Genomic DNA, 115,343 nt, shown 5'->3' on the forward strand with positions numbered 1-115,343 from the left:
AATTTATTGGTGTGTTTACTAAAGAATAAAAATATTGTTCTTACTCGAGAACAGTTAATTGAATCGGTATGGGGATACGATTATTTTGGAGATACAAATGTGGTAGATGTTTATATTCGTTATTTACGCCAGAAAGTAGATAAAAACTTTGAGATACCGATAATTCAAACTGTACGTGGTGTAGGTTATACAATTAAGGAAGATAAACAATGATATTTCGAAAGCTAATTAACTTTTTTTCTTCTATAACATTACGAAAAAAAATTATCTTCTTCTCAACCTTTTTTATGTTGATTTTAATATTAATTGTAAACACCGCTATTTATTTCCTGTTTTATCAATCAGCTTCAGAGGGAGAATTGGATCAATTAACCACTCATACAGATACGTTGGTGGAGAAAATTGGGGAAAATTCGTCCGTTTCTCTAGAAGAGATGAAAGATTTATTAACGGCGTATTTACCAACAAATGGAATGATTCGAGTTATTGATGCGAATGAGAACAAACTAATAGATCAAAAGAAGCCAGAATACACTGAAGTGCCTATAGAGTATACGACAACGGAACGAAGAGAAGTTATATCTAGTGATCAAGCAGATGTTGCTATGGTGTCGAAACCAATTATTTGGCAAAATGGAGAAATTGTAACCATTCAAGTCTCCGATCATTTAATTCATATGAGTGAAACGATGCAAATTTTAAGGTATGTGCTATTTTTCTCGAGTGCGATTATATTAATTCCCACTATTATTGCAAGCATTCTTTTAAGTCGCTTTTTATTAAACCCGATTCAAAAATTAAAAGAAACGATGCAGACAAATATTTCAAAAAGAGATTGGAAAAAAATAGATATTGAAAACAGATCAAAAGATGAGCTCTATGAAATGGAAGTAACATTTAATGAAATGATCGATTCGTTGAAAGAAAATTATGAGAAGCAGGAGATTTTTGTATCAAACGCATCCCATGAATTGAAAACACCTATTCAGATTATCAAAAGCTATGCACAGTTATTAAGTCGACGTGGAGAAGGTAATCCTGAATTGCTGCAAGAGTCTACGGAAGCCATCGATTCGGAAGCGGACCGAATGCAGAATTTAGTCGAGCAAATGTTAGCATTAGCTAAGAATCAACAGGAACAAGTTGTTGAAACAGTGGATATGAAAGAACTCTTGCAACAAGTTGCGGACACATTCCAAAAAGCGTATGCTCCAAGAGAGATTATTTTATTCACGGATGAGAAAACCAAGTATATGTGGCAAGGAAATCCTGATCAAATCAAACAAGTTATTTATATATTATTAACCAATGCGCTAAAATACAGTGAGAAAGAAGTAAATATCCGCTTACAACAAAAAAGCGATGAAATGATAGTATCAGTTCAAGACTTTGGAGAAGGATTGGCGGAGCAGGATCAGCAACATATTTTTGAAAGGTTTTATCGAGTAGACCGTGCAAGAAACAGAGAAACTGGTGGTACGGGACTTGGATTAGCAATTGCTAAGGTTATAGTGGAAACCTATCAAGGAGAAATAACTGTCCAAAGCAAGCTAGGTGAAGGCTCGATATTCCATATTCATCTTCCTAACATGGACCAATAAGCTAACAGATTCTCATCAAATTCTAATCTTTTTATTGGTATTTTGTGATGATTGGTATGATAAAGTTTGCATGTAGAGGTGAAGCATATGAATAAACGTACATTGCTCATTGGGGCAGTAGTAATATTAGTTGTTAGTTTGTTTTTTATTTATCGTACAGGAGCTTCTTCCAGTGAGCCAAAGTTATCTCAAGAGGAGATAAAACAACTAGTTAAAGAGCAATATCCTGGAACTCAAAATGAGCCCGATCTGCAATTAAAGGACGGCGAGCCTGTATATCAAATAGAAGTAAGACAAGAAAATGGCAGTTACAAAGTGGTATTAGATGGAAACACAGGTAAGGTATTAGATATTTATCAAAAAGAAGCTGAAAAAGCAGAGAATGTAGAACCAGACGATAACAATGATACAACAACGGATGAAGATACAAATACGGATAATAACCAAGATAATAATGATGATACAGATAAAGCTGATAAAGACGAACCATCATCTGAACAAGGAAACAATGCCATCATCTCATCAGAAGAGGCAAAAGAAATTGCATTAAATCAGTTTTCTGGAACCGTAAGTGAACTGGAGTTAGATGAAGATGACGGAACAATGATGTATGAAATTGAAATAGTTGATGGCAATAAGGAAGCAACTATCGAAATTAATGCCTACACCGGAAATGTTATCGTAATTGAAACGGAAGATGATGATGATTAAGCTACTAATGCATATTGGTAGCTTTTTTTATGGGCTAGGAATTATAAAATTTTGGAGCAGTGGATAAACGTACGAAGCTATTCAGCCACATCCAGCGCCTGTCACCTAATGTCCTTCCGGAAGCCTCCTTATGATACAGAAGACTGCCGAACGTACTTGGTGAGGCTAAGTCGCACTTATGCCCTTCGGTGAAAATCAACATTGATTCGCATCCGCTAATCGTGTTTCCTTAATCTCAAAGAAATAAAGAAGTTCGACCAGTCGAACCACCCCTTGAAAACCAGGGGCGCAGGACATAAGGTGATAAATGGGGCCTTCTGCTTTTTTTATGGCTATATTAAATACCTTTCTATAAATTCTCATGAATTTCTAATCTTTATCAAAGAGTCTTATAATCCTTGTTGGATATGATGTAGTTAACAACAAAAAGGAGGTAATTTTAAATGAAAAAGAAATTGGCAGTACTAGTAGGAGCATTAACAATATCAACAGCGATTGGGGTAGGGTTTTCACAATCGGATCAAGCAGCTTCAGCTTCGGAAAATAACAAACAGCCAACGTTATCTTCGGAGGATATCACTTCTATCGTTAATGAACAGTATGAGGGTGATATTACTGATTTTGAATTAGACAGAGATGACAATCAAACTCATTACGAAGTAGAGGTAATCAATGACGACGAAGAATATGACTTGGAAATTGATGCAGAAACAGGAGAAATTATTAAAGAAAACGTAGAGAAATTTCAACTAGAAAATAAACAGGGGACTAAAAATTCTAACGTGGATAGCTCAAACTTCATTGGTGATAAAAAAGCAAAAGAAATTGCTTTAGAACAATTTTCTGGTAAAGTTGTAGAATTTGAGTTAGATGAAGATGATGGTAAGTATGTATATGAAATCGAAGTAAGAGACGGAAATAAAGAAGCAGATTTTGAAATTGACGCGGTAACAGGAAATGTGTTGGAAATGGATATAGAAACTGACGACGATGATGACGATGACGATGACGATCGTTATGATGATTAATTAAAATTCCTGAAATACGGTGAATAATATAAAAGTAGTCTTCTAAAATAGATCATAATGTAAAAGGGATTGGGGCAAAAGTATTCAGGAAAAAGACAAATCCGAATGATAGGCTATGAAATACTACTTCAGAAATATAGTCCGCTTACCCAGCGGCGGCTGTTGAGTCTCCGGTTGCTCATGCATCGGGGGCTCAACCATTTCTTTCTCCCACAGGACAAGGAAGACTTCAACAGCATTGCATCGCACACAGAAAATCGAATTTGATTCTCAAGGAGTCTCCCGTATAATACTTACGCATATCTTGGCTTTTATCCGTTTTTTGACGAGAAATTTTGTTATCTCAATTTAGAATAGCAAGGTTTCTTTTCTATTACCCAAAAAAGCTAGAGAAATCCGGAAAAGTGGTCAATAGACTGTTTCTATTCCCCAAAAAAGCTTAAGAAATCGGAAAAAGTAGTCAATAGACTGGCTCTATTACCCAAAAAAGCTTGAGAAATCCGGAAAAGTGGTGAATAGACAGCCCTTGATTCATGACTAGAACGGACTTACTAAATTGCCAGGGTTGGCTCGTCATTCAGTACCTAAGAATCATGAACCAAGCTGTCCAATTCCAATTTCAATTCTAATTGATGTTCCTCGTTAATTGTGATCCATAACCACCTGATAATTATTTGTCGTAGTTGCAGCAACACGGGGGTGTTTTTCAAAATATGTTTGTATAAGTTCTACTGCATCTCTTTGTATTTCTTTTATTACTGGTTTATGTTTAAACATATCGTAATTACCACCGCCAGATGCACGGTAATTATTTAATACAACGTGAAATGTATCATCGGATTTTATTGGTTCACCGTGATATCGCATATTGGAAACACGATCACCTGGTGAATTTGATATATTCATCGTATAGTCAATTCCATGCCAGATATCATAATTGTAATGTTGTGGTTTTGGTTCGATATAATTAGGATTGACGGTAATTTGATTATTTTTAATTGTAAAGTATTCTGCGCTTTTTTCCAAAGCTTCTTTTATGTCTTTCCCCGTTAATTCTAATACAGTTAACGTATTGGGATACATATAATTAGATACAATATCTCGCATCGTAACTTCTGAGGAAAATCCTTTTGACGTATTGTTTAATAACGCAGATACGGATATATCAACTTCTGCTGCATCCATTTGTACGTTATGTATAAATTCTATAAAAGGATGCTTTTTAATACGTGCTTGAAAGGGGTCATGAATAATCATATCGCCATCAATCTTCCCGATAGGTTGATCTAACCATGTCTGCGTAGAAGCTTCTAATGCTTCCATGTAGTTAAGTATTTGCTGGTTGGATTTTACACCGGTAAGTTCATGAATAGCACCTTTCTTATTCTCGATTATCCAACTACTATTATTATCTTTGGTCAAGGATATTTCGACTTTTCCATATGCTTGTCCATTGTTTCCTGGTTGTAAAACGATGATATTATTATTAACCTCATTAATGCGTCGATGTTGATGACCAGTGAGCAAAATATCGATGCCCTCAATCTCTTCAACTATTTGATAGCCTTGGTTTTCACCAGTTAAATCTTCAGTAGCTTCTCCTGTATGTAAGTCTTTTTCAAATCCTCCATGATAAGCAGCAATTACAATATCAGGCTGCTCGTTCTCTCTAATGTAAGAAACCCAACTATTCAACGTATCAAATGCATCTTCAAATAATAAACCTTCAATATGCTCAGGAGTCTCCCAATTAGGAATGTAATGGGTAGTCACCCCTACAATTGCTGCAGTTATTCCATTATGAAATGTTTTTATAATATAAGGCGGACCGAATGCAGGTTCTTTTGTTTGGTTGTTTATTATGTTAGCAGATAACCAAGGGAAATTAGATTCATGGATGGCTTGTTGTAAAACGGATTTTCCAAAGTTAAATTCATGGTTACCGATTACTCCTGCGTCTATGTGTAATTGATTCATTATTCCTACCATAGGATTTTGCTTATCTAAATGTTCCTTCACATAATGTGTCATAAGTGGTGTGCCTTGTATTAAATCACCATTATCAATAATAATTAAATTCTCTTCGGATTCTCGATGTTCTTCTACCACGGTTGCATATTTAGCAAGTCCAATATCTTCTTTTTTGTTTGTCCCATACTGTATTGGCATTGCGTGTCCGTGTACATCACTTGTGTATAAAATAGTTACAGCTGATTGGTGCAATCAAAAACATCCTTTCTATAGTACTACTTGACGATAATCGTTAAAAAGTCCTCGAGCATAAAGGAGTTTACTCGAGGACGAAAACTATTAATAGGTTTCTTATACAATTTTACGACGAATTCTTGCAGAAGCAAAATCAATGATGGTTACTACAACTATAATCGCCAGCAAAATCATACCCATTTCATTCCAGTTACGGTTACTGGACGCAAACATAATCATTGTACCAATACCACCTGCGCCAACAATACCAAGTATGGAAGAAGCACGTATATCTACTTCAAAACGATAAATGGCATAAGACAGGAATTCTGGTATGATTTGCGGAAGTACTCCATGGAACAAAATTTGAACTTTATTCGCACCGGAAGCCTCCATTGCTTCGATGACTTGCATATCAATGGATTCGATAATTTCAGAGAACATTTTTCCGAGCATCCCTGTTGAACCGATCGCAATAGCGAGAACCCCAGCAAATGCATTCGGTCCTACTGCTACTACGAATAATATAGCAAGGATGATTTCCGGAAATGCACGTACGGCAGATAAGAAAAATTTCCCAATGACCGATGTGATTTTACCACCCATCATATTGCGCGCTGCAATAAATGATAATGGTACAGCTATCACGGCGGCCATTAATGACCCAGCGAACGCGATAAAGATAGTCTCTAACATACTTCCAGATACGTCACTTAAAGCAGACCAATCAGGACTAAATAACTCTGGGATGACTCGTTGGAAGTTGTTAATTGCTCTTTCGATTGCACGTCCCCAATCAACATCAATGGTCACAAATGTCCAAATATACATTGCAATAACTAGGATGGCGATAATGATATTACGGACTTTTTTCGCTAAAGAATTCTTTGGTTTTGGAGGTAAGGAAAGATTTTTATTTTCCATTATAATAACGCCTCCCTTATTTTCGTGCTGATATACTCAATGATAATTACAACTACAAAAATAACAATAATAATCATCATGGCATTTGGGTAATTATAGAATTGTAATTGCTGATTCAGAATTAAACCAATACCACCAGCACCTACTAGACCAAGTACAAGTGATGCACGAATATTAATTTCAAATACGTAAAGCACGAGTGAAGTGAACTGTGGTAACACTTGTGGAACCAATGCATACCAGATTACCTGAAATACATTTCCCCCCGATGCGCGCATTGCTTCTAGTGGATTCATATCAACAGCTTCAATTGTTTCACTAATTAATTTTGCAAGAATCCCAATTGAAAATACAATTAGTGCTAATATACCAGGGAAAACCCCAATACCAAATAATCCAACAAAAATAACTGCAAGAACCAAATCTGGAATAGTACGTAATATATTTAAAAATGTACGAGATATGTAATATAATGGTTTGACTGTTGTAATATTGCGTGCTGCCAGTAATGATAGTGGCACAGTGAAGAGAGCAGCCACCGTAGTTGCGATAATCGCCATTTGTATCGTTTCAATAATAGCAGGTAGTATTGGCATGATAACTGATGGATTTGGCGGGAAAAACTTTTCAATTACTTGTCCCATATTTGATAATGCATTTCCAAATCCGCTTGTCATTTGTTGTTGTGTACTTATCATGCTATATAAATACATAGCTAGTACAACAAAGAAGATAACAGTGACCTGCATTTTTGTTTTTGCTGGATAAAGAGATGGGATTTCTTTTTTACTTAATGGTTGCTTGGAGTTTGTCACGACTCTTTTGCACCCCCACGTAGGTCATCTTCACGTATGGAGCGACCATAAATTTCTTCGAAGGTACTTTCACTAACCTCCGATACAGGACCGTCGAATACAACTTCACCAGCTCGCATTCCTATAATACGGTCGGCGTATTCCATTGCCATATCAATAAAATGGAGGTTTACGATTGTTGTAATTTTGTCTTCACGGTTAATTTTCTTTAAATAAGTCATTACTTGATGAGAAGTGGGAGGATCGAGTGATGCGACTGGCTCATCAGCTAAAATATATTTTGGTTGTTGCGTGAGAACACGAGCAATGCTCACTCGTTGTTGCTGTCCGCCACTTAGTTCGTCAGCGCGGTTATAGATTTTCTCTGCGATATTAACACGATGCAGACTTTCGTAAGCGAGTGCAACATCTTCTTTTTTATATTGATTAAAGATGGAGCGGATGGTTCCTGTATGCCCAAGACGGCCTGCCAATACATTTTTAAACACATTAGAACGTTTAACGAGGTTATAATTTTGGAAAATCATGCCTGTTTTTGTCCGTAACATTCGTAATTTATTACCGCTATAGTTTAAAATATTTTCATCATCAATGATTAGCTCACCCGTTGTTGGAGTAACTAATCGGTTAATGCTACGAATGAATGTAGACTTACCAGCACCTGATAAGCCGACAATTACAACGAATTCTCCATCATTGATTTTTACATTTATATTTTTTAGGCCTTCTGTTCCATTTGGATAGACAAGGCCGACATCCTTAAACTCGATCATAGTAGTAATCCTCCATTACAAAATAAGTCAAAACACTAGGAAAAAGAGGCTGAGACAAAAGTATTTAATCAAAAGATAATACGAATGTTTTGCTTTTGAAACCTCGCTTTAGAAATATACTCCGCTTATCCTAAGGCGGTTGATGAGCATCCAGTTGCTCATGTATCGGTGTCTCAACTAGACCCTCTTCCTACAACACAAGGAAGACTTCGATATCATCGCACGCAGAAAATCGTTTTTTGATTTTCAAGGAGTCTCCGTATATTTCATACGCGGATTCTAATTACATCCGTCTTTTGATCAAATCTTTTTGTTATGTCCCAGCCACTTTTATTAGTGTAGTCGATTGAAATGCGTTGAATTAAAGTTCGATATTATCTTTGAATTTCTGGTATGTTTCTCGAACAACGTCGTATTCTTCGTCAGATGCTTCATCAATTTCGTCCCAATTATATACATCGTTCATAATTTGAATCATCTCTTCATCATCATTAAAGGATAAGAACGCTTCTTTTATTTGTTGTACAAAATCATCTGGTAGTTCTTTTGTTACAGAAATTGTGTCATTTGGAATTTCGTCTGTGTAACCAAGAATGGATAAATCCTCCATTACAGTTGGATATTCTTCTTCCAGTTCTGTTCTTACATCATCAAATGTCGTAGCAACGTCTGCGTCTCCATTTAGAACAGAAATAGCAGAGTTGTCATGTCCACCGGAAGCAATTGATCCGCCGAAGAAATTACTTTCTAGTTCAGCAGCTGTGTCATAACCAAATTCCTCCATTAATTGGTTAGCTGGAAATAAGTAACCTGAAGTAGACCCTTGATCTGCATAAGCCCATACTTTGCCCTCTAAGTCTTCTAAACTTTCAATACCAGAATCAGAACGCACGACATATTGTGCTTTATAAGTTCCAGAACCATATCGAATGGATTTTAAAATAACTTCTGCATCATATTGTTCACTAGCAAGCACATAACCAAATGCTGGGATAAATCCAACGTGTACTTGATTCGCTCCCATTGCTTCTACTAAAGCGTTGTAATTGGTCATAACTCGTCCTTCTACATTAATTCCTAGCTCTTCTCCTAATCTCTCTGCTAGGGGTTCTACTGTATCTGCAATTGTGTCAGAATCCTGTGATGGAACAAATCCCATTACAAGCGTTTCAGGAATTTCACCTTCAGCTGCTTCTTCTCCATTGGATTCATCATCATTCGTACTTGAATCATCAGCACCGGTATCTTCGTCTGAGCTACCACCACACGCTGCTAAAAATAATACAAGTCCGAGAATAATTAATAAACTGTAAAATTTCTTCATCTTGACCCTCCTATGTAATATAAAGAAATATCTTACAGTTCTATTAAATAATATTTTCAACTAAAAATCTAGTCAATTTCTGTAAATTAACTTTGTTTTAACAATTTAATTTTAGATACATCGGAATTTTTGTATTATTAATAATTGGTTAGTTATGTAATATTTGTAATAATTTATGCTTTTTTGTTGGAAACCGATATAATAAACAAGGGGGAGTAGTATAAGTGAGGGAGTGGAGTATAGATGGAATTGGAATTGGTAACGAAGAAACAAGATCCATCCTTAAAGTTACTAGTTATATTATCCAAAGCGTACAAAACAGTGATGGAACAAGTAGAGTTAGATGTCAAGTCAAGGGGAATAAGTTTAACTGATTTCGCTGTTTTGGAATTATTGTATCATCGAGGGCAACAACCCTTACAAAAAATCGCCGATAAAATTTTGTTAACAAGCGGAAGTATTACGTATGTAGTAAATAAGCTTGAAAAACAAGGTTATCTAACGAGAGAACAGTGTGAATTAGATAAGCGAGTTACCTATGCTGTCATTTCTGACAAGGGTACAGAATTACTCGATTCTATTTTTCCTGGACATTGGGATAAGATCAAACAAATTATGCATGGATTAGACTATCACGAAAAGGAAGAAGCAATCGTATTATTAAAAAAGTTAGGGACGGCAATTCGAGAACTTTAATATTTAGCTATATTATTCTTAATCATGTGTATGGACAACTAAAGAGGTTCGAATGAATTGGATTAAAACAATTCATAGATATACTTCGCTCATCCAGCACAACTGTAGTGAGATCCCTAGCTGCTAAAGCAATAAGGGATCTCACCTAAGTTACCTCACAGAAATCTTCTTGTTTTTTCGAAAATACTTCTTCTGACCACATTTTTGTAAATTATATCCCAAAAAATAACATAGTAACGTAAAGATATATTGTTATTGTTTCAAGTATCTAAAATTAATCACAACCTTACATAAGAGTAATATAAGTTAATTTTTAGGGGATTATAACAGTAACGTTTCAAAATTGTTAAGTTGATGTTTAACATGATAATTTCATGGGTACAAGATAGTACGTAGAACAAATTCAAACTACATCAGGAGGAAATGACAATGAGTAAAGTAGTAGTCTATGTTAGTGAAGTTAACGAACCCTCCAAAAAAGTTATAGAGCTATTGAATGAATATAAAATAACGTTTGAGATGAAAAATGTAACGGTAGATAAAACATATTTGCAGGAATTACAAACGAAAGGCATCTATGGTACTCCAGCTACAGAAATAGATGGAGAATTTATATTAGGTTATCAAAAAAATAAGTTGAAGTATGCATTAGGCTTAGATGATGTTTCGCATTATTCTTCTTTATTTGATGGATTTAACTCTTAATCTATTACGTATAAGATTCACACCTAATTTTGGCCGATCATATACTATTATAAAAAGTACATCACCAAAGGGTGTGTGAATCATGCAACGTCATTGGAACCCACGTCAAATGAATACTTTTCCTGAGAACAATTATAACTATAGACAAATACCCCAACAACAACCTTTATATCAATTAACTAATACTTGGAATACCCAACAACACCCCTCTACCCCATACGAAATTTTTGCAAAACCGGAATTACCATTACAGAGTTTGGTAAATCAGCAAGGGCAGGGGACTACACCGAATACGACTCAGCCTAATCAGCAATTTAACAACGGGGAAGGAGAAAATCCTTTAAAGTTTGATAAGGTAATGAATACAGTTGGACAATTAGCTAGTACGTACCATCAAGTATCACCAATAATAAAAGAATTTAGTACGTTCGTAAAAGCTTTTCGTTAATTAAGCTAACTCGCATAACCTGTATCAGTTATAGGTACAATAAAACTGTTCTTCCATCTAGGGAGAACAGTCGTTTTGGGGAAGCATACAAAAAAGGAGAAATCGTTATGATAGCGTGCTTAATCATACACGGCTACACAGGAGGTCCATATGAGGTAGACCCTTTAGCAGACTTCTTAAGAGAGAATACAGATTGGCATGTAGAAGTTCCTACCTTACCAGGGCATGGGGAACAGCTTAGTCTTAAAAATGCTTCTTACAAAAATTGGATTCAATCGGCAGAAGCAGCTCTTGAACCTTTACAAAAGAAATATGAAAAGGTGTACGTAATTGGTTTTTCTATGGGAGGAATGATAGCTGCTTATTTAGCAGCTAAATATCAAATAGACAAACTTGTGTTACTAGCACCTTCAGGCAAATATTTGAGTTTCAAGCAAATAGGCTTAGATATTGCGACATGTATAGGTGATGGTATCCGTGGCGATTTAAGCAAAAACAAGCTGTATAATCACTATAAGAAGAAGTTAGGTGTTGTACCTTTAAAAGCAAATATTGAATTTATGAAATTGGTTCGCTTTACGAGGCGATACTTGGATAAGGTGAATTCTCCTGTTTTAATTGCACATGGACAACTTGATGGGATGGTTCCATATAAAACTGCGTATTATTTAGATAAGGAAATTCATTCTGAAGAAAAAGAAGTTGTCGTGTTTGAAAGGTCTAGGCATTTAATATGCTTGGGAGAGGATAAAGATACCTTAAATGGGATGGTGTATCAATTCCTCGTTCAACAACAATAAAAAACGTACGCTCTTACCTGGTAGAGCATACGTTTTTTTTATAGGATAATGTGCTGGTAGTAAAAAGGAAATTCGCCTATGACCGATCTAGCTAAAAGATAGATCCACACTCGCTATTTCGTTTTTATTTATCCTTGAAAAATGCCATTACAATAGCACCTTCTCCACCATAAGTAGAGATTAAAGGTCCTGTTTCAGCAAGAAGAGAATCTTTAAATCGATATTTTTGACGTATTTCTTGAAGAACACTATTTGCACGTTCCTCGTCTCTACAATGTGTCATAGAGATAATTTTGTTTTCGGTATTTTTCGTGTATTCACCAATTTGATCAATAAATCGACGAATGGACTTTTTATCGCCACGTACTTTTTCTGAAACTTCAATAGAACCCTCATCAGTAGCTTTCATTAATATTTTGATATTGAGAGTTTTGGCAATTCGACCTTTCATCTTTTCCAGTCTGCCTCCTAGTACGAGGTTTTCTAGTGTTTTTAATACAAATAAAGTCGTTGTTTGTTCCACTCGTTCATGTAAATGCTCGACGAGACGTTCAAATGAATAGCCTTCATCTAACTTTTTACCCGCTTCATGCAATAACAGTGAAATTCCACATGACGCGGTTTTTGTATTGATCACTTCGATAACACGATCCGGTTCTTCTTCCAATAATAGCTCCTTACCAGCTAAAGCATGATCATACGTACTACTTAGTTCACTTGAAAGGCTAAGCATAATAATAGGTCTATCAGCTGGGACTTTCTTATATTCTTCATAAAAATTATGAGGGCTAGGCGCGGCAGAACGAGGCAATTCCCCTAGTTCTTTTACTTTTTCATGATAAGATTCAATCCCCATTGTAACCCCACTTGTATATTGTCCATCACTAAAATGAAGATAGAGTGGGACTACTTTCACATCTAACTTTTCACTTAAAAATGCTGGAATATCAGCAGAACTATCTGTCATTAGTTGAATATGCATCTCTTCACCTGCTTTTATATTAACTGAACTTCATTATAACAGTTAATGTATAGTAATAATACGATTTTAGTATTTAATGAATTTATTTATGACGTTTTGTTGAAATCGTTACCTGTTTTTTTCTTGAGATACTTACAATAAATAAAAATAATCCGAAAATGATAATTGTTCCACCGAGTAATTGTGCCCAAGTCGGAGTTTCTCCCAAAAAGATTACTGCTAATATACTCGCTCCAATTGGTTCGAAAACAATTGCCATGGAAATTGTTGCCGTACTTAGCCATTTTAATGACCAATTGAATAAGGAATGGCCTAAGAAAGTAGGGATTATTGCTAAAGCAATGAATATCCACCAATGATCGGCAGGATAATGAAAAAAATCTTCTTGTTTTATAATATTAAATAGAATAAGTGTGACAGTACTGGCACCGTAAACTACAAATGTATAGGTAATTAAAGAGACATGCTTCCGTACTTGTTGACCAGATAAAAAGTAAATGGTAACTGCTACCGCACCAAGCAATGCTAATATATCTCCAAAAAATGCATCCCCAGAGATTTGGAAGTCATTGAAACCGATAATGATACTTCCTATAATCACAATAGCAATGCTTATTATAGTTCCAGAAGAGAACCGTTCGCCAAATAAAAAATATGTCCCAATAAAAGCAAATATTGGTTGCATCGATACTAGTACTACGGAGCTGGCAACGGATGTATAGTTTAATGACTCAAACCAAAAGATAAAATGCATTGCAAGGAAAATACCTGCTAATATAGATAAAAACCAATTTTTTCTTGTTATATTTTTGAATTCATGACGATATTTTCCAATAACTATGGGTAATAATAAGAGTACAGCAAATAATAACCGGTAATTTGCTATTATAGAGGCGGGGGCTTCTGAAGCAAGCCTTACAAATATAGCTGAAGTAGAGATAGATAGAACCCCTATTCCAACTGCAATATATGGATTAAAAGGTGGTTTACGCATAATATGACATCCTTTAATTTCATGTTGATTCAATACATTTTTATATTAGGCATTATTCGTAATAAATTGTATATACTATTTTATCATGTACTATTAAAAAAATCATTTTAAGCCATAGAGTAGATATATGTCCATTAATTATGATATGATAATGAGAGCATTCGTTTCGAGGCCTCTTACCAAACGGTGAAGCCTTTTTTATACTTTACTAGTTAAAAGCCAATTATTATGGATAACCACATAAAGGTCTTATTATTCCCTTTAATTGCTGACGATGAGGTAAGTTTCATTTCAGCAATTTTTAAATCGTGCAATGGAAGATGGTAACCCATTGCTCTAATAGGGTTCCACCTCTTGAAGTTGTACTACCAATGAAGGATGGAATAAAGTATGAGAAAATCACAGGGCCTCTTTTGCGATGAATATTCACAAAAAAGGAGTCGACTATTAGGTGACAAAATTTAACGAACTAGGTGTTTCCGCCCCAATAATGAAAGCTTTAGAAAAAATGGGGTTTGAGGAAGCTACACCAATTCAAGCGGAAACTATTCCACATGCACTAGAAGGCCATGATGTTATTGGCCAAGCACAGACAGGAACAGGTAAAACAGCAGCATTCGGTATTCCGTTAATCAATAAAATTAATGCAAAACTAAGAAAGGTGCAAGGTTTAATTGTTGCACCAACACGTGAACTTGCTATTCAAGTTGCAGAAGAAATAAATCGTTTAGCGAAATTCAAGAGTGTTAGAGCTCTTGCAATATATGGTGGCCAACCAATGGACCGACAGATCCGAGCACTGAAAGATGGTCCACAGATCGTAGTGGCTACCCCGGGTAGATTATTAGATCATATGCGCAGAAAAACGATTCGTATTGATCAAGTGCATACGGCCGTTCTAGATGAAGCTGATGAAATGCTAAACATGGGCTTTATTGATGATATACGTGAGATTCTAAAAGGGATTCCAGAAGAAAGACAAACTCTACTTTTCTCTGCGACAATGCCAAAAGAAATCCGTAATATCGCTACTACGCTTATGAAGGAACCAAAAGAAGTTAAAGTTAAAGCGAAAGAAATGACCGTAGAGAATATTGATCAGTATTTCATTGAAATTCCTGAGAAGTATAAATTTGATACACTAAACAATCATTTGGATATTAATTCACCAGAACTTGCGATTATTTTTGCTCGTACGAAGAAGCGTGTGGATGAAGTAGCTGAAGGATTACAAGCGAGAGGATATCGCTCAGAAGGAATCCACGGTGATTTAACACAAGGAAAACGTATGTCTGTACTGAAGAAATTTAAGCAAGGTCGTGTAGATGTATTAGTCGCTACAGATGTGGCAGCACGTGGATTAGATATTTCTGGTGTAACTCATGTTTATAACTTTGATATACCACAAGATCCAGAAAGTTATGTACATCGTATTGGACGTACAGGACGTGCTGGAAAAATGGGTGAAGCAATTTCTTTCATTACCCCGAGAGAAATGGCTCATTTAAATCTAATTGAACAAACGACAAAGAGTAAAATGAAGCGTATGGCACCACCGACAAATCAAGATGCTCGTCGTGGCCAACAGCAAGTAACTATTGAAAAGCTAAAGAATGCAATTAATGAGAAAGACTTAAAAGTATACGAAGATGCAGCGAAAGAATTATTGGATGAGTATGATTCAATTACTGTTGTTTCAGCTGCTATCAGCATGATGACAAAAGAGCGTCGTGATACTCCAGTTCGTATTTCTTCTGTCGCACCAATCAGCGTGAAGAAAGCGAAAAACCAAAAAGATAATAAAACTAAAGGACGTTCTAATAACAAACGTTTCTATGGTGGTCGTGGACAAGGTGGACGAAACCAAGGAGGACGCGGTCAAGGCGGTCGCAACCGAAAAGGAAAAGGTAACTACCAACGACGTAATAGAGATAATTAAATAACAAAGGTGCGAGTGCCTGTGTAGGAACTTGCAACTACGTCCCTGTTTTACGAGGCTTCGACATTTCCTTTGTAAGTAAAAAATCCCACTACTCGATAGATGTAGTGGGATTTTTTGGCTCTATAATATTTGTTGGGGTAAAAGAAAAATAAAAAACACGCAATCTCCTATTTTTGTTATCATTGTTTAAACCACTAAACCAAACAAAAAGGAGATGCGTGCAATTGAATTCTAACATAACATTACCTGGGTTGGAAGAAGGAAATATATTAGATACAGAAGTACGAGAAGGTATTTATTACATTAGGTGGGAGTTGGAGAGAACCTCTCATCGTTGTCCACAGTGTGGAGAGTGGACAAACAAGGTACACGATTATCGTACGCAGAAAGTCCGTCATCCTAGCATATTCGGAAGGCAAACGATTATTTTTTACCGAAAGAGAAGATATAAATGCGTTTTCTGCGGAAAGCGATTTTTTGAAAGAAACCCTTTAGTCAAACGTTATAAAAGACAATCCATTGAGTTTAATCAAGTATTGTCATTAGAGCTTGTTCATGGAAAAAGCTTTCGAGACGTGGCGACACGTTTTCATACATCGCCAACTACCATTATGCGTCGATTTGATGAGATTACTGCATCGAAGATGAAGGAAACACAAGCATTGCCTAAAGTGATAGCGATTGATGAGTATAAAGGGGATGCAGGGAACGAGAAGTATCAAACGGTTATAGCTGATCCGATTAATAGAAAACCTTTAGAGATTTTAAAAGATCGTAAAAAAGATACATTAGTGGATTATCTAAGGATGCATGGTGAGAAGGTAGAATTTGTAGTCATGGACATGAGTCCATCCTTTAAAGCAGCTGTTGATAAGGCATTAGGGCACCCCATTGTTATCGCCGATCGTTTTCATTTTACACGATATATATATTGGGCTTTAGAAAGAGTGAGAATTCGTGTACAGAGAGAGTTTCATGATTATGATCGGAAGAAGTGTAAACGTATGCGACATGTGTTTTATAAAAAGCAATCGAAGTTAACGAAAAAGCAACAATGGTATTTAGATCGCTATTTACACATGTCACCAGATTTAAAACGCGCCCATGAGTTAAAAGAAGCGTATATTGTCTGGTTTCAACTAGCCAAGGCCAACGGCCCTACTGCTTTAAAAAATACTAAAAAGTATCTCTATCAGTTTTATGAACTTGTGCAAAATGCAGGGCTGCCGGAATTCCTAAAAGCAAAAGAAACCTTTCATAATTGGCAAAAAGAAATTATGAATAGTTTTGCCTTTGATTTACATAATGGTTATATCGAAGGAATCAACAATCAAACAAAGGTTATAAAACGAAATGCATTTGGATTTAGGCGATTCGATCGCTTTCGAGCAAGAATACTATTACATCATCAATATAAAAAGAAAGTGGTTTAATATAAATAGGAGTGAGCTAATTGCTCACCCCAACATTTGACTTAGAACCGATTTTTTAAATGATTTGATTTCATAATTTGTGATGTCTAACTATGGTTGGACCTTTTATTCCTTAGGTTATTAATAACTATCATTACATAGTTTCTGAAAAGTGATGATAAGAAATATCTTGTAAGGCTGCTTTATCAGCAATAATCTTGACATTCTGATGTGTTTGAAGAATAGATGCCGGAAACTCTTCACTTACATTACCATTGACCAGTTTTTCTAACGCCTCTGCTTTTTCACTCCCAGAAACAAGTAAGAGTATTTCCTTTGCTCGCATGATCGACTGAATTCCCATTGTAATTGCCTGATTTGGTACTTCGTCGATCGAGTCAAAGAAACGTGCATTTGCATTTCTTGTAGATTCATCCAAGTCCACGACATGCGTTTGACTTTCAAAGGAAGTACCAGGTTCATTAAAACCGATATGCCCATTTCGTCCGATTCCTAGAACCTGAATATGAATACCGCCTGCTTGTTGAATGCGATCTTCATAAGATGTACATTCAACGGATAAATCTTTTGCTATTCCATTAGGTAAATGGATATTTTTATATGGAATATCAACATGATTAAATAGAAATTTTTGCATGTAATAATGATAACTATTTTTATCTTCCTTGTGTAAACCAACATATTCATCTAAATTAAATGTAGATACATTTGCAAAGGAAATTTGATGCATACGATAAGCTTTAATTAAATGTTGGTAAAGACCTTCAGGAGTTGAACCAGTCGCTAACCCAAGAACTGGTTTATTTAACTGCTTTATGGTATTAATTACATGTTGGCTAGCAAGCTTACTCATTGACTGATAATTTTCTGTTTGAATTATTTTCATTTTCATCCGACCTTCTTTTTTAAAATTGAACATATACAGTTGTCTATACATGTTAATGTACATTGAAAGTTAATTCTGATAAGCTATTTTTAATAATTATTTCAGTGTATAATTGTAAAGCTATAATTATGGAAGACAGTGCTGCTCAATTAGCTTAGGATATGCTACATAGAGTGCGTCTCTAACCCAAAATATGAGTAAAACGCGACAATTTTGGTGAATAGAGCGTGTCTAAAACCCAAAATACAAGTAAAACGCGAGAATTTTGGTGAATAGAGCGTGTCTAAAACCCAAAATACAAGTAAAACGCGAGAATTTTGGTGAATAGAGCGTGTCTAAAACCCAAAATACAAGTAAAACGCAAGAATTTTGGTGAATAGAGCGCGTCTCAAACCCAAAATACAAGTAAAACGCAAGAATTTTGGTGAATAGAGCCATCTATAATTCAAAGTACAAGCGCATTAATGGGAATTCTAGTAAAGAGACAACAAAGACTTTCTTATCCTTGTTCGTTGAAGCCGTGTCTGCTAAAAAGGGACCGTCTGCATTAAAATCAAAAAGCGCAACTTTAGGATTTCATTCAAGATACCTTATTAAAGTTGAATCCATTAAAGGAGTATTAAAATGATTGATAAAAATTCACCTATACCAATTTATTACCAATTAGAAGAATATATAAAACATCAAATTGATAATCAAAAGTGGCTGCCGGGAGAGCTTCTTCCATCTGAAAGAGAATTTGCAGAACAATATCATATCAGCCGTATGACAGTCCGCCAGGCTATAAATAATTTAGCTGCTGCTGGCCTTCTGTATCGTGTGAAAGGGAAAGGAACCTTTATTGCTCAACCTAAATTTGAACATGACCTTTCTGGTTTAACGAGTTTTACAGAAGATATGATGCAACGAGGCTTAACGCCGTCTAATCAATTGTTATATATTCAACTGCATAATCAACCGAGTCAAATTGCGCATAAGCTTCAATTACAATCAGAGGATTCTTACTATGAAATTAAACGAATACGCTTTGCAGATGAAGACCCCCTTGCATTTGAAATTATTTACACCCCGAAAAAACTAATTGGTGAACTGGAAGAAAAATATTTACAAGGTTCTTTTTATCAATATGTTGAACAAAAAATAGGAAAGCACATTATTGTTGGAAATCAAACAATTGAAGGTGCTCTTGCAACTAAAGAACAAGCTAATTTCTTACAAATTAATGTCGGTGATCCGGTATTAATTATGGAAAGAGTAAGTTATCTAGATCAACCGATAGAAGTTCCTATTGAATTTACTCAAACGATATATCGTGCAGATAAATATAAATTTCACCTCACGCTTCATAGAGATGAACAAACCAAGGGCTAATTTAGTTGAGCCTTTGGTTTTTTATATTGGCTCTCGTATTTCTAGTTGATGTACACTAACAACGAAATTTTACAACTGGAACATAAAAATTCCCTGAATTCACCTGAGCTTGGAAAAAAGTACTTACTCATCCTTGTGTAATATAAACCAACAGGAAATTAGTATAGTTGTATATACCAGTTAATTGTATTTTACTAGATATAAAGAAAATATCAAGTTATTTTTAAAAAATTTCCCCTGAACCTAATGAAAGTAATAACAAAATTCATGGACGAGAACAATGCTGTTTTTTACTTGTTAAACTATTGTTCCGTTTAGGAAAACCGGTATAATTAACCTTAGTAAATAACTAAAAGTTTGAGAGGTACTATAATGGGATCTATATTGAAAGGAATTCAGCAAAAAATTAATTATTTATCAGAAGCAGAAAGAAAAATAGGAAATTTTATTTTACAATATCCTGATCTAGTTCCGAACATGACCACAAAGGATATGTCTAAAAAAACTGGCAGTAGTGAAGCTACCGTTGTACGATTTTGTAAATCTGTCGGAATCGAAAGTTTTAAAACATTAAAGCTAGAACTAGTTCGAGAACTTTCCCAAGCCGATAGACAATTAACTGATTTTTCGATTTTAGAAACAAAGGGAGAGCCTTTTGATTTTTTTCAACAAGTGGTTCATGTTAATAAAATGGCGATTGAATCTATGCTCTCGTCAATTGATCGAAAGGCACTAGATAAAGCGGTTAATCTATTGCAACAGGCGAATCAGATATTATTTTTTGGTGTTGGTGGTTCTTCTACAGCAGCATATGATGGATATTATAAATTTACCAGATTAGGATACGCATGTACTGCTCCGCAGGATTTTCATTTGATGCTTTCCACAATTCCTTACTTGAAAAAAACAGACGTTCTTATTGCAATAAGTATGTCTGGAAAAACTAAGGATGTAGTTGATCTTGCTGAAGTAGCGAAGCGTAGTGGAGTTACTGTCATTGCAATTACGAATCTAGATAAATCCCCTTTATATAAAGTAGCAGATATTCATTTATGTACACCAACCGTCGAGCATGATTTTAGGATTGGGAGTATTCCTTCACGAATGACACAACTTACAGTAATCGACGCACTTTATTTGAGTATTTTTCACTCTAAAGGAGATCAAGTTTTATCGAAATATCAAGATGCTAGAAAAGAAGTTGAACGATTAAGGCGTTAGGAGAGAAAGACAACAGTTAATGAAATTAAATTTCATAATTTACTAAAATATTATTGACTAATAGTTTCGCTATTGTAAAATAAAATTAAGAATATTAGGAAAGGGAGTGGAGATTTGTTAGATAAATTACCGACTGAACAACGTAATCCCAAGACGATGGATATCGATACAAAATCTATAAAAGAGATTCTAGAAATGATGAATCGAGAAGATTTTACAGTACCGCAAACGGTTCAAAAAGAAATTTCTTTTATTGAGGAAGCAGTTCACCGAACAATTCATTCGTTTAAAAGTAATGGTAGATTAATTTATATTGGAGCTGGAACTAGTGGTAGATTGGGAGTGTTAGATGCATCTGAATGCCCGCCAACGTTTGGGGTTTCATCAGAAATGGTGAAAGGATTGATTTCCGGAGGATTGGAAGCGATTACAAAAGCGAAAGAGGGAGCGGAAGATTCTGAAGCAATGGCAAAACAAGATCTACTAGATATTAAGTTAACAGAGCACGATACTGTAATTGGAATCGCTGCGAGTGGTAGAACCCCATATGTAAAAGGAGCGCTATCTTATGCAAATGAAATAGGAGCGTCTACTGTTGCCATTAGTAATAACAAAAATTCAGAGATAGGTAAAATAGCTGAAATTGCCATCGAGGCGGAAACAGGACCTGAAGTCATAACAGGATCCACAAGACTAAAAGCAGGAACGGCACAAAAATTGATCCTAAATATGATATCTACAGCTTCTATGATTGGTGTAGGAAAAGTATATGAAAATCTAATGGTAGATCTCAAACCAACGAACAAGAAGCTAGTAGATCGTTCCAAGCGAATTATAATGGAAGCCACACAAGTGGATTATACTACTGCAGAAAACTACTTACAAAAAGCAAATAACTCCGTCAAGACAGCCATTGTAATGATTTTATTAAATTGTAATGTAGACGAAGCGATACAACATCTAGATCGGGCAGAAGGATTTATACGTAAAACGAAATAGGGGGAGAGACAATGAAGAAGGAAGAGAGGATTGCAAGAGAGATATTAGAACATATCGGTGGAAAAGATAATATTCGTTCTTTCACACATTGCATGACTAGAGTGCGTATAGATATAAAAGAGGATGAGAAAGTGGATAAGTCTGCTCTGAGAGAAATTGAAGGGGTAATGGGTGTCATTGAAGATGACGTGTTACAAATAGTAGTTGGGCCAGGTACTGTAAACAAAGTAGCTGCTTACATAACAGACATCACTGGGATTAAAATTGGTGATAGTTCTGAATCATTTGGTGAAGATGTTGCTAAAGAAACAAAAGAAGGTATAAAGCAAAAAAATAATACTCCAATGAAAAATCTTCTACGTAAAATTGGAAGTATTTTCATTCCTTTAATCCCAGGTATTGTAGGTTCCGGGATTATTAATGGTGCAGCAGGATTCTTGAAGAATACTGGTGTTGATCCAACATTAACATGGATGCAACTGTTAACTGTATTAGGCGGAAGCATTTTTGGTTATTTAGCCATTGTGGTAGGTTGGAATACAGCTAAAGAATTTGGTGGAACTCCAGTATTAGGGGCTATTGCAGGTATTATCACAATGAATCCAGCGTTAGCTGATATTTCATTGTTTGGAAACAATCTCACTCCTGGGTATGGAGGATTAATTGGTGCCATGTTTGCTGCGTGGCTGATGGTTTTCTTTGAGAAGCAATTCCGAAAGATGATCCCAAGTGTGGTGGATATAATTTTCACACCAACACTCACTATCCTTACAGTTGGAATGTTGACGTTAGTAGTAGTACAACCAATCGCCGGTATCCTTACTGAAGGAATTACAGTGGGAATAAATTGGGTGTTAGATGTTGGAGGAGCATTTGCTGGTGCAGTATTAGCCGGTTTCTTCTTACCATTGGTCATGTTTGGTTTGCATCATGGATTAACTCCTATTCATATGGAATTAATTAATGCATATGATGCGACTGCACTATTACCTATACTAGCAATGGCAGGTGCGAGCCAAGTAGGTGCTGCAATTGCAATTTATGTTAAAACAAAAAATCAACGTTTGAAAAATGTTATCAAAGGTGGTCTGCCAACTGGCTTCCTCGGAATAGGAGAACCGCTTATTTATGGGGTTACCTTACCTTTGGGACGTCCATTTATTACTGCTTGTATCGGAGCTGCAGTGGGGGGAGCATTCCAAGCAACGATGAAGACGGCTTCATCTAGTATAGGTGTTTCTGGCTTACCTTTGATACCGTTAATTGTTGATAATAAATTTTTATTCTACTTTATTGGGTTGTTAATCACATACACGGCAGGATTTTTAGTAACATATTTCTTCGGATTTAAAGAATCGATGGCAGATAATCTAAAATAAAATTCCTGTTTAAGAAGGCTCCTGTTAACGGTTGTTTAGGGGTCTTCTTAGTAATAAATCAAGTATAAAGCAAAATGATATGGAGGGCTTCAGATGATAGGGATATCCGTATTTTTAAATGATCCGAATCATCAGCAATGGGAAAGATATATAGATCAAATGAATGCAAGTGGATTTAAAGGGATATTTACTTCCTTGCATATTCCAGAAGATAATCCAAATGTTTACGTAGAACGTCTTCAAAAATTAGGAGAACTTGCTAAGAAAAATAATATGGAGCTAGTGGCAGATGTATCCCCAAAATCATTAGATTATCTTGGCTATACATGGGAGAATGCTTATGAACTGATTAGCTGGGGAGTTACTGGTTTACGAGTGGATTATGGTATTGATGACTCAACCATTGCGGATCTTTCTAATCAGATGAAAGTTGCACTTAATGCAAGTACGATCACAGATGAAAATATAAATCGTATTACCCGTCTAGGTGGGGATTTATCTAATATGGAAGCGTGGCATAATTATTATCCTCGCCCAGAAACAGGTTTAGGTTTAGAAGATTTTAATCGAAAAAACCAATGGTTAAAAGCGATTGGTTTAGAAGTAATGACCTTTATACCAGGTGAAGAGACATTACGAGCGCCATTATTTGAAAGGTTGCCAACACTTGAAAAGCATAGAAAAAAATCAACGTTTCTATCATTCGTTGAATTCGATCATAACGAGTGGGTAGACCATATATATGTTGGGGATCCAGGGATCAGTGAGATATCAAAAGAACAAATTCATCAATATATACATGAAAATGTATTCCCATTAAGAATAGATGTATTAACGAAGGATGAAGAAATAATAAAACTACTAGATACCAACCATACTAATCGAATGGACGCTGCAAGGGATGTGGTCCGCTCTGTAGAGTCAAGAAGTTATGCGAGCAAAGGAAAAACGGTAATAAAACCTCTAGGAATAGATACAAGAAATAAGGGTTCGATTACGATTGATAATAGTAATTACGGTAGATATCAAGGTGAAATACAAATTACAAAGGTTGATTTACCTAAAGACAATAAAGTAAATGTGATTGGTAAAATCGTAGAAGAAGACATATCTATTGTAGAGTATATGAACGCTGGAGCGAGGTTTACTTTTCTTTTTGACGAATGAAGAAATAACTTCAATTTTATGATTATCTTAGAGTTAGTATTTAAATAAAATATTGAAGATACCAATTAATTAATGAATCTCCATAAAAATAGGATATGAGAATACCAATCGCGATAAAGGGACCAAATGGAAATGGTTTATTACGTTGAATTAAATGGACAGATAATAAAACAATGCTGATGACAGAACCGATTATGCATGCTAAGAAAAATGCTAGAATAATTTTTTCAACACCTAAAACAATACCTGCAAGGCCAAGTAATTTCATATCACCAGCCCCCATCCCGCCTCTACTAATTAATATGATAAGAAATATAATACCGAAGCCTATTGCAGCACCTGTAAACATAGACCACCATGGATCTAATGGAAGTAAAAGTCGTAAAATAATGAAGATGGGGAGAAAGAAAAGTAACAATTTGTTTGGGATCACCATGTATATAAAATCTGAAATGCAAATTATAACTAATAAAGATGTAAGTAATAAGGAAATAATTATTTCCCACTGTAAACCGATGTGATAATAGCTTACCGTAAATAAAATCCCAGTTATGATTTCTGCTACAACATGGAGCGGATGGATTCTTGTTTTACATTTTCTGCACTTCCCCCTTAGATAAATATAAGAAACAATAGGAATATTATCGAACCAACGAAGTTGATATTGACAATGATCACAACATGATCGGGCATTAACAAAGGGCATCTGTTTGGGGAGTCGTAAACCCACGACCATAAAAAATGAGCCCAAAATAGCTCCGAGGATGAAGAAAAATAGAGGGTGAATATTAAACATAAGCGAGGCTCCTGACTATTTTATTATCTAAAATATGAGGGGGGAAGAAGTACAAGTAAGTAAAGAACGGAATATGTACGTTTCTTTCTAAGGGAATACTAGGAGTTTAACCTATTATACCATTAGATGGATATAATTGAAATAATTTTCTGACCTTTCAGAATGAAAGAGATGTAGCTTTGTTAGAATCATTAGTTGTGTTGGCTTTATTGCATACATATTGCTTCTACTACTATTTATCAAGTTATATATTAAATTAAAACCATTAATGTAGAGGATATACTATCTACAGATAAATAACTTGAGACGTAAAGAAACACGGCCGTAACAAGGCCGTGTTTCTTCATAGTATCCCCATTCTTCCAAGTATCCCTAATAAAACTAAAAATCCGATGATGATCCAAAGAAGGTTTTTTCGAATAAATGGTGGAATTCGTTTTTTTCTTCGCCAACGATTTGGGTCAAACTGTACAGCGTCATCATCTGCAGCAAACTTTGTTCTACGTCTCATCCAAGGGGAGTAGCTAGCTACATTCTTTAATAATAATGGCGCATATATAATACCACTAAGAAATCCAAAAAGATGACCAAGGATACTAATATTAGGTCTTATAAATGTCATTACTAATCCAATACCGACAATGACAGCTATCATTTGACTGCTCGATTGATCGATTAAGTCTTTTCGATACATAACCATGAATACATAAATACCAAATAACCCGAAAATTGCTCCAGAAGCTCCTAAATGAGCATAACTCATTGGTTGTAGGAAGAATATAGCAATATTAGCGGTAATTGCAGTGCCAAGATAAGCAAGAATAAATTTGAATCTTCCTAGCATTTGTTCTAATGCTGGTCCAAACAATACGAGTGAAAATGAGTTAAATAGCATGTGCATTAATCCGCCGTGAAGAAAAATCGGCGTGATTAATCGCCACCATTGTCCAGCTTCAATTGCTGCATTGAATCCAATTCCATAGACTTCAATAAACCTGCCGATTTGTAATTGCAATAAATCATTAATAGCCCATAATGTTATATTAATAATGACTAATACAGAAACAACAGGATAAAGACTCATAAACTCTTTAATACTTCGTTCATTACGTATAAACAATGAGGAATCCCCCGATACATGTATAATAGGTAATAGTAGTACCTTATAAGAAATACTATCATTATAATACGGAATTATATCAATTATGACCAATATAAGGTCTTTTAAACAATTTTAAACCTCTTAAATTAAGGAGAGAGCACGATGATTTGTGGAGTAGGAATTGATATCATTGAACTGAATCGAATGGAAGCGCTAATAGAAAGAAATGAGCGTTTTATAGAACGTATTTTAACAGAAAATGAACAAAGAAAGTTTCAACGTTTATCAGCCAATAGAAAAGTGGAATATATAGCGGGCCGATTTGCTGCTAAAGAGGCATTTGCTAAAGCTGTAGGTACTGGTATTGGTAAGGTAAGTTTCAAAGATATAGAAATTATTAATAATGACTATGGAGCACCAAATATGAAAGTGAAAGGATATAATGACAACGTCATTCATTTATCTATTTCACATAGTAAAACATATGCCGTTGCAAATGTTGTTTTAGAAACACGTGAATAATGGAAAATGCATAATTGTATAGTTTGTCTCATATATTTTAGTGCGGTAGGAGGGAACGAAGTGTATATTGTCACCGCGGAAGAAATGTACGGAATAGATAGGGAAACGATGGATAGTATCGGTGTAGACGGAAAGATACTAATGGAGAATGCAGGTAGAGAAGTAAGTAGGGAAATCAAAAAAAGAATAACGAAAAAGGATGTCATTTTAGTACTTGTTGGCGGGGGGAATAACGGAGGAGATGGATTTGTAGTAGCTCGTACTCTACATGTAGAAGGTTATAACGTAAAAGTAGTCCAAGTTGTCGGGGATGAAAAAATTAAAGGAGATGCAGATTATCATAAACGTTTGTTTCTTCGATGTAACGGATTGATAATTTATCTAGACTCGTTAGGGGACGAAGTAAAGTATATGATAAAAGATTCAGCAGTAGTTGTTGATGCAATGGTAGGAATTGGTGTGAAAGGGAAATTAAAAGAACCCATATTATCCATTGCACAAAACATCAATGAATCGAATAAACAAGTGATTGCTATCGATATCCCATCTGGACTTACAGCAGAAGAACATCACTCTGAATTTTATGCTGTACAAGCTGATACAACGATTGTGATAGGAGCCTTAAAACAGTCGTTATTTTTACAAAATACAGCTTCCTTTTATGGAGATTGGGTTATGGCTTCCATAGGTTTTCCATCTGAAGTTATTCGTCGTTATACCGATAAACAATGGTGGGACCAAGAAGCGTTTCAATCTTTTTTTCCTAAACGAAAGGAGAATTCCCATAAAGGAATGCATGGCAGAGGGCTAGTAATAGGAGGTAATCATTTAATGCCTGGATCTGTCATGATGACCACAAAGGCAGCGGTAAGATCTGGAGCTGGATTGACGACTATGGGTACTTCTAAAGCCGTGATTTCTATGATGGCTTCTAGTTGTAATGAATCCATGTATATACCCATTCAAGAACAAGACGGCTATCTATCCGATGCATCGGAGATCGATTATTCTGCATATGATGCAGTAGCAATAGGAATGGGTATTGGAAGAGAGAAGGTAACTCATCAACTTATTCAGAATGCAATTACTGCAGTAAAAGGTATACTACTTATAGATGCTGATGGACTTTATCATACAAAAGAACAATTGCATGTATTACCATCCCGTCAAACACCTACAATACTCACTCCGCATCCTGGAGAATTTGCATCTTTACTAGATGTATCCATATCGGAAATATTGCAAAAGCCATTCAGCTATAGTAAGGAGTTTGCAGTAAAGTATGGAGTATATCTAGTATTAAAAGGAAAGTTTACTATTATTACAGCTCCAACAGGCAGACAAGTTGTAGAGTCTGGAGGAAATCCTGGTCTTGCTAAAGGTGGTGGCGGAGACGTATTATCAGGAATTATCCTTGCTATGGTAATGCAAGATCAACCGATATTTGAAGCAATCTGCAATGCTTGTTATTTACATTCTGCTTCAGCAGATAATTTGGTGAAAGAAAAACACTCCGTCTATGATTTAACTGCAACTGATATAATTGAAGGAATTCCTAATGCCCTGCGTACATTAACTTCTAGTGAGTGAGAATAGTTCCCTTTGTTAATTGAGACAAGGGAGATATGCTGATGAAAAAACACAATGCTTTTAAAGTAGCATTTATATTAGTAGCTATTGTAGGTTTGCTGGCAGCATGTGGTGAAAAATCACAAGAAGATGTTGTAGCAAAACTTCAAGAAACCACGGAAGATTTGGAAGGTTATAAGGCAACTGCTGAAATGGCCATGAATACTGGTTCAGAGGAACAAACATTTGCAATTGATGTATGGTTCCAAAAAGATAATAAATATCGAGTGAAATTAGAGAACGGTATGGATCAGCAGGAAAGCCAAATTATATTGAAAAACGACGATGGTGTATTTGTGTTAACTCCAGCTTTAGATAAAAGTTTTAAATTCCAGACAGAGTGGCCAGATAATAGCAGCCAGCCATATCTGTTTCAATCATTGGTAACAGATGTAGTAAATGATCCAGAGGCTACTTTTGAATCAACAGATAATCATTATGTCTTTAAGACAAAAACAAATTATCAAAGTAATAATAACCTTCCATATCAGGAAGTTTATTTCGATAAAGATGCATTCACCCCAGCGATGGTAAAAGTATTAGATAAAGATGGCAATGCATTAGTGAATGTAACATTCTCCAGTTTTGAATTAGATCCGACATTCGCAGAAGACGATTTTTCAATGGAGAAAAATATGGAAGGTGCAGGTAATAAAGGAGAAGAATCTTCTGCTTCAGAGGATGTGGAAGCGAGCGGCAGTGTTACGGATGACTTAATGATTGTATATCCACAATTTACTGCGGGTGCGGAGAATACAAGTAAAAAAGAAGTTGAAATGGAAGATGGTGCTCGTGTCATTCTAACGTTTGAAGGCGAGAAAAACTTTACTTTAGTGGAAGAAAAGAGATTATCTGAAAATGTAATTTCTCAACCACAAGAGGTAAATGGAGAAATTATTAACCTTGGAAATACAATTGGAGCATTGGAAGAGAATACACTTCAATGGACATTTGGAGGGGTAGATTATACCCTTGCTAGTGACGAACTTACAAGAGAAGAAATGATTCAAGTAGCACAATCGGTGCAAGGACAGGTCGTAAAATAAAAGAGATAATAACAGGCTCACAATAATTGGGGCCTGTTCCTTTGTCTACAGGTGTTTAGTGTAGTTCCTCTTTTACTCTTAGTACAAATCTTTTAGCATGTTTGAAATATTTATGCATATATTTTACAGGAGTTCCAAAAGATAAGTGAAACATTTAAAGAAGTATAACTAACATCATATACCACCATTTCTGCAGGAATAAACGACAAATTCATATATTTTTTTAACAAAATCGCCAGAACCCCTTTGCAAATCGACCGATGGAATGCTATTATAAAATAGAATTTAATATCGTTCGTTAACAGTTGTTGGAGGTGCATGGTTTTGTCAGAAAGTTTACAAGAAATCATGGTGAAGATGCCAAAGAACCTACTAAGTGAGGTGGATGGGTTAATGAAATATGAAAATAGCGATCTAAGCGATTTTATTTGTGAAGCAACGCAAATTTATTTAAACCATAAAAAAGAAGAGCATATTCAGCGCTTCCACGAAACTATGCAGCGTGGTTATGAAGAAATGGGACGCATTAATTTGACGATTGCTTCTGAGGCCTTTCAAGCTGAAGAGGAGGCTGAAAACACCCTAGAGCGCTCTGTGATCGGGGTGTAACAATTTGATCGTTCAAAGAGGCGAGGTATATTTCGCTGACTTATCCCCTGTTGTTGGATCGGAGCAAGGTGGGGTAAGGCCTGTCCTAATTCTCCAAAACGACATCGGTAACCGTTTCAGCCCTACTGTTATTGTCGCTGCGATAACAGCACAAATTCAAAAGGCAAAATTACCAACCCATGTGGAGATTGATGCAAAGCGATATGGATTTGATCGGAATTCCGTAATTCTTTTGGAACAAATCAGGACGTTGGATAAACAGCGTTTAACGGATAAAATTACGAAATTAGATAAGGAAATGATGATTAAAATTAATCAGGCATTAGAAATAAGCCTCGGCTTAAAAGATGTATATGGTGGATAAACTCCTACTCTTTTTGAGTAAGGAGTTTTTTTGTCTATTTCTTTTAAGAAGGATGTCGATTATTATACGAAGCTATAAATGTTTTTAGGTACTGTATCTGTGTTATACTTAAAGGACGATAAGTTCAAATACATAATAATTTGTGTATTTTAATTGCACAAAATCACATTAAATGTAACAATATGTCTAAATTTTAATTTAAATTATTTTGGTGGAGGTAGAGAAAGCATGAAACGAGGGTTTAGAGAGCTCCTTATAGAGAACAGTGATTCCATTGTTGAAAATTGGCTAGCAGAAATTAACTCATTAAAGACAGGTAATTATACTGCGACTATATCAGACGAATTGTATGAAAGTACAAATCGAGAGTTTGTCAATGTGATATTTACAAGTATTCGTAATCAAGGTTCGTCTAAGGAAGTAGAAGATTTTTCTGAAAAGATCATAAATCTAGGATGGCCGTTGAGTTATTTAACAGATGGACTACAGGTGTTTCGAAGAGTGTCAACAGAGTATTTACTTAGTCAATCCGAAGTAATTGATTCTAACCAATTCTCAATGATTTTATCTAGTGTTGATGAGTGGGTGGAGCCTCTTATTCGCCAGTTAGTGAATGAATACTCTGGCAGCTGGGAGAATATTCTGTCGTTGCAACGTGTTGCTTTACAAGAATTATCTGCCCCACTGATTCCTGTTATGGAAGGTATTACGGTAATGCCTTTAATTGGAACGATTGATACAGAAAGAGCAAAGTTAATTATGGAGAATCTTCTGGAAGGTACGATAAAACACAATTCAGAGGTTGTATTAATAGATATTACAGGTGTTCCGGTAGTTGATACGATGGTTGCACATCATATTATTCAAGCTGCGGAAGCCGTTCGATTAATTGGTTCTACATGTATTTTAGTTGGAATTCGTCCTGAAATTGCTCAAACAATTGTAAACTTAGGAATTGATTTAAGTAATTTCCCAACACAGAGTTCATTGAAAAAAGGATTTACGAAAGCATTAGAACTTACTGGACGTGAGGTTATAGATTTAAAAAATCGCGAGTCTGATATTGAAGGAATCATAAATTCCTTGAAAGGAGAATAAGTATATGCGCATTCCAATTTTAAAGCTTCATAACTACTTACTTATCTCTATTCAAACAGAAATAGACGACCAAACAGCAATTCAATTTCAAGAGGATTTATTAGATAAAATCCATAAAACAGGAGCATCAGGAGTAGTAATTGATCTTACCTCTGTTGATATAATAGATTCGTTTATAGCGAAGGTGCTTGGAGACGTTGTATCAATGTCGGATTTAATGGGGGCGAAAGTTGTACTTACTGGTATTCAACCTGCTGTTGCAATGACTTTAATTGATTTAGGTATCCATATGCAAAATGTCCCAACAGCATTAGATTTAGAACAAGGATTAGTTAAGCTTCAACAGGAACTGGAGGTATAATGATGGATCCACAATCCTGCGTGAATATAAAAAAAGAGTGGGATATTGTTGGGGCAAGACAACTTGGTCGTGAGATGGCAAAGCAAGTAGGTTTCGGAACGGTTGACCAGGCGAGAGTTGCAACAGCAATATCAGAATTAGCTCGTAACATATACTTATACGCTGAGCACGGTAAGATTTGTTTTGAAGTTATTAAAGGTGAAAAGAAACAAGGTTTATGCATGATTGCTTTAGATAACGGACCTGGAATAAGTGATATTAGTCGTGCTATGCAAGATGGTTATACTACTTCCGGAGGGTTAGGAGCAGGACTCCCAGGTGTGAAAAGGTTAATGGATGACTTTGATATTGAATCCGAAATAGGAAAAGGTACAAGAATAAAAGCTGTGAAGTGGATAAGATAAAGATAGCCTACATCACAGTAAAAACTAGTATAATTTTCCTCTAATTATAAATTACGGGGGATAATCAAATGGAAAAGACGATAAAAAATAATACAAAAAGATATCAAGATTTGCTGGATAAATATATTCACTCTCAAGATGAGGAAGCTTTGTACGGGATTGAGAAGGTAAGTAAGGATTTTATAAAAAAGAATATCTTACCTGAAGAAATCATTAACCTCCATATACAAGCAATGGAGAGCTTAAATAAAGATTTAACGGAGGATTATAAGCACTCCATGAACTTTTTATTAGAAGCGATGATTTTTTATGGTTTAGCGCTACAAGAAGTAACAAATCTCAGACAAGAAAAAGATGTGTTAACTTCTGAAATAGCTATTGCAGCCAATATGCAAAAAACGTTGCTCGGTACAAACAAGCCAGAGATTGATGGTGTGGATTTAGGAATTATAAGTGTACCTGCACATCAGATGAATGGCGACTATTATCATTTTGTTAAAGGGAGCGACGACACTTTTGGAATTGCGATTGCGGATATTATTGGCAAAGGGATTCCAGCGGCACTTTGTATGTCGATGATTAAGTATGCTATTGATAGTTATCCAGAGGAAACAATGCGTCCGAGTACTATTTTAAAAAATCTTAACCGAGTAGTAGAAAGAAATATTGACCCAAGTATGTTTATTACAATGTGTTATGCACATTACCATCCGACAGAAAATATACTTCGTTTTTCTTCAGCAGGCCATGAACCTGGTTATTTTTATCATGCAGAAACGGATACGTTTGAAGAGTTAAAGATGAAAGGGTTAGTGTTAGGTGTTATGCCCGACGCAACATACGAAGAGATTAATTTGACGATGAAAGAAAATGACATGGTCATTTTGCTAACTGATGGTGTCACAGAGTGTCGTGATGGAGACCGTTTCATTGAAACCGAAGAAGTATTACAAGTAATACGTAAATACGCACATTTATCTGCTCAAGAGATGGTTGAGAATGTTTATAAACATTTTGAAAAACTACAAGGATTTCAGCTCCGAGATGATTTTACATTATTTGCCATTAGAAAAGGTGTTTGACTTTTTCTATGGTGGGGTACATAAGTATAAGGTTTAATAATATATTACTAATCATTTTATGAAGATTGAGGAGGTACGCAATGAATTTATCAGTTAGTACGGAAGAAAGTAATGGTCAAGTTGTCTTAAAAGTAGCAGGAGAAATTGACGCTTATACTGCTCCAAAATTAAAAGAAACACTCTTACCATTAGTAAAAGATTCTTCCAATAATATACAAGTTGATTTAGAAGAAGTTAATTATATGGATAGTACAGGTTTAGGAGTATTTGTAAGTGCACTTAAAGCTTCCAAAGAAAGTAAAAGTAATTTTGAATTAATTAATGTTCAAGATAGAGTTTACCGCATCTTTGAAATAACAGGTTTAGATGAAATTATTCAGATTAAAGCGGCGATTAGAGGTGTAAATGAATAATGAGTAATTATGATTATATTGAAATGAAAGTTCCAGCAAAACCTGAATATGTTGGTGTTGCGCGCCTTACATTATCGGGAGTTGCTAACCGTATGGGCTTTTCGTACGAATCGATAGAGGATCTAAAAGTTGCGGTATCTGAAGCAATTACAAATGCGGTAAATCATGCTTACAATGATAATGAATCCGGTGAGATTAACATTGGTTTTGGTATATATGAGGATCATATTGAAATTATGATCGCTGACCGTGGTGAAAGTTTTGATTTAGAAAAAATTAAACAAGAAACAGGGCCATACCACCCAGAAGAACCAGTAGAAAAACTAAGAGAAGGTGGGTTTGGGTTATTTCTTATTGAAGCTCTAATGGACGATGTAAAAATCAATAATCAATATGGCGTAATGATTATGATGTCTAAATATATAGCAGAAGAAGAGGTGGACATGGATGACGACCAAATCTCAACCACACAATAAAGGGGGAGATGAGGTTTACCAATGGATTGAATATCTACAGAAAGATCCAACTAATGAAGAAATACAAGAGAAAATTGTCTTGAAGTATCAAGATTTAGTGGGGTCCATCGCGAGAAAGTATTCCAAAAATAGTGCGATTCATGAAGATTTAGTACAAGTTGGAATGATTGGTTTGCTGGCAGCGGTAAGAAGATATGATCCAACCTATGGTAAGTCATTTGAATCCTTTGCAATACCAACAATTATTGGTGAAATTAAACGCTTTATACGTGATAAAACGTGGAGTGTACACGTGCCACGGCGTATTAAAGAATTAGGACCTAAAATTAGAAAAGGGGTAGATGAATTAACTACCGATAACCAGAAGTCACCTACAGTGGCGGAAATAGCAAAATATATTGGAACTTCAGAAGAAGAAGTTTTAGAAACGATGGAAATGGGGCAGAGCTATAAAGCATTATCCGTTGACCGGAAAATAGAAGCTGATTCTGACGGAAGTACAGTAGCTATTTTAGATCTAGTAGGTAATAGTGAAGACGGTTATGATAATGTAGAACAACGTATGATGCTCGAAAAAATACTTCCGATCTTGTCAGAAAGAGAACAACAAATATTAGAATGTACGTATTTTAAAAATATGAGTCAAAAGGAAACAGGAGAACTTCTTGGTATATCTCAAATGCACGTTTCTAGACTACAACGTCGTTCTTTAAGAAAGCTTAGGGAAGCGATTCAGTCGGAGAGTACGGAGGTTTTAGATTGATTTCTGGAGAACATGTAGATGTCTCTGTATTTCAAGAACCAAAAAAAGGGAATTATGAATGTGGAGATAGCTATTTTTATATAGAGTTGGAAAATGAATTTCTATGTGTAATAGCAGATGGACTTGGGAGCGGAGAGATTGCCAAGGAGTCATCTCAGGTTGTGATTGATATTATTAAAAGCCAAGTTCAAGCACCAGTAGAAGAAATTATTCGTGTATGTAATGGAGAGTTAGCTGGAAAAAGAGGAGTCGTCCTTGGAATATTAAAGATAAATTTCGATAACAATATAGCGGCATTTTCTTCGATTGGTAATATTGGAATCATGGTCTTAGAAGAAGGGAAAAAGAAAAAGCGAAATATCCCTAACGCTGGCTATCTTGGTAGTTTTAATCGAAAATGTAAAGTAATGACATATGAGCTCAGAAAAAACACAAACTTAATCATGTTTTCAGATGGAGTGCATGATAAAGAACTATCTCAGCAGTTTTTTGTTGATTCTAATGTTGATACAATAATTGATACCTACCGGCAGACTACGGATAAAATAAGGCAAGATGATACTACTTTAATTGCAATGCGTTTTAAGAAATAAGCTGATTTCATAACTAACTAATTATGAAATCAGCTTTTTTGTGTTTTAGGTGATTATAAAATGAAGCAGTTGTGGATAAACGTACGAAGTTATTTAGCAACGTCCAGCGCAAGCGCCCATCACCTATTGGGCCGAATGTTCTTTGTGAGGCTAAATCGAACTTATGCCCTTGCGATGCCACTTATCGTGTTTCCTTTATCTCAAAGAAATAAAGAAGTTCGACCAGTCGAACCACCCCTTGAAAAACAGGGGCGCAAAACATACGTAAATGGACGCTTGGGCTTTTGTTTTATTGGAACGGAAGTCATTACCTATCCAAATTAGGATTAAGGTGAAGTTTTTGATAAAATAGATAGTATATTCAAGGAGGAGTAGTAATGTCTGAAATAGATAAAAGTTTGTTAAAAATCGTAACGAATGAAACTGGAGTGGCAACAACTACTGTTGAAAAAGTCATTGCATTACTAGATGAAGGAAATACGGTTCCTTTCATCGCAAGGTATCGTAAAGAAGTAACCGGTGGATTAGATGAAGTAAAAATTAAGTCAATTCAAGACAAATGGAATTATGTAGTTAACCTTTCTGAACGTAAGCAAGAAGTTCTACGAATCATTGAAGAACAAGGAAAACTTACGAAAGAGCTAGAAAATGATATAAAAGCAGCTACGCAATTACAACGAGTAGAAGATTTATATCGCCCGTATAAGCAAAAGCGCAGGACGAGAGCTACTATTGCGAAAGAAAAAGGATTAGAACCTTTGGCGCTTCTCGTTTGGTCACAAGAGAAGGATATTGATTTACAAGAAGAGGCAAAGCAATATTTCTCTGAAGAACATGAATTACATACAACGGAGGATGTATTGCAAGGTATAAATGATATTATCGCAGAATGGATATCTGACGATGCCAAATACCGTGACTACATCCGTGATATTACCTTTAAGCGTGGACTCATTCAATCGGAAGTGAAAAAACAAGAGGACGATGAAAAAGGCATATATGAAATGTACTATTCATATAGCGAAGCAGTGCGCTCATTAGTATCTCATCGTATTTTGGCATTGAACAGAGGGGAAAAAGAAAAAATACTAAAAGTACAAATTGAACCTCCTGTTGAACAAATTACATCCTATTTAGAGAAGCAAACGATTAAAAATAATAGTAATGAACAAATTACCAATTCTTTGAAAGCGGCAGTCGAGGATAGCTATAAACGACTTATCCAGCCATCTATCGAACGAGAGATTCGTAATGAACTCACAGAGAAAGCAGAAGCACAAGCTATTGAAGTGTTCTCTGTTAATCTGAAAAACCTATTATTACAGCCACCGTTAAAAGGGAAAGTTGTCTTAAGCGTTGACCCTGCATTTAGAACGGGTTGTAAACTAGCTGTAGTAGACGAGACTGGAAAAGTTCATCATATTGGGGTGATCTATCCAACAGCTCCGAAAAATGATGTCAAAGGTGCAGAAAAAGTTGTTTTACAACTCATTGAACAGTTTAGTGTAGAATTAATAGCTATTGGAAATGGGACGGCTTCTCGTGAAACAGAGCAATTTATTTCCGATGTTATCCGAAATAAAGAGTTAGATTTACCATATATTATTGTTAACGAAGCTGGTGCAAGTGTTTATTCCGCATCTCCTCTTGCTAGAGAAGAGTTCCCAGATCTCCAAGTTGAAGAAAGAAGTGCGGTGTCTATTGCCAGGCGTGTACAGGATCCTTTAGCAGAACTTGTAAAGATTGATCCGAAATCGATCGGAGTAGGTCAATACCAACATGATGTGAGTCAAAAAGAGTTATCCGGTTCGTTGTCATTCGTAGTAGAAACAGCGGTTAACCAAGTTGGTGTAAATGTAAATACTGCTTCTTCTTCATTATTGCAATATGTATCGGGATTAAGTAAAACAGTAGCGAATAATATGGTAAAGCAGCGTAATGAGGAAGGGAAATTTACGAACCGTAAGCAATTAAAGAAAATACCAAGACTTGGAGCGAAAACCTATGAGCAAGCAATAGGGTTCTTGAGAATTCCTGATGGAGACACTATTCTTGATCGCACTCCAATTCACCCGGAAAGCTATGATCAAACAAAAAATCTACTACAAATGTTAGGCTATACAGAGAATGATATCGGTAGTGAAAAGTTACAACAGGATCTAAATAATATAGATAAAAAAGCTACTGCTGAGAAATTAGAGATAGGGTTACCGACATTAGAAGATATAATGGAAGCTCTAGGGAAACCTGGAAGGGATCCACGTGATGACTTCCCTCAACCATTGTTAAAAAAGAATGTCATGAATATGGAAGATTTAAAATCAGGTATGGAACTACAAGGAACAGTGAGAAATGTAGTTGATTTTGGCGTATTTGTTGATATTGGTGTTAAGCAAGATGGACTTGTGCATATTTCGAAGATGTCAAAGCAATTCGTTAAACATCCAATGGATATTGCTTCAGTTGGAGATGTGGTGACAGTCTGGGTTGATCAAGTCGATGTACAAAAAGGTAGAATTGCCTTAACGATGGTTGGAAATGATGGTAAATAAAAAGCATGGCTCTTAAAACAAGAGCCATGCTTTACTATTAATCAAGAATTATTTTACGCTTTCTGGAACTTGTAACCCAAGACCTTGAGCTACGCGCTCTCCCCATTCAGCGTCTGCTTTATAGATATGCTCGATTTGACGAAGTTTAATTTCATCTTTAGTAACTGGAGTCATATGACCTACAAATGCTTCAACTAGACGATCTTTTTCATCTGCTGACATAAGTCGATAAAGATCTCCTGCTTGAGTATAGTGATCATCACTATCGTAAGTTACACTATCTGCTTGACCATAAATTTCAAATGGATTGATTTTAGCTTCACTATCTTCTGTAGGGCCATTTACGCTATTCGGTTCATAATTTGGCTTGTTACCGCCATTACCATCTACGCTCATAAAGCCATCACGCTGATAATTATTTACTTCGTTTTTAGGACGATTTACTGGAATACTATGATGGTTTGCTCCTAGACGGTAGCGATGTGCATCAGAATAACCGAATAAACGACCTTGAAGCATTTTATCTGGAGATGCTTCAATTCCAGGTACGAATTGACCAGGAGAGAATGCAGCTTGTTCTACTTCTGCAAAGTAGTTCTCCGGATTACGATCTAATACCATGCGTCCAACTTCAATACGAGGGTAGTCTTTTTTAGACCAGATTTTTGTTACATCAAATGGATCCCATTTGTACGTTTTTGCATCTTCGTAAGGCATAATTTGTACATATAGTTTCCAAGCAGGGTGATCGCCTTCTTCGATTGCATTAAATAGATCTTCTGTATGGTAATCTGGGTTTTCACCAGCAATTTTATCTGCTAGAGCAGGGTCTAGGTTTTTAATTCCTTGTTCACTAATAAAGTGATATTTAACCCAGAATGCTTCTCCTTCTGCATTCACCCATTTGAACGTATGACTTCCATATCCGTTCATGTGACGCAATGTAGCTGGAAGACCACGGTCACTATGAAGATACGTAACTTGGTGTAATGATTCTGGAGATAATGACCAGAAATCCCATACCATGTCTTTATCTTTTAAATGAGTTTGTGGATTACGTTTTTGTGTGTGAATAAAATCTGGGAATTTAATCGCATCACGAATGAAGAAGATAGGTGTATTGTTACCAACTAAATCGTAGTTTCCTTCTTCAGTATAAAATTTAACCGCGAAACCACGAGGGTCACGTACAGTATCTGCTGAACCTTGCTCACCAGCAACTGTAGAGAAGCGGATGAACATATCCGTGCGTTTACCTTTTTCACTAAGGAAATCAGCTTTTGTATACTTAGATATTTCGTCATTTGTAACTTCGAAGTATCCATGTGCACCTGCACCTTTTGCGTGTACAACACGCTCAGGGATACGTTCTCTATTAAAATGAGCAAGCTTTTCTAGTAAATGAAAATCTTGTAGTAGTGTAGGTCCGTTATGACCAGCTGTAATTGAGTTTTGGTTATCGCCTACTGGAGCTCCAGAAGCAGTTGTTAATGTGTTTCTTTTATTACTCAATGTAATTCTCCTCTCTATTCATTAAGTATTAAATCTTCTACACTTAATATTATAATATACTCCAGATAAAAATCAATATTTAATTACAATTATTTTAAATAACAAATGAATATAGGAATGATTTGTATAGAGGATAAACAATTAACTATTGATTGTTCGTATTCGTAATCTTTGAATTGAAGCATTTTTATTACATAAAATAGAACTAGATAGGTGTGTTTTTTTGCTTCATATAATAGGAAATGATACTAATATATATTAAACTAGAAATATAGTTATTGGTAAGGTAGGGTGAAATTTTAAATGAAACTTCCTAGTGATATAGAATTGTTCGAATTAGTCGATAAGCTATCCTTAACGTATTTTAATAAACATTTTATAGACAAGGTGTATTTCAATACTCGTTTAAGAACTACTGGTGGAAGATACCTGCCGAGTAAAAGGGTAATTGAACTAAATCCGAAATATGTATTAGAGAGTAATAAAGAAGAGTTTTATGGAATAATAAAACATGAGTTATGTCATTATCACCTTCATATAGAAGGGAAAGGATATAAACATGGAGATCGTGATTTTAAAGAGCTCTTAAAAGCTACAGGATCTCCAAGGCATTGTTCGCCACTACCTTCACAACAGAGAGAATATCGTTATAAATATCAATGTATTCAATGTGGTTTTGTGTATAAAAGAGTAAGAAAGGTTAATATGAGAAAGTATAGGTGTGGCAAATGCAGAGGCAGTTTAAAGGAAATTTAATTTTTTTCAACAGAAGTATTGACTATAAATATCTATCCGTGTTAAATTAATAAAGCTGACAGTTAGTGAGACAAGCAACACAACAGATGATTTAAAAAAATATGTATTAACTTGTTGACAATCAATGAAATATGTAGTATGATATTTTTCGTTGCCGTAATTATTCAATGAAGCAATACATAGTTATTATTCCACAGTAGCTCAGTGGTAGAGCAATCGGCTGTTAACCGATCGGTCGTAGGTTCGAATCCTACCTGTGGAGCCATTAAAGGAGAAGTACTCAAGTGGCTGAAGAGGCGCCCCTGCTAAGGGTGTAGGCCGTTTACGCGGCGCGAGGGTTCAAATCCCTCCTTCTCCGCCATTACTTTTACTTAAATAATGGCCCGTTGGTCAAGCGGTTAAGACACCGCCCTTTCACGGCGGTAACACGGGTTCGAATCCCGTACGGGTCATCCTTCTAAATAAAATAAACATTGGTCCGGTAGTTCAGTTGGTTAGAATGCCTGCCTGTCACGCAGGAGGTCGCGGGTTCGAGTCCCGTCCGGACCGCCATAAGTTGGGCCATAGCCAAGCGGTAAGGCATCGGGTTTTGATCCCGTGTACCCTAGGTTCGAATCCTAGTGGCCCAGCCATTTTTTATTTTGAAGGTACAATACTATTAGCAGTAATAGTATTTTTTTATTGTTTTTTATCTAAGAGCCATTAGCTCAGTCGGTAGAGCAAGCCGCTAACATCGTTGAATAACTACTATGTGCAGGCTTGTGAGGAATGCAGCCTCATTGAAATGTCATGCAACATGACGAACATTTTTTTGAGCGAAACTTCTGCCGAGTTAGCATCGAGTAACCCCGAAGCATATACTTCTTGAATAAACTTGAAGATACAGGGGTCATTACTTAGGTCGAATATGTGCAGGCTTGTGAGGAATGCAGCCTCATTGAAATATCATGCAACATGACGAATCACCACATGTATATTAAATAATTTCTGTTTTACATGTATTTTTAATCGGAGCCATTAGCTCAGTCGGTAGAGCATCTGACTTTTAATCAGAGGGTCGAAGGTTCGAATCCTTCATGGCTCACCATTTTGCGGTCGTGGCGGAATGGCAGACGCGCTAGGTTGAGGGCCTAGTGGGCGTATAGCCCGTGTGGGTTCAAATCCCACTGACCGCATCTTCATATGAAACCAGTAATACCAATGGGCGAGAGCCTGTTGGTATTTTTGTGTTGAAAACTAATAAGGAGTATCTGATACTCTCTAAATATCCAGTTTATTAACTTCAGCATACCAGTCTAGATTGGTCAGTGAAAGTTAAATTAAAAGATAGTGTTCATTCAATGATTAAACGTTAGATTCTACTCCATTAAAGAGCAGGTTAGTTGTACAATATATCATTTAAATAAAAAATGATGGATTTGAACCAGAAAACCTGTTCAAATCCATCAAACTAAATTTATATCTTATTATTTTTAAAACGAACCATTTCTTCTGGTGCGAAAGGGTAAGGAGAATTCATATCTTCTAGTGATTTATTTATAATTATGCGAATGCCTACAACATACCAAACAACCATAATAACAATTCCTATAATATAATCCCAAATGGAAGCCATATTATGAGTCTGAATGTAAATTATATATACAATTGCTATTGGTAAATGTCCTAAAAGAACTGATAACAATCCAGCGTTATAGTAACTTTTTAGCATTTTATTATTTACGATGCCATGGACAATGAGTTGGGCAAATCCACCAAATAGTATAGGAGCTAAACCAAACCAAATTGTATCTGGAAAGAAAATTGGTGGCACATATAAAACTACAGCTGTTCCCCAATTAGTCAGGAATGCTGACATTTGATTAAGAGGGAATCTTTCAGGTCTAGGGCTATCTTTGTAAGCAAACATAGTATTAGCGAACATAGGAAACCCACCAGGAAAACCAAACTCCTCATAAAAATGAAAATTTAAAACGGCTAAGTTTAATAAAGCGAGCCTTTGTAGCACGCTTAAATCCGACCAAAAAATAATTGTACCTATGATAATAGCGATCCCTATAAATGCGCTGATATTATAAAAGTGCCTTAGCAAAAACTTCATAATCTACCTCCTATTTAACGCCTCTTTTATTTAATTTCTCAACAATATTAAAACGATTCATTTCTTCATTAGTTAAAGGATATGGTGATTTTCTGTCTTGCAATAATTTCACGGGTCCGATGCTTACTAAGACTGAAATTACAAAAGCTATAATACCGTACAAGTAGTCCATTCCGGTTACTAATCCTTGTGAATGTACATAGATCATATAATATATACCAATTGGTACATGGAGTAAAACAACAGCTAAAAGTCCAGGATTGTAAAAACTTTTTGTTTTTAAATTCATTTGTATACCATGACCTAAAAATTGAAAGAAACCAAAAAACATGGAACCTAGACCTAACCATATGAATTGTGGAAAGAATATAGGGATGATATACACTAACCAGCCCAACATATTAACCACTAGACTACTTTGTTTGTTTCCTGGGAATCGGTCATAATCTTTAGTTTCACCGTACAATGCACGGTTTATTATAACGGGAGCACCTCCAGGGAGTGCGTATTCTTCATACTGATGAATGAGCAATGCCATAAAAGATGCTACAAGTATAATCTCTATATGGGATAGCGTGTGAACACCGAAGAAAATCATGTAAAAAGCAATTAGAATAAAAAATACTAGCCCGATATTATATCAATGATTTCTTAAAAAATTCATCAATACTCACCTTCTTTTATGAGTTGGAAATTACTATATTAAACAACATGTTGTTTAATTATATTGTCTTCTGCTAATGACTTTTATACAATAGACAGAAATAGATATATGTTGGTTAACAGACATATTTAGGATTATGTTCATTAATTTTTTCGGGAGGGTATCATGAAAGAAAACTATACAGATTTAAGGATTATAAGGACTCAGAAAGCAATTCGAACTGCTTTTGTTGAATTGATTCGTGATAAAGGATTTGATGCTGTTACTGTGAAAGAAATTACAAACAAAGCAGAGATAAATCGAGGAACTTTTTACGTTCATTATGAAGATAAGCATGACTTAATGATCAAAAGCCAAGAAGAAGTAATAGAGGAAATGGCTAGCCTTATTAAAAAAAACCTCCCTAAAATTATAGACGATTTTAGTCATTCAGGAACAACTAAAATACCTTTTCAACTAGCAGTTATTATTTTTCAATACATAAATGATAACAGTAACTTCATACAAGCAGTTCTAAGTCCAAAAGGTGATCTGTCTTTTCATTCAAGATTAAAAGAATTTATTTGGGGTTCTATATTTAATAATAATTACAACAATATTATTGATGAAGATAAGACAATAGTTCCTGGGAAATATATTGTCTCATATATTGCTTCAGCTCATTTGGGTGTTATTCAAGAATGGATTGAAAGTGGAAGAAAAGAATCCCCAGAACATATGGCGCAAGTTCTATCCACAATTACAATTAATGGGGCTTATTATGCGGCTGGCATTAAAAAATAATGAACTACATGCTATTGTTAGAAATGTAGTTCTAAAAAAATAGTTATACTAACGAGGGTTTATTTAAGTAAGGTTATACAATTTATATTTTTGTACTTCCACAACTACTTCCTCAAAGATAGTATTAATGAATACTGTGTATCAGAAAATGTAGTAAAGTCAAGCCTTGAAAAGGAACGTGCTTTTCCTTATATTTATATCCAGAAAGTTTATAAATGAAATAAATTCGTGTGAAAGTAGGTTGGTATACAGTGAAAATTGATGCACCCAAAATCCCTGAAGATCTAAAAGCGAGAAGATTTACAGATATTTTTTTTTTAGAAGATCCGGAATTTGAAATGTGTATGGTTACCGATTCTGAATTTGTCGATGAAGTACTTGATCGAATGCGATTATATAAAACAGTAATTAGGAACTGTAATTTTACAAATACGGATTTTAGCCGAATAGATCTTACCGATGTGTGCTTTGAGAATTGTGATTTATCCAACGCTAATTTGAGCAATGCCTCCATGAATCGAGTTGAGTTTCTTAATTGTAAGTTACTTGGTAGTAACTTAACAGATTCTTATATCGGTAATGCGATATTTCGGGAATCGATTCTAAATATGGGGCTGTTCGGTAACTCAAAACTTGAAAAGGTGATTTTTGATAATACGGAGTTAGAAAGTGCTGACCTTTTTGATTGTAAGCTTAAAAAAGTAGAATTTCTTTCATGCAATCTTAATGGGGTAAACTTTGATGAGACATCGTTAAAAGGAATTGACATAAGCACATCTTATTTTGATTTTTTGACAGTTTCAATGAAAAATCTAAAAGGATGTATAGTATCATCGTCTCAAGCGATACAATTTGCTTCGCTATTAGGTTTAAAAATTAAATAGAATTGAGACTGATAAGGTCAGAGAGAGTGGCGGGATGCGAAATTTCGTGAATTTGAAGGTGTTGGACACGAATTAAATAAGGATACTTAAGAAAAATTAGCAGCTGCTTTTGCTTATTAAAATATGTAAAAATACTCTTTCGTTAATAGTAGAAAATAGATTCTTTATAGTAATTGAATTTTATCATCATAATGAAACAGAACGACATATGGATCGGATTAAAACAAGCGAACTTAAATTATTATAAAATCCTAAAAACCACCAAGTGAACGTATGAAGAGCACTAATTAAATAATATAAAGAAAAAAAGCACCTCCTATAATACTAACGACTTATAGGAGGTGCTTTTCCCATGGGATCATGTGGAAAAGAAAATTGTTTACTCAGAAAAATTCGTACATGTATTATTACAACTATATATGACCGTTTTCAAAAATAAGCTGCCTTCCCAGTTCAATTCTGGAAAAAGGCAGCATTGGTATTTTTTAATAGCTCTAGAATATTTGTTGTAAAAGAAAAAATAAAATCGCTTAATTTTATTATCACTATTTAAACAACAAACCAAATAAAAAGGGAGGTACATGCAATTGAATTCTAACAGATTAGAAAATTAATTTGCACTTAAACTAATAATGGGTGTTAGTTTATACTATATTAAAGTAGAAATTTAAACATACGTTGAATATAATGCCTGAAGATTAGCTGCATAGAATTACTTCAACAGTTTGGAGGGAGACGTTTATGAAAGAGGAAGTATTAATTATTGGAGCGGGTCCTACAGGTTTAGCTATGGCAATTGGATTAGAAAAACAAGGTGTTTCATTTCGAATTGTAGATAAAAAATCAGCACCAGGTACTGCCTCAAGAGCAATGGCGGTTCAAGCTAGGGTGTTAGAATCCTATTATCAATTTGGGATTGATCAAGAAATCATTCAAAACGGTATTATTATTGACCAAACTAATATTATCAAAGATAGAGAAAAAATAGTAAGTATACCATTTGGAAGTATAGGTGGTGAAATTAGTCCCTATCCTTATGTATTAAGTATTCCTCAAGATGTACATGAAAGAATACTTGTTAAGTATTTAGAGTCCAAAAATATATCAATTGAATGGGATACCGAAGTTACGAATTTAATAGAAGAAGAGGATTATGTTGATGTTATATTAAATGAAGGCGATGCCGAAGAAAACCAACACTTTAAATATATATGTGGGTGTGATGGTGCTCATAGTATTGTTAGAAAACAGGCAAAGATAGATTTCCCAGGAGATACTTATAATGAGAGATTTTTTGTTGCTGATGTAGAAATTGAAGAAGATCAAAATGGTATGAGTGTTGGTTTTAGAAAAGAAGCGTTTTGTTTAGCTATGAACATTTGTCATTCTAGCAGTGTGCGTTTAATAGGGATTATTCCTAAAGATTTTAAAGGAGAAGAACCTGAGACATTTCATCCGATTATCCCTTATGCAGAAAAGATCTTGCCACTAAAAATAAGGAGTGTGAACTGGTATTCGCCTTATAAAATTCATTGCCGGGTTGCAGAGAAATTTAAAAGTGGAAGATTGTTCTTGTTAGGTGATGCAGGACATATTCATAGTCCGGCAGGTGGTCAAGGTATGAATACAGGTATAATGGATGCTTTTAATCTTTCTTGGAAGTTAGCATTTGTATTGAAAGGGAAATTAAATGAAGATGTTTTAAGAACCTATGAAGAAGAGCGTATAGCATTTGCAAAATCATTAGTATCAACAACAGATAAAGTATTCCAAAGCGTTGTGAAGAGTAAAATTCTTAAAAACTTTATCATACCTTATATAGTACCGAAATTAAGTAAAAGTAAGAAGTTAAAGACAAAGCTCTTCAAGGTCATTTCACAAGTGAAAATTAATTATCGTGATAGTATTCTTAGTAAAGGACGAGTGGGGAAGATTAAAGCTGGAGATCGTTTGCCATGGATACAAAAAAACAATATCAACAATTATGATGCATTAAAGAGTGTTGATTGGCAAATTCATGTTTATGGTAAAAATAGTAAGAAACTGAACAGGTTGTCTCAATCTTTTAGTATACCAGTACACTATTATAAATGGTCGAAAGTCGCTAAGCGAAAGAAAGTTGAAAAGAATTCTATATTTTTAGTTCGACCGGACGGGTATATTGCTGTAGTAATAACGAAAAAAGAAATAGATGTGCTTAAAAATTACTTGAATAAATTGGGGCTGAAATAATGATGCCCTTTTCAATTGAAATAATGATACCGATTTATAGCCTTTCTTGAAACAAGGTTTTGTGTATAAATAATGGAGGTGGGTCCATGCGGTATATCTTTGTTCATGGATTAGGTCAAGACTCTTCAAGTTGGCAGGAAACTATCTCTTACATGGGTGAAACTGCTGAAATTCTATGTCCTGATTTATTTGAGCTACTTGAAGGTAAGGAATTAACGTATAAAAATTTATACGTGGCTTTTTCTGAATATGTAGCCGCTATATCTGGAACAGTAGTTATTATTGGTCTGTCATTAGGAGCAGTTCTTGCGTTAAATTTTGCTATTGACCATTCAGAAAAGGTTCAGTCTTTAGTGTTGATATCCCCACAATATAGGATGCCGAAATTCTTATTAACAGTTCAATATAATATTTTTAGGTTTATGCCGGAATCGTCGTTTCGAAAACTTGGTTCTAGTAAAGATGCTTTTATACTATTAACTAAGTCAATGGTAGATTTAGATTTTAGTAAAGATGTGAAAAGGGTCTCGTGCAATACTTTGATTCTATGCGGGAACAGGGACAAAGTGAATAAAAGAGCATCGAAGAGGTTGGCGAAGTATATACGCAAAGCAGAATTTCATGAAATTGAAGATGCGGGACATGAGATGAATGAAGATAATCCAGAAAAATTAGCAACTGCTGTTGTTGGTTTTTTGTGGGGATAATGAACGTGCAAGTTAATAGAGTGTCTGTGTGTTAATTGTCTATTTGATAGTACCACCTTTTGCTTCTACTTGAATGCTCTTAAGTATTTGTGATGTTCAATATCTTCATTAGTGGAAAATCTTCCACCTTGCAAATATATTAATCTATTATATGTATACTGTTCTTATTGAATTGAAAGCTGATACTATTGTGATTGGACTAGACAGTTGATAGAACTCCACCCACTAAGTACTGGTTTTCGTTTGTGTAGTAGTGGGTATATATATAGAAGGTAAAGTAATAATAGAAGTGAATGAATTCCAAATATTTTTTTATTAAAAACCCCCTTGCATAGAATTTATAGACATGCTATATTATTAAACGTTGATTCATTAATTAACAACAAATAACAACAAAAAGTATTATCATATTTTGATATTTTGTGTTGCATACCAACTGAAAAGATGGTACAATATAAAAGTTCGCTTTTAAGCGCCTGTAGCTCAATTGGATAGAGCGTTTGACTACGGATCAAGAGGTTAGGGGTTCGACTCCTCTCAGGCGCGCCATCGGGAAGTAGCTCAGCTTGGTAGAGCACTTGGTTTGGGACCAAGGGGTCGCAGGTTCGAATCCTGTCTTCCCGACCAGGAGTTACATAATTATTAATTGAATAATTGCGGGTGTAGTTTAATGGTAAAACCTCAGCCTTCCAAGCTGATGACGAGGGTTCGATTCCCTTCACCCGCTCCAGAAATGGGCCTGTAGCTCAGCTGGTTAGAGCGCACGCCTGATAAGCGTGAGGTCGGTGGTTCGAGTCCACTCAGGCCCACCATTTCTGAAGCACTTAAAAAACTTTTAAAAAAAGTATTGACAGTGAAAAACAGAAATGATATATTGATAAAGTCGCTGTTTTGAGAGCGGCAACGAAATTGCTCTTTGAAAACTGAACAAAACAACCAGTACGAAAGAAGAAAAACACCTCGTTTTTCTTAAAAAGAAATGAAGTCAGAAGTTGACTTCTGAAGCACAAGAAACACAACTTTTATGGAGAGTTTGATCTTGGCTCAGGACGAACGCTGGCGGCGTGCCTAATACATGCAAGTCGAGCGCATGAAATTATTTGATTCTCTTCGGAGTTGACGATAATGGAATGAGCGGCGGACGGGTGAGTAACACGTAGGCAACCTGCCTGTAAGACTGGGATAACTCGTGGAAACGCGAGCTAATACCGGATAACACTTTTTATCTCCTGATGAGAAGTTGAAAGGCGGCTTTTGCTGTCACTTACAGATGGGCCTGCGGCGCATTAGCTAGTTGGTAAGGTAACGGCTTACCAAGGCGACGATGCGTAGCCGACCTGAGAGGGTGATCGGCCACACTGGGACTGAGACACGGCCCAGACTCCTACGGGAGGCAGCAGTAGGGAATCTTCCGCAATGGACGAAAGTCTGACGGAGCAACGCCGCGTGAGTGATGAAGGTTTTCGGATCGTAAAACTCTGTTGTTAGGGAAGAACAAGTGCCATAGTAACTGATGGCACCTTGACGGTACCTAACCAGAAAGCCACGGCTAACTACGTGCCAGCAGCCGCGGTAATACGTAGGTGGCAAGCGTTGTCCGGAATTATTGGGCGTAAAGCGCTCGCAGGCGGTTCTTTAAGTCTGATGTGAAATCTTACGGCTCAACCGTAAACGTGCATTGGAAACTGGGGAACTTGAGTGCAGAAGAGGAGAGTGGAATTCCACGTGTAGCGGTGAAATGCGTAGAGATGTGGAGGAACACCAGTGGCGAAGGCGACTCTCTGGTCTGTAACTGACGCTGAGGAGCGAAAGCGTGGGGAGCGAACAGGATTAGATACCCTGGTAGTCCACGCCGTAAACGATGAGTGCTAGGTGTTAGGGGGTTTCCGCCCCTTAGTGCTGAAGTTAACGCATTAAGCACTCCGCCTGGGGAGTACGGCCGCAAGGCTGAAACTCAAAAGAATTGACGGGGGCCCGCACAAGCGGTGGAGCATGTGGTTTAATTCGAAGCAACGCGAAGAACCTTACCAGGTCTTGACATCCTCTGAACACTCTAGAGATAGAGTTTTCCCTTCGGGGACAGAGTGACAGGTGGTGCATGGTTGTCGTCAGCTCGTGTCGTGAGATGTTGGGTTAAGTCCCGCAACGAGCGCAACCCTTGATCTTAGTTGCCAGCATTAAGTTGGGCACTCTAAGGTGACTGCCGGTGACAAACCGGAGGAAGGTGGGGATGACGTCAAATCATCATGCCCCTTATGACCTGGGCTACACACGTGCTACAATGGATGGAACAAAGGGAAGCGAACCCGCGAGGTCAAGCAAATCCCACAAAACCATTCTCAGTTCGGATTGTAGGCTGCAACTCGCCTACATGAAGCCGGAATCGCTAGTAATCGCGGATCAGCATGCCGCGGTGAATACGTTCCCGGGCCTTGTACACACCGCCCGTCACACCACGAGAGTTGGTAACACCCGAAGTCGGTGAGGTAACCGTAAGGAGCCAGCCGCCGAAGGTGGGACTAATGATTGGGGTGAAGTCGTAACAAGGTAGCCGTATCGGAAGGTGCGGCTGGATCACCTCCTTTCTAAGGATATATATAGGAAGTGCAGGCGCCTTACAGGCGTCGGGACTAGACTATTAACGGAATCGTACTTGGTTGTTTGGTTCAGTTTTGAGAGAGCAATCTCTCGATTGAATAAACTTCTTTCACAGAAGTTACTACATTGTACCTTGAAAACTAAATAAGAGTAACAACGACATCAAAAAACAGAAAGCTGAAGCAACTATTTTTAATAGGAGCTGAAGCTGGATTGAAACAAGGCTATTAAATTAGCACGCTTATTTACTGAAATAACTTAGTTAAGTGAATAAGGGCGCACGGTGGATGCCTTGGCACTAGGAGCTGACGAAGGACGGGACTAACACCGATATGCCTCGGGGAGTTGTAAGTAAACTTTGATCCGGGGATTTCCGAATGGGGAAACCCACTGTTCGTAATGGAGCAGTACCTATACCTCAATACATAGGGTATAGGGAGCAGACCCGGGGAACTGAAACATCTCAGTACCTGGAGGAAGAGAAAGAAACCTCGATTTCCTGAGTAGCGGCGAGCGAAACGGAAAGAGCCCAAACCAGAAAGCTTGCTTTCTGGGGTTGTAGGACACTCCTTTGGAGTTACAAAGAAATTCTTTAAATGAATCGATCTGGAAAGGTCAGCCGAAGAAGGTAACAGCCCTGTAATTGAAAAGGAATTTCCTCCGGAGTGTATCCTGAGTACGGCGGAACACGTGGAATTCCGTCGGAATCCGGGAGGACCATCTCCCAAGGCTAAATACTCCCTAGTGACCGATAGTGAACCAGTACCGTGAGGGAAAGGTGAAAAGCACCCCGGAAGGGGAGTGAAATAGAACCTGAAACCGTGTGCCTACAAGTAGTCGAAGCCCGTTAATGGGTGACGGCGTACCTTTTGTAGAATGGACCGGCGAGTTACGATCCCATGCAAGGTTAAGTGGAAGACACGGAGCCGCAGCGAAAGCGAGTCTGAATAGGGCGAATATAGTATGTGGTCGTAGACCCGAAACCGTGTGATCTACCCATGTCCAGGGTGAAGGTCAGGTAACACTGACTGGAGGCCCGAACCCACGTATGTTGAAAAATGCGGGGATGAGGTGTGGGTAGGGGTGAAATGCCAATCGAACACGGAGATAGCTGGTTCTCTCCGAAATAGCTTTAGGGCTAGCCTCAAGATGATGAGTACTGGAGGTAGAGCACTGATTGGACTAGGGGCCCCTACCGGGTTACCGAATTCAGTCAAACTCCGAATGCCAGTTACTTAAACTTGGGAGTCAGACTATGGGTGATAAGGTTCATAGTCGAAAGGGAAACAGCCCAGACCGCCAGCTAAGGTCCCAAAGTATACGTTAAGTGGAAAAGGATGTGGAGTTGCCCAGACAACCAGGATGTTGGCTTAGAAGCAGCCACCATTTAAAGAGTGCGTAATAGCTCACTGGTCGAGTGACTCTGCGCCGAAAATGTACCGGGGCTAAACGTATCACCGAAGCTGCGGATTGTTCTTACGAACAATGGTAGGAGAGCGTTCTAAGTGCTGCGAAGTCAGACCGTGAGGACTGGTGGAGCGCTTAGAAGTGAGAATGCCGGTATGAGTAGCGAAAAAAGAGTGAGAATCTCTTTCACCGAATGCCTAAGGTTTCCTGAGGAAGGCTCGTCCTCTCAGGGTTAGTCGGGACCTAAGCCGAGGCCGATAGGCGTAGGCGATGGACAACAGGTAGATATTCCTGTACCACCTCATGATTGTTTGAGCGATGGGGGGACGCAGTAGGATAAGGAATGCGCACCGATGGACGTGTGCGCCCAAGCAGTGAGAAAGTCAGATAGGCAAATCCGTCTGGCAATTTCAAGCTGTGATGGGGAGGGAAATTGAGTACCGAAGTTCCGGATTTCACACTGCCAAGAAAAGCCTCTAGTTAGATCATAGGTGCCCGTACCGCAAACCGACACAGGTAGGCGAGGAGAGAATCCTAAGGTGAGCGGGAGAACTCTCGTTAAGGAACTCGGCAAAATGACCCCGTAACTTCGGGAGAAGGGGTGCTCCTTCATAGGAGGAGCCGCAGTGAATAGGCCCAAGCGACTGTTTAGCAAAAACACAGGTCTCTGCGAAGCCGAAAGGCGAAGTATAGGGGCTGACACCTGCCCGGTGCTGGAAGGTTAAGGGGACGAGTTAGCTCTTCGGAGCGAAGCTTTGAACCGAAGCCCCAGTAAACGGCGGCCGTAACTATAACGGTCCTAAGGTAGCGAAATTCCTTGTCGGGTAAGTTCCGACCCGCACGAAAGGTGCAACGACTTGGGCACTGTCTCAACGAGAGACCCGGTGAAATTATACTATGCGTGAAGATGCGCATTACCCGCGACAGGACGGAAAGACCCCGTGGAGCTTTACTGTAGCCTGATATTGAATGTTTGTGCAGCTTGTACAGGATAGGTGGGAGCCTTTGAAGCGTGAGCGCTAGCTTACGTGGAGGCACCCGTGGGATACCACCCTCGCTGTATGAACATTCTAACCCAGGACCGTGATCCGGTTCGGAGACAGTGTCAGGCGGGCAGTTTGACTGGGGCGGTCGCCTCCCAAAGAGTAACGGAGGCGCCCAAAGGTTCCCTCAGAATGGTTGGAAATCATTCGTAGAGTGTAAAGGCAGAAGGGAGCTTGACTGCGAGACCTACAAGTCGAGCAGGGACGAAAGTCGGGCTTAGTGATCCGGTGGTTCCGCATGGAAGGGCCATCGCTCAACGGATAAAAGCTACCCCGGGGATAACAGGCTTATCTCCCCCAAGAGTTCACATCGACGGGGAGGTTTGGCACCTCGATGTCGGCTCATCGCATCCTGGGGCTGTAGTCGGTCCCAAGGGTTGGGCTGTTCGCCCATTAAAGCGGTACGCGAGCTGGGTTCAGAACGTCGTGAGACAGTTCGGTCCCTATCCGTCGTGGGCGTTGGAAGTTTGAGAGGAGCTGTCCTTAGTACGAGAGGACCGGGATGGACACACCGCTGGTGTACCAGTTGTTCCGCCAGGAGCATGGCTGGGTAGCTACGTGTGGTAAGGATAAGTGCTGAAAGCATCTAAGCATGAAGCCCCCCTCAAGATGAAACTTCCCATCACTTCGAGTGAGTAAGATCCCTCAGAGACGATGAGGTTGATAGGTCCGAGGTGGAAGCGTGGCGACACGTGCAGCTGACGGATACTAATTGATCGAGGACTTATCTAAGTTCTTAATATTGATGTCACGTTACTCTTATTTAGTTTTTAGGGTACAATCCTAAATAAATAAGGAAGTTCGTTTAAAACCGTTCACGTCCTGTGAACAACACCGAACGACCTACATCCTGTAGGTCTGGTAGCGATAGCGAAGAGGCCACACCTGTTCCCATGCCGAACACAGAAGTTAAGCTCTTCAGCGCCGATGGTAGTTGGGGCTTTGCCCCTGCAAGAGTAGGACGCCGCCAGGCAACGAAAGAAAAGACGGATTAGATTTAAATATCTAATCCGTCTTTTTTCTTTTTTTGTTAGGGTTGAAAAAAAGGGCTCTACAATAGTGGCTCTATAATATTTGTTTGAGTAAAAGAAAACTAAAAAACACACAATCTCCTATTTTTATTATCATTGTTTAAGCTACTAAACAAACCAAAAAGGAAATGTACGATCAATAACTGGGTTAGCTTTTTCTTTGAAATTTCTTCTAGCATTCGTTTAAATTCTGCTCTTGTACCTAAAACAGAGCCATACAGGATAATATGTTTTATGTACATGGTTCTAAATTCGAGTTCTGTCTTTTGACCACCTTCAAAGTCAGATGTACAAAACTTCTCGTCTTTCTTCAATACTTAAAGGGAAGTGAAGAACAATGCATCGCCCACTACATCTAAAATAGAATCAATAGAACCAACACGCTCTTCCATTATTTACTCAGTAAGATGATCTGATTTATAAAGCAGCACAAGGTTTACTCAGAAGAAGTAAAAGGAAATGTATTTATATTGAAGTTATTAAGGGAATATATACAAATCAACAAATGATGGAAAACAATTTAAACTAGAAAAGACATCTGAAACAGAAGGGAGAAAAATCGTTTGAATAAACATATTGTATTTTTCGATGCTGAATGCCCTTTATGTAGGACAGTGAAGGCAGTACTGAAAAGTCTGGACTGGAATAACACCATTTTCTGGTACCCTGTTCAGGAATTAAGTGATTCAATCAAAGAGAGAGCCAATAACTATAAAAATATGTATGACGAAATCTATATGTATACAAAAGATAATCGTATACTGACAGGGTTTAATACCGTCCGCAAGATTCTTTCTTTACTACCAGCCACTATCCCTTTAGCTTTATTGCTTTATTTACCGTTCGCACAAAAAATTGGTGATCCTGCATACCGCTTTATTTCAACTCGCCGTTATAAATGGTTTGGAAGGGTGCCTTATAATAAGCTGTAACTGGCAAAAAAGAGAGGCAGTGACAGAACGTGTAAAAAAAGATCCTGGTTATTTTATATATCTTTCTCGCTTCCACAGCCTTGTCTTTATCCTCCGTTCTATCAAGTGTCTTCACCTATTTTTCCGGTCTGAAAAACGTGCTTTATGAAGCGAATTATGATAGGCATGGACTTTTTATTAGTCAACTAAACGGGCTCTAAAATAATTGTTGGGGGAAAAGGAAAATGTAATCAATAATAAATAAGCAACCTCCTTATTGCTTTATTTACATCACTTAAATAAAGCAATAAGAGGATACACTTCGATCATAAACGTAAGACACCAGCTTTCCAATGAATTGATTGTCTGGTGACGTACATTTTACACGAAGCTGTTATGGGTTGATTATATTAACCACAATCTATAAGTAGTTCACTTATTATTACAATTCCGTATATTTAAAAGTCTGCTAGATTTGTTGTTTTTCCGAAAGCCATGTTTCAAATGTATAGGACATTTCCCAAAATGCAAGTTCGTATTCTTTCGCAATAATAAATTGTGTTTTGATTTTTTCCTTCTCTGCTTCTCCTGCTTGTTCAGCTAAAGTATTGAGCAGATCAATCATTTCTTGTGTGGATTCTTGGAACCAATCACTGCCATAGGTGTTCAACCAGTTCTGGTAAATTTTTTCCTTTGGCTTCGCATCCTTGTAGGTCAAACCAATATCTGCATACAACCAATAACATGGTAGCATTGCAGCTACAATTTGAGCTAAACTTCCGGACAGCGACGCGCGGTATAAATGTGATGTATACGCGTATGCAGTCGGTGCTGGTTTGAAATTCTCGATTTCAGCTTCTGTAATCTGTAAAATTTCTGCGTGCTCCTTATGCACCGTAAGTTCTGCTTCAGCGGTCTTCTTTGCTTTTTCTGCCAGTTTAGCGGCAATATGAAAGTCATCTGAATGAGCAGCCGCAAAAGCATGCACCTTCCCGTAATGTTTCAAATAATAGATATCTTGTAGAATATAATTTTTGAATGTTTCTAGTGGCAAATCACCACTTACGACCTTTTGTACAAATGGATGATTTAAACTTAACTGCCAGCTTTCTTTTGTTGCCTCACGCAATGAATCTGAAAAAAGCATAGAAAATCCCCCTTAATTTTGTTTAATAGCCTACTTCTACAACTGCGTTAACAATATACATTAAATCGTTTTTATCCTGCTGATCTTCCAAGAAAATCCCACTAGTTGTTGCCAAGCCTCCAGGTAAGACCTCAACAGTGACTGTACCATAAGGAATTAATTGTTTTATTTTGTCGTGATCCAATTTTTCCGTATCTAATGGAATACCCAGTTTTACATTTACTTTCATCTTATTTAAGTCAGCATCTGGTAAGATCTTCTTCATTCCTGGCATAGAATTGCTATGGATTGCATTCATTACAGCTCTTTCTGATGCAATATTCACGTTCTGTCCATGAACATCTACTCCTGTTCCTGTCTCGACAAATAGAAGATTTTCCAATTACTTTTCCTCCTTCGATAATGATACATATCCTTATAGTTCGTGAACTTGTTTGTATTTTTCTACTTTTTCATCAGTTAGAAAGTATATTTCATCGAGTAATGCCGGAATAAATGTTCCAGGCCCAGATGCTTTTTCCATTGCTAATTCAGCTGCAATACCATAACTTGTCACAGCATATATACCTGCTTGATAAAAGTCATCAACTACACTCACAAAAGGTCCGACAAAAGATGAAAGTAAACATCCGCTAGCCGTAATGTTTTGTAGCATTTCATGCCCGTTTGTACATAAAGCAGTTCGCTTACCATCTGTCACAACGTCAACTTTTCCAGTTGAGATGACAACCGTATCATATTTTTTAGCGACAGTTTTTGCGATTTCTGGTTCGTTTTCTTGAATAATGGAATCTGGCCCCTTTGCTTTTTCTAGCTTACCTGCCAACACAGCTATTTCCCCAGCATTAGCACGTATTGCAGCTAGCTTTACCGTTTTAAGTATGTCATCAATGATCTCCGTCCGAAAATCTGTACCTCCAACTGCAATGGGATCAAGAATAACTGGAACCCCATTCTTGTTTGCTGCCATTCCAGCCTTTAACATTGCTTCTCCCCGGTCTTCCGTTAATGTCCCCAGGTTTAGCACTACCGCGTCGGCGATTTCTCCATACTTTTTAGCTTCTCTTGGAGTATGAGACATCGCAGGTGACGCTCCGATAGCGATTAAGCCATTAGCAGAAAAATTAGATGCAACTTCATTGGTTATATTAAAAATAAACGGTTTATCTTGTTTAATCTTAGCAATAGCATCCACCAAAAATTCTCCTCTCCTATTAATTTAGAATAAAGAACAAATAAACCACCCCAAAATGGAGTGGTTTTATATACAGCTACAGAATAGGTATAGTCGCCAACTCCACTTTCCTACGCTGGTATTAACCAGTTCAGGTTCAAAGGGATCAAGAAATGCATCTTATCTCAGCCAAAATGGCACCCCTAGTGGATTTTTTTTTATTCTACCTACATCTTAGTTGATTTTTTCGTAAAAGTAAAATTATTCATATGAGTCAATTTTCATCGATGCTAAGTAATGATTGTTTTAAAAAGTTTGGATTATAATAATGACTTGGTGATATCCGAATGACATGATCCCTTAAAAAAACTTAAATACACGCACAAATGTAGATTTTCAAACTGAGACTAATTTAAAATAGCAACTCGTTTTGCAATCATATCAACGTTTCTTAGCATTTATTTTATAAAAACAAACGACGAAATAAAAAAAGTTTTAAAAAGGTATTGCTTTTTTATAGTTCTATGGATATAATATTACTTGTCCTTGATTTTAAGGATTGTCTGGTAGCGATAGCGAGAAGGTCACACCTGTTCCCATGCCGAACACAGAAGTTAAGCTTTTCAGCGCCAATGGTAGTTGGGGTTTTACCCCTGCAAGAGTAGGACGCCGCCAGGCAAGGATAATTTATCCTTAGATTGGATAGAATATGTAAGTATAACACATAGAAGTGTATGACCATATTTTCCATATCATAAGTCATATCGCGGGGTGGAGCAGTCTGGTAGCTCGTTGGGCTCATAACCCAAAGGTCGCAGGTTCAAATCCTGCCCCCGCAACCAAATTATTTACTATTACTTGAGTAAGATCCAGATTCACCATTGAAATACTGGATGCCATACATAAGTAAAAAAAGTTGGTCCGGTAGTTCAGTTGGTTAGAATGCCTGCCTGTCACGCAGGAGGTCGCGGGTTCGAGTCCCGTCCGGACCGCCATGAAAATTATATTAGAAGTTGTAGAACACATGGTTTGAATTGAAACCTGTGTTTTTTTAGTTTGTAGACATTATTTAGTCGTCCAATTTTTTTCTTTTTTCTTTTGTTTTTGCTATGATAGTTGGTAGTGAAGATAAAGAATGGTGATGTGAAATGGATGAGTTTTCTTTTATAGATTCGATTAAGCCGACATATTATCGACAGCCTTCTCTGTTAAAAGGAATTGGAGATGATGCTGCTGTTTTTCGTAGTTCAAAGGATATTGTTACGGCAGTAGATACTTTTGTAGAGGATGTACATTTTTCCCGTTCTACAATGGAACCGTATCATATCGGCTATCGAGCATTAGGGGCCAATATAAGTGATTTAGCAGCAATGGGAGCTTCACCTAGTTTCTATTTAGTATCTATTGTAATACCAAAGAATTGGACTCAAGCGGAGCTATCTCAGATATATTCAGGTATGGATGATTTAGCATCAAAGTATCATATGGATATTATTGGTGGAGATACTGTTTCCGGTAAGCAATTAACCATCTCTATTACAGTAATTGGATATACGATCACAAATAAAGCGCGATATCGTCAGCATGCAAAAGAAGGAGACATTGTCTTTGTTACGGGGACATTAGGAGACTCTCTAGCAGGGTTTCATATTCTGACCAGCGACAATGAAAACAACCGATATGTTGATCAAGATTTTTATATTCATCGGCATCGAAAACCGGAACCGAGAGTGGCTTTTGCGCAAGCTCTAGAAAGTCTGGACAGAGTATCTTTAAATGATGTAAGTGATGGGATTGCCAATGAGGCAAGTGAGATCGCAGAAGCTTCTAATGTGTCCATTGTATTACGTGAAAATGATATACCAGTTGCACCTTCCTTTTATCAATTTACGTATGAGCAACAATATCAGTGGAAATTGTCTGGTGGAGAGGATTTTGAACTCCTAGGGACAGTGGCTAAAGGTGACTGGGCTGTTGTAAATGAAGCTGCTGAGAAGACAAATACCCAATTGACGGTAATTGGAAGTGTTGTAGAAGAAGAAAAGCATCCTGTTTATATAGAAGATAATGCTATGCGTAAAGTGCTTAAGAAAAGCGGATATACGCATTTGAAGTAGGTGAATTAAATGAAAATACAGCTTGGTTCTCCGGAAGAAACAAAATCATTCGGCGAAAGACTAGCTAAGTCGTTGCGTCCGGGTGATGTTATTACGTTAGAAGGTCAGCTAGGTTCTGGTAAAACAACGTTTACGAAAGGAATTGCTTCTGGACTAGAAGTTAAGCGTCATATTACGAGCCCTACGTTTACAATTGTGAAAGAATACCGTGGGAAAATGCCTTTATATCATATGGATGTGTATCGTTTAGAGGATTCCCTGGAGGACATTGGTTTTGATGAATATTTTCATGGAAATGGAGTCTCTGTAGTGGAATGGGCTGGATTTATTGAGCCATTCTTACCCGTGGATCGTTTAGAAATATCTATTCATTATACGGAAAATAAAGATATGCGTGTAATTGATTTGAAACCTCATGGGTCTCACTTTGAACAAGTAGTAAATGAATTAAAAGGTTAGGAGTTAATGTATGAATATACTTGCAATCGATACTTCCAATCAAGTATTAGGTGTGTCATTATTAAACAATGGAGAGATACTAGCTGAACTTACAACTAATATCAAGAAGAATCATTCTGTTCGTTTAATGCCTGCTGTAGAAAGTCTTATGCAACAGGTATCTATGCAACCGGAAGAACTTGATCGAATTGTAGTAGCAAAAGGGCCTGGCTCTTACACGGGAGTAAGAATTGGCCTATCTACAGCAAAGACAATGGCATGGGCTTTAGAAATACCAGTAGTAGGAGTCTCTAGCTTAGAGGTACTTGCTTATCAAGGGAAGTTCTTTAGTGGAATTATATGTCCTTTCTTTGATGCGAGGAGAGGATTAGTATTTACTGGTGGATATCAATTTAACGATAATAAAATTGAAAAAGTGATTGAAGAAGAAAATTTACTTATGACCTCCATGCTGGATAAATTAAAAAAGCAGGGGGAAAAGGTAGTATTCTTGAGTCCGGATATTGAACAATTTAAAGAATTAATTAAAGAGGAACTAGGAGATTTAGCAATTATTCCTGAACCTATCTATCATCTTCCAAAAGCTTCGCACTTAGGGCTTGTAGGGATGAATTTAGAACCGGAAGCTATTCATGAGCTCGTTCCTAATTATCTACGTTTAGCAGAAGCAGAAGCGAATTGGCAAAAGAGTCAGAAGGAACGTCAAGTAAATGAATAATATAACGATGCGTCCAATGGAACTTGCTGATATACCTGAAGTTTTACATGTAGAAAATGCATGTTTTCAAACACCTTGGACAACGGATATTTTTTATCAAGAATTAATAGAAAATGCTCATGCGTATTATTATGTCGTTGAAGTCGAACGTACAGTTGTTGGTTATATTGGTTCGTGGATGGTGTTAGATGACGCACAAATAACGAATTTCGCTATTCTACCAAGTTATCGCAGAAATAAATTAGGTGAAAAGTTATTTCGTTATTTGATGCAGATTGCCATAGCAAAAGGAGTCGAGCGCCTATCCTTAGAAGTACGTGCATCAAACATAGCGGCGCAATCCTTATATAGAAAATTTGGTTTAGTTCCTGGTGGAGTTCGTAAGAGGTATTACACGGATAATCACGAGGATGCTATTGTAATGTGGGTGAATCTGAAATGAAAAAAGATACGATTATATTAGGTATAGAAACAAGTTGTGATGAAACCGCAGCCTCTGTAGTAAAAAACGGTAGAGAGATTATGTCCAATGTAGTTGCATCTCAAATTGAAAGTCATAAACGCTTCGGAGGAGTAGTTCCTGAAATTGCATCAAGGCATCACGTTGAACAAATTACACTTGTGCTTGAACAAGCAATTACTGAGGCTGATGTTACTTGGGAAGATATAGATGCAATCGCAGTTACAGAAGGACCAGGATTAGTAGGAGCTTTATTAGTAGGTGTAAATGCAGCGAAAGCATTAGCGTTTGCTAAGAAGAAACCATTAGTTGGGGTTCACCATATTGCTGGTCATATTTATGCAAATAGACTAGAGCATGAATTTGTGTTTCCGATGTTAGCCCTTATTGTTTCTGGTGGACACACAGAATTAGTCCTAATGAAGGAACATGGAGACTATGAATTAATAGGGGAGACAAGAGATGATGCTGCAGGAGAAGCATATGATAAGGTCGCCCGTATGTTGAAATTGCCTTATCCAGGTGGTCCACAAATTGATCGCTTAGCTGCTAAAGGTGAGGAAACGATTGAATTTCCTCGTGCTTGGTTAGAAGCAGATAGTTATGATTTTAGTTTTAGTGGATTGAAGTCTGCCGTTATAAATAAAATTCATAACGCAAAGCAACGTGATTTGACGTTAAGTGCAGAAGATATTGCTGCAAGTTTTCAAGCGAGTGTTGTGGAAGTACTGACAGAAAAAACATATCGTGCAGCGAAAGAATATAACGTAAATCAAGTTATTGTAGCGGGTGGAGTAGCTGCTAATACAGGTTTAAGAAAAAGCCTAGAGAAACGTTTCTCAGGCGAAGATTTTCCATTATATATTCCACCAATTCAATTATGTACAGATAATGCTGCAATGATTGCCGCAGCAGGTACGATATCGTTTGAAAAGGGGCATCGTTCATTACTCGATTTAAATGCAAATCCTTCACTTATACTGAGTTAGTCACAGGTTATTCACAGGGGTGTGGATATATCCTGTAGATAAGCTACATTATCATCTTTTAAATGTGGATGAAAAAAGTGGATAACTGTTCATTCGGCTGTGGATTATGTGTGTAACTTTTGCTGATTCGAGGTTTTTAGACATTTTTCGAGCTTTTCGTTGTGGATAAGTATTTGGTTAAAGAAGGATATTAACAGGAAGAAATTTGGTGGGAATCCGATGAATAAAAAACAAAATTATTATTTTCAAACTGATTTGATTCTACTCTTTTTAGGATTTGTAATCATTAGTCTATTGGCTATTTATAACGCGCAGCAAATTGATCAAGCTAATACGAATTTTGTCATACGGCAAATTGCTTTTTTTAGTATTGGTGTTTGTTTTGTAGCTGCGATTCAATTTATCGACCTCGAACAGTTGTATAGAGGAAGTATATATATTTATATAGGTGGAGTTCTCTTGTTAGGGCTGTTACTTATCAGTCCTGATGCAATTGCAAGGGAAATTAATGGTGCAAATAGTTGGTTTACCTTACCTGGATTATCCATTCAACCCGCCGAATTTGCCAAAATGTCGACGATATTATTTCTAGCAGCAACGATAACGGGACATAAAGAAAAGACAGAAGTTCAAACGATGAAAACGGATATTATGTTATTACTTAAACTAATAATCTATACAATGATACCAGTCGGATTAATTATGCTACAACCTGATTTTGGTACCTCGATGGTGTATTTGTTTATTGCAGGAATGATGATAATTTTATCAGGTATTAACTGGAGGATTATTGTTTCCTTAATAGTTGGCTTGGTATCTCTAGCAGGAGCTGCTATTGGAGCAATTATTCGATTTCCGCAGTTTGCAATTGATGTTCTTGGAGTAGCACCATATCAAGTGGATCGAATTATGACATGGTTTGATCCGTCACAACAATCAGCAGATGCGACATTTCAGTTTGAACGATCACATATGTCATTGGGTTCTGGACAATTATTTGGTAAGGGAATGAGTAGTCTAGAAGTACAATATCCAGAAGCACATACAGATTTTATCTTTTCTGTAATAGGAGAGAGCTTTGGATTTATTGGAAGTGCCATTGTAATTTTTCTTTACTTTATGCTTCTATACCGTTTAGTAACCTTAGGCTTAAGCATCTATAAACATTCTCCTTTTGGCACATATTTCTGCTTTGGATTTTTAAGTTTGATGCTGGTCCATGTGTTTCAAAATATCGGAATGACAATTGGAATTATGCCAATAACAGGAATTCCATTGCTACTTATTAGTTATGGAGGTAGTTCTGTCATGTCCACCATGTTAGGATTGGCAGTAGTTTACCGAGTTGCAGTTGAACATACGATACAAAATGATTATCTATTTAAATAAAAGCTATAAAAAAACTCTCTAAATCCAACATTGTGGATAAAGAGAGTTTTTTACTCTTATTATGAGTTTGATTCAACTAGGTTGCCTATGAAATTGGTCGATAAATGTTACTCCATCTTCATAAATGGTTGCGATAGCTGAATGTATTTTTTGAGAAGATATTTCGGTAATCTCAAATTGAATATTTTTATAAAGTAGGTTTGGCTTCTCATGATTGGCAGGGATATAGCCTAATTGATCGATTAAAAAATCACTTAACGTATCATAATCCTCTACTGGGAAAGTGATGCCTAGTATACCTTCTAATTCGTACAGTGGAGAATTAGCATGAATTCGGTATCTATTTCCAGCCAGTTGTTGGATGAAGGAAGGTTTATTCAATACATAGCTATCATCTTCTTGAAGTACATCAGTAACCATTTCTTTGACCATATCTTCTCTTGTAATAAGTCCTTCAGTTCCACCATATTCATCTAAAACAATTGCAAGTGTGATCTGTTCTTTTTGCATATCTTTAAACGCAAGGTCTACACGTTGTGATTCTAAGATAAAGAACGGATCATGCATGATATTTCGAAGCTGAAACTTGGTAGCATCTTTATAATTATGTAAATAAGAAAGTACGTCCTTTACGTGGATAATTCCTATAATTTGATCGATATCTTCTTCAATTACAGGATATCTGTTGTAAGGCTGGTTTATAATCACATCCATTACTTCTTCATAAGAAGAATCTACTTCAAGCACACACATATCTATACGATGAATAACGATATCCGAAATATGTTTATCATTAAATTCATAGATGTTTGTTTCAGACTCAACTGATGGGTGCTCCTTTGCATTTTTAAGCACACTTGTATTGATTACCAGCAGACCCTTTTTCCAAGCAACAAAACATACTATGCCTACAATAAGAAAAAACAAACTAATCAGCGCTATCGTCAAAAGTTAACGACCTCCATGATTTATTATTAGCAAACAAACGAAACAAGCTGTATATATAAAAACAGGCAAGTATATACTTACCTGTAAATATTATAAATGAAGATGAATATTTTTTCAATTGTCTAACTCTTCTAGGCTTGTCCAATGCTCCAATAGATCATCAAGTTTTTGTTTGTACATGTTGGTTTCTTCGGTTAACTCTAATGCTTTTTCGTGATCTTCATATACTTCTGGTAATGTCATTTGTTCTTCTAAATGTGCAATATGCTCTTCTGTCGTTTCGATCTGTTTTTCAAGTTCAGCGATTTGTCTTTTCCGTTTTCTTTCTTCACTTTGTTTCTGCTTTTCTTCTTTAAAACTTCTTTTTTTATCGGAAACCGTTGTTGATTGTACTTCTTTCTCCATCTGAAGACGAGCAAGTTCTGCTTCTTCTGCTTTTTTCTCTAGATAATAATCATAGTCACCAAGGTACATTTTAATTCCTTGTGGATTCATTTCGGCTACTTGATCTGCGATTCGATTAATAAAATAGCGATCATGTGAAACAAAGATAATTGTACCCGGGAAATCAGCTAATGCACCTTCTAACACTTCTTTACTATCAATATCTAAGTGGTTCGTTGGTTCATCTAGAATAAGTAGGTTTGCTTTTTGCATTTTTAATTTAGATAAAGCTAAGCGTGATTTTTCACCACCACTTAATGCAGAAACGACTTTTAATACATCATCCCCAGAGAATAAGAAATTGCCTAGTATCGTACGAATATCTTTTTCATTCACTAGAGGATACTCATCCCACAATTCTTGAAGGACGGTTTTGTTCGAGTGAAGTTCGGTTTGTTCCTGATCATAGTACCCGACTTGTACATTTGTTCCTAATTGGATGTCTCCGTCAAAAGGAAATTCTTTCTCCACAATGGTCTTCAGTAACGTTGTTTTTCCGATTCCATTCGGACCAACTAATGCGATACGTTCACCGCGATTTGCATGAAGGTTTACATGGCGGAATGTAGGTTCTTGTTGTTCTTCATATCGGAAGCCTAGATTAGAAATTTTTAATACATCATTGCCACTACGACGATTAATTTGAAATGACATCGAAGCGGATGATTCATCACCCATTGGACGATCCATCTTGTCCATTTTTTCTAATTGCTTTCGTCTACTTTGTGCTCGTTTTGTAGTGGAAGCACGGACGATATTCTTTTGAATGAATTCTTCCATCCGTTTAATATCCGTTTGTTGTTTTACGTATTCTTTCATTTCTTGTTCGTAATCAAGTGCTTTTTGTTCCAGGTATTTACTATAGGTACCATGATATTTTCTCGAATGATGTCTAGAAATTTCATAAACGATAGATACCGTTTTATCAAGAAAATAGCGGTCATGGGAAACAATCACAATTGCACCAGGATAATTAACGAGATAACCTTCCAACCATGTTAGTGTATCAATATCGAGATGGTTTGTAGGCTCATCGAGGATGAGTAACTGAGGTTTTTGTAGCAATAATTTACCAAGAGCGAGTCTTGTCTTTTGTCCGCCACTTAATTCGTTAATCGGCGTTTCATAATCATAATCACCAAATGAGAGACCAGTAAGTACCGATTTTATATCCGATTCATACGTATAACCACCATCTGATTGATAGCGAATTTGTAATTCATCGTATTCTTTCAGAATGGCTTGGTAACTCGTTTCATCTACTGCAGTAGGATCTGCCATTTTAATTTCTACTTCACGTAACTTTTTTTCCATCTGTTTTAAATGGGAAAATACATCTTCCATCTCATTCCAAATGGTTTTACCTGATTCTAACTTCATATGTTGCGATAGATAACCATAGGTAAGATCTTTCGGTTTGAAAAACTCTCCTTCATCATGAGGGAGTTCATTTGCCATTATTTTTAGCAGTGTCGATTTTCCTGCACCATTTCTACCGACGATGGCAATACGATCTTGGTCTTTAATTTCTACTTTTATATTAGACAAAATCTCTTCTGCGCCAAAAGATTTTGATATTCCGTTTAATTGCATCAGTATCATTTCATTGTCACCTCATAATACTAGTTTAGCTTATCGCCAAAGAAGCGACAATATTATTGTGAAAAATGTCACGACTTCTAAGGAATAATCTGTTAAAATAAATATAGTATGATAATTATTCTAAGCATTGAAAAGAGGAAGGTCGTATGGAACAAAACAAGATTCCGCAAGCAACTGCAAAACGCTTGCCATTATATTATCGTTTCATTAACAACTTAAATCAACAAGGTAAAAAGCGTGTATCATCAAAAGAATTAAGTGAAGCGGTTAAAGTAGATTCCGCAACCATTCGTAGAGATTTCTCTTACTTCGGTGCACTAGGTAAAAAAGGATATGGATACAATGTTGAATATTTACTAGGTTTTTTTAAGAGTACATTAGACCAACATGAAATAACAGAAGTAGCGTTAATTGGTGTTGGAAATTTAGGAACAGCTTTCTTACATTATAATTTTATGAAAAATAATAATATCCGTATTACCATTGCATTTGATGCTGATGAAAATAAGGTAGGCACCGATATCGGAGGAGTTCCAGTCTATCATATTGATGAACTAGGGGAAAGGTTAAAGAATACAGAGGTTGCTATTCTGACGATACCTGCTGATGAAGCAGATGCAATTGCTAATCAACTTGTTGAGCATGGCGTTAGTGGAATATTAAACTTTACCCCAGCAAGAATTACAGTACCTAGTCATATTCGTGTGCATCATATTGATTTAGCGATTGAGCTTCAATCACTCGTGTATTTTCTTAAACATTATTCTTTAAACTAATTATTTCATTATTTTAAATCAATTATTATGTAAGCGTTTATCCTTATATTAATGAGAAAAGTAGACTGTGAATACAGTCTACTTTTTCTTTCTTAATTTATTGTGATAACCTATCATTTTAAAGGAAACAAAGAAACACAAAGCAGAAACTGCTGCAAAAATAAGTGTAACAGAATTCCAAACAGTGCTTTCCTTACTTTGAACCCCAAAGTATATAAAAGCAATTCCTACAAGAAAGTATAGAACTGCTCTTGTTAGAAAGGGATGTCTCATGGATTAACCTCCAAAGAAAATCATTTGCATCTCATCTAAAATACGTTGCATTTCTTCAGGATCAATATTATATTGTGCTAACAAAACAAAGGTGTTCATACCTGCGTGTACAATAATAGGAACGATAATTCGTTTTGTCTTTACATAAAGAAAAGCAAATACAAATCCCATGGATGCGTAAATTAAAATATGCTTAGGGTCTAAGTGAATAAACCCAAATATAACCGCTGATAGTAACCCCGCAAAAAAGAAATTCATTCGTTTATAAAGCTCTCCAAAAATAATCTTTCGGAATATAATTTCTTCTAAAATGGGAGCAAAGATAGCCGGTACGATCATGAATATAGGTGCTGCTCGAGTGATATCCATAATTTGTTGTGTGTTTTCGGAACCTGGGTCAATCCCGATGGCTATTTCGATTTGAGCAGCAATACCTTGTGCGAATAAAGCCATAAAAATACCAGCTATAGACCACAGTATTATACTTTCAATTCCTGCTGCCTCGTTATTTCGCATTTGCATATCTGGTTTAAGAAAATATAGCGTTATAACGATTGCTAGGGCAAAGGAAAATATCGACCAATAAATAGTTGCATCATTGATAGAAAAACCGAAAACGACTGCTAAAATCGGTGCAAAAAGCAACCCAGAAAACTGCATAATAATATATGTAAGAATGACATACCAATATCTACGACTCAAATAAAACGCTCCTTTATCATGTACTGTACTAATTAATATAGTTTAACATATGCATATATAGTTATTATAATCAGAACACGCTATTAAATGAAAAGAAAATGAAGTATTATTTTTTTGTGATTGATTTATGAAATTGTTTAGCATTTGTTATATAAAAAATATAATATCTTCACTCTATTTTGCTTGCATTTTTTTATAGAATTAATTATTATAATAATTGTGATTAGCACTCATCTATGAAGAGTGCTAATAAAATAAAATGATATCGAATTAAGGAGGCAATTCTACATGATTAAACCATTAGGAGATCGTGTTGTTATCGAACTTGTTGAACAAGAAGAAACAACTGCAAGCGGAATCGTACTTCCAGACTCTGCAAAGGAAAAACCGCAGGAAGGTAAAGTAGTAGCAGTTGGTTCTGGACGTGTAGAAAATGGAGAAAAGATTGCTCTTGAAGTTTCAGAAGGAGATCGAATCATTTTTTCTAAATTTGCTGGTACAGAAGTGAAATATGAAGGTACAGAATACTTAATTCTTCGTGAAAATGATATTTTAGCTATTATTGGCTAAACTCTTATGAAAAATTTAGATTAAAACGATAAATACGTAACTACATTCAAGGAGGAATAAAGAATGGCTAAAGACTTAAAATTTAGTGAAGACGCTCGTCGCGCAATGCTACGTGGTGTAGATACATTGGCAGATGCAGTAAAAGTTACGCTTGGACCAAAAGGACGTAATGTTGTATTAGATAAAAAATTCGGTTCACCTCTAATTACAAATGATGGTGTTACGATTGCAAAAGAAATTGAATTAGAAGATGCATTTGAAAACATGGGTGCTCAATTAGTATCTGAAGTTGCATCAAAAACAAATGATGTTGCTGGTGATGGTACTACAACAGCGACTGTACTTGCTCAAGCAATGATTCGTGAAGGATTGAAAAACGTAACTTCTGGTGCAAACCCAGTAGGAATCCGTCGCGGTATTGAAAAAGCTGTTGAATTAGCAGTTCAAGAATTAAAAGGAATTTCACAACCAATTGAAAGTAAAGAAGCTATTTCACAAATTGCTGCCGTATCTTCTGGAGATGAAGAAGTAGGTCAATTGATTGCTGAAGCAATGGAACGTGTAGGTAACGATGGTGTTATCACTATTGAAGAATCTAAAGGTTTCAACACAGAGCTTGAAGTAGTAGAAGGTATGCAATTTGATCGTGGATATGCTTCTCCATACATGGTTACTGACCAAGATAAAATGGAGGCTGTTTTAGAAGATCCTTATATCTTAATAACAGATAAGAAAATAGGCAATATCCAAGAAGTATTACCAGTGTTAGAGCAAGTAGTTCAACAAGGTAAACCTCTTCTAATGATCGCTGAAGATGTAGAAGGAGAAGCACTTGCTACATTAGTAGTAAATAAACTTCGCGGTACATTCAATGCTGTAGCTGTAAAAGCTCCTGGATTTGGTGACCGTCGTAAAGCAATGCTAGAAGATATTGCAGTACTAACTGGTGCAGAAGTAATTACAGAAGATCTTGGTTTAGATCTTAAATCTGCTAGCATCGACCAATTAGGCCGCGCTTCTAAAGTTGTGGTAACTAAAGAAAACACAACAGTAGTAGAAGGTTCTGGAGATCCAGAAGCAATTTCTAGCCGTGTTGCACAAATCCGTGCACAAGCAGAAGAATCTACTTCTGACTTCGATAAAGAAAAATTACAAGAACGTTTAGCTAAACTAGCTGGTGGCGTAGCAGTAATTAAAGTTGGTGCAGCTACAGAAACAGAATTGAAAGAACGTAAGCTTCGTATTGAAGATGCTTTAAACTCTACTCGTGCTGGTGTTGAGGAAGGAATGGTTCCTGGAGGCGGTACAGCCCTTGTGAATATTCATCGTCAAGTAAGTGAACTAACACTAGAAGGAGATGAAGCAACTGGTGCAAGCATCGTTCTCCGTGCTTTAGAAGAGCCAGTACGTCAAATCGTACACAATGCTGGCTTAGAAGGTTCTATCATTGTAGAACGTCTAAAAGGTGAAAAAGTGGGTATTGGTTACAATGCGGCAACTGACGAATGGGTAAACATGGTAGAAGCTGGTATCGTTGATCCTACTAAAGTTACTCGTTCTGCATTACAAAACGCAGCATCTGTAGCAGCTATGTTCCTAACGACCGAAGCAGTAGTCGCTGATAAGCCTGAAGAAAATGGCGGTGCCGGTGGCGGCATGCCTGACATGGGCGGCATGGGTGGAATGGGCGGCATGATGTAATAAACATCATGAAGCCTTGATATATCAATTGATTGGATGGTTATTTTTAACCACCGAAAAAACAACCGATATACTCAATAGAGATTTTCAGAGAGGTCTTTCATTAAGTTACCAAACTTAGTGGAGGTCTCTTTTTTAATCTTAGTTTTCTTTATCTTTATTAATATTAGATGTTAAATCACATCCTATTAATATCTTTGCGGGAAGAGGAGCGATTATATGAGCGATAGCGAAAGAGTCAAGAAGAACCACCGTCTGGATTCGATGAAGTCGCGCGTTGTGCGTGAAATGTTGTCAGCAAAGGATTATTTTGTTCTGGTAGTTCAACAGATAGGTAGTCTGCTGACTAAAAAAAGAGACGGTGCGCACGTTCATAGTGTATATTTAAATTAAAGTTGCGAAGTTCTACCCTTCGAATATGATTATCTAAAGTTGATAAGTGGAATAAATGAATGTAGAGGGGAACGGTAGTGGAGCAGATTATAAGTCATGGCTAAAAATTCAGGATGTTTCCTCACTAGTTCATTAACGAGATTAAAAGGTATAAAAAATTGATAGACAACATGATTTTTTGTCGGATATGTAGCGGTCTTAATCAATTTTTTAATAAACTATCGGTTGTATTTCTGGAACAGTCTGCGTCCTGTTTGCAGAATCGGTACATATTGTAGGGAATTTAATTTTATTTTTAATGGGGGTCGCTGATGAGATTACTTAGAATAATTTTTGCGGTTGTTATAGTTGCTTTAACGAGTTATGGTTTGATAACTGATACCATTGGGGTTATATTACCTTTTGCTTTGCTCTTGATAGGACTATTATTTATTGCTACAGGTTTTGTTGAATTTCAAAAAAGAAAACCTGTCGCTTTTACAACATTCCTTGCAGCTGGATTTAGTCTTTTCGTTGGAATTTATACTTTTTAAGGCAATCGGGTGCGCTAATCGAATAGGAGTATGTCCTTCTGAATTGTGCTAGTATACGGAATATCGATACAAAAAATAAACTGTACGAAGAGGATTCAATTATGATAAATGATTCAGATTTGAAGTATCTGCGACGTTGTATTGAACTAGCTAAAGCTGCTTTAGAGACTGGTGACGAGCCATTTGGTTCAGTCCTTGTCTCAGCCAACGGAGATGTGCTTGCGGAAGACTATAACCATGTTTCAGGTGGTGACCATACCCAACACCCGGAATTTGCTTTGGCAAAGTGGGCAGCTGGGAACATGACATCTGAAGAAAGAGGCAAGGCGACAGTATATACCTCGGGCGAACATTGCCCCATGTGCGCTGCGGCCCATGGCTGGGTTGGTTTAGGTCGGATTGTTTATGCAAGTTCGTCCGAACAGCTGGTACAATGGTTGAATGAAATAGGGGTTACTGAATCTCGCGTTCGTAATCTTCCAATCCAAGATGTTATTCGTGATACCACAATAGAGGGCCCTGTTCCTGCACTCGCGGAGCAAGTCCGCCAACTCCATCGTCAGTTTTACGCAAAGTGACGTTGAAAGAGCCATAGAGCACGGCGGTTTTACGATAGAGATCTGTTCGGGAAAATTGACAAAATTTTAATCCATCCAGGATGAGGTTTTAACAATATCGACTTGTTTATATTATTACTTTCATTGGCATTCTCCCCCTTGGATTTACATTTTACTCACATTGAGGAAATCAACGGAGGTTTCTCATAAGTTCGCTGAACCTTTGAAATGCTTCTTTTTTATTTATTGTGTGAGATAGATATTTTTCGTGATTTGATCATCTATATGCCCAAGCAAAAGTAAGATTCTCGAAAAAGCCATCTTCATTACAAATCCGAACCTATAAACGAGCATTTTTAATAACTTTTGCTCTATTTCTAGATAATGTGAGCTTAAGCGATATAAACAGTATATTATTAATATTTTACAGATTGCATAAAGGTCAATCGATGATTTGTTCTTGAAACTCACCTGTCCCTCAGTTTAAATAGAAAAATGTCCATGATTTTAAAGTGAAAAAGCCTAAATCCTCCTTATTTCTACCGAGGATTTAGGCTTTTGGTCTTTATTTTTGCATTAATTACTAATACATTTTTCAAAGATAACTAAAGATTAGATCGTTTGTTAACCTCAATCGTAATGAACTCCGGCAAATAATTAGGAGTACATCCTTTTGATACTTTTTCATCTTTGTAAAGTCCCGTTTTCTCACCAAGTTTAATACAACGTGCACGATTCTTTTCATCATAAACCCCTATCCAGCCTGCGGTGAAGTTCATAGCCCATTGAACTTCTGGTTCTTCCTGAGCAATATTAGCTTCTAATGCAGATAGCAAGTATGCCGTGTTATCAGTCGGTGTTTTTCCAGTCCATCTCAATCGCCCTTGATAATACCAAAAAGCTCTCCTTTGAAGAGAAGAAGGACTGTTTTCCCATGACTCCAACAATGCAATCTTCTTTTTGTCTTTTGTGAGATGATTAGCCATTAACCAATCCATTAGGTTATTTCGCTCACTAATAGGATGAGTCTGCATATCCTTATCAAGCTTATTTAGTACATCCTCTGTTAGAAGTTTTTTGTCCATAATTAAGATTGCTAATAGTCTGAGCGGAAACTCTTCGGATGACCAAAGTTCCATAGCTAGTTCGTGATCTTTTTTAATGTCTTTCGCGATTTTTCGTAAATCGCCTAGCTTCGTATTACTATTGATCTGAGATAGAATTTCTTCTGCTTTTGAAGAGCGTTTTATTTCTGCCATTATATACAACTCCTTTATTAAAACACTGTTTCATAATAAGTCTTTGATGGGATATATCAATCCTTAATTTCAGTATGTCTTATTATAATAGCGCGCGACTAAAGTTAGCTTTTTTAATATTGTAGCATATATCTATAGTTACAAATACTCCACTTGAACTTTGCAAATGATGGGGAATCTTTTCTTAATCCAGAAAAAAATTTAAAAATGTAGTCTCCTACATAGTCTTTCAATAAAAATTTCTACTCTTATTAGTAAAAATGTATCTGCTATGACATTAAGGAAATTATCATATGACTTGACATATACGTATATGAAATGTAACATGAAATGCTGTAGTTTTAATTAAAGATGTTAATTAAATCTCACATACTACTGGCTCAATAGGGCAAATTAAGGTCAGTAAATCATTATGTGAGTTTTTTTGTGTTGTATTGAAAGGAGCAGATTTTGAAAAATATAAAGAAACAAAATCAAACGATAGATAAACCAGTACTATTTCTAAGTGGAGGGGCATTACTTGCCTTTGTGATTTTAGCACTGATAAATAAAGAAATGGTTACAGATGCGGTTAATACAATGTTTAATTGGTCGGTAACGTACTTTGGCTCCATTTATCAAGTTTTAATGGTCGGTACCTTAATCATTGCATTAATTCTTGGGTATTCCAAGTTTGGTAAAATCCGATTAGGAAAACTAGAAAAACCAGAAATTGGAACATTTAAATGGATCTCCATTATTATGTGTACGCTACTCGCAGCTGGCGGTGTTTTTTGGGCAGCTGCTGAACCGTTAAGTCACTTTTTAACGGTACCTCCTCATTTCACAGGTATTGAGGCAGGAACGCCAGAAGCAATAGTACCAGCACTTGTTACAAGTTTTGTCGATTGGGGCTTTGTTTCCTGGGCAATTTTAGGAACATTAGGTACGATTGTATTGATGTATTCCCATTATCATAGAAATGCACCATTAAAACCACGTTCCTTATTGTATCCGATATTTGGAGATAAAATCATGAAAAAAAGTGCACTAGGAACGTTCGTTGATGCATTTTCTATTGTATCCGTAGCAGCGGGTACGATTGGTCCGATTGGATTTCTTGGTTTACAAGCTGGTTATGGGTTAACTGCATTGTTTGGTTTACCAAATAATTTATTAATGCAATGTATTATCGTTGCAGTAATTGTTCTAGCAGCGGGGATTTCTGCCGCAACAGGTATTCATAAAGGAATACAAATTTTAAGTAGCTATAATATTATTCTTGCTGTTGGATTAATGATTGGTGTCCTTATCTTAGGACCAGCATTATTTATCTTTGATAACTATGTGCAATCATTTGGAATGTATGTTCAAGACTTCTTAACGTTGAATACGTTCCGAAGTGATGGTGCTTGGCTTGGGTTATGGACAATCTTTTTCTTTGCTTGGTTTATCGGTTATGGACCAATGATGGCAATGTTTGTTAGTCGTATATCCCGTGGCCGTACGATTCGTGAACTAGTAACTGCTGTTGCAGTAATTGCACCTGTTGTCACAACATTTTGGTTTACTGTTGTTGGAGGAACAGGAATCTTTTCAGAAATGAATAGCCCTGGTTCTGTATCTGATGCATTAAATAGTGCCGGACCTCCAGCAGCTATGATTGCAATTGCAGAACAGTTGCCTTTTGGAACCATTTTTGGTTTCTTATTCCTTCTAGCAACTATTATATTTGTACTCACGACTACGGATTCGATGTCCCTAACGATTTCAATGGCGATAACTGGTCATGGAGATCCAGCTAAGTATTTACGTGTAATTTGGGCGATTCTCATGGGGGTCGTCGCAATAGTACTGATTACATTAGGTGAAGATAGTGTCGGATCCCTACAATCATTCATCGTAGTTACTGCGGTTCCGGTTTCCTTACTCATGTTAACCACATTTTGGACTGCACCACGTGTAAGTCGAGAACTAGCTAAAGAACAAAAAATTGATGAAAAACAATCATATACGAAGTAATACAAAAAGAGCTGATGTTCCAATCAGCTCTTTTTGTATTTTCTATTTTGGTGAATCCGTAGAATCTTTTTACGAAGTGCAAGGTATTAATGCTTGCAATATCATAAAAAATTAAAATATTTCATTGATTGGAAAAATACATTCAATTATACTTTAACCATAATGAGATCGAGTAAACGTCAGATATTAAAGACATAAGGAGAATAATGATGAAAAATTTTAAAATTGCTAACATTCCGGGTGATGGAATTGGAAAAGAAGTTGTACCTGCAGCAGCAAATGTTTTAAAAGCTATAGCAGCTATTCATGGAGGTTTAAGATTCGAATTTACTGAATTTCCGTGGAGCTGCGAATATTATATGGAGCACGGTAAAATGATGCCGGAGGATGGATTAGAGATAATAAAGGATTATAATGCAATCTTTTTAGGAGCAGTCGGTAATATAGAACTTGTGCCTGATCATATTTCCTTGTGGGGACTTTTAATCAAGTTTCGCCGAGAATTTGAACAAGTTATTAACTATAGACCTGCAAAAGTACTTCCTGGAGTGAAATCAAAGATAGTAAATCCAAAAGATTTTGATCTTATAGTTGTTCGAGAAAATAGTGAAGGTGAGTATAGCGAAGTTGGCGGCAGAATTTTTCGAGGGGAAGATGAAATAGCCATTCAGAATAGCATCTTTTCCAGAAGAGGAACGGAACGAGTTATGCGATTTGCTTTCGAACTAGCTGCTAAACGTAAAAAACATGTAACTAGTGCAACAAAATCCAATGGTATTTTTCATTCCATGCCATTTTGGGATGAAGTATTTAAAGATGTTTCAAGAGATTATTCAACCATTGAAACGGATTCCCAACATATTGATGCGTTGGCTGCCTTCTTTGTAACGAATCCAGAAAGATTTGATGTTATTGTTGCTAGTAATTTATTTGGGGATGTATTAAGTGATTTAGGTGCGGCTATCATGGGAAGTGTAGGAGTTGCACCGGCAGCAAACATTAATGTTAATGGCAAGTATCCTTCTATGTTTGAACCAGTTCATGGATCTGCTCCGGATATTATTGGGAAGAATATTGCTAATCCAATCGGACAAATTTGGACGGCGAAATTAATGTTAGATCATTTTGGAGAAGAAGAGTTAGGCAGTCTGTTATTAGATGTGATTGAAAATACTACAAATAAAGGAATTTTGACTCCAGACATCGGTGGAAAGCATACAACTTCAGAGGTGACAGAAGAAATTATTGAAGGATTAAAGGCGCGATTCTAATCGGATAATCGTGCGGGTTTTTTATCAAATTTTTACAAACGATGAGTAAATTAGCGCAAAAAGACTGGAATAAGTGTGGTAAGATAACCATTTTTATTCCAGTCAATAATACTTCGAGTTAATTTGAGTTGTTAATCTTTAAATACATGATTTCCAATTACTTCTGTCGTAACTTTATCATCTAACCATCTACTTGTTGCGGTATCTGGATTATAGAAGTATAAACTTTCAGTTACAAGGCTTCTGTCTGTGTACAAGGCTTCTTCTACTGCATTTTTACTTTCCTTCCCGGCAGGTTTATTAATTTTGCCGTTACTAACAGGAGTAAACTGTTTGTCCTGGTTAATTACTTCAGAAACAGTGTCAGGAAAATGATTGCTATCTACTCTGTTTAGTACTACAACAGCAACAGCTACCATACCTTCATACGGCTCTCCTTTGGCCTCGGCGTGTACTAGCCTTTCTAATAGATCTTTTTCCTTATCTGTCATATCTACTGTCTCTTCGTTTATATAAATCATTTCTAATTCTTCAACATTAGATTTATGATTAATAAGTTGATGCATACTTAACTTATTGTCCTTGTCTATTTTTTCTTCTTTTTCCGCTGCGTTAGCCACAACAGGGGCGAACATTAATAACATAAAGCCAGTTACTATTGTTGTTATATTTTTCAACATAGGTAAATCCTCCTATTATATATACATATAAGAAGCAGGAAAGCCTGCCAAGATATGAATCTAACATGTATTGCTGAACTTTTAAAGGGTTTTGCTTAAGTAATAATTTCCTTTGTTAGGGATTCTTTGCAACTAATGAAACAAATTCATGAAAAAAGATATAACTTTTTTGCATTCGTATACACGTATGAAGCGATAAATCACATTGTATGGTAATAGTTTCACATAAGGGATTTACCTAAAAAATGGAGTAAATGAAAGAAATTGTAACTACATGATCAATAATTACGCCTATATCGGGTTAGTGAAGCGAAACGATTGGTATATACTCAGAAACCAAGTTGAGAAATAATCTTCCTTTGTTATAATTAGAAAATCGTTGATTTTTGAGAATTTCTTCATTTAGTTTTTCTTTTACTAATTCGTATATTAATAAAAAGAAGATGGATATGAAGAGTAATTAGTAGAAATTAGATGGTTCATCCCACCGCTATTCCTCTAACCACAACATAAAACTTTCCTAAATTATTCTATAAATGAGATATTTTCATCGTTCTATTAAATGACTTTATCAAAGTATGGTTTATTCATTGTTAGGGGGGAGGGAGCAGAACTTAAAAGTTAATGATTTACATAACTTCAGGAGGTAATTACAGCATGGAATTAACAAATAATCCAGCATTATTATGGTTTGTGGCTGGATATGGAGTATTTATGATTATTCTTGGTATCTATTTTTCCAAGAAGATTGCAAACAGTGAAGATTTTATTCTGGCCGGAAAAGGGTTAGGAAGCTTTGTTTTGGCAGGTACATTGTTAGCAACTTGGATGGGAAGCGGAAGTATAACCGGCGGGGAGACTTCAATGGCTTACTCATACGGTATTATTCCAGCTCTCATGATGACGATCCCTACGTGATTAGGTATTGGAATTTTATATTTTATAGCTCCAAAAATCCGTGAGTTTGGTAAATTTACAGTTTCAGGAATATTAGAAGCGAAATATGGTAAAGCAGCTCAATTAATAGCGAGTATTATTATCATATTAGCTTTTGTCGGCATAGTCTCTTATGCCATGACAGGATTAGGTTTTGTATTAAATGTAACGACAGGTATGTCTGTACAAATCGGAACGTTAATCGGTGCAGTTCTTATAATCTTCTTAGCAACGATTGGTGGGCTTCGTTCAGTAGCCCCAACAGATGCGATTAGTGCTTTCCTAGCGTTGATTGGTCTATTCCTTGCTCTTCCGATTATGTTTTCAATCGCAGGTGGATGGGGAGAAATCACATCTAATGTACCAGAGCAACATTTAACTGCGACAAGTACACTAAGTACGGTTCAATTATTAGGATTTTTATTACCGTCTTTCTTTTTATTACTAGGCGACCAAAATATGTATCAGCGTCTTGCTGCGTCAAAAGGTGTAAAAACAAGTAAGAAAGCACAAATCTCTTGGCTTTTGGCTATACTTTTGATTACACCAACTATTTCTCTGATTGCGTTTACGTCTCGTTCGATTTTTGATGATATCGATCCAGGTATGGCACTTATCGGAGCAACGACAATCTTACCAACTGCTGTTGGAGGGATTTTACTTGCAGCTGCAGCCGCATTTATTGTAACAACGGGGAATTCCTATTTATTATCCGCAGCAACTAATGTAACGTATGACATCGTTGGAAAATACGTTAAGAAAGATGCTTCAGATAAACAATTGGTATTATATACAAAGATATTTATTGTCATTTTAGGTGTTTTTTCATTTATTCTAGGAAACTACTTCCCAACGGTACTTGAGGTACAAATGTATACTTATACCGTTTATGGAGCCGGACTAACACCAGCGTTATTAGCAGTATTTTTCTGGAAACGAGTGAATGCTAAAGGTGGTATCTCCTCCATGATTGCAGGTGTAGGGACAACCTTGCTTTGGGAGCTAATTTTAGGTAAACCTTTTGAATTAAATAGTGTGATCGTTGCTATCCCAGTAGCAGTTATCGTATTAATTGTAGTGACATTGATGACAACAGAAAAACCAGTATCAAAAAATAAATAGATTTGTAATAGGCCGGGCATTTATGTCCGGTTTTTCTTTTGTCCAAAAATGATGTATTTACTTAGTTATTTAGAAAAAATAAGTACGATAATATTTGATTAAATATCAACTACTTCCCTACATTATAAATCGAATAAATTCACGTATGGTATTTTTAATGTGTATACGATCTTTCCTCATGACCAACGAATCAATGATCCAGAAAATAAGAGCATTTAAGATTGATAACCATAATAATTCTTTAGAGAAATGCATGGTAAAACTAAATTCTAACAATGTCGGAAGTAATATAATTGTTCCAAAAAATGATACCAACAAATAGAGGATTAAATATTTTACTGAGAATATTTTTGGCTTTCTACGAAGTATTATTTGTATCGGGAAAGCGATGAATAGATAGCAGAAAAAGTAAATAATAGATACAACAATAAAGCCTAAAAATTCAAAGTTCGAATAATATACAAAGAAATAAACTAAACTTGCCATAAAAGATGATAATAAAAGGCAAATGAAAATATGTAATAAAATAAATATGCCTCCTCCAATAATAATCCATTACCTTAATTATAGCAGACACAACATGCTTTGTTTTTCATCTTATGATTTTGTCATCAAAATCAAGAAGTCGAATTTTGTAAGTATAGGATAATCATCCTGCTATAGTCTAGCGTATAATAAAAATTCTATTTTTCACTAGAATATGCCCCACAAAATCCCTAAAAACCTTCCGAAAAACAATGGACGTTTTTACCATTTTTTGTAATACGACAATAAAAGTAGTTAATATTCATTATTTTTCAATAATTCAATTATATCGACATGTACTGACACCTTTTCTGTAATATTTTTGTTATATTATCTCTAACAACTTGGTCCATTCACTTATATTCTCTGATATTAGGAGGTGTGGTATATATCGTTTCAACCTAACATTAATCTTCAAAAAAGAAGAAAAGATGCCAATGTTTGAGGACGGATGGAAAATTGTAAAAGTATGAATTATGGAGGAGATGGAATGAACTTAAAGAAAAAAATAGGTGCTGGAGTATTATCAGCTACTCTAGGTTTAACACTAATTGGAGGGGGGACGTATGCATATTTCAATGATCAGGAAGTAACGACTAATTCATTTGCTGCCGGTACATTAGATCTTTCTGTAGATCCTACAGCCATTATTCAAATTGATAACTTAAAACCAGGGGATACGATGTTGCGTGAATTTTCGTTATCGAATGCAGGAAGTCTAAAAATTGAAAATGTGTTTTTAGAAACAAATTATTCAGTCTTAGATAGTAATAATGACAACACAGATGATTTTGGTAAGCATGTAAAAGTGAATTTCTTATGGAATTGGGATCAAGAAAGTGAACCGGTGTTTGAGACTACTTTATATGAATTAAAAGAAATGGATCCAGATGTTGTCAAACGAGATATTTGGGATCCTTTATGGGAACAGCATGGTGGGCTAGAAGCGGAAGAAACACATGATTTTTGGGTTGAGTTTGAATTTGTAGATGATGGTGAGGACCAGAATGATTATCAAGGGGACAGTCTAGAATTAGAATGGATTTTTAATGCAACACAATCATCTGGTCAGGATATTTAAAAAAAGGAGGGGAAACGATTTGAAAATGAATAAACGTGTGGTTTCATCAGCACTAGCAATAGCTGTATCCATCGGGATTGGTAGTTCAATAGTTGTCGCCGAGGATATTAACATCCAGATGAATAAAACCTATGATACTCCTTCATATATTATTGAAAACTGGAAGTCTCCTAACGGTCTGTCAAAGAAAGAGATCGTTTTAACATATATTGAAAGTAAAGGAGAGGAATTTAAGTTAAATAGTAATCCAAATATAGACTTTCAAATAAATAATGTTAATGCAGATAGTGAGACGGCTACTTCCCATTTTAGAGTGAAGCAAACGTATAAGGGAATTCCTATATATGGTGCAGATCAAACGATTAGCTTAGATGAAAATAACCATGTTACATCTTATTTTGGACAAGTTGTTACTGGTATGAATGAAAGTATTGTAGTAGGTAATCCAATTACAGAATCAGAAATCATCGATATTTTTAAAAGGAACCTTGAAGAAAATATCGGAACTGTGGACCAATTTGATGGGAAGATTGAAGCAGATCCCTATATTTACGAGTATGAAGATGAATTTTATTTCACCTATTTAGTTACTGCATCTACAACTAACCCAGAAGTTGGTTTTTGGCATTATTTTATAGATGCAAAGAGTGGGGAAGTTATTGATCATTTTAATGCATCCCAAGATGTAACCGCATTCGGTACAGGTGTATTTGGCGAAAGACAAAAGTTTGAGGCACAACAGTACGAAGATATGTTTCGACTATTTGATGTAACACGTGGCGATGGCGTTGTTACTTACGACAATACAACAGGAACCAACGTTGATGTACTAAGTTTTAACAAAATGTTTTCTGATGGAGCTGCCGTAGATGCTCATGCAAATGCGCAGAAAACATATGATTATTTCCTAGATACGTTTGGTCGTAATTCTGTGGATGATAATGGTCAAATTCTGATTTCGGCGGTACATGTAGGAGATAATTGGAATAATGCATCTTGGAATGGGAGACAAATGTCGTACGGTGATGGAGATGGTATCAGATTTCACCCATTAGCCGGTGGACTTGATGTAGCTGCCCATGAAATGTCACATGGTGTCATCCAACATACCGCAAATTTGATTTATCGGAATGAATCTGGAGCGTTAAATGAATCCTTCGCGGATATTTTTGGAGCGATGGTAGATCGTGAGAATTGGTTAATGGGTGAGGACATTATGGCGGATGGCACACTTGCGTTACGTTCGTTAGAAGATCCAGCAGTCCTGATTGAAAGAAGAACACAGGAACCATATCCTGACCATTGGGATAGAAGATATGTTGGCCCATTAGACAATGGTGGAGTTCATATTAATAGTAGTATCAACAACAAAGCTGCATATTTAGTAGCTGAGGGTGGAGAACACTATGATGTGGTTGTTGAAGGAGTTGGTCGTGCTGCAACAGAACAGATTTATTACCGTGCGCTTGATCTATATTTGACGAGTACTTCAGATTTTAGCATGATGCGACAGGCTGCGATTCAAGCAGCAACTGATTTATATGGTAGTAATTCACTTCATGTAGAAGCAGTAGAACAAGCCTATAATGCAGTTGGAGTCTATTAATCTAATTTTAAAGACTTTTTAAAAGGGGAGTAGATGATGAGGAAGAAAGTAATGTCGTTGCTATTTACGTTTATCCTTTTATTTTCCACTTTTATATCAGGCGCTACTGGTATTTACGCTTCAGAGAGTGGATTAAATCCAGGAGATGCTCATGATGTTGAAATGCTGCAACAGCCATTAGATGATCTAGATCCATTTATTGAGAATGCAATATCTGATCAGGTGATGCCTGGTGCTGTTGTTCTAGTCGCTCGAGATGGACAGATTGTTAAACATGATGCATATGGCTATGCTGCGCGCTATACGGATGGTAATTTTACCGAAATGGAAAATCCAATTGAAATGCAGGAAAATACCATCTTTGATACAGCGTCTATTTCAAAGCTTTTTACAGCAACAGCAATTATGACTCTTTGGGATGAAGGATTGTTTGAATTGGATGATCCGGTAGCTTTATATATTCCTGAGTTTGCAAGTAATGGGAAAGAAGAAGTCACAATCAAGCAATTATTAACCCATACATCAGGTTTTCGTGCATCTACTACGGTACCCGTCCATGAAATTGAAGGGGATCGTGAAGATCGTTTGGACTTTGTCTTAAATGAAACTTTAGAAGTGCCGCCGGGTACTCGTTACCTCTATAGTGATGTCGATTTTATTACACTAGGAGTGTTAATCGAACGTCTAAGCGGACAACGTCAAGATGAATACGTGGCAGAAAATATAACAGAACCTCTACAAATGAGTGATACGATGTATAGTCCACCTGCTTCACTAAAGAACAGAATTGCTGCAACGGAGTATCAAGCCAATGTAAATCGTGGACTTGTTTGGGGAAGTGTTCATGATGAAAAAGCATGGGCATTGGACGGTGTTGCTGGACATGCCGGGGTTTTTAGTTCGGCAGAGGATTTAGCCGTGTTCGGACAGATGATGTTAAATGAAGGAAGTTACCAAGGTGAACAGATTTTATCCGAGGAAGCCTTTGACCTCATCACTACAAATTGGAATGGTGCCTTCCCAGGCCAAGACCAAGGTTTGGGGTGGGAATTAAATCAAAGTTGGTACATGGATGATTTAGCAGAACAGAATACGATAGGGCATACAGGCTATACAGGTACGTCCATCGTGATTAGCCCTAACAAGAAATCGATTACGATATTACTAACTAATAGAGTACATCCAACAAGAAATACGGTATCAACAAATCCGACCCGCCGAATGGTGTCGGAGAAGACTGCCTCTGCTATCGATGCTTGGAGTGCCGAAAGTATGGCGTCTCTTGTTAATCGTTTGGTTGATCGAGGTGAAATTACAGATGTCTCTACTACTCGATCACTTCTTACACACTTAAGAACAGTCTCTCATTTTGAGTCACTTGATCAAGCTCATAAAGTTCGTAAACACTTAGAAGGTCTTCAATTATTAGTGGATTTTCATAATGAGAATAATTCGATATCAGATAATGCATACGAAACGTTAACTACGGATATCGATTATTTAACAGGAAAATGGCAATAAAACTAGTAATCTATCATTTAATTTTGTATATCTAAAAAGGAGGATGGATACAATGAATTATTTTAATTGGAAGAAACGTTTGTCACAGCTTGTCATAGTTATGTTAATGATCACATTATTTCCACTTACAGGTTTGGCAGAGGAAACGGATATCGAGCCACCTTTAACTGGATTTGAAGAACGAAATGGAGAAGGATGGACGACGCATCCAGAAGAACTTGAGTTTTTAGAAGAAGTAGCTACATTGTCGGATCGCGTCAGTTATGATCAAATAGGCACGAGTGTAGAGGGCAGACCTATACATCTTGTACGTGTTGGTTTCCCAGAACCTCCGTCTGATGAAGACATTGCGAATGGAAACAACATGTTAGTGATTGGTACACAGCATGGAAATGAAGCTGCTCCTAGAGAGATGGCTTTAGAGCTATTACGAGACTTAGCCTTTACTGAGGATGAAGAGTTGGTGGAACTTCTTCATGATACGACAATTTTATTTATACCAACTGCAAATCCTGACGGTAGAGAAGCGGATACCAGAAGTAATGCTGATGGCATTGATATTAATCGAGAACATTTGAGTTTAAGTACGTTAGAGGTACAGGCAATCGCAAGTGTTTTAGATGAGTTCAATCCAGATATTACAGTTGATGCTCATGAACGTCCGCGTGACAGTGGTAATCCAGATATTGAAATGTTATGGCCTAGAAATTTGAATATTGATGAAGAGTTACGCTCTCTGAATCAAGAGATGGTAGAAGATTACTTATTCCCATCAGTAGAAGAGTACGGATTTTCAACTGGGTTATATGGAACCCCGGGAGGAGCTGGTGGTGGAGATGAGCGTATCATGCGTAATATGCTTGGATTACGTAATGGTCTTGGTTTATTAACGGAAACTGCTGGATTACAAGAACCTAATTATCGAGTAGATGCGCAATTGCGAGCGGTAGAAGGTGTGCTTTCATTTTACCATGATCGTTTTCAAGAAATTACTTCCATAGTATCTGGTGCTCCGGAGAGACAAGCGTTTATAGGTAGCGAGCAAAATCAGCCTTTCTATTTAGATGGTGCAGATAATTGGGAACCGACAAATGTCATTGAAACGAAACCAACTGGTTATTTACTTACAAATAACCAAGCAGATGCAATGGCTACGCATATGAATCTTTTTTCTCTAGAGAAAGAAGATGTATATAGTGCAGGTAAGTATATATCGATGAGTCAACCAAAAATGGCGGTTATTCCATTTTTACTTGATAAACGTGCAACCTATAATGAAGTAGAAGGTATAGCATTATATAATAGTCAAAATGTAGGGACGGCAGTGAATATGAATTCATTAGTCGATCACTTTGCAAATGAGAATGCGTTCATAAATGAAAGGGATGTACGTACATTAAAGATGCAATTGACCGCTATAGACCGTTTTGAAAAGAATGAGGATAGCACAAAAGTAAATAAACACTTAGATGGTTTAATCGATCTATTAGACTATCAAGTTGATAACGAACTAATATCTGAAGATGCGGCAGGAGACCTGCTAGGGTATACAGAACTTTTAAAAGAAAAATGGATGGACTAACCGTTTCAAAAAAACATATGATATTACCGTATAGGATTCATTTCCTATACGGTTTTTAAATTGCTTCTAGGGATGAAATAAATAGTGTGTGTAAATTTGTTTCAATACCTTACTTAAGTAGTCTTACTTTATAGAATTGAAGAGAGAATGGTAGAAAATAAATAAATTAATGATTGATTTTCATTTAATCTTTGTTATAATACTTATTATAATATTCTGAACATACCGTATGGTTAGTATGTTGATGATGAAGGAGGAGAATAGATGGATAGACCATGGATAAGACATGTTCCAAAAGGAAACCCAACCAATGTCGAAATACCAGAAATCTCACTTCAAGCGCTATTCTTTAAATCTGTGGAAACTTACGCAGACAAGGTAGCAATGACTTTTTTTGACCAGACGTATACGTATCAACAACTTGAAAAAATGATTTATTCTGTAGCGAATTCCCTCTATAATTTAGGCATTGAAAAAGGCGATCGGATAGCTTTAATGTTGCCGAATTGTCCACAATATCCGATTAGCTATTTTGCTACATTGCTTTGTGGAGGAATTATTGTTCAAATTAACCCAATGTATAAGGCTAATGAGCTTTTACATGTATTAAATGATTCAGAAGCCAAGGTTATTATCTGTTTGGATAGTTTGTTACCTATAGTTGGAGAAGTTAAAGATAAAACGGACTTAATGAACATCATTCCGGTTTCTTTTGAAAGCGATTCCAAATTTAATGAATTGCTTATAGACAAGGGACATAAATTACCAGAGATTACGATTGAACCAGCGGAAGATATTGCGGTTTTGCAATATACCGGAGGAACTACTGGACGATCAAAAGGTGTTATGCTCACTCATTATAATTTGGTGGCTAATACGATACAAAGTTATGGTACTTCGCAAATCAATATAAACACTGGAGAAGAAAAGGTGTTAACCATATCACCATTATTTCATGTATATGGAATGACCAGTTGTATGAATTTTACCTTTTTCATTGGGGGAAATTTAATTTTAGTTCCACGATTTGAAGTCGAACAAACAGTGAACATAATTGAGAAGATGAAGCCTAGTTTATTTATGGGCGTACCGACGATGTTTATCGCTCTATTAAATTATTATCATGAAGAGAAGCAATTTGACTTAAGTTGTTTAAGAACATGTTCAAGTGGATCTGCACCGTTACCAGTGGAAATTATACATCAATTTAATAATGTAAGTGGATCCAATGTTGCGGAAGGATTTGGATTGTCTGAAGCATCTCCAGTCACCCACCGTAATCCAGTTGAAGGATTACAGAAACCAGGGAGTATTGGGATACCTATACCAAATACAGATTCTAAAATAGTTGATTTAGCTACAGGGGAAGAGACATTACCGAATGGTGAAGTAGGTGAGTTAATAATTAAAGGACCTCAAGTGATGAAAGGTTATTGGAGAATGGAAGATGAAACCAATCAAGTGCTCCGAAATGGTTGGTTATATACTGGAGATTTAGCAAAGATGGATGATGATGGGTTCTTTTATATTACTGGAAGGAAAAAAGATCTTATTATTGCAAGCGGTTATAATGTGTATCCGGTTGAGATTGAGGATGTTATTTATAAACATCCAGGTGTACTGGAAGTTGCGATTATTGGGGTGCCAGATAAATATCGCGGGGAAACAGTAAAAGCATTTGTAGTACTGAAAAATAATGCATCACTAACCGAGGAAGATCTAATCCAATATTGTCGAGATAGATTAGCTTCATTTAAAGTACCCCGTTCGGTTGAATTTTTGCAAGAGCTACCAAAGACAGCTGTTGGAAAGATTTTAAAAAGAAAGCTAAAAGAACAATATAGTTAAGTCAATTTTATATTGGTTAGTTACTATATAAATATGCAGTGAAAATTATATATACAAATTGACGAAATACTTGGCTTTGATCGGAATGAAATACGGGACTCCTGCTCTGAATAATGAGCTGAAGATCCACTTGAAAAGTGGTCTGCTATTCAAATTAGCTGAGACTCTGCCTGCTAAAAAGCGTCCGTCTTCAATGGAAATCAAACAGCGTAACATTGGGATCTTATGCCAAATATATTAACTTGATTCAACTACTATAAAAATTTTTAGAGTAAACATACCAACCGGTTAGTATTAAGGTCGAGCTTATAACATATAGATGGTGAAAAGGAGAGGAAAACGATGCATTTAAGATTAACGGATGAACAAAAAATGGTACAGCAAACGATTCGCAAATTTGTAGAAAAGGAGCTTATTCCTTTAGAGAATGATGTGCTACGAAATGAACGAGAAGGTAAACCTAGTCTTTCAAAAGAAAAAGAAGAAGAATTAGTGTTGAAAGCTAAGAATGCAGGCTTTTGGGGAATAAATACGCCTGAAGAGTATGGTGGAGCAGATTTAGGACAAATGATGCAAGCAATAGTTGCGATGGAAGTATCGAAAACTTTTGTCCCATTTCAATTTGGAGGATCTGCGGATAATATTTTATATTATGGCAACGAAGAACAAAAAAATGAATACTTAATTCCTACGATTAATGGGGAGAAGAAGTCATGTTTTGCAATGACAGAACCAGGTGCTGGGTCTGATACACAAAATATTAAAATGACGGCAGTAAAGGATGGCTCCGAATGGGTGCTTAATGGAGAAAAAACCTTTATTACTGGTGGGAATGAAGCAGATTTTGTTATGGTGATCGCGATTACCGATAAGGAATTACATCAGAAGACAAAAGGTAGAGAAGGCGTTACTTGTTTTATTGCTGACCGTGATATGGGTTGGGAATCCGAATATATTCATACGATGGGGGAATGGGGACCAGCTAGCTTGTTTTTTGAAAATGTTCGAATCCCGGAAAAGAATATTTTAGGAGAATTGCATAAAGGCTATAACCTAGGACTCGAATGGATTGGATTTGCAAGGTGGATTGTCGGTGCTCGCGCAGTTGGGACGGCAGAACGACTATTGCAAATGGCGATTGATTATTCAAAAGAGCGAGAAACATTCGGTAAGCCTATTTCAGAAAGGCAAGCAATTCAATGGCAGATTGCGGATTCTGCAGTGGAAGTAGAAGCAGCAAGATGGCTTGTTCTAAACGCAGCGTTCACTCTTGATCAAGGAGAAGATAATCGACACCTAGCATCTATTGCTAAATTGTATGGGGCAAATATGGGTACGAGAGTCGTTGATCGTGTTATGCAAATTCACGGCGGGATGGGTTATACACGTGAATTGCCAATAGAGCGCTGGTATCGGGAAGCAAGATTGTGGAGGATTTATGATGGAACGGACGAAATTCAGCGACTCATTATATCTAGGAATCTACTAAAAGGTCATGTCAAATTAGGACAGTACGTATAGGAGGAAAAAATGATGACAAATAGGTTTTCTGGAAAAGTAGCTTTAATTACCGGTGGTAGTAGAGGAATTGGGAAGGCTATTGCTTCATTATTCGCAGAAGAAGGAGCAAAAGTAGCAATTATTGATGTTAACGAAGAAGCTTTATCACAGTCAGCAAAAGAATTTACAGAAAAAGGCTATACCGTTTATTCAAAGGTTGCAGATGTTGTAAATGCAGAAGAAGTAGAGTTGGCGGTAAAGGAAATCAATGACGCATTTGGCTCAATTGATATTCTTGTAAATAATGCGGGAGTAATTAGAGACAATTTGTTATTTAAAATGACAGACAATGATTGGCAGCAAGTGATGGATGTCCATTTAAAAGGAGCTTTTCATGCAACTCGAGCAGTTCAACAGTATATGGTAGAGCAAAAGTATGGACGCATTATTAATATTTCATCAACATCAGCCCTTGGGAATAGAGGTCAGGCGAACTATGCTACGGCAAAAGCTGGATTACAAGGACTGACGAAAACATTATCCATTGAATTAGGGAAATTTGGTATAACTGCAAATGCTGTTGCGCCTGGCTTTATTGAAACGGATATGACGAAAGCAACTGCTGCTAGAGTTGGTATTCCATTTGATGATTTTGTAAAAGGAAGTGTGAGTCAAATTCCAGTGGGAAGAAGTGGAAAGCCAGAGGATATTGCGAATGCAGTGGCATTTTTTGCGGATGAAAAATCATCATTTGTGAGTGGTCAGGTAATCTATGTTGCGGGCGGACCAAAAGCATAATTTTTAAATGAAGAATGGGGTGTATCTATGTTTCGTCAGGTGATCGGGGAAGAGTCAAAAAAGATTAAAAACGTTGTAGAAAAGGGCATTGTTAAACGATTCTCGGAATCGATTGGTGATTTGCATCCAATCTATGTGGACGAAGAGGTTGGCAGACAATCAAGGTATGGAAGAAATATCGCACCTCCGACGTTTCCAAGAGTATTTGACTACGGAGAGATTGAAGGACTTCATCTTCCAAATAAGGGACTCATACATGGTGAGCAGATTTATCACTATGAACGACCTTTATTGGTAGGGGAAGAATTATATTGTTATACACAAGTAAAAGATTACTATGAAAAAGAAGGAAAAAATGGTTTGATGTGCTTTTTAGTTACGAAAAGATACGGTGAAGACGTACAAGGTAATGTTATTTTTACAGAAGAAGCTACTATCATAATTACTGAAAAAGTAAGGAAGGCGATGGAAGTATGAGTAAGCTAGTAGAGCTTCAGACGGGAGATAGATTAGAACAGATCACATTAAGCCCCGTATCGAGAATGGATTTAATTAAATATGCCGGATCTTCTCTTGATTTTAATCCCATTCATACAGTCGATGAAGAAGCAGCAAAAGCTGGACTTCCAGGGATTATTGCGCATGGCATGTGGACCATGGGAAATCTAGCAAAATTATTTACACCATATTATGAAGAGGGGTTTATTCAAGACTATCAGATTCGTTTTGCTGGAATGGTGTTTTTAAATGATACGGTCACATTGCAGGCGGAAGTCACAGATAGGGCAAGTGACAACTTACTATTTGATGTTAAAGCTGTCAATCAGCATGATAAATCTGTTATTAAAGGCTCGATTAAATTTAAATTATTGAAAGATGAATAGATGGATTTGGGGTGTAATAGATGGAATTTAAGTACTCAGATAAAGTGAATTCTTATCAAGAAAAATTGACGTCATTTATGGAAACGTATATTTATCCGAATGAAAAAGTATATCAGGAGCAACTGGACCCCATGGATCGTTTTTCGACCATCCCACCTATTCTTGAAGAATTGAAACAGAAAGCTAAAGATGAAAAACTATGGAACTTGTTTTTACCAGATAGTGAATACGGAGCGGGATTAACAAACTTGGAATATGCTCCATTGTGTGAAGTTATGGGACGTTCTAGCCTCGCTCCAGAAGTATTTAACTGTGCTGCTCCTGATACAGGTAATATGGAAACCATAGAAAGATATGGTACGGAAGAACAAAAAAAAGCGTGGTTAGAACCTTTATTACATGGAGAGATTCGTTCTTGCTTTTCTATGACAGAGCCGGATGTTGCTTCATCGGATGCAACAAATATAAAGGCAAGTATTATCCGGGATGGTGACGATTATGTTATCAACGGAACAAAATGGTGGTCTTCTGGAGCTGGAGACCCTCGCTGCCAAATCGCTATTGTAATGGGGAAGAATGATCCAGCTGCCCAAAAGCATAAACAACAGTCAATGATTTTAGTTCCAATGGATACACCTGGTGTAACGATTAAACGAACATTACCTGTCTTTGGCTACGATCATGCACCACACGGTCACGCTGAAATTGAGTATCACAATGTGAGAGTACCTGCAACGAATATGTTATTAGGCGAAGGAAGAGGATTTGAAATTGCTCAAGGAAGATTGGGGCCGGGGAGAATTCATCACTGTATGAGAACGATAGGGGCAGCGGAGCGTGCATTAGAACTTTTATGTAAGCGTGTTCTTGATCGGGAAACATTTGGTAAAAAATTGGCAGAACAAGGGGTTATCCAAGAGTGGATTGCAAATGCAAGGATAAGTATCGAACAAGCACGATTATTAACGTTAAAAGCTGCTTATATGATGGACACTGTAGGCAATAAAGAAGCAAAATCCGAAATTGCAATGATAAAAGTAATTGCTCCAAATATGGCGCTTGATGTAATTGATAAAGCTATTCAAGTATTGGGAGCAGCGGGAGTAAGTGAAGATTTCCCGCTTGCTGCGAGTTGGGCTAACATACGAACGTTACGACTTGCTGATGGTCCTGATGAAGTTCATCGCAAGTCCATAGCAAAATGGGAACTGAAGAAGTATCAATAATCGGGAGTTGAGTGTATGCATGTTAAAGAGTTATTTAATCTAAAGGGAAAAACAGCCATCGTTACAGGTGGAGGACGTGGACTCGGCGAACAAATAGCTGAAGGATTTGCTGAAGCTGGTGCAAATGTAGTTGTCTGTTCCAGAAAGGAAGAAAATTGCAAGGAAGTAAGTGAGAAGCTAGAAGAAATTGGAGTTCAGACATTAGCATTAAAGTGTGACATCACTAATCCAGAAGATATTAAACAGGTAGTTGCACAGACCGTTGAAAAATTTGGAGGCATCGACATTTTGGTAAATAACAGTGGTGCAACTTGGGGAGCACCAGTTGATGATATGCCATTAGAAGCCTTTCAAAAAGTGATAAATGTCAATGTTATTGGGACTTTTTTAATGTCACAAGCGGTAGGAAAAGTTATGAAGGATCAAGAATATGGCAAAATAATCAATATTGCCTCAGTAGCTGGTTTAAAAGGTTCTGATCCTGAGTTAATGGATGCAATTGGTTATAACACGAGTAAAGGGGGAGTAATTACATTCACAAAAGATCTAGCAGTGAAATGGGGGCCTAGTGGAATCTACGTAAATGCCATTGCGCCAGGATTTTTCCCAACAAAAATGTCGAAAGTTTTAATTGAAAGGAGCAAGGATAAATTTCTAAGCCGAACACCTCTACGTAAGTTTGGAACAGATACAGATCTAAAAGGTGTAGCATTATTTTTAGCTTCTTCGGCATCTGACTTTGTTACAGGAGAAACCATAGTAGTAGATGGAGGATCTGCTGCAATGTAGCATCATACTTTATGAAAATGGATGTGAATAAATGATGAATAGAGGTAGAGATGCGGTAATTGTTTCTGCTGTCCGAACAGCGATTGCCAGGCAAGGAGGAGCATTAGCGACGGTGCCTGCACATGTGTTTGGGGCAGAAGTAATCAAAGAATCAGTGAAGCGAGCAAAGGTAGATCCAGAGCTAATCGATGATGTCATTATGGGGAATGTATTAAGCGGTGGGGGAAATATCGCTAGATTAGCAGCTTTACAAGCAGATTTATCCTTACATTTACCAGGACTAACTATTGATCGTCAGTGTGGCTCGGGAATCAATGCCATTGTTCTTGCGCAGCAGGCTATTCAGTCAGGAATGGGAGACATTTATGTCGCTGGAGGTATGGAAAGTATGAGCCGTGCTCCATATTTGATGGATCGGCCAGATAAAGCGTTTAGTCCTGTGCCGCCAACGATTCGTAAATCCAAACTCTCTCCAGAGCACATAGGCGATCCACCGATGGGAATAACGGCTGAAAACCTTGCAAAAAAATATAATATTTCTAGAGAAGAACAAGATGAATATGCGCTTTCAAGTCAACAACGAATGGAAGAAGCAATGAGAGAAGGGCGATTTAAAGAACAAATTGTACCAATTTCAGTTCCTCTACGAAAAGAAGCAGCCATTGTTTTCGATACTGACGAGCATCCACGTCCAAACTCGACTATGGAAGGATTAAAGAAATTACCACCTGCTTTTGTTAAAGAGGGAACAGTGACTGCTGGTAGTAGTTCTGGATTAAATGACGCGGCATCTGCTCTTGTGATTATGTCGAGAGAAAAAGCAGAAGAATTAAATTTAACACCATTGGCAATTGTTAGAAATGCTGCAGTGGCAGGTGTGGACCCAAATGTGATGGGGATCGGTCCTGTTCCAGCTACACAAAAACTACTCAGAAAAGCAAATTTAAGCTTAAGAGATATTGATCTTATCGAATTAAATGAAGCATTTGCAGCACAAGTTATAGCCTGTGATCGTGAGCTTGCATTTAATCGAAACAAATTAAATGTAAATGGCGGCGCAATTGCTCATGGACACCCACTTGGAGCAACAGGAGCTATTTTAATAACAAAAATGGTGTATGAGTTACAGCGAATCGGTGGCAACTATGGACTTGTAACAGCGTGTATTGGTGGTGGGCAAGGAATTTCTGCATTAATTGAAAGAGAATAGTAGTGAGGTGTAATCGAGGCTTATAACATTTGTGTGGATTATGTATGCTATAATATAACCCACAAAAATGAGAGGAACATAGATTATGAGAGATAAAATTATTCAAGTGAGTATACCATTGTTTGATACACATGGTTACAGCGAAACATCCATTCAAGGTATTGTAGATGCATTAGGAGTTACCAAAGGTACTTTCTATTATTATTACAAGAGCAAACAAGAATTATTAAAGGATATTAATTTAACGTATATTCAAAACCTTTTACTTTCCCAAGAAGAAATTTTGAATGATAGTACCTTAACCTATAAAGAAAAGCTATACAATAATGTGTTATTAATTATCCGCAATATTCGAAAACAGCGACAGAGTGCGAGAATATTTGCCAGAGAAATTCGTCATTTGCAAGGCGAAAACTTAGAAGTCGTGAGAAATATACGAAATAAATTCAGAAAAAATACGCAAACAATTATTACAAAGGGAATAGAAGAAGGAGAGTTTAATAAAAACATTCGTCCGGATATTTTAACACTAGGAATTCTTGGGATTACAAATTGGAGTTATTATTGGTTTAATCCAGATGGAGAAGTATCTGAAGAAGAACTTACCGAATATTATATGGAGTTAATTTTAAATGGAATAAATCTCGAATAGTCAATCCATACAGAAAGGTGTATGAATATGTATGAAGGATGAGATTGAAGTATATGTAAGGTTTAGTGAAACAGATATGCTTGGGCATGTGAACAATACAAGTTATTTCTTATACTTTGAAGAGGCTCGAACTAAATTCTTTAAGAAAATTCTTCCTAATCGAGACTCTTCTTTAGGATTTATATTGGCTTCGATCAAATGTGATTTTCTACAACAGGCATATGGAGATGAAATATTAAAAGTAATTACAACTATTTCAAAAATCGGTGGCAAGAGTTTTCATATGCAACACACGCTAGTGAATAAGCAGGATGAAAAAATTGCCCAAGCGACAGCTGTAATTGTCTGTTTTAATTATGAGAAGCAACAATCGGTAGCTATCCCAGAACAATTAAGAGCCAACCTTGAAGCATGGTTCGCAACAACTGTGAAGTGAATTTTTCGATGTAAGGAGGATAAAGATGCCAGCAGAGACCATTCCAGTTCGTCGTGGAGAAGAAATTGATCAACGAGCTTTGGAAGATTTCTTAAGAGAAGAGCTAACAAATATTCCAACTGGACCTTTAACGATGAAGCAATTCAGTGCAGGACGATCGAATCTGACTTATCTATTGAAAATTGGAAATTGGGAAGCGGTTTTGAGAAGACCGCCACTAGGTCCAGTTGCCCCAAAAGCGCATGACATGGGCAGAGAATTTAGTATTTTAGAGGCAATACAAGCCCATTTTTCACCTGCTCCTAAAGCATTTATATATGGTGAAGCGAACGTAATTGGAAGTCCTTTTTTTGTAATGGAAAGGAAAAAAGGAATTGTATTAGATACGGATTTTCCTGAAGAGTTGCAGGTAACCGATGAATTATGCCGTAAAGTTTCAGAAAATATGGTTGATACATTGGTAACACTTCATCAGATAGACTACACCAAAACGGATCTAGTGAATTTTACCAAACCAGAGGGCTTCTTAGAAAGACAGGTTCATGGTTGGATTAAAAGGTATGATAAATCAAAAACTGATGAGATTAACGGGGTGGAACAATTAAAAACTTGGTTGATAAAACATATTCCAACTTCCTCGGAAACTACCATTATTCATTATGATTATAAATTGAATAACTTAATGTTTAATGACGATTTTAGTGAAATTGTCGGATTGTTTGATTGGGAAATGACTACAGTCGGCGATCCTTTAGCAGATTTAGGAGTTGCGATGAGTTACTGGACTGAGTTAAATGATTCTCCGTTATTACAAAAAGGTTTAGGTGATAAAGAGGTAACTACACAGTACTCCGGCTTTTTTACTAGAAATGATTGGATAGAAACCTATTCTAAGAAAAGCGGAAGAGATGTTTCCCATATCCATTTTTACCTGACATTTGCTTATTTTAAGTTAGCTGTCATTTGCCAACAAATTTATTACCGTTGGCATCAAGGTCAAACAAACGATGAGAGATTTAAGCAATTAAATGGTTATGTAAAAAACCTCATCACGTATGCACTGGAAAATACGCATAAAAAAATATAACCCTTTTGAATGAGGTGTTTAATTGGGGAAAATACATGTTGTGCTTAAGAAAGAGGAGTTAAATCGAAAAAAGTTAGAAGGAAAGATTGTGGTAGTATTTGATATTTTATTAGCTACTTCCACCATTACCACTGTATTAGAACATGGTGCTAAAGAAGTCATACCTGTCCTTCATGGAGACGAAGCAAAGCGGGAAGCATGTAAAGTAAGGAAGGAAAACTGTTTATTGGTTGGAGAATATCAGGGCTTAACGTTAGAAGGTTTTCTTTCTCCGAGTCCAAGATTGCTCAAGTGAATGAAAAAACAGTAATACTTTCCACAACGAATGGAACTGTTGCAATGAAGAATGCTCATGCAGCGAACGAAGTATATGCTGCTTCATTATTAAATTCAGTCTCTGTAGCGAAAGAAATTTTGCAATATTACAAAAATGAGACGATTATACTAGTATGCTCTGGTTCATCTGGTGGATTTAATGTAGAGGATTTTTATGGAGCAGGTTATTTCATTGAATGTCTCGAGAAGTATTCTAATGAGCATTTGGAGTGGATGTTGACAGATGCAGCCATGGCATCTCATCAATTTTATCTTGGAAAAGATAACCAAGCAGAAGAAGTACTACTAAACTCTCGGGTAGGAAGAAAGTTAGTAGAGATGGGGCATCATCATGATATTCAATATGTAGCTGAAAAAGATACCTGTTTTGTAGTTCCTTATTTAAAAGATGGTACGTATGTGATTCACAAAAATTTAAAGAGGTGACGAAAATGTCTGAATTTACGTATGAAGATGTAATTGTAGAAATACAGGAAAATGTTATGTATATAACGTTAAATCGGCCTGATCGTTTAAACGCGTTTAGTCCAGAAATGATACTAGGTCTAAAAGAAGCATTAACTGAAGCTAACGCGAATGATCGAGTAAAAGCTATTGTTATCAAGGGAGCTGGAAGAGCATTTAGTGCTGGTGGGGATGTAAAAACAATGGGGGTGAAGGATCCTATTCACACTTACGATCATATCGGCAAATTAAATGAGTTAATCATTCAAATGAATAATTTAGAGAAGCCAATTATTGCTGCAGTACATGGCTATGCAGCTGGCGCTGGATTCAACTTAGCATTGGCAAGTGATTTAATTGTAGCTACGGAAGGAAGTAATTTTATCCTTAGTTTTTCTAAAGTAGGTTTAATTTCTGATGGTGGCGGATTATATTTTCTTCCAAGGTTAATTGGTCCATATTTAGCAAAAGAGCTATTTTTTAATGCCGAGCCAATCACTGTTGAGAAGGCACATACATTAGGAATTGTTAATCAAATTTATACAGAAGAACAATTCGATGTTGAAGTCGAAAAGTTCGCGTCTAACATAGCGTCTGGTCCTAGTTACGCATATGGATTTATTAAAAAACTTACCAATCTCTCACTCACCTCCAATTTGTCAGAAATTCTGGAGCAAGAGAGAATTACACAAGCGACAATGGTAACAACGGAGGACCATGCTGAAGGAGTACGCGCGTTTAAGGAAAAGAGAAATCCGCAATTTGGTAAAAACGAAAGTAAAGAAAGAAGTCAATAATCAATTTGAAAAGTATTTATTCGACAAAATGTAAACGCTTTAATTTATAAGAATATAAGTTTGCGTTTAAAGCCGGTGCCTGAGGAAAGCGTCCATCTGCAATGAAGATCAAAATAAAATATCTATTAAGAAATTGACCCACTATATGAATTTATAGAAAGAAGGGGGAGAATGCATGGAGATATTAATACAACAGTTATTCAATGGTTTAACGATCGGTAGTGTATATAGTTTAGTAGCATTAGGTCTCACACTTGTTTATGGAATTTTGCATGTACCCAATTTTGCTCATGGAGCCATTTATATGATTGGTGGCTACGTAACATTAACGATGATGGTCTATTTGGGATTATCTTATTGGCTATCGATGCTTATTTCTGTATTAGTAGTTGGAACCCTAGCATTATTAATGGAACGTCTTATATTCCATCCTCTAAGAAATTCTATCTCCATTAATAGTATGATTGCTGCAATTGGAATGTTGTTATTTTTAGAAGCGTTTGCTCAGCTGTTCTGGGGTCCAGATTTTCGAGAGATGCCAACACCATACAATGAAGTAGTCAATGTATTTGGATTAACATTTACGGTTCAGAGAATCTTGATTGTTGTGGCAGCAATTGTTGTTATGATATTACTTTATGCTTTTCTTAAGAAAACGTTTATAGGTCGAACTATCATTGCATTGTCGCAAAATCGAGAAGGTGCGTTTTTGGTTGGTATTAATGCGAATAAAGTAGCGATGTTGACTTTCTTTATAGCTGGCGCTTTAGCGGCAATTGCAGCATCACTTACATCGCCAATCAATCTTGTATTTCCCGGCATGGGACACCTCGTTATCTTAAAGGCATTTGTTATTATTATTATCGGTGGTATGGGTAGTATACCTGGTGCTATTGTAGGTGGTTATATTTTAGGATTTAGTGAAAGTATTGGGGCAACCTATATCTCTAGTGATTATAAAGATATTATTGCTTTCGTTCTTCTGATCATTATTCTCTCTATCAAGCCTAATGGCATATTTGCTAAGGGGGAACACTAAATGATTAAAAATAATACACAAAAATATATCGTTATTGGATTACTCATGGTTGCTATTCTCTTCCCTCTATTCACCCAAAATAATTACTATATTCATGTCATGACGCTATCGTTTATATGGATGATCGCCGTATATGGATTAAATATACTGGCGGGATATACCGGTTATTTATCATTGGCTCATGCTGGATTCTTTGCAATTGGAGCATATGCATTAGGCTTACTAACCGTAAAGGCAGAAGTGGGTTTTTGGCTAGCTTTAATTTTAGCACCAATTATAACAACAATCATTGGATTTGGAATTGGTTTAATTGCATTGCGCACCAAGGAACATTTTTTTGCTATATACACACTTTGTGTAGGGTACGTCATCTATTTATTAATTGATAAGTGGGATAGTTTAACAGAAGGAGTTCGCGGACTAATGGGCATACCGTTACCATCTGATATTGGTCCAATCTCTTTTGAGAGTAATATCGCTCAATACTATTTCATTTTAATCGTATTGCTTTTCTCTATTTTCGTGATTTATAGAATTGTAAATTCCATAGTCGGAAAAAAGCTAATCGCAATTCGTAATAGTGAACAACTCGCTTTATCATTAGGTATTTCAACGAAAAAAAATAAACTACTTGCTTTTGTATTATCTACGTTTTTTGCAGGATTAGCGGGTGCGTTATATGCAAGTTTTATACGGTTCCTAGGTCCAGATATCGGTTCTACAAATATAACATTTGATCTACTCATGTATTTAATTGTCGGAGGTATTGGTACATTATCTGGTCCGATTATAGGTACTCTATTAGTCGTATGGCTTTCTCAAAATCTACAATTCTTACAAGATTATCGAATGCTAATATTTGGTCCATTATTGGCACTGTTAATCATTTTCTCCCCTCGAGGTATTGTAGGTATGTTCTCTAGCATGAAGCAAAACATCCAACAAAAAAGAGATTTACGGCAAAAACAACTAAAAAAAGAAGCGTAGAAAGGGGTGTATACATGTATATAGAAACAAAGGCATTATCCAAACAGTTTGGGGGATTAAGTGCCGTAAATAATGTTGATTTTTCAATAGATAAAGGGAAAATAAACGCAATTATTGGCCCAAACGGAGCAGGGAAAACAACATTTTTTAACTTAATCAGTGGTGTTCACAAACCTACTTCAGGGCAAGTGATGTTTAAAGGCAAAGATATTTCTACATTACCAGCAAATAAAATCGCTGAATTAGGGGTTGCACGAACTTTTCAAACTACAAATCTATTTGAAAAATCGACTGTTTTTGAAAATGTTGTCGTTGGTCATAGTTTACGAACTCAATCAAATTTGTGGGATGCGATCTTTCGAACAAAACGGTTAAAACAAGAACAAGACCAATCAAATCAGAAAGCGCTAGAGGTCATTTCATTTGTTGGTTTATCAAATATAGCGGATGTACCAGTTGCAAATTTGTCACAAGAAGAGAAAAAAAGAGTAGCATTTGCACTTGCATTGGCGACAGATCCTGAAATTATTTTTCTAGATGAACCAACAGCTGGAGTGAATCCTGATGAAACGGAAGAATTATCTGCATTAATTAAAAAAATGGCGCAGCAAGGAATTACTATTTGTCTTATTGAACACAAGATGAAAATGATTATGGAGTTAGCTCACAAAATCATGGTATTAAATTATGGTGAAAAGATTGCTGAAGGCACACCGAAACAAATTAATCAGAATGAGGAAGTGATTCGTGCTTATTTAGGGGGGAGTGCAAGTGCTTGAGCTAAATAAAGTTACTGTGAAATATGGAAATTATGCAGCTGTAAACAATATTAATATTCAAGTAAATCAGGGCGGAATTGTTGTATTACTCGGATCTAATGGAGCTGGGAAAAGTACAGTATTTCGTGCAATAAGTGGATTGAACAAACCAGCTTCTGGTGAAATAAACTTTGAAGGCATCGCATTGAATGGAAAATCACCAGATAAGATTGTGCAAGCAGGGATTGTACAATGTGCAGAGGACCGAAAATTATTTCCTCGAATGACAGTTCAGGACAATTTGATAATGGGGGCTTATATCCATAGAAAAACCAAAAGTAGAATAAAGCAGACCCTAAAGGAAGTCTACGAGTTATTTCCAATATTGCATGAAAAACGTCATCATATGGCAGGTTCACTAAGTGGTGGACAACAGCAGATGGTAGCTATTGGAAGAGCACTAATGGCTAAACCGAAGTTAATGTTGTTAGATGAACCTTCCATAGGATTGGCGCCTTTAATTGTGGAGCAAATGTTTGATAGTATTCAACAAATTAATCAGGAAGGAACTACTATCCTACTAGCAGAACAAAATGCGAATGCTGCTTTAAACATTGCCAATAAGGGCTATGTCTTTGAAAACGGAGGAATTGTAGTAGAAGGTCCAAAAGAAGAGTTGCTTTCAAATGAAGAAGTTAGAAAGGCTTATATTGGGGCTTAAAACTCAATATCTTAAAAATAGGAGGAATTTTAATGAGAAAAAACAAAATTTTCTTAAGTTTGATTTCCTTTTTGCTTATCGTGATTTTAACGGGATGTATTGACGGTAATACATCCAATAATAACAGTTCAGACTCTAGTACGAAGGCAGAGACAGAAGAAAAGGTTGTTAATATTGGATATACGGGTCCTTTAAGTGGTTCTGCTGCATTATATGGGGAAAATACTTTAAATGGTTTAGAAATGGCAGCAGAAGAAATTAATGAAGAGGGATTTGAGGTTAATGGTGAAACATATAAATTAAATATTGTTTCTCTTGATGATAAATATTTACCAAATGAGTCAGCTTCTAATGCCAAACGATTAGTGCAAGAAAACGCTACACCAATTATTTATACCCCACATAGTGGTGGTATTGCAGCGCTTCAAGTATTTAATGAGCAAGAGAATTTTATTATTGGTGCATATTCTAGTGAACCTGCAATTACAGAACAGGGAAATGAATTAACCGTAAGAATTCCACCAAGTTATCACGGATATGTCGAACCTTTTACAACATATTCGATGGAGCGGTTTGGAAATAAATTAGCAGTGATTCCTCCAGTAACACAGTACGGTCAAGATTGGGCAGAGGAATTACTGCCTCATTGGGAGGAACAAGGGGGAGAGGTAGTTCACAAGGCATCAGTAGATTTTGCAAAAGAAACGGATTTTTATACTTTATTGACCAACGCTTTAGAATCAGATCCTGATGTAATCTTCCTCGGAGGACCGTCAGAACCAACAGCGAATGTGGTTAATCAGGCGAGACAGCTTGGATTTGAAGGTGGATTTATTATTATGGACCAAGCCAAATTAGATGAGATGAAACGAATTACAGAGACGTATGACGTCTTGGAAGGTGCGATTGGAACGATGCCATTAGTCGAAGCGGATTATCCTGGCGTACCAGCATTTGTAGAGAAATATACAGAAGAACATGGAATTGAACCGGGATCAGAAGCTGGTTTTCATTATGTGAGTTTGTATATTTTTGTTGAAGCAATGAAAGCAGCAGGAAATGTAGAGGATGCTACCGTAATCCGAGAGCATATACAGGATGGTTTAGATGCTTTGCCAGAAGATAAACAAGTATATGTCATCCCAAGTATAGACGAGAATGGTGCATTCGAAATTGTTACGAGAGTCAGTGCAGTAGAAGATGGAGAAATAATAGGTATCCCAATCGATTAACCTTTTCTAATCATTTTTAAAACAATAAAACTTGGCATTTTTCACTGCCAAGTTTTACTTCTTTTTTCCATAAGAAGCAATGATTATGTACGGAACAGGAGGTAATCCGATATGAATTTTGAATTAGATGAAGATATTCAAATTATCAAGGATAACGTACGGAATTTTATTCAAACAGAGGTAGAGCAGGTTGCTGATAATATTGAACGAAATAATAAAATACCTGATCGAATAATCGAATTATCAAAACAAATGGGATTATTTGGTTTAAGTATACCCGAACAATATGGGGGATTAGGTATTGGAATGGTAGGAAAATGTGCATTATATGAAGAAATTGGAGTCACCCATAATGGGTATACAACACTCATTGGTGCTCATACTGGAATTGGTACTGTTGGAATAGTAGAGATGGGAAACGAACAACAAAAACAGAAATACTTACCTCTTATGGCAAGCGGAGAAAAAATTGGTGCATTTGCCCTTACAGAACCGGAAGCTGGATCAAATGCAAGTGCTTTGAAAACATCGGCTATTAAAAAGAAAGATAAATATATATTAAATGGAACAAAACACTATATTACCAATGCCACTGAGGCAGAAGTGTTTACTGTGATGGCAGTTACCGATCCTGCCAAAGGTGCTAAAGGCATTTCTTCTTTTATTGTTGAGAAAAGTAATTTGGGATTTCATGTAGGCGCAGTTGAAGAGAAGATGGGGCTAAAAGGTTCTCACTCTGCAGAAATAATTTTAGATGATTGTGAAGTTTCAGTAGAGAATTTACTTGGTGAAGAAGGGCAAGGGTATGTGAATGCATTAAAAATTTTAACGAATGGTCGAGCTGGTTTGGCGGCTCGAAATTTAGGGTCATGCCAGAAACTCTTAGATATGTCGACTACCTATGCAATTGAAAGACAACAATTCGGGACATCGATTATTGACCATCAAGCAGTAGCACATATGTTAGCAGAAATGGCTGTGGAGATAGAGGCATTGCGGGCCTTAACATATAAAGTGGCGTGGATGGTAGATAATGGAGAAAATGTCATTAAAGAAGCAGCGATGTTAAAACTATATGGTTCCGAAGTATACAACCGAGTGGCAGATAAAGCAGTTCAAGTGCATGGGGGAATTGGTTATATATCTGATTTTCCAGTGGAACGATATTATAGAGATGCGCGTATTACTCGGATTTATGAAGGAACATCGGAAATTCAGAAGAATATTATTGCAGGACAATTGAAAAAACACTATAGCAACAGATAAGAAGCAGGGAGGTATAAAGGTGGAGGATCCGATCGTTATTGTTAGTGCAATTAGAACGCCAATTGGAGCATATGGCCAATCATTGAAAAACATATCATCTGGTTTCCTAGCAAGCCATGTAGTGAAAGAATCATTGAGAAGAGTCAATCTTCCTGCTGATCATATAGATGAGGTTATTTTAGGAGAAGTAAGACAATCAACAGAATCATCGAATATTGCTAGAGTCGCAGCACTAAGAGCTGGTATTCCTGAACAAGTTACTGCTTTCACGGTAAATAGATTATGTGCTTCTGGAATTCAAGCAGTGACATCCGGAGTGCAACAAATTCTAAGCAATCAAGCTGATATTGTAGTAGCGGGGGGAGCAGAGAGTATGAGCCGATCTCCAATATATTTACGAAATACTAGATTTGGAGGGGATCGAACAACTATCGTAGATTCTAATTTAGAAGCAGGACAACAACCTCCAGAAATCTATGGTAAGAGCCTATCAATGGGAATTACCGCTGAGAATGTTGCTAGGAAATATAAAATATCAAGAGAAGATCAAGATGCATTTGCATTAGAAAGCCAGCACAGAGCAAAAAAAGCCATCGAAACAGGACGATTTAAAAAAGAGATAGCCCCTATCGAAGTTAAGGAAAAGAAACAAACATCTGTATTTGCAGTAGATGAATATCCTCGACTTGATACATCTTTAGAGAAACTAGCAAGTCTAAAACCGGTATTTGAAGCAGACGGTACGGTGACGGCAGGTAATGCTTGTGGCAGAAATGATGGGGCGTCAGCTCTGGTAATCATGAAAGAGTCACGGGCCAAACATCTTGGGTTGAAACCACTCGCAAGAATTATAGACTGGAGTACAGCAGGTGTGTCTCCTGAAATGATGGGGATTGGACCAGTACCCGCAGTCAATCAATTACTTAAACGAACGAATAAAACATTGCAAGACATAGATTTAATAGAATTAAATGAAGCATTTGCCTCTCAAAGTATCGCTGTCATCCGCCAACTAGGTTTGGATTATGAAAAAGTAAATGTTAATGGTGGTGCAATTGCATTAGGTCATCCGGTCGGTGCTACAGGAACACGGATAATTACGACATTAATCTATGAGTTAATTCGAAGAAAACAACAATATGGCATAGCTACCTTGTGCGCTGGTGGCGGTCAAGGAATGGCAATATTAATTGAACAATGCTAAGCTATTTTGCATTATCAGGATATGTTGATTGTATATGATTGAGAGATTTCTTAATTAAATGACGTAAAGTATCCAGATTAATATCACTGAGTTTATTAATGTAGACGCATGATTTTCCTGTAGTGTACTTCCCTAAATCTGTCAATAATTCATTATCTTGAGAAACTTCTGTTGAGAGATAGAGACTGATTTTTGATTTTCTAGGAGAATATCCTACCATTAAAGATTCACCCGAGTGGCCAGAAGCGTATTTATATTTGTATTTTCCAAAACCAATAATACTTGTTCCCCACATCTTTGCTGGATACTCAGTAGATTCGGTAAATATATCTAATAATTGATAAGCATCTTCTTTCTTTTGAACATGATCGATACTTTCGATGAATTGAATAACACTGTTTTCTGTTTCTTTTGTTTTTAGTTCATACATTTTCATCGCTCCTCCTACTATGATTGATAATAGTATAACAAACGAATCGTATAATTAATAAACTATCTTTATAAAAATGTTGCGCTGCTTGATTTTTTCGTTCAGTCGAATCGCTTTTTTGCTGCCATTCACCGATCCAACTAACTAGTAAAAGAAAAGTCCTTTTCTAGAAGCGCTCTAATGCCCAAAAATCTAGAAAAATACTAGGGAATTGGTGAATAGAAGCGCTCTAATAACCAAGTATCTTATAAAAAGTGTGTGCTGGTTCTTTGCAATAATAGCTCTTGGTTTTCTTTCAATTTGCTATATTTTACGATTGGTTATGTTGAGCTTGATTTACAACCTTTCACTACGAACAAAAATCAGCTTTTCTAAATTATAATAAATTTCACTATTGATTATTTTAATGTTATCAGTTAGAATATTATAAAGTTAATTTTTTAAAAATTTAATATAGTTAGACTTATCAAGAGAGATGGAGGGATTGGCCCGATGAAGTCTCAGCAACCAGCCTAGATAAGGTATGGTGCTAATTCCAATAGGCTTACAAGCCTTAAAGATAAGAAGAGCTATGTATTTTAACCCTTCTTCTTACTTTTAGAAGAGGGGTTTTTTGATTTTTAGAATAGGAGGAGATTATTATGAAGCGGAGTTTACAAAGACGTTTGCAAGAAGGCACGGTAATAGCAGGAGAAGGGTATTTATTTGAATTAGAGAGGAGGGGGTACTTACAGGCAGGTTCGTTTGTACCAGAAGTAGCCCTTGAAAATCCGGATGCGTTAAAACAGACGTATCGTGATTTTATGAACGCTGGTTCGGATGTTGTATTAGCATTTACATATAATGCACATCGAGAGAAAATGCGTATTATTGGTAAGGAACAATTACTAGAACCGTTGAACAGAAGTGCTATTCGTTTAGCGAAAGAAGTAGCCAAAGAACATCCACAGGAAGAAGCATTAGTTGCAGGAAATATTTCTAATACAAATATCTTTGACCCTAATGATGAATCAAGCAAACATAAAGTGAGAGAGATGTTTGCCGAAATGGCACAGTGGAGTAAAGAAGAAGACGTTGATTTTATAAATGGGGAAACGTTCTATTATCATGAAGAGGCAGAGATTGCTTTGGAAGAAATATTGAAAAAAGACTTGCCAGCTGTCATCACACTAGGATTAATGGGAGAGAACATCTTAAGAGATTGCTATACAGTAGAAGAATCGTGTAAGATATTATCGGAAAAAGGAGCCCTTGTTGTTGGCATGAATTGTTTCCGAGGTCCAGATACAATGCAGCCTTATATCGCAAAAATTAGACAGCATGTAGACGGTTATGTAGGTGCATTACCTATTCCATATCGTACATCAAATGAGCATCCGACTTTTTTCAATTTACCTGATGGTGGGTGTAGCTGTCATCTCCCTACTGAGACCACTTTTCCAACTGCATTAGATCCACTGTACCATAACCGTTATGAACTGGCAGCATGGGCTAAAGAAGCAAAAGAAATCGGTGTTAATTATATCGGATTATGCTGTGGGGCTTCTCCAGCTATGCTAAGAGCTGTTGCAGAGTCTGTTGGGAAAGAGACCGTTAATTCTCCTTATTCTCCTGACATGGAGAAACATTTCTTGTTTGGTAAGGATAAAAGTTTAAAAGAGCATAACGTAGGTTATCGATTCAAGGCATAATATCGTCATTTCTCTGGAGGATTTATTAGCGTATTGGAAAAATCAAAGAGGTTGATGGGTGTGGCAATTATGAGGGAGACAGATAAATCCTCTAACTTGAACGTGAAAAGAAGAGAAACATAAGAATTTAAGGCGTGTAATCATTATATGATGAACTGGAATAATGGAAAATTCATACGCGATCTTCTACGGGTGGTTGTCAGTCTCCTCATCCCTTTTTCCTCCCGTAGAGTTTTACGTATATCTTCCATTTTCCTTTCATTTTTTTGAAATAAATCTTGCTGCTCCGTATAAAAAGTTAAACCTCACTGTTGTGTCCTAAATCTTAGTGATTTTCTACTTCATATGTTCCTGCCTCTATTTCGGATTGCAATGAATATAGATAATTTTTTAACTCTAAATCCTGGATACTTTCAATATCATTCCATTTAAAATTTAATGGCTCTTCATCGATTAACATGGCAAGCCAGGTATCCCCATTACTTCGGTAAGTAGCAATTAATTTGTACTTTGAAGTGTAGGGAGGAATCTTAAATGACATTACTCATCATTCCTCGCTAATTTAGTTGTTTATATATTCTTATATCGGTATATATTGAAGGATATCAACTAGCTTGAATAAATAATTAGGTAATTACACCTAACTATTTATTCAGGAATGATTATATTTTAATGGGAATGATGTGTTTTACTGTCTACATAGGACCCCATTCAATGAGAACTCCTATTATTAAAGCTATAATTGCAATTACTAGCCATATAAGAAATAGAGGGAATACCCATTTTAGCCATTTTGTATAAGGTACTTTAGCTACAGCAAGACTAGCCATAAGAATTCCTGACGTAGGAAAGATTAAATTAGTGAGTCCATCCCCAAATTGATAAGATTGAACAGCAACTTGTCTAGTTACCCCAATCATGTCAGCTAATGGAGATAGAAGTGGCATTGCTATCATTGCTTGTCCGCTACCTGAATTGACTAAAAAGTTAAGCAATGAATTCGAAATAAACATACCAATAGCAGAAAATACTGGTAATAAATTTTCAAGAGGTACGGATAATGCATATACAATCGTATCAATAACCATTGCTTCTTCTAATACAACAATTACTGATCTCGCTAAACCTACTACTAGTGCTCCATAAACAAGATTTCTAGCTCCATGTAAAAATGTTTCAGCTATAGTATTATAATGCATTCCTGCAATAATCCCAGAACCAAGTGAGATAAATATAAAGAATGCAGACATATGATTTATTGTCCACTCTAGTTGAATCGATCCGTATACGAAAAAGCCTAGACTAAGCGTTACAAAACCTAATAATAACTTATGCCTTGTAGTAAAAGGAGCATTTAAACTGTCCATCTCATCGTCTGCTTCATATGTTCCTATTAAACTCATCTCTTTATTTTGCATGATTTTCTCTGCATACCGCCACGTGTAAGCAATTGTTATTGTTAGCATCAAGATAAATATAATTATTCGAAATAATGCTCCGGAAAATAGCGGTAGCCCCGCAATATCTTGTGCTATACCAACAGTATAAGGATTTAAAAATCCAACACTAAATCCTACGAAATTAGCTCCAAACGTTATAGCGATAGCAACAATTGGATCAAGCTTTAATGCTCTCGCAATAATGACGCCAACCATTACAAAAGCAATTACAGCATTTGCTACTGCACCGACAGCTCCAACGAGTGCAAAGATAGTGGATACAGTTGCAATTAGCCAAAATTCATTTCCACGAGTAAGTCTTACAGCTTGATTAATCACACCCCGTAAGGCTCCAGAACGTTCAATGATTTCAAACATTCCACCAGTAAACAATATTAAGAATATAATGTCTGCAGAAGATACCATACCAGTTTGTATCGCGTTGAAAAAATCTAGAAAACCTAATGAATTTCCATCAGTCGACTGATAAGTTCCAGGAATAACCTTTTCGACACCATCAACACTTTCTCGATCAAAAGTACCTGATGGAATAATAAATGTCGCAATATAAGCTGCTAGCAATACTAAAAACAGGATAACATACGTATCAGGCATCACCCATCTAGAATGTTTTCTTTGTTGTGAAATATCTTTTTTGTCCTCCATATCCTACCTCCTACGTAAATATTTAAAGACTAAAATCAGAAAAATACATAAATATAGTTTTCAATTATATCGTATTGATCACTATTTTCAATAAAAGACAGACAATATAAGTCAAATGACCCAAGTAGGTAGGAGGGTTAGATCCAAAGGTTGATTTTTAACAATAAGTGTTCATCTAATCTATAGGGGGAGAGATAGGATTACTCAAGTAAAATTAGTTAATTCGGTCATCCTGTAGTGAATAATTAACCTGTTCTGTGGAATGGTAAAAGAAAAATACTAGATGTTTGGGGGTATCGCGTTGAAAAGATCTATACTATCTAAGTTAAAAAATCAGCAATTAGATAAAAAACGTGCTACTTCTATACAGCGGCCTGCAAAAACGGAATTATCGATATCAAGTAAGTTAAGTACAAACCTTCAAAATATAAAGCAATCTATCGGTAATCCAGACGATTTAAATTTACGTAATATCAAAGTCGGTAAGATGAATACAAACTGTGGTATTGCCTATATTTCCGGAATAACCGATGAAACACTTATTAATAATAATATTATCCAAAACCTTCAACAAAATTTAAAAGATGTTGAAGTCGATCTAATAGAGAACATTAAGTTAGAGGTAATATCCATAACTTCAATTGAAGAAACGGAGAATATGGATAAGATTATTGATTATATCTTAGATGGACAAACTGTATTTTTTATTGATGGTGAAAAGATGGCTTTAGTCATCGGTTCTTCTGGTGGTAAGGAACGCTCTGTGGAACAGCCTCAATCAGAAACATTAATTCATGGTCCACGAGACGGGTTTATCGAAAATCTAGAGGTGAATTTATCTTTAATTCGAAGAGATTTAAGAGATCCGAAATTGCGTTATAAAAGCTTTGAGATCGGATCGAGATCAAAACAAAAGGTCGTGCTTTGTTATATAGAGGATTTAATTAATCCTGATATTTTAGAGGAAGTAATACGAAGAATTCAATCTATAGATACGGAATATGTAACGGATTCTGCACAAATTGAACAATGGATCGAGGATAGTTCCCTATCACCTTTTCCTCAAATGATTAGCTCAGAAAGACCAGATAAAGCATCATTTGAAATGTTACATGGGAAATTTGTAATTTTAGTAGATGGTACTCCTTTTTGTATCATTGGCCCAATTGTTCTGAATGATATTGTGAAATCAATGGAAGATTATAACCAACGTTGGATAATGGCATCTTTGTTGCGTGTATTGCGATTTATTGCATGTATCATTGCATTATTTTTGCCAGGAATTTATATTGCTTTGGTATCATTTCATCCTGGTATGCTGCCTACATCTTTAGTATTTTCTATTGCGGCTAGTAGAGAAGGTATGCCTTTTAATGCAGCTGTTGAAGTGTTATTAATGGCTATGGTGTTTGAGATGCTTCAAGAAGCTGCTATACGGCTGCCAAAAGTAATTGGCCAAACTATTAGTATAGTTGGAGGTTTAGTAATTGGGGAATCAGCTGTAAATGCAGGAATTGCGAGTCCGATTATCGTTATTGTGACAGCATTAACAGCTATTGCAAGTTTTTGTGTTCCCTATTATAGTGTAGCAATTAGTTTTCGCGCAATACGATTTGGTGTAATGTTCGCCTCTGCAGTACTCGGACTTTACGGGCTGATTCTATCTTTAATTGTAATGGTTATTCATATTACAAACCTAAAAAGTTTTGGTGTACCATACAGTGTTCCGTTAATGCCGATGATGAAAAAAGATATATCCGATATTATTATCCGTGCGCCAATTACTATTTTAACAAAGCGTGATAACTTTTTGCAGAACTTAAATCAACCGAAAAAAGGTCGGAAAAATTAATGAGAACAGTAAATTATACGGATGGAAAAATTTCAAATGTAACCATTGGTGTTTCGGTTTTGAGTATGGTTGTTGCAGTGGGGATCTTAACCTATCCACGTTTGTTAGCGAGTAAGACTGAGGCAGCGGACGGATGGGTAACGTTACTTACTGCAGGAATCTTATCCATTATGATTACATGGGTGATTGCAAATATAGCGTCTAAATTTCCTAATCAATCATTTTTAGATTATGCATCTTTTTTGCTAAGTCGACCTGTAGCAATTGCTATATCGGTTCTTTATATTATCGTTTGCTGGTTTATAGTAGGGTATGAATTAGCATTTATTGCAGATATATCACAACATTATCTTTTTGATCGCACACCAACAGAAGTGGTTGTATTAGCATTTCTATTAGTTATTGTTTATGCAGTGTCGGGTAGTAGAAATGCAATGTTTCGTATGTGTTTTGGGTTTATGGCCTTTTCTATTATTGCAACAATTGTGTTAGTCTTCATGTCATTGCCATTCGGTGATTTTGATCATCTTCTACCGGTTTTTACTACGGATTGGAAGACGTATATAAAAGAGCTTCCCAACGGGATTTTGTCATATACAGGTGGATTTATCTTATTATTTTATATGAAATTAAATAGAGATCCCAAAAAGGGCCCTAAAAGTGCAGCCATAGGTGTCTCAGTTGTAGTGATATTATATGTATCAATATATCTGGCTTGTATTGCTGTATTAGGAAATGTTACGACAGCTAATACTATCTATCCATTAGTGGAGCTTGCCAACACCATTCATTCAGCAGGATTTCTAGATCGAATTGAATCTTTATATTATGTTATATGGATTACTACCATATTTCTCACTTGTATTCTTGCTTATGATGTTAGCGTGATGATAATTACCGATTTATTTCCGAAAGCGAATAAAAAATATATAACGTTTGGAATTTGCCCGATTATTTTTTCTTTATCTATATTACCGGCTAATTATTATCAACTTGGGTTATATGCCTCTATTGTAGGCTACTCATCCATTATCCTTACAGTACTAACGATAATGACTTTAAATATGATGTATTTTTTCAAACGTAAGAAAAAACAGGAGATAAAACAATGAAAAAGTTTCTAGGTAGCATTTTAATTAGTTCTCTTCTTCTTTTAGCAGGTTGCTGGGACAGCTTAGAGTTGGAGGAAAGAGCTTTTGTATCGGGAATTGCGATTGATCTCACTAACGATAATACCAATAACATATTAAATGTAACCGAACAAATAGTGGTACCTAGTGGACTGATTATATTACCAGCTTCTAGTGGTTCCGGCAAAGGGTATCGAAATATTGTGGAACAGGGGAGAACGATTTATGAAGTAGGCGATATCATTGAAAGACAAGAGGATAGAAAATTAGATGGTAGTCATATTGAGGTTGTTGTTATTTCTGACGAAGTCGTAAAAGACGAGTTTGAATTAGCAGATGTAGTGGATATATTCATGCGTGAAAAACGGATGAATAGAGAAGTTATTTTATCGATAGCGGAAGGGTCTGCTGGTGAATTACTAAACATAGAGCCACAAGATGTAAAAATGCCTTCTCAATATTTAACGCAGCTCATTGTTGGGAATTATCGTTTAGTTGGAGGAGATCCACAACGATTTGGAAATATGCAACAATATTTTTTACGAAAGAGAAGTTTTACCTTGCCATTATTAACTACAAAAGGGTCTTCAACTGGTGTTGAATTAGATGGTCTAGCTGTTTTTAGTGGGGAAAATTCAAAAATGGTTGGGGCTTTAAAAAATGAAAATGTAGATGGTTATATGCTTATACAACCGATGTATAACGGCGCTATTACAGCTGAATATGATGGATCCTTTGCAACTTTTCATATTCCAGATGGGACAACAAAGATAAAATTAAAAAATAAAGACCCTGAAAATCTTCACTTTGAGTTTGAAACTTCTTTAGATGCTGAATTAGTGGAAACCTTTTATTCAGAAGATTTTTTTGCTCATAAAAACATGAAAAAATTGGAAGATTCATTAAAAAAAAGAGTGGAGAGCCTAATAACAGGCACAATAGAACAAGTTAGAGATGAGTACGAAACTGATATCCTAGGACTTGGTGAACATCTGAAGACTAAGGAGCCGAAGATTTGGAAGCAAGTTGAAAAGAATTGGGACTACGGAGAAAATTATTTCAAAGATGTGGAAATAACCTTATCAGTAAATATTGATATAAGAGAGACAGGAAATTCAGTGGATACGGATTAGGAGGTAGTTTCTTGATGGATTTTATTAGCGAAAGGTTAAATAATATTGCATTAATTTGCTTAGTATTATCGTTTATAGTTCCAATAACTATAAATTATCTTAATTCTAAATACCATCAAATAACCGACCCAAAATGGAAAAAAGAAGAAGATCAGCAATCAAAATCAAAAGATCAGTAATTTTTCGTATAAATTAGCTGGTTAAGGAAGGAAATATATAGGATATGGTAGATATAATTATTTTAATACTGCTTTGTATCGTAATTTTAGGATCCATAGTTATGCTGTTAAGTTGGCGTAAAATAATGAAAAAGATGACAAAAAAGTATGGTTCTATTATTATGTCTGATCAATATCAAGAAAATCTAATTGAAATGATGGCTGGATTTAAACATATGGGTATTCAAACTACCCTTGAAAATAATTTGCGTGCAGAGTTTGGTAAGATATTACACCGTCCGTTAGGATCTACAAGGCAATGGCCACACTTTGAAAGTATTACGTTTATCCCTGCTCAAGCTGCGAAATTTCCAACAGATCATGATGTATCAGTAGATATATCAGTAACAATTGGACCAAAAGCAAAAAAGCCACTGGAAATTAATGCACCGTTTATGATTAGTGGAATGGCTTATGGAATTGCGTTATCTAAGAATGTACGTCTTGCATTAATGGATGCTGCAAATAATGTTGGTATTGCTATTAATTCGGGTGAAGGTGGAATCTTAGACGAAGAGATAGATGGCGCCGATAATTACATATTGCAGTTTGGAAAGGCAAGATGGTCAAAAGAGGAAGAGTTGTTTAAGAAGGCAGAAATGATCGAACTAAAATTCGGTCAGGGTGCAATACTTGGAATGGGGGATATAATTATTCCCAGGGATTTACAAGGTCATGCTAGAAAAGTTATGGGATTAGAAGATGATGAGGATGCTGTGATTCATAATAATTTTTTTGAAAATCAAACAATGAAGGATTTAAAAGATTTAGTAGAAGAGCTTCGTCACATTAGTGGTGGTGTACCTATTGGAGCCAAAGTGGGAGCTGGAGGAAAAATAGAAGATGATATCGATGCTTTATTAGAAATTGGAGTCGATTATATAGCTGTAGATGGTGGTCAAGCAGCTACATATGGTGCTGCTCCATTATTAACAGATGATTTTGGGATTCCTACTTTACATGCTTTAATTAGAGCGGTTAATCATTTAGAAAAAATAAATAAAAAAAATGAAATCAGTCTTATCATATCTGGTGGAATGTTTACACCAGGAGAATATTTAAAGGCGTTAGCGTTAGGCGCTGATGCAGTATATCTAGGTTCTGTGATGTTATTTACAGTAGCTCATAAACAAGTATTAGATGCAGTACCTTTTGAACCGCCTACTCAAGTGGTGTGGAGTGATGGCAAGTATAGAGATAAATTTGTACGAGAAGAAGGCGCAAAAAATGCTACCAATTTTCTAAAGTCAACTATTGAAGAGTTAGAAGTCGCTATTCGTGCAATGGGTAAGACAAAATTATCAGAAGTGACGAAGGAAGATTTGGTATCGTATGAGAAAAATACGGCACAAGCAGTCGGAATTCCATTTACTACACTTCCATATTCAGAAGGTAAAGTACAGGAAACTTCTCTAAAAGAAGAAAAGAAAACAGATCCCCTAATAGAATTGTAATAAAAGCTTTCTCCGCACTTAAGCAGAGAAAGCTTTTATTTATTTAATTGTTCTTTTTGCTAAATTTTAAATACAAAGCTATCCCCGATGCCATTTCTTTATATTACTCTGGAAAATAGCTCTGCCTTAAATAATTACTTTGGAAAGCGAATTCTCTAATATAATACTGTTTTAAATCTTTTTAACTCTATTCATTTCATATTAATCCGCTAAAATGATATACATTTTGAATACCTTCCTCCTTTTATATTTAAAAATTCAGATTATATATTACAATATACGCAAAAATTGTGTTTTTGAATGTTTTCCTATCATGAAATTTAAAAACATGAATTAACTGTTCTTAAGCGATTTATATTAGATTCAAAGGTTGTTTAATAGAAATCTCCTGACTTATTTTTAAAGTGATTGTTTCCACTTTTGTGAACTGGAATGCTAGTTTTGGTAAAAACAGAAATTTAAGAATTCCTGTAGTTATACATTCATATGCATAGAATACAAGCTTGTAAATTTCAGGAGAACTATTAACCATTTGAAAACATTTTCAAAAGGGGGGTATTTTGGTGACAAAGTTTCAACTATTTATGGAAAAGTATTTCATGCCAGTGGCAGGAAAACTTGCAGAGCAACGGCATCTAAAGGCAATCCGTGATGGAATTATAGCAGTTATGCCATTATTGATTATCGGAAGTATTTTTTTAATTATTTCTTCACCACCAATTAAATCGTGGGCTGAG

Annotated in this window: 108 protein-coding genes, 13 tRNA genes, 4 rRNA genes, 1 pseudogene and 2 riboswitches (2 of these 128 cut by a window edge); of the genes and pseudogenes, 99 read left to right on the plus strand and 27 right to left on the minus strand. The window is 36.4% G+C overall.

Going from position 1 to position 115,343, the window contains the following annotated elements; all coding sequences use genetic code 11:
- From OB_RS03195 to OB_RS03210, 4 genes are all read left to right on the plus strand, one after another.
- Positions 1 to 213 carry the end of a response regulator transcription factor gene (locus OB_RS03195; protein WP_011064998.1) on the plus strand. Its footprint begins 477 nt before the window's first position, so 213 of the gene's 690 nt are visible here — the last part of the coding sequence; the start codon falls outside the window, past its left edge; the stop codon is at positions 211 to 213.
- A complete protein-coding gene (locus tag OB_RS03200; protein WP_011064999.1) occupies positions 210 to 1,601 on the plus strand; it encodes a sensor histidine kinase in 1,392 nt (463 codons plus the stop codon). Before OB_RS03195 ends, OB_RS03200 begins: the two co-directional genes overlap by 4 nt.
- An 87-nt stretch (positions 1,602 to 1,688) precedes the next feature.
- Positions 1,689 to 2,312: a PepSY domain-containing protein gene (locus tag OB_RS03205; RefSeq protein WP_011065000.1), complete on the plus strand. Its 624-nt coding sequence runs from the start codon at positions 1,689 to 1,691 to the stop codon at positions 2,310 to 2,312.
- A gap of 443 nt (positions 2,313 to 2,755) precedes the next feature.
- Entirely contained in the window at positions 2,756 to 3,340 is a 585-nt protein-coding gene (locus tag OB_RS03210) for a PepSY domain-containing protein (protein ID WP_011065001.1), read from the plus strand.
- 642 nt (positions 3,341 to 3,982) lie between these two features.
- Here OB_RS03210 and OB_RS03215 read toward each other — a convergent pair.
- The 5 genes from OB_RS03215 to phnD all read right to left on the minus strand — a co-directional run bounded on the left by OB_RS03215 (position 3,983) and on the right by phnD (position 9,381).
- On the minus strand, positions 3,983 to 5,563 hold the full coding sequence (locus OB_RS03215; protein ID WP_011065002.1) for a bifunctional metallophosphatase/5'-nucleotidase: 1,581 nt from the start codon (positions 5,561 to 5,563) through the stop codon (positions 3,983 to 3,985).
- A 99-nt stretch (positions 5,564 to 5,662) separates the two neighbouring features.
- Positions 5,663 to 6,469: a phosphonate ABC transporter, permease protein PhnE gene (gene phnE, locus OB_RS03220; RefSeq protein WP_011065003.1), complete on the minus strand. Its 807-nt coding sequence runs from the start codon at positions 6,467 to 6,469 to the stop codon at positions 5,663 to 5,665.
- Positions 6,469 to 7,284 carry a phosphonate ABC transporter, permease protein PhnE gene (phnE, locus tag OB_RS03225; protein ID WP_011065004.1) on the minus strand — a complete coding sequence of 272 codons (816 nt, stop codon included), beginning with the start codon at positions 7,282 to 7,284 and terminating at the stop codon, positions 6,469 to 6,471. The genes phnE (OB_RS03220) and phnE (OB_RS03225) overlap by 1 nt, the downstream gene beginning before the upstream one ends.
- Positions 7,281 to 8,057: a phosphonate ABC transporter ATP-binding protein gene (gene phnC, locus OB_RS03230; protein ID WP_011065005.1), complete on the minus strand. Its 777-nt coding sequence runs from the start codon at positions 8,055 to 8,057 to the stop codon at positions 7,281 to 7,283. Before phnC ends, phnE (OB_RS03225) begins: the two co-directional genes overlap by 4 nt.
- A gap of 361 nt (positions 8,058 to 8,418) precedes the next feature.
- Positions 8,419 to 9,381, minus strand: a complete 963-nt coding sequence (gene phnD, locus OB_RS03235; protein ID WP_011065006.1) for a phosphate/phosphite/phosphonate ABC transporter substrate-binding protein — start codon at positions 9,379 to 9,381, stop codon at positions 8,419 to 8,421.
- A gap of 243 nt (positions 9,382 to 9,624) precedes the next feature.
- Between phnD and OB_RS03240 the strand changes: the two genes are divergently transcribed.
- The 4 genes from OB_RS03240 (at position 9,625) to OB_RS03255 (ending at position 12,030) form a co-directional block, all read left to right on the plus strand.
- On the plus strand, positions 9,625 to 10,077 hold the full coding sequence (locus OB_RS03240) for a MarR family winged helix-turn-helix transcriptional regulator (protein ID WP_011065007.1): 453 nt from the start codon (positions 9,625 to 9,627) through the stop codon (positions 10,075 to 10,077).
- A 429-nt stretch (positions 10,078 to 10,506) separates the two neighbouring features.
- Positions 10,507 to 10,782 carry a glutaredoxin domain-containing protein gene (locus tag OB_RS03245; RefSeq protein ID WP_011065008.1) on the plus strand — a complete coding sequence of 92 codons (276 nt, stop codon included), beginning with the start codon at positions 10,507 to 10,509 and terminating at the stop codon, positions 10,780 to 10,782.
- Positions 10,783 to 10,864: 82 nt separating this feature from the next.
- Entirely contained in the window at positions 10,865 to 11,230 is a 366-nt protein-coding gene (locus OB_RS03250; protein WP_011065009.1) for a YppG family protein, read from the plus strand.
- 107 nt (positions 11,231 to 11,337) lie between these two features.
- Positions 11,338 to 12,030 carry an alpha/beta hydrolase gene (locus tag OB_RS03255; protein WP_011065010.1) on the plus strand — a complete coding sequence of 231 codons (693 nt, stop codon included), beginning with the start codon at positions 11,338 to 11,340 and terminating at the stop codon, positions 12,028 to 12,030.
- A gap of 124 nt (positions 12,031 to 12,154) precedes the next feature.
- On the opposite strand, the gene OB_RS03260 is transcribed toward OB_RS03255, so the two are convergent.
- On the minus strand, positions 12,155 to 13,012 hold the full coding sequence (locus OB_RS03260) for a DegV family protein (protein ID WP_011065011.1): 858 nt from the start codon (positions 13,010 to 13,012) through the stop codon (positions 12,155 to 12,157).
- Positions 13,013 to 13,094: 82 nt separating this feature from the next.
- Positions 13,095 to 14,006, minus strand: coding sequence for a DMT family transporter (locus OB_RS03265; RefSeq protein ID WP_011065012.1), 912 nt, complete (start codon positions 14,004 to 14,006; stop codon positions 13,095 to 13,097).
- 451 nt (positions 14,007 to 14,457) lie between these two features.
- Between OB_RS03265 and OB_RS03270 the strand changes: the two genes are divergently transcribed.
- Both OB_RS03270 and OB_RS03275 read left to right on the plus strand, forming a co-directional pair.
- Positions 14,458 to 15,945, plus strand: coding sequence for a DEAD/DEAH box helicase (locus OB_RS03270; RefSeq protein ID WP_011065013.1), 1,488 nt, complete (start codon positions 14,458 to 14,460; stop codon positions 15,943 to 15,945).
- Positions 15,946 to 16,166: 221 nt separating this feature from the next.
- Positions 16,167 to 17,381 (plus strand): ISL3 family transposase, encoded by a 1,215-nt coding sequence (locus tag OB_RS03275; protein WP_081427489.1) that lies wholly within the window; start codon positions 16,167 to 16,169, stop codon positions 17,379 to 17,381.
- A 133-nt stretch (positions 17,382 to 17,514) separates the two neighbouring features.
- On the opposite strand, the gene nagB is transcribed toward OB_RS03275, so the two are convergent.
- Positions 17,515 to 18,267, minus strand: a complete 753-nt coding sequence (gene nagB, locus OB_RS03280; protein ID WP_011065015.1) for a glucosamine-6-phosphate deaminase — start codon at positions 18,265 to 18,267, stop codon at positions 17,515 to 17,517.
- 624 nt (positions 18,268 to 18,891) lie between these two features.
- On the opposite strand from nagB, the gene OB_RS03285 reads away from it, so the two are divergent.
- The 5 genes from OB_RS03285 to OB_RS03305 all read left to right on the plus strand — a co-directional run bounded on the left by OB_RS03285 (position 18,892) and on the right by OB_RS03305 (position 24,404).
- Positions 18,892 to 19,638, plus strand: a complete 747-nt coding sequence (locus OB_RS03285) for a GntR family transcriptional regulator (RefSeq protein ID WP_011065017.1) — start codon at positions 18,892 to 18,894, stop codon at positions 19,636 to 19,638.
- Positions 19,639 to 20,010: 372 nt separating this feature from the next.
- Complete coding sequence (locus OB_RS03290; RefSeq protein WP_011065018.1) at positions 20,011 to 20,859, plus strand: MurR/RpiR family transcriptional regulator; 849 nt, start codon at positions 20,011 to 20,013, stop codon at positions 20,857 to 20,859.
- 114 nt (positions 20,860 to 20,973) lie between these two features.
- The gene (gene murQ, locus OB_RS03295; RefSeq protein ID WP_011065019.1) at positions 20,974 to 21,858 is read left to right on the plus strand and encodes an N-acetylmuramic acid 6-phosphate etherase; all 885 of its coding nucleotides are present in this window, start codon (positions 20,974 to 20,976) and stop codon (positions 21,856 to 21,858) included.
- Positions 21,859 to 21,869: 11 nt separating this feature from the next.
- Positions 21,870 to 23,237: a PTS transporter subunit EIIC gene (locus OB_RS03300; RefSeq protein WP_011065020.1), complete on the plus strand. Its 1,368-nt coding sequence runs from the start codon at positions 21,870 to 21,872 to the stop codon at positions 23,235 to 23,237.
- Positions 23,238 to 23,330: 93 nt separating this feature from the next.
- On the plus strand, positions 23,331 to 24,404 hold the full coding sequence (locus tag OB_RS03305; protein WP_011065021.1) for a DUF871 domain-containing protein: 1,074 nt from the start codon (positions 23,331 to 23,333) through the stop codon (positions 24,402 to 24,404).
- A gap of 40 nt (positions 24,405 to 24,444) precedes the next feature.
- On the opposite strand, the gene OB_RS03310 is transcribed toward OB_RS03305, so the two are convergent.
- Both OB_RS03310 and OB_RS03315 read right to left on the minus strand, forming a co-directional pair.
- Entirely contained in the window at positions 24,445 to 25,200 is a 756-nt protein-coding gene (locus OB_RS03310; RefSeq protein ID WP_011065022.1) for a prepilin peptidase, read from the minus strand.
- A 343-nt stretch (positions 25,201 to 25,543) separates the two neighbouring features.
- Positions 25,544 to 26,320 (minus strand): rhomboid family intramembrane serine protease, encoded by a 777-nt coding sequence (locus OB_RS03315; protein WP_011065023.1) that lies wholly within the window; start codon positions 26,318 to 26,320, stop codon positions 25,544 to 25,546.
- Positions 26,321 to 26,464: 144 nt separating this feature from the next.
- Between OB_RS03315 and acpS the strand changes: the two genes are divergently transcribed.
- The 14 genes from acpS (at position 26,465) to OB_RS03390 (ending at position 38,214) form a co-directional block, all read left to right on the plus strand.
- A complete protein-coding gene (gene acpS, locus OB_RS03320; RefSeq protein WP_011065024.1) occupies positions 26,465 to 26,824 on the plus strand; it encodes a holo-ACP synthase in 360 nt (119 codons plus the stop codon).
- A 60-nt stretch (positions 26,825 to 26,884) separates the two neighbouring features.
- Positions 26,885 to 28,414, plus strand: a complete 1,530-nt coding sequence (locus tag OB_RS03325; protein ID WP_011065025.1) for a bifunctional ADP-dependent NAD(P)H-hydrate dehydratase/NAD(P)H-hydrate epimerase — start codon at positions 26,885 to 26,887, stop codon at positions 28,412 to 28,414.
- A gap of 41 nt (positions 28,415 to 28,455) precedes the next feature.
- Positions 28,456 to 29,499 carry a LolA family protein gene (locus OB_RS03330; protein WP_011065026.1) on the plus strand — a complete coding sequence of 348 codons (1,044 nt, stop codon included), beginning with the start codon at positions 28,456 to 28,458 and terminating at the stop codon, positions 29,497 to 29,499.
- Positions 29,500 to 29,823: 324 nt separating this feature from the next.
- Complete coding sequence (locus OB_RS03335) at positions 29,824 to 30,108, plus strand: CopG family ribbon-helix-helix protein (RefSeq protein ID WP_011065027.1); 285 nt, start codon at positions 29,824 to 29,826, stop codon at positions 30,106 to 30,108.
- 4 nt (positions 30,109 to 30,112) lie between these two features.
- Positions 30,113 to 30,472: a type II toxin-antitoxin system PemK/MazF family toxin gene (locus OB_RS03340; RefSeq protein ID WP_011065028.1), complete on the plus strand. Its 360-nt coding sequence runs from the start codon at positions 30,113 to 30,115 to the stop codon at positions 30,470 to 30,472.
- Positions 30,473 to 30,700: 228 nt separating this feature from the next.
- Positions 30,701 to 31,570: an RsbT co-antagonist protein RsbRA gene (locus OB_RS03345; RefSeq protein WP_011065029.1), complete on the plus strand. Its 870-nt coding sequence runs from the start codon at positions 30,701 to 30,703 to the stop codon at positions 31,568 to 31,570.
- A 4-nt stretch (positions 31,571 to 31,574) separates the two neighbouring features.
- The gene (locus tag OB_RS03350) at positions 31,575 to 31,931 is read left to right on the plus strand and encodes an STAS domain-containing protein (RefSeq protein WP_011065030.1); all 357 of its coding nucleotides are present in this window, start codon (positions 31,575 to 31,577) and stop codon (positions 31,929 to 31,931) included.
- Between the two features lie 2 nt (positions 31,932 to 31,933).
- On the plus strand, positions 31,934 to 32,335 hold the full coding sequence (locus OB_RS03355) for an anti-sigma regulatory factor (protein WP_011065031.1): 402 nt from the start codon (positions 31,934 to 31,936) through the stop codon (positions 32,333 to 32,335).
- 68 nt (positions 32,336 to 32,403) lie between these two features.
- Positions 32,404 to 33,417 (plus strand): PP2C family protein-serine/threonine phosphatase, encoded by a 1,014-nt coding sequence (locus tag OB_RS03360; RefSeq protein WP_011065032.1) that lies wholly within the window; start codon positions 32,404 to 32,406, stop codon positions 33,415 to 33,417.
- A gap of 80 nt (positions 33,418 to 33,497) precedes the next feature.
- A complete protein-coding gene (locus OB_RS03365) occupies positions 33,498 to 33,830 on the plus strand; it encodes an STAS domain-containing protein (protein ID WP_011065033.1) in 333 nt (110 codons plus the stop codon).
- Complete coding sequence (rsbW, locus tag OB_RS03370) at positions 33,830 to 34,306, plus strand: anti-sigma B factor RsbW (RefSeq protein WP_011065034.1); 477 nt, start codon at positions 33,830 to 33,832, stop codon at positions 34,304 to 34,306. The genes OB_RS03365 and rsbW overlap by 1 nt, the downstream gene beginning before the upstream one ends.
- On the plus strand, positions 34,278 to 35,069 hold the full coding sequence (sigB, locus tag OB_RS03375) for an RNA polymerase sigma factor SigB (RefSeq protein WP_011065035.1): 792 nt from the start codon (positions 34,278 to 34,280) through the stop codon (positions 35,067 to 35,069). The genes rsbW and sigB overlap by 29 nt, the downstream gene beginning before the upstream one ends.
- Positions 35,066 to 35,662, plus strand: a complete 597-nt coding sequence (locus OB_RS03380; RefSeq protein WP_011065036.1) for a SpoIIE family protein phosphatase — start codon at positions 35,066 to 35,068, stop codon at positions 35,660 to 35,662. The genes sigB and OB_RS03380 overlap by 4 nt, the downstream gene beginning before the upstream one ends.
- Before the next feature lie 377 nt (positions 35,663 to 36,039).
- On the plus strand, positions 36,040 to 38,214 hold the full coding sequence (locus tag OB_RS03390; protein WP_011065037.1) for a Tex family protein: 2,175 nt from the start codon (positions 36,040 to 36,042) through the stop codon (positions 38,212 to 38,214).
- Between the two features lie 48 nt (positions 38,215 to 38,262).
- On the opposite strand, the gene OB_RS03395 is transcribed toward OB_RS03390, so the two are convergent.
- The gene (locus OB_RS03395) at positions 38,263 to 39,726 is read right to left on the minus strand and encodes a catalase (RefSeq protein ID WP_011065038.1); all 1,464 of its coding nucleotides are present in this window, start codon (positions 39,724 to 39,726) and stop codon (positions 38,263 to 38,265) included.
- A 303-nt stretch (positions 39,727 to 40,029) separates the two neighbouring features.
- Between OB_RS03395 and OB_RS03400 the strand changes: the two genes are divergently transcribed.
- The 8 genes from OB_RS03400 to OB_RS03435 all read left to right on the plus strand — a co-directional run bounded on the left by OB_RS03400 (position 40,030) and on the right by OB_RS03435 (position 41,657).
- On the plus strand, positions 40,030 to 40,482 hold the full coding sequence (locus OB_RS03400; protein ID WP_011065039.1) for a SprT family protein: 453 nt from the start codon (positions 40,030 to 40,032) through the stop codon (positions 40,480 to 40,482).
- A gap of 190 nt (positions 40,483 to 40,672) precedes the next feature.
- Positions 40,673 to 40,747, plus strand: a tRNA-Asn gene (locus OB_RS03405).
- Positions 40,748 to 40,752: 5 nt separating this feature from the next.
- Positions 40,753 to 40,843: transfer RNA gene (locus OB_RS03410), tRNA-Ser, on the plus strand.
- A gap of 19 nt (positions 40,844 to 40,862) precedes the next feature.
- A tRNA-Glu gene (locus OB_RS03415) sits at positions 40,863 to 40,934 on the plus strand.
- 23 nt (positions 40,935 to 40,957) lie between these two features.
- Positions 40,958 to 41,034 (plus strand) — tRNA-Asp (locus OB_RS03420).
- 5 nt (positions 41,035 to 41,039) lie between these two features.
- Positions 41,040 to 41,114: transfer RNA gene (locus OB_RS03425), tRNA-Gln, on the plus strand.
- A gap of 379 nt (positions 41,115 to 41,493) precedes the next feature.
- Positions 41,494 to 41,569: transfer RNA gene (locus tag OB_RS03430), tRNA-Lys, on the plus strand.
- Between the two features lie 4 nt (positions 41,570 to 41,573).
- Positions 41,574 to 41,657, plus strand: a tRNA-Leu gene (locus OB_RS03435).
- Positions 41,658 to 41,938: 281 nt separating this feature from the next.
- On the opposite strand, the gene OB_RS03440 is transcribed toward OB_RS03435, so the two are convergent.
- Positions 41,939 to 42,583 (minus strand): HXXEE domain-containing protein, encoded by a 645-nt coding sequence (locus tag OB_RS03440; RefSeq protein ID WP_011065040.1) that lies wholly within the window; start codon positions 42,581 to 42,583, stop codon positions 41,939 to 41,941.
- Between the two features lie 10 nt (positions 42,584 to 42,593).
- Positions 42,594 to 43,181: an HXXEE domain-containing protein gene (locus tag OB_RS03445; protein ID WP_011065041.1), complete on the minus strand. Its 588-nt coding sequence runs from the start codon at positions 43,179 to 43,181 to the stop codon at positions 42,594 to 42,596.
- A gap of 231 nt (positions 43,182 to 43,412) precedes the next feature.
- Here OB_RS03445 and OB_RS03450 point away from each other — a divergent pair, with 231 nt between their 5' ends.
- The 11 genes from OB_RS03450 to rrf (OB_RS03500) all read left to right on the plus strand — a co-directional run bounded on the left by OB_RS03450 (position 43,413) and on the right by rrf (OB_RS03500) (position 53,874).
- Positions 43,413 to 44,030: a TetR/AcrR family transcriptional regulator gene (locus tag OB_RS03450; protein ID WP_011065042.1), complete on the plus strand. Its 618-nt coding sequence runs from the start codon at positions 43,413 to 43,415 to the stop codon at positions 44,028 to 44,030.
- Between the two features lie 251 nt (positions 44,031 to 44,281).
- Complete coding sequence (locus tag OB_RS03455) at positions 44,282 to 44,914, plus strand: pentapeptide repeat-containing protein (protein WP_011065043.1); 633 nt, start codon at positions 44,282 to 44,284, stop codon at positions 44,912 to 44,914.
- 741 nt (positions 44,915 to 45,655) lie between these two features.
- Positions 45,656 to 47,146, plus strand: coding sequence for an FAD-dependent monooxygenase (locus OB_RS03460; protein ID WP_011065044.1), 1,491 nt, complete (start codon positions 45,656 to 45,658; stop codon positions 47,144 to 47,146).
- Between the two features lie 86 nt (positions 47,147 to 47,232).
- Complete coding sequence (locus OB_RS03465) at positions 47,233 to 47,853, plus strand: alpha/beta fold hydrolase (RefSeq protein WP_011065045.1); 621 nt, start codon at positions 47,233 to 47,235, stop codon at positions 47,851 to 47,853.
- Positions 47,854 to 48,325: 472 nt separating this feature from the next.
- Positions 48,326 to 48,402 (plus strand) — tRNA-Arg (locus OB_RS03470).
- A gap of 1 nt (position 48,403) precedes the next feature.
- A tRNA-Pro gene (locus OB_RS03475) sits at positions 48,404 to 48,480 on the plus strand.
- 29 nt (positions 48,481 to 48,509) lie between these two features.
- Positions 48,510 to 48,583 (plus strand) — tRNA-Gly (locus tag OB_RS03480).
- Positions 48,584 to 48,588: 5 nt separating this feature from the next.
- Positions 48,589 to 48,665, plus strand: a tRNA-Ile gene (locus OB_RS03485).
- A 209-nt stretch (positions 48,666 to 48,874) separates the two neighbouring features.
- Positions 48,875 to 50,438 (plus strand): 16S ribosomal RNA (locus tag OB_RS03490).
- Between the two features lie 273 nt (positions 50,439 to 50,711).
- Positions 50,712 to 53,633, plus strand: a 23S ribosomal RNA gene (locus OB_RS03495).
- A 125-nt stretch (positions 53,634 to 53,758) separates the two neighbouring features.
- Positions 53,759 to 53,874, plus strand: a 5S ribosomal RNA gene (gene rrf / locus OB_RS03500).
- Together the 16S, 23S and 5S rRNA genes with 4 tRNA genes alongside form the textbook arrangement of a ribosomal RNA operon.
- Before the next feature lie 181 nt (positions 53,875 to 54,055).
- On the opposite strand, the pseudogene OB_RS18850 reads toward rrf (OB_RS03500), so the two are convergent.
- Positions 54,056 to 54,363 (minus strand): annotated as a pseudogene (locus OB_RS18850) (zinc-binding dehydrogenase); the annotation flags it as partial.
- 132 nt (positions 54,364 to 54,495) lie between these two features.
- Between OB_RS18850 and OB_RS03505 the strand changes: the two are divergent.
- Positions 54,496 to 54,864 (plus strand): thiol-disulfide oxidoreductase DCC family protein, encoded by a 369-nt coding sequence (locus tag OB_RS03505; RefSeq protein ID WP_011065046.1) that lies wholly within the window; start codon positions 54,496 to 54,498, stop codon positions 54,862 to 54,864.
- A gap of 448 nt (positions 54,865 to 55,312) precedes the next feature.
- Here the strand turns inward: OB_RS03505 and tenA are convergent, their stop codons facing one another.
- The 3 genes from tenA to thiM are packed head-to-tail and all read right to left on the minus strand — an operon-like array spanning position 55,313 to position 57,185.
- Positions 55,313 to 55,990, minus strand: coding sequence for a thiaminase II (gene tenA / locus OB_RS03510; RefSeq protein ID WP_011065047.1), 678 nt, complete (start codon positions 55,988 to 55,990; stop codon positions 55,313 to 55,315).
- A 22-nt stretch (positions 55,991 to 56,012) separates the two neighbouring features.
- Complete coding sequence (locus tag OB_RS03515) at positions 56,013 to 56,372, minus strand: Lin0512 family protein (RefSeq protein WP_011065048.1); 360 nt, start codon at positions 56,370 to 56,372, stop codon at positions 56,013 to 56,015.
- A gap of 33 nt (positions 56,373 to 56,405) precedes the next feature.
- Positions 56,406 to 57,185 carry a hydroxyethylthiazole kinase gene (thiM, locus tag OB_RS03520; protein ID WP_231846986.1) on the minus strand — a complete coding sequence of 260 codons (780 nt, stop codon included), beginning with the start codon at positions 57,183 to 57,185 and terminating at the stop codon, positions 56,406 to 56,408.
- A gap of 90 nt (positions 57,186 to 57,275) precedes the next feature.
- Positions 57,276 to 57,379: riboswitch (TPP riboswitch) on the minus strand.
- A 347-nt stretch (positions 57,380 to 57,726) separates the two neighbouring features.
- Here thiM and rrf (OB_RS03525) point away from each other — a divergent pair.
- The 9 genes from rrf (OB_RS03525) to OB_RS03565 all read left to right on the plus strand — a co-directional run bounded on the left by rrf (OB_RS03525) (position 57,727) and on the right by OB_RS03565 (position 63,296).
- Positions 57,727 to 57,842 (plus strand): 5S ribosomal RNA (rrf, locus tag OB_RS03525).
- 87 nt (positions 57,843 to 57,929) lie between these two features.
- A tRNA-Met gene (locus OB_RS03530) sits at positions 57,930 to 58,006 on the plus strand.
- Between the two features lie 76 nt (positions 58,007 to 58,082).
- A tRNA-Asp gene (locus tag OB_RS03535) sits at positions 58,083 to 58,159 on the plus strand.
- Positions 58,160 to 58,312: 153 nt separating this feature from the next.
- Complete coding sequence (gene thiL, locus OB_RS03540; RefSeq protein WP_011065050.1) at positions 58,313 to 59,281, plus strand: thiamine-phosphate kinase; 969 nt, start codon at positions 58,313 to 58,315, stop codon at positions 59,279 to 59,281.
- A gap of 9 nt (positions 59,282 to 59,290) precedes the next feature.
- Positions 59,291 to 59,740 carry a tRNA (adenosine(37)-N6)-threonylcarbamoyltransferase complex ATPase subunit type 1 TsaE gene (gene tsaE / locus OB_RS03545; RefSeq protein WP_011065051.1) on the plus strand — a complete coding sequence of 150 codons (450 nt, stop codon included), beginning with the start codon at positions 59,291 to 59,293 and terminating at the stop codon, positions 59,738 to 59,740.
- Positions 59,741 to 59,750: 10 nt separating this feature from the next.
- A complete protein-coding gene (gene tsaB, locus OB_RS03550; RefSeq protein WP_011065052.1) occupies positions 59,751 to 60,458 on the plus strand; it encodes a tRNA (adenosine(37)-N6)-threonylcarbamoyltransferase complex dimerization subunit type 1 TsaB in 708 nt (235 codons plus the stop codon).
- Positions 60,451 to 60,900 carry a ribosomal protein S18-alanine N-acetyltransferase gene (rimI, locus tag OB_RS03555; RefSeq protein ID WP_011065053.1) on the plus strand — a complete coding sequence of 150 codons (450 nt, stop codon included), beginning with the start codon at positions 60,451 to 60,453 and terminating at the stop codon, positions 60,898 to 60,900. The genes tsaB and rimI overlap by 8 nt, the downstream gene beginning before the upstream one ends.
- Positions 60,897 to 61,907, plus strand: a complete 1,011-nt coding sequence (gene tsaD / locus OB_RS03560; protein WP_011065054.1) for a tRNA (adenosine(37)-N6)-threonylcarbamoyltransferase complex transferase subunit TsaD — start codon at positions 60,897 to 60,899, stop codon at positions 61,905 to 61,907. The genes rimI and tsaD overlap by 4 nt, the downstream gene beginning before the upstream one ends.
- Before the next feature lie 219 nt (positions 61,908 to 62,126).
- Positions 62,127 to 63,296, plus strand: a complete 1,170-nt coding sequence (locus OB_RS03565; protein WP_011065055.1) for an FtsW/RodA/SpoVE family cell cycle protein — start codon at positions 62,127 to 62,129, stop codon at positions 63,294 to 63,296.
- Between the two features lie 72 nt (positions 63,297 to 63,368).
- On the opposite strand, the gene OB_RS03570 is transcribed toward OB_RS03565, so the two are convergent.
- Together OB_RS03570 and abc-f are read right to left on the minus strand one after the other, a co-directional pair.
- Positions 63,369 to 64,244, minus strand: coding sequence for a transporter associated domain-containing protein (locus OB_RS03570; RefSeq protein ID WP_011065056.1), 876 nt, complete (start codon positions 64,242 to 64,244; stop codon positions 63,369 to 63,371).
- Positions 64,245 to 64,358: 114 nt separating this feature from the next.
- Complete coding sequence (gene abc-f, locus OB_RS03575) at positions 64,359 to 66,290, minus strand: ribosomal protection-like ABC-F family protein (protein ID WP_011065057.1); 1,932 nt, start codon at positions 66,288 to 66,290, stop codon at positions 64,359 to 64,361.
- Positions 66,291 to 66,436: 146 nt separating this feature from the next.
- Between abc-f and OB_RS03580 the strand changes: the two genes are divergently transcribed.
- Positions 66,437 to 67,066, plus strand: a complete 630-nt coding sequence (locus tag OB_RS03580) for a redox-sensing transcriptional repressor Rex (RefSeq protein ID WP_011065058.1) — start codon at positions 66,437 to 66,439, stop codon at positions 67,064 to 67,066.
- A gap of 78 nt (positions 67,067 to 67,144) precedes the next feature.
- Here the strand turns inward: OB_RS03580 and OB_RS03585 are convergent, their stop codons facing one another.
- Entirely contained in the window at positions 67,145 to 67,339 is a 195-nt protein-coding gene (locus OB_RS03585) for a YdiK family protein (protein ID WP_011065059.1), read from the minus strand.
- Positions 67,340 to 67,342: 3 nt separating this feature from the next.
- Complete coding sequence (locus tag OB_RS03590; protein ID WP_011065060.1) at positions 67,343 to 68,041, minus strand: CPBP family intramembrane glutamic endopeptidase; 699 nt, start codon at positions 68,039 to 68,041, stop codon at positions 67,343 to 67,345.
- A 288-nt stretch (positions 68,042 to 68,329) separates the two neighbouring features.
- Here OB_RS03590 and groES point away from each other — a divergent pair, with 288 nt between their 5' ends.
- The 4 genes from groES to OB_RS03610 all read left to right on the plus strand — a co-directional run bounded on the left by groES (position 68,330) and on the right by OB_RS03610 (position 71,816).
- Positions 68,330 to 68,611: a co-chaperone GroES gene (gene groES, locus OB_RS03595; RefSeq protein ID WP_011065061.1), complete on the plus strand. Its 282-nt coding sequence runs from the start codon at positions 68,330 to 68,332 to the stop codon at positions 68,609 to 68,611.
- A gap of 63 nt (positions 68,612 to 68,674) precedes the next feature.
- Entirely contained in the window at positions 68,675 to 70,312 is a 1,638-nt protein-coding gene (gene groL, locus OB_RS03600) for a chaperonin GroEL (protein WP_011065062.1), read from the plus strand.
- Positions 70,313 to 71,016: 704 nt separating this feature from the next.
- The gene (locus tag OB_RS03605) at positions 71,017 to 71,238 is read left to right on the plus strand and encodes a DUF3953 domain-containing protein (RefSeq protein WP_011065063.1); all 222 of its coding nucleotides are present in this window, start codon (positions 71,017 to 71,019) and stop codon (positions 71,236 to 71,238) included.
- A 101-nt stretch (positions 71,239 to 71,339) separates the two neighbouring features.
- On the plus strand, positions 71,340 to 71,816 hold the full coding sequence (locus OB_RS03610; RefSeq protein ID WP_011065064.1) for a nucleoside deaminase: 477 nt from the start codon (positions 71,340 to 71,342) through the stop codon (positions 71,814 to 71,816).
- A gap of 584 nt (positions 71,817 to 72,400) precedes the next feature.
- Here the strand turns inward: OB_RS03610 and OB_RS03615 are convergent.
- Positions 72,401 to 73,054, minus strand: coding sequence for a DNA alkylation repair protein (locus tag OB_RS03615; protein WP_011065065.1), 654 nt, complete (start codon positions 73,052 to 73,054; stop codon positions 72,401 to 72,403).
- A gap of 450 nt (positions 73,055 to 73,504) precedes the next feature.
- Here OB_RS03615 and OB_RS03620 point away from each other — a divergent pair, with 450 nt between their 5' ends.
- Together OB_RS03620 and OB_RS03625 are read left to right on the plus strand one after the other, a co-directional pair.
- Positions 73,505 to 75,055, plus strand: a complete 1,551-nt coding sequence (locus OB_RS03620) for a BCCT family transporter (RefSeq protein ID WP_011065066.1) — start codon at positions 73,505 to 73,507, stop codon at positions 75,053 to 75,055.
- Positions 75,056 to 75,264: 209 nt separating this feature from the next.
- Positions 75,265 to 76,326 (plus strand): tartrate dehydrogenase, encoded by a 1,062-nt coding sequence (locus tag OB_RS03625; protein WP_011065067.1) that lies wholly within the window; start codon positions 75,265 to 75,267, stop codon positions 76,324 to 76,326.
- 131 nt (positions 76,327 to 76,457) lie between these two features.
- Here OB_RS03625 and OB_RS03630 read toward each other — a convergent pair whose 3' ends face one another.
- The gene (locus OB_RS03630) at positions 76,458 to 77,006 is read right to left on the minus strand and encodes a cell wall hydrolase (protein ID WP_011065068.1); all 549 of its coding nucleotides are present in this window, start codon (positions 77,004 to 77,006) and stop codon (positions 76,458 to 76,460) included.
- Between the two features lie 657 nt (positions 77,007 to 77,663).
- On the opposite strand from OB_RS03630, the gene OB_RS18825 reads away from it, so the two are divergent.
- Entirely contained in the window at positions 77,664 to 77,924 is a 261-nt protein-coding gene (locus OB_RS18825) for a hypothetical protein (protein WP_331436996.1), read from the plus strand.
- A gap of 24 nt (positions 77,925 to 77,948) precedes the next feature.
- Positions 77,949 to 79,064, plus strand: a complete 1,116-nt coding sequence (locus OB_RS03635; RefSeq protein WP_331437000.1) for a sodium:solute symporter family protein — start codon at positions 77,949 to 77,951, stop codon at positions 79,062 to 79,064.
- A gap of 117 nt (positions 79,065 to 79,181) precedes the next feature.
- Here the strand turns inward: OB_RS03635 and OB_RS18855 are convergent, their stop codons facing one another.
- Complete coding sequence (locus OB_RS18855; protein WP_379604862.1) at positions 79,182 to 79,616, minus strand: UPF0715 family protein; 435 nt, start codon at positions 79,614 to 79,616, stop codon at positions 79,182 to 79,184.
- A 463-nt stretch (positions 79,617 to 80,079) separates the two neighbouring features.
- On the opposite strand from OB_RS18855, the gene OB_RS03640 reads away from it, so the two are divergent.
- The 25 genes from OB_RS03640 (at position 80,080) to OB_RS03755 (ending at position 104,593) form a co-directional block, all read left to right on the plus strand.
- Positions 80,080 to 80,670 (plus strand): CalY family protein, encoded by a 591-nt coding sequence (locus OB_RS03640; protein WP_011065072.1) that lies wholly within the window; start codon positions 80,080 to 80,082, stop codon positions 80,668 to 80,670.
- Between the two features lie 25 nt (positions 80,671 to 80,695).
- On the plus strand, positions 80,696 to 82,276 hold the full coding sequence (locus OB_RS03645; RefSeq protein ID WP_173338126.1) for a M4 family metallopeptidase: 1,581 nt from the start codon (positions 80,696 to 80,698) through the stop codon (positions 82,274 to 82,276).
- A gap of 36 nt (positions 82,277 to 82,312) precedes the next feature.
- The gene (locus tag OB_RS03650; protein ID WP_011065074.1) at positions 82,313 to 83,797 is read left to right on the plus strand and encodes a serine hydrolase domain-containing protein; all 1,485 of its coding nucleotides are present in this window, start codon (positions 82,313 to 82,315) and stop codon (positions 83,795 to 83,797) included.
- Between the two features lie 52 nt (positions 83,798 to 83,849).
- Complete coding sequence (locus OB_RS03655) at positions 83,850 to 85,379, plus strand: M14 family zinc carboxypeptidase (protein ID WP_011065075.1); 1,530 nt, start codon at positions 83,850 to 83,852, stop codon at positions 85,377 to 85,379.
- A gap of 264 nt (positions 85,380 to 85,643) precedes the next feature.
- Positions 85,644 to 87,227, plus strand: coding sequence for a long-chain-fatty-acid--CoA ligase (locus OB_RS03660; RefSeq protein ID WP_011065076.1), 1,584 nt, complete (start codon positions 85,644 to 85,646; stop codon positions 87,225 to 87,227).
- Positions 87,228 to 87,569: 342 nt separating this feature from the next.
- On the plus strand, positions 87,570 to 88,748 hold the full coding sequence (locus OB_RS03665) for an acyl-CoA dehydrogenase family protein (protein WP_011065078.1): 1,179 nt from the start codon (positions 87,570 to 87,572) through the stop codon (positions 88,746 to 88,748).
- Between the two features lie 12 nt (positions 88,749 to 88,760).
- Positions 88,761 to 89,525, plus strand: a complete 765-nt coding sequence (gene fabG, locus OB_RS03670) for a 3-oxoacyl-ACP reductase FabG (RefSeq protein ID WP_011065079.1) — start codon at positions 88,761 to 88,763, stop codon at positions 89,523 to 89,525.
- A gap of 27 nt (positions 89,526 to 89,552) precedes the next feature.
- Positions 89,553 to 90,002: a MaoC family dehydratase N-terminal domain-containing protein gene (locus tag OB_RS03675; protein ID WP_011065080.1), complete on the plus strand. Its 450-nt coding sequence runs from the start codon at positions 89,553 to 89,555 to the stop codon at positions 90,000 to 90,002.
- Positions 89,999 to 90,409, plus strand: coding sequence for a MaoC family dehydratase (locus OB_RS03680; protein WP_011065081.1), 411 nt, complete (start codon positions 89,999 to 90,001; stop codon positions 90,407 to 90,409). The genes OB_RS03675 and OB_RS03680 overlap by 4 nt, the downstream gene beginning before the upstream one ends.
- Before the next feature lie 20 nt (positions 90,410 to 90,429).
- Positions 90,430 to 91,635, plus strand: a complete 1,206-nt coding sequence (locus tag OB_RS03685; RefSeq protein ID WP_011065082.1) for an acyl-CoA dehydrogenase — start codon at positions 90,430 to 90,432, stop codon at positions 91,633 to 91,635.
- Positions 91,636 to 91,650: 15 nt separating this feature from the next.
- Positions 91,651 to 92,424 carry an SDR family oxidoreductase gene (locus OB_RS03690; protein WP_011065083.1) on the plus strand — a complete coding sequence of 258 codons (774 nt, stop codon included), beginning with the start codon at positions 91,651 to 91,653 and terminating at the stop codon, positions 92,422 to 92,424.
- A gap of 34 nt (positions 92,425 to 92,458) precedes the next feature.
- Positions 92,459 to 93,634 carry a thiolase family protein gene (locus tag OB_RS03695; protein WP_011065084.1) on the plus strand — a complete coding sequence of 392 codons (1,176 nt, stop codon included), beginning with the start codon at positions 92,459 to 92,461 and terminating at the stop codon, positions 93,632 to 93,634.
- 85 nt (positions 93,635 to 93,719) lie between these two features.
- Positions 93,720 to 94,286, plus strand: a complete 567-nt coding sequence (locus OB_RS03700) for a TetR/AcrR family transcriptional regulator (RefSeq protein WP_011065085.1) — start codon at positions 93,720 to 93,722, stop codon at positions 94,284 to 94,286.
- A 31-nt stretch (positions 94,287 to 94,317) separates the two neighbouring features.
- Positions 94,318 to 94,722 carry an acyl-CoA thioesterase gene (locus OB_RS03705; protein ID WP_011065086.1) on the plus strand — a complete coding sequence of 135 codons (405 nt, stop codon included), beginning with the start codon at positions 94,318 to 94,320 and terminating at the stop codon, positions 94,720 to 94,722.
- A gap of 25 nt (positions 94,723 to 94,747) precedes the next feature.
- Complete coding sequence (locus OB_RS03710) at positions 94,748 to 95,809, plus strand: phosphotransferase family protein (protein ID WP_011065087.1); 1,062 nt, start codon at positions 94,748 to 94,750, stop codon at positions 95,807 to 95,809.
- A gap of 22 nt (positions 95,810 to 95,831) precedes the next feature.
- Positions 95,832 to 96,104, plus strand: a complete 273-nt coding sequence (locus tag OB_RS18745; protein WP_011065088.1) for a 2-phosphosulfolactate phosphatase — start codon at positions 95,832 to 95,834, stop codon at positions 96,102 to 96,104.
- Positions 96,101 to 96,571: a 2-phosphosulfolactate phosphatase gene (locus OB_RS03715; RefSeq protein WP_011065089.1), complete on the plus strand. Its 471-nt coding sequence runs from the start codon at positions 96,101 to 96,103 to the stop codon at positions 96,569 to 96,571. The genes OB_RS18745 and OB_RS03715 overlap by 4 nt, the downstream gene beginning before the upstream one ends.
- A 5-nt stretch (positions 96,572 to 96,576) precedes the next feature.
- Positions 96,577 to 97,386, plus strand: a complete 810-nt coding sequence (locus OB_RS03720) for an enoyl-CoA hydratase/isomerase family protein (protein ID WP_011065090.1) — start codon at positions 96,577 to 96,579, stop codon at positions 97,384 to 97,386.
- A 175-nt stretch (positions 97,387 to 97,561) separates the two neighbouring features.
- Positions 97,562 to 98,425, plus strand: a complete 864-nt coding sequence (locus OB_RS03725; RefSeq protein ID WP_011065091.1) for a branched-chain amino acid ABC transporter permease — start codon at positions 97,562 to 97,564, stop codon at positions 98,423 to 98,425.
- Complete coding sequence (locus OB_RS03730; protein ID WP_011065092.1) at positions 98,426 to 99,412, plus strand: branched-chain amino acid ABC transporter permease; 987 nt, start codon at positions 98,426 to 98,428, stop codon at positions 99,410 to 99,412.
- A gap of 14 nt (positions 99,413 to 99,426) precedes the next feature.
- Positions 99,427 to 100,191, plus strand: coding sequence for an ABC transporter ATP-binding protein (locus OB_RS03735; RefSeq protein WP_011065093.1), 765 nt, complete (start codon positions 99,427 to 99,429; stop codon positions 100,189 to 100,191).
- The gene (locus tag OB_RS03740; protein ID WP_011065094.1) at positions 100,184 to 100,891 is read left to right on the plus strand and encodes an ABC transporter ATP-binding protein; all 708 of its coding nucleotides are present in this window, start codon (positions 100,184 to 100,186) and stop codon (positions 100,889 to 100,891) included. The genes OB_RS03735 and OB_RS03740 overlap by 8 nt, the downstream gene beginning before the upstream one ends.
- Positions 100,892 to 100,923: 32 nt before the next feature.
- Positions 100,924 to 102,123, plus strand: a complete 1,200-nt coding sequence (locus tag OB_RS03745; protein ID WP_011065095.1) for an ABC transporter substrate-binding protein — start codon at positions 100,924 to 100,926, stop codon at positions 102,121 to 102,123.
- Positions 102,124 to 102,234: 111 nt separating this feature from the next.
- A complete protein-coding gene (locus OB_RS03750; RefSeq protein WP_011065096.1) occupies positions 102,235 to 103,389 on the plus strand; it encodes an acyl-CoA dehydrogenase family protein in 1,155 nt (384 codons plus the stop codon).
- A gap of 19 nt (positions 103,390 to 103,408) precedes the next feature.
- Entirely contained in the window at positions 103,409 to 104,593 is a 1,185-nt protein-coding gene (locus tag OB_RS03755; protein WP_011065097.1) for a thiolase family protein, read from the plus strand.
- 1 nt (position 104,594) lies between these two features.
- Here OB_RS03755 and OB_RS03760 read toward each other — a convergent pair whose 3' ends face one another.
- Complete coding sequence (locus OB_RS03760; RefSeq protein ID WP_011065098.1) at positions 104,595 to 105,023, minus strand: DUF1801 domain-containing protein; 429 nt, start codon at positions 105,021 to 105,023, stop codon at positions 104,595 to 104,597.
- A gap of 460 nt (positions 105,024 to 105,483) precedes the next feature.
- A riboswitch (SAM riboswitch) is annotated at positions 105,484 to 105,589 on the plus strand.
- Between the two features lie 75 nt (positions 105,590 to 105,664).
- Between OB_RS03760 and OB_RS03765 the strand changes: the two genes are divergently transcribed.
- A complete protein-coding gene (locus OB_RS03765) occupies positions 105,665 to 106,714 on the plus strand; it encodes a homocysteine S-methyltransferase family protein (protein WP_011065099.1) in 1,050 nt (349 codons plus the stop codon).
- Between the two features lie 325 nt (positions 106,715 to 107,039).
- On the opposite strand, the gene OB_RS03770 is transcribed toward OB_RS03765, so the two are convergent.
- Both OB_RS03770 and OB_RS03775 read right to left on the minus strand, forming a co-directional pair.
- The gene (locus OB_RS03770) at positions 107,040 to 107,255 is read right to left on the minus strand and encodes a hypothetical protein (protein WP_011065100.1); all 216 of its coding nucleotides are present in this window, start codon (positions 107,253 to 107,255) and stop codon (positions 107,040 to 107,042) included.
- A gap of 154 nt (positions 107,256 to 107,409) precedes the next feature.
- Positions 107,410 to 108,819: a YfcC family protein gene (locus tag OB_RS03775; RefSeq protein ID WP_011065101.1), complete on the minus strand. Its 1,410-nt coding sequence runs from the start codon at positions 108,817 to 108,819 to the stop codon at positions 107,410 to 107,412.
- A gap of 301 nt (positions 108,820 to 109,120) precedes the next feature.
- Between OB_RS03775 and OB_RS03780 the strand changes: the two genes are divergently transcribed.
- The 6 genes from OB_RS03780 to celB all read left to right on the plus strand — a co-directional run.
- On the plus strand, positions 109,121 to 110,671 hold the full coding sequence (locus tag OB_RS03780) for a spore germination protein (protein WP_011065102.1): 1,551 nt from the start codon (positions 109,121 to 109,123) through the stop codon (positions 110,669 to 110,671).
- Entirely contained in the window at positions 110,671 to 111,783 is a 1,113-nt protein-coding gene (locus tag OB_RS03785) for a GerAB/ArcD/ProY family transporter (RefSeq protein ID WP_011065103.1), read from the plus strand. Before OB_RS03780 ends, OB_RS03785 begins: the two co-directional genes overlap by 1 nt.
- Positions 111,780 to 112,934, plus strand: coding sequence for a Ger(x)C family spore germination protein (locus OB_RS03790; protein WP_011065104.1), 1,155 nt, complete (start codon positions 111,780 to 111,782; stop codon positions 112,932 to 112,934). Before OB_RS03785 ends, OB_RS03790 begins: the two co-directional genes overlap by 4 nt.
- An 11-nt stretch (positions 112,935 to 112,945) precedes the next feature.
- Positions 112,946 to 113,113 (plus strand): hypothetical protein, encoded by a 168-nt coding sequence (locus OB_RS18355; protein ID WP_160162342.1) that lies wholly within the window; start codon positions 112,946 to 112,948, stop codon positions 113,111 to 113,113.
- A 44-nt stretch (positions 113,114 to 113,157) separates the two neighbouring features.
- The gene (locus OB_RS03795; RefSeq protein ID WP_011065105.1) at positions 113,158 to 114,606 is read left to right on the plus strand and encodes an FMN-binding glutamate synthase family protein; all 1,449 of its coding nucleotides are present in this window, start codon (positions 113,158 to 113,160) and stop codon (positions 114,604 to 114,606) included.
- Between the two features lie 584 nt (positions 114,607 to 115,190).
- Positions 115,191 to 115,343, plus strand: partial view of a PTS cellobiose transporter subunit IIC gene (celB, locus tag OB_RS03800; RefSeq protein WP_041544456.1) — the start only. 1,080 nt of this gene lie beyond the right edge of the window; 153 of the gene's 1,233 nt are visible here — the first part of the coding sequence; its start codon is at positions 115,191 to 115,193; its stop codon lies off the right edge, out of view.

Source organism: Oceanobacillus iheyensis HTE831, from assembly GCF_000011245.1.
GTDB lineage: Bacteria > Bacillota > Bacilli > Bacillales > Amphibacillaceae > Oceanobacillus > Oceanobacillus iheyensis.

What these genes read in the sequence shown, in the direction of transcription:
- OB_RS03200 (WP_011064999.1), top strand. Translation starts at nt 210, where the DNA reads ATGATATTTCGAAAGCTAATTAACTTTTTTTCTTCTATAACATTACGA.
- OB_RS03205 (WP_011065000.1), top strand. Translation starts at nt 1,689, where the DNA reads ATGAATAAACGTACATTGCTCATTGGGGCAGTAGTAATATTAGTTGTT.
- OB_RS03210 (WP_011065001.1), top strand. Translation starts at nt 2,756, where the DNA reads ATGAAAAAGAAATTGGCAGTACTAGTAGGAGCATTAACAATATCAACA.
- phnE (WP_011065003.1), bottom strand. Translation starts at nt 6,469, where the DNA reads ATGGAAAATAAAAATCTTTCCTTACCTCCAAAACCAAAGAATTCTTTA.
- phnC (WP_011065005.1), bottom strand. Translation starts at nt 8,057, where the DNA reads ATGATCGAGTTTAAGGATGTCGGCCTTGTCTATCCAAATGGAACAGAA.
- phnD (WP_011065006.1), bottom strand. Translation starts at nt 9,381, where the DNA reads ATGAAGAAATTTTACAGTTTATTAATTATTCTCGGACTTGTATTATTT.
- OB_RS03240 (WP_011065007.1), top strand. Translation starts at nt 9,625, where the DNA reads ATGGAATTGGAATTGGTAACGAAGAAACAAGATCCATCCTTAAAGTTA.
- OB_RS03245 (WP_011065008.1), top strand. Translation starts at nt 10,507, where the DNA reads ATGAGTAAAGTAGTAGTCTATGTTAGTGAAGTTAACGAACCCTCCAAA.
- OB_RS03250 (WP_011065009.1), top strand. Translation starts at nt 10,865, where the DNA reads ATGCAACGTCATTGGAACCCACGTCAAATGAATACTTTTCCTGAGAAC.
- OB_RS03255 (WP_011065010.1), top strand. Translation starts at nt 11,338, where the DNA reads ATGATAGCGTGCTTAATCATACACGGCTACACAGGAGGTCCATATGAG.
- OB_RS03260 (WP_011065011.1), bottom strand. Translation starts at nt 13,012, where the DNA reads ATGCATATTCAACTAATGACAGATAGTTCTGCTGATATTCCAGCATTT.
- OB_RS03265 (WP_011065012.1), bottom strand. Translation starts at nt 14,006, where the DNA reads ATGCGTAAACCACCTTTTAATCCATATATTGCAGTTGGAATAGGGGTT.
- nagB (WP_011065015.1), bottom strand. Translation starts at nt 18,267, where the DNA reads ATGAAAATAATTCAAACAGAAAATTATCAGTCAATGAGTAAGCTTGCT.
- OB_RS03285 (WP_011065017.1), top strand. Translation starts at nt 18,892, where the DNA reads ATGATTGATAAAAATTCACCTATACCAATTTATTACCAATTAGAAGAA.
- OB_RS03290 (WP_011065018.1), top strand. Translation starts at nt 20,011, where the DNA reads ATGGGATCTATATTGAAAGGAATTCAGCAAAAAATTAATTATTTATCA.
- OB_RS03300 (WP_011065020.1), top strand. Translation starts at nt 21,870, where the DNA reads ATGAAGAAGGAAGAGAGGATTGCAAGAGAGATATTAGAACATATCGGT.
- OB_RS03305 (WP_011065021.1), top strand. Translation starts at nt 23,331, where the DNA reads ATGATAGGGATATCCGTATTTTTAAATGATCCGAATCATCAGCAATGG.
- OB_RS03310 (WP_011065022.1), bottom strand. Translation starts at nt 25,200, where the DNA reads ATGTTTAATATTCACCCTCTATTTTTCTTCATCCTCGGAGCTATTTTG.
- acpS (WP_011065024.1), top strand. Translation starts at nt 26,465, where the DNA reads ATGATTTGTGGAGTAGGAATTGATATCATTGAACTGAATCGAATGGAA.
- OB_RS03330 (WP_011065026.1), top strand. Translation starts at nt 28,456, where the DNA reads ATGAAAAAACACAATGCTTTTAAAGTAGCATTTATATTAGTAGCTATT.
- OB_RS03345 (WP_011065029.1), top strand. Translation starts at nt 30,701, where the DNA reads ATGAAACGAGGGTTTAGAGAGCTCCTTATAGAGAACAGTGATTCCATT.
- OB_RS03350 (WP_011065030.1), top strand. Translation starts at nt 31,575, where the DNA reads ATGCGCATTCCAATTTTAAAGCTTCATAACTACTTACTTATCTCTATT.
- OB_RS03355 (WP_011065031.1), top strand. Translation starts at nt 31,934, where the DNA reads ATGGATCCACAATCCTGCGTGAATATAAAAAAAGAGTGGGATATTGTT.
- OB_RS03360 (WP_011065032.1), top strand. Translation starts at nt 32,404, where the DNA reads ATGGAAAAGACGATAAAAAATAATACAAAAAGATATCAAGATTTGCTG.
- OB_RS03365 (WP_011065033.1), top strand. Translation starts at nt 33,498, where the DNA reads ATGAATTTATCAGTTAGTACGGAAGAAAGTAATGGTCAAGTTGTCTTA.
- rsbW (WP_011065034.1), top strand. Translation starts at nt 33,830, where the DNA reads ATGAGTAATTATGATTATATTGAAATGAAAGTTCCAGCAAAACCTGAA.
- sigB (WP_011065035.1), top strand. Translation starts at nt 34,278, where the DNA reads ATGACGACCAAATCTCAACCACACAATAAAGGGGGAGATGAGGTTTAC.
- OB_RS03390 (WP_011065037.1), top strand. Translation starts at nt 36,040, where the DNA reads ATGTCTGAAATAGATAAAAGTTTGTTAAAAATCGTAACGAATGAAACT.
- OB_RS03400 (WP_011065039.1), top strand. Translation starts at nt 40,030, where the DNA reads ATGAAACTTCCTAGTGATATAGAATTGTTCGAATTAGTCGATAAGCTA.
- OB_RS03440 (WP_011065040.1), bottom strand. Translation starts at nt 42,583, where the DNA reads ATGAAGTTTTTGCTAAGGCACTTTTATAATATCAGCGCATTTATAGGG.
- OB_RS03445 (WP_011065041.1), bottom strand. Translation starts at nt 43,181, where the DNA reads ATGATTTTCTTCGGTGTTCACACGCTATCCCATATAGAGATTATACTT.
- OB_RS03450 (WP_011065042.1), top strand. Translation starts at nt 43,413, where the DNA reads ATGAAAGAAAACTATACAGATTTAAGGATTATAAGGACTCAGAAAGCA.
- OB_RS03460 (WP_011065044.1), top strand. Translation starts at nt 45,656, where the DNA reads ATGAAAGAGGAAGTATTAATTATTGGAGCGGGTCCTACAGGTTTAGCT.
- OB_RS03465 (WP_011065045.1), top strand. Translation starts at nt 47,233, where the DNA reads ATGCGGTATATCTTTGTTCATGGATTAGGTCAAGACTCTTCAAGTTGG.
- tenA (WP_011065047.1), bottom strand. Translation starts at nt 55,990, where the DNA reads ATGCTTTTTTCAGATTCATTGCGTGAGGCAACAAAAGAAAGCTGGCAG.
- thiL (WP_011065050.1), top strand. Translation starts at nt 58,313, where the DNA reads ATGGATGAGTTTTCTTTTATAGATTCGATTAAGCCGACATATTATCGA.
- tsaE (WP_011065051.1), top strand. Translation starts at nt 59,291, where the DNA reads ATGAAAATACAGCTTGGTTCTCCGGAAGAAACAAAATCATTCGGCGAA.
- tsaB (WP_011065052.1), top strand. Translation starts at nt 59,751, where the DNA reads ATGAATATACTTGCAATCGATACTTCCAATCAAGTATTAGGTGTGTCA.
- rimI (WP_011065053.1), top strand. Translation starts at nt 60,451, where the DNA reads ATGAATAATATAACGATGCGTCCAATGGAACTTGCTGATATACCTGAA.
- tsaD (WP_011065054.1), top strand. Translation starts at nt 60,897, where the DNA reads ATGAAAAAAGATACGATTATATTAGGTATAGAAACAAGTTGTGATGAA.
- OB_RS03565 (WP_011065055.1), top strand. Translation starts at nt 62,127, where the DNA reads ATGAATAAAAAACAAAATTATTATTTTCAAACTGATTTGATTCTACTC.
- abc-f (WP_011065057.1), bottom strand. Translation starts at nt 66,290, where the DNA reads ATGATACTGATGCAATTAAACGGAATATCAAAATCTTTTGGCGCAGAA.
- OB_RS03580 (WP_011065058.1), top strand. Translation starts at nt 66,437, where the DNA reads ATGGAACAAAACAAGATTCCGCAAGCAACTGCAAAACGCTTGCCATTA.
- OB_RS03585 (WP_011065059.1), bottom strand. Translation starts at nt 67,339, where the DNA reads ATGAGACATCCCTTTCTAACAAGAGCAGTTCTATACTTTCTTGTAGGA.
- groES (WP_011065061.1), top strand. Translation starts at nt 68,330, where the DNA reads ATGATTAAACCATTAGGAGATCGTGTTGTTATCGAACTTGTTGAACAA.
- groL (WP_011065062.1), top strand. Translation starts at nt 68,675, where the DNA reads ATGGCTAAAGACTTAAAATTTAGTGAAGACGCTCGTCGCGCAATGCTA.
- OB_RS03605 (WP_011065063.1), top strand. Translation starts at nt 71,017, where the DNA reads ATGAGATTACTTAGAATAATTTTTGCGGTTGTTATAGTTGCTTTAACG.
- OB_RS03610 (WP_011065064.1), top strand. Translation starts at nt 71,340, where the DNA reads ATGATAAATGATTCAGATTTGAAGTATCTGCGACGTTGTATTGAACTA.
- OB_RS03615 (WP_011065065.1), bottom strand. Translation starts at nt 73,054, where the DNA reads ATGGCAGAAATAAAACGCTCTTCAAAAGCAGAAGAAATTCTATCTCAG.
- OB_RS03625 (WP_011065067.1), top strand. Translation starts at nt 75,265, where the DNA reads ATGAAAAATTTTAAAATTGCTAACATTCCGGGTGATGGAATTGGAAAA.
- OB_RS03630 (WP_011065068.1), bottom strand. Translation starts at nt 77,006, where the DNA reads ATGTTGAAAAATATAACAACAATAGTAACTGGCTTTATGTTATTAATG.
- OB_RS18825 (WP_331436996.1), top strand. Translation starts at nt 77,664, where the DNA reads ATGGAATTAACAAATAATCCAGCATTATTATGGTTTGTGGCTGGATAT.
- OB_RS03640 (WP_011065072.1), top strand. Translation starts at nt 80,080, where the DNA reads ATGAACTTAAAGAAAAAAATAGGTGCTGGAGTATTATCAGCTACTCTA.
- OB_RS03645 (WP_173338126.1), top strand. Translation starts at nt 80,696, where the DNA reads ATGAATAAACGTGTGGTTTCATCAGCACTAGCAATAGCTGTATCCATC.
- OB_RS03650 (WP_011065074.1), top strand. Translation starts at nt 82,313, where the DNA reads ATGAGGAAGAAAGTAATGTCGTTGCTATTTACGTTTATCCTTTTATTT.
- OB_RS03655 (WP_011065075.1), top strand. Translation starts at nt 83,850, where the DNA reads ATGAATTATTTTAATTGGAAGAAACGTTTGTCACAGCTTGTCATAGTT.
- OB_RS03660 (WP_011065076.1), top strand. Translation starts at nt 85,644, where the DNA reads ATGGATAGACCATGGATAAGACATGTTCCAAAAGGAAACCCAACCAAT.
- OB_RS03665 (WP_011065078.1), top strand. Translation starts at nt 87,570, where the DNA reads ATGCATTTAAGATTAACGGATGAACAAAAAATGGTACAGCAAACGATT.
- fabG (WP_011065079.1), top strand. Translation starts at nt 88,761, where the DNA reads ATGACAAATAGGTTTTCTGGAAAAGTAGCTTTAATTACCGGTGGTAGT.
- OB_RS03675 (WP_011065080.1), top strand. Translation starts at nt 89,553, where the DNA reads ATGTTTCGTCAGGTGATCGGGGAAGAGTCAAAAAAGATTAAAAACGTT.
- OB_RS03680 (WP_011065081.1), top strand. Translation starts at nt 89,999, where the DNA reads ATGAGTAAGCTAGTAGAGCTTCAGACGGGAGATAGATTAGAACAGATC.
- OB_RS03685 (WP_011065082.1), top strand. Translation starts at nt 90,430, where the DNA reads ATGGAATTTAAGTACTCAGATAAAGTGAATTCTTATCAAGAAAAATTG.
- OB_RS03690 (WP_011065083.1), top strand. Translation starts at nt 91,651, where the DNA reads ATGCATGTTAAAGAGTTATTTAATCTAAAGGGAAAAACAGCCATCGTT.
- OB_RS03695 (WP_011065084.1), top strand. Translation starts at nt 92,459, where the DNA reads ATGAATAGAGGTAGAGATGCGGTAATTGTTTCTGCTGTCCGAACAGCG.
- OB_RS03700 (WP_011065085.1), top strand. Translation starts at nt 93,720, where the DNA reads ATGAGAGATAAAATTATTCAAGTGAGTATACCATTGTTTGATACACAT.
- OB_RS03705 (WP_011065086.1), top strand. Translation starts at nt 94,318, where the DNA reads ATGAAGGATGAGATTGAAGTATATGTAAGGTTTAGTGAAACAGATATG.
- OB_RS03710 (WP_011065087.1), top strand. Translation starts at nt 94,748, where the DNA reads ATGCCAGCAGAGACCATTCCAGTTCGTCGTGGAGAAGAAATTGATCAA.
- OB_RS03720 (WP_011065090.1), top strand. Translation starts at nt 96,577, where the DNA reads ATGTCTGAATTTACGTATGAAGATGTAATTGTAGAAATACAGGAAAAT.
- OB_RS03725 (WP_011065091.1), top strand. Translation starts at nt 97,562, where the DNA reads ATGGAGATATTAATACAACAGTTATTCAATGGTTTAACGATCGGTAGT.
- OB_RS03730 (WP_011065092.1), top strand. Translation starts at nt 98,426, where the DNA reads ATGATTAAAAATAATACACAAAAATATATCGTTATTGGATTACTCATG.
- OB_RS03735 (WP_011065093.1), top strand. Translation starts at nt 99,427, where the DNA reads ATGTATATAGAAACAAAGGCATTATCCAAACAGTTTGGGGGATTAAGT.
- OB_RS03745 (WP_011065095.1), top strand. Translation starts at nt 100,924, where the DNA reads ATGAGAAAAAACAAAATTTTCTTAAGTTTGATTTCCTTTTTGCTTATC.
- OB_RS03750 (WP_011065096.1), top strand. Translation starts at nt 102,235, where the DNA reads ATGAATTTTGAATTAGATGAAGATATTCAAATTATCAAGGATAACGTA.
- OB_RS03760 (WP_011065098.1), bottom strand. Translation starts at nt 105,023, where the DNA reads ATGTATGAACTAAAAACAAAAGAAACAGAAAACAGTGTTATTCAATTC.
- OB_RS03765 (WP_011065099.1), top strand. Translation starts at nt 105,665, where the DNA reads ATGAAGCGGAGTTTACAAAGACGTTTGCAAGAAGGCACGGTAATAGCA.
- OB_RS03770 (WP_011065100.1), bottom strand. Translation starts at nt 107,255, where the DNA reads ATGTCATTTAAGATTCCTCCCTACACTTCAAAGTACAAATTAATTGCT.
- OB_RS03775 (WP_011065101.1), bottom strand. Translation starts at nt 108,819, where the DNA reads ATGGAGGACAAAAAAGATATTTCACAACAAAGAAAACATTCTAGATGG.
- OB_RS03785 (WP_011065103.1), top strand. Translation starts at nt 110,671, where the DNA reads ATGAGAACAGTAAATTATACGGATGGAAAAATTTCAAATGTAACCATT.
- OB_RS03790 (WP_011065104.1), top strand. Translation starts at nt 111,780, where the DNA reads ATGAAAAAGTTTCTAGGTAGCATTTTAATTAGTTCTCTTCTTCTTTTA.
- OB_RS03795 (WP_011065105.1), top strand. Translation starts at nt 113,158, where the DNA reads ATGGTAGATATAATTATTTTAATACTGCTTTGTATCGTAATTTTAGGA.